The following is a 112,038-nucleotide window of genomic DNA, read 5'->3' as shown; positions in this document are numbered from 1 at the left end:
GCCCACTACGTCCAGAAGGACAAGATCATGGCGAGCGCCCTCGACGGCACCCCCGTCGTGGCGCTGTGCGGCAAGGTGTGGGTGCCCGGCCGCGACCCGAAGAAGTACCCCGTGTGTCCCATGTGCAAGGAGATCTACGAGTCCATGGGCAGCGGCGACGACAAGGGCGGCGACAAGAAGAAGTAGTCCCCGCCGGCTGAGGTTTCCAAAGCCCTCGGGGCGCGTTACGGCGCGCCCCGAGGGCTTTGGCGTGTCACGAAGTGGTGGAGACCTCTTGTCGGCATGTCCCTGTTGTCCTTAGCCTCCAAGCCTGTTGTGCAGAGCGAAACATTCATTGCATATGCTGCAACGAAGCTCGGAGGGTCACTCCATGAAGTTCGCTCCCCGGCGGCCCGTGTTCCTCGCGGCCGTCGCAGCCGTCGCCGTCGTCGCCACCGCCTGTGCACCGCAGACCTCCGCCAACACCGCCTCGGACCGGGACGACAGGACCGGCACCCTGCGGATGTGGCTCTTCCAGGAGGTCGGCAACGGGCCGAAGCAGAAGGTGGTCGACTCGGTCGTCGCCGCCTTCGAGAAGGCCCACAAGGACACGAAGGCCGACGTCGAGTACATCCCCGTCGAGACCCGCGCCCAGCGCGTCAAGGCGGCGTTCAACGATCCGAAGTCCGCGCCGGACGTCATCGAGTACGGCAACACCGACACCGCCGGCTACGTCCACGACGGCGGACTCCTCGACGTGACCGGGCAGTTCGCCGCCTGGGGCGAGACCAAGGACACCGACGCGACCGCCCGGCAGTCGGTCACCGTGGCCGGAAAGGTCTACGGTGCCCCGTTCTACGTCGGCGTCCGCGCCCTGTACTACCGCACCGACGTCTTCCGCGACCTCGGTCTGAAGCCGCCCACGTCCCTGGCCGAGCTGGCGACCACGGCCCGCACGATCCACGCGAAGCGCCCCGACCTGTACGGCCTGGCGGTCGGCGGCGCGTACACCTACGGCGCGATGCCCTTCATCTGGGCGAACGGCGGCGAACTGGCCACCGGCAAGGGCGGGTCGTACGCCTCCGCGCTGGACAGCGCGCAGGCCCGCAAGGGCATCAAGGCCTACACGGACCTCTTCTCCGACGCCAACTGCCCGCCCGCCAGGTGCGCCGGCATGGGCGGCAACGACACGGTGACCGCGTTCGCCGCGGGCAAGGCGGGCATGGCGATCGGCGGCGACTTCAGCCACGCGGCCGTCGAGGCCGGGAAGGTCAGGGGCGAGTACGCCGTCGTACCGCTGCCCGGAGTGACCCCGGGCTCGATCGCCCCGGCCTTCGCCGGCGGCAACAACATCGGCGTCCTGAAGAGCACCACGCACCGCACGCTCGCGGTGGACCTGATGGAGCGGCTGGCGTCGAAGAGGACCCAGGCCGCGATGTTCGACGCGATGGGATTCCTGCCGACGTTCCCGGACGTCCGTGACCGGGCCGCAGCGAGGCAGCCGTTCGTGAAGCCCTTCGTGGCGACGCTGGCCGCCGGTACGAAGTTCGTGCCGGCCTCGCCCGCGTGGGCCCAGATCGACTCCTCGCTGGTGCTGCCGACGATGTTCCAGGAGGTCGTCAGCGGCAAGCAGGGCGTGGACGCGGCGGCGAAGGAAGCGGCGTCGAAGATGGACCAGGCGTTCGGCTCCGCCGGATGAGGGGGCTGCGGCAGAGGAGCGTCCCCTGGCTGTATCTGGCGCCCGCCCTCGTCGTCCTCGCCGCCCTCCTCGCCTACCCCATCTGGCAGCTCGGCCTGATCTCGCTGTTCAAGTACACCCAGGCCCAGGTCAGCGGCGGCGAGCCGACCAGCTTCCGGGGGCTGGGGAACTACGCCGACCTGTTCTCCGACGGGCAGTTCTGGCAGGTGCTGCTGGTCACCGTGGTGTTCGCGGCGGCCTGCGTCGTGTCCACCCTGGCCGTCGGGTGCGCGCTCGCCGTGCTGCTCACGCGCGTGCGTGCACTGCCGCGGCTGGCGCTGATGCTGGCCGCGCTGGGCGCGTGGGCGACACCGGCGGTCACCGGCTCAACGGTGTGGCTGTTCCTGTTCGACCCCGACTTCGGGCCGGTGAACCGGGTCCTCGGGCTCGGCGACCACGCGTGGACGTACGGACGGTACAGCGCGTTCCTGCTGGTGCTGCTCGAAGTGGTGTGGTGTTCCTTCCCGTTCGTGATGGTGACCGTCTACGCCGGGATCCGCGCCGTGCCCGCCGAGGTGCTGGAGGCCGCCGCGCTGGACGGCGCCTCGCAGTGCCGGATCTGGCGCTCGGTGCTCGCGCCGATGCTGCGGCCGGTCCTCACCGTCGTCACGATCCAGTCGGTCATCTGGGACTTCAAGGTGTTCACGCAGATCTACGTCATGACGAACGGCGGCGGCATCGCGGGCCAGAACCTGGTGCTGAACGTGTACGCATACCAGAAGGCGTTCGCCTCCTCGCAGTACGGGCTCGGCTCGGCGATCGGCGTGGTGATGCTGCTGATCCTGCTCATCGTGACCCTGTTGTACCTGCGGATACTGCGCCGGCGGGGGGAGGAGCTGTGAGGCGCCCGTGGCGGTTGTGCGCGGAAGGCGTGGCACTGCTCGTCGCCGCGGCGGTGGCCTTCCCGCTGTACTGGATGGTGCTCAGCGCCTTCAAACCGGCCGGCGAGATCCGCTCGGCCGAGCCGCAGCCGTGGACCTGGTCGCCGTCGCTGGATTCCTTCCGGCGGGTTTTCGGACAGCAGGAATTCGGCCGGTACTTCGTCAACAGCGTGGTGGTCGCGGGCAGTGTGGTGATCGTCTCGGCGCTGATCGCGTTTCTCGCCGCGACCGCCGTGACGCGATTCCGGTTCCGCTTCCGGACCACCTTGCTGATCGTGTTCCTGGTGGCCCAGACGGTGCCCGTGGAAGCCCTCACGATCCCGCTGTTCTTCCTCATGCGGGACTTCGGACAGCTGAACACGCTCGGTGCCCTGATCCTGCCCCAGATCGCCTTCTCACTGCCGTTCGCGATCTGGATGCTGCGGGGGTTCGTAAAGGCCGTTCCCGAGGCGCTGGAAGAGGCCGCGTACCTCGACGGGGCGAGCCGTGCGCGATTCCTCTGGCAGATCCTTTTCCCGCTCGTGCTGCCCGGACTGGTGGCCACGAGCGTGTTTTCCTTCATCTCGGCATGGAACGACTTCCTGTTCGCCAAGTCCTTCATCATCAGCGACACCTCGCAGTCGACCCTGCCGATGGCCCTGCTGGTGTTCTACAAACCGGACGACCCGGACTGGGGCGGGGTCATGGCCGCGTCCACGGTGATGACGATTCCGGTGCTGGTCTTCTTCGTACTCGTACAGCGACGTCTGGTCTCCGGGCTGGGCGGAGCGGTAAAGGACTGACGTGACTGACATGGTTGATGTGATTCCCGCACCCGCGAGCATCGCCGGGAACCCGTCCGGCTCCGTACGTCTCGACGCCGGCACGGCACTGCAGACCCTGCCCGGCACGGAGGGCACCGCGCGCTGGCTGCGGGCCACCGTGGGCGCGGCGACCGGCCTGCCGTTGCCGGAGGACTCCGCCCGCCCGGACCGGATCGTGCTCGGCGTCGATCCCGGCCTGCCGCCCGAGGGCTACCGCCTCGTCACCGACGCGCAACCCCTGCGCATCGAGGGCGGCGGCCCCGCCGGTGTCTTCTGGGGCGCCCAGACCCTGCGTCAACTGCTCGGCGCCGACGCCTTCCGGCGGGCGCCGCTGCGGCGGGACCGGGTCTGGGAGGTGCCCGCCGTCACCGTCGAGGACAGCCCGCGATTCCGCTGGCGCGGTCTTCTCCTCGACGTCGCACGGCACTTCATGCCCAAGGAAGGCGTGCTGCGCTACCTCGACCTGATGGCCGCGCACAAACTCAACGTCCTCCACTTCCATCTGACCGACGACCAGGGCTGGCGCATCGAGATCAAGCGCTACCCGAGGCTGACCGAGACCGCCTCGTGGCGCTCCCGGTCGAAATTCGGTCACCGGGCCTCCCCGCTGTGGGAGGAGAAGCCGCACGGCGGTTACTACACCCAGGACGACATCCGGGAGATCGTCGCCTACGCCGCCGAGCGGCATATCGCCGTCGTCCCGGAAATCGACGTACCGGGACACTCGCAGGCCGCCATCGCCGCGTACCCGGAGCTCGGCAACACCGACGTCATCGACACCACCGCCCTGACCGTCATGGACACCTGGGGGATCTCCTCCAACGTACTCGCCCCCACCGACAACACCCTGCGCTTCTACGAGGGGGTGCTGGAGGAGGTCCTGGAGCTGTTCCCGGTGGACGCGGGGGACTTCGCCGAGTTCTCCGACCTGTCGAGGTTCGTGCACATCGGCGGCGACGAATGCCGCAAGGAGCAGTGGACCGGGTCGGTCACCGCGAAGAACCGGATCGCGGATCTCGGGCTGGCCGACGAGGACGCGTTGCAGTCGTGGTTCATCGGGCACTTCGACGCGTGGCTCTCCGCGCGCGGACGACGGCTGATCGGCTGGGACGAGATCCTGGAGGGCGGGCTCGCCGAGGGCGCCGCGGTGTCCTCCTGGCGCGGCTTCGGCGGCGGGATCGCGGCCGCGCGGGCCGGCCACGACGTCGTCATGTGCCCCGAGCAGTACGTGTATCTGGACCACCGTCAGGCCCCGGGCGAGGACGAGCCGGTGCCGATCGGCTTCGTGCGCACCCTGGAGGACGTCTACCGGTTCGAACCGGTTCCGGACGGGCTGACGGAGGCCGAGGCCCGGCATGTGCTGGGCACTCAGGCCAACGTCTGGACCGAGGTGATGGAGGACACCGCGCGCGTGGACTACCAGACCTTCCCGCGGCTCGCGGCCTTCGCCGAGGTGGCCTGGAGCAGCCTGCCCGCCCCGGGGGAACGGGACTTCACCGGCTTCGAACGCCGGATGGCCGCCCACTACGCGCGACTTGACGCCCTCGGGGTCGCTTACCGGCCACCCGCCGGGCCCCGGCCGTGGCAGATGCGCCCCGGCGTCCTCGGCCGCCCGATCGAGGGGGCGCCGCCGAGCAAGTGACCGTACCGAACACGCGGTGAAAAGCGCGCCAAGAGTCACCGAAGAGTGTCAATCGGTGCGCACCGGTGAAGCCGCGCCAAATCGGTCCATCTCCATGTTGAGATGGGCGAATGCCTCCTAGTGCCTGCTAGCGGACCCCCGCGTTCGGCCCTTGCGAAGATGTGCCAGAGTTGCCACGTCCGCCCTGTGAGCACGTACCGTACGGCCACACAGGTGGGACCAGGTGGGGCAGCGGGAAGGGGCAGCCGGTTTGACCACGCACGCACCGCAGGCGGCGCAGGCCGTCACGCTGCCCACGACGCTGGACGAGGCGGTGGCGGCTCTCGGCGCCATGCCCACCGCCGTGCCCGTCGCGGGCGGCACCGACCTGATGGCCGCCGTCAACTCCGGCCAGCTCAGGCCCGCCGCCCTGGTGGGCCTCGGGCGGATCAGCGAGATCCGCGGCTGGCAGTACCAGGACGGCCACGCGCTGCTCGGCGCGGGCCTCACGCACGCGCGCATGGGCCGCCCCGACTTCGCGGCCCTGATCCCGGCGCTCGCCGCCGCCGCGCGCGCCGCGGGCCCGCCGCACATCCGCAACGCCGGCACCCTGGGCGGCAACATCGCCTCGGCCGCCCCCACCGGGGACGCGCTGCCGGTGCTGGCCGCCCTGGAGGCGACGCTGATCATCGCGGGCCAGGGCGGAGCCCGCCGGGAGATCCCGGTGTCGCACCTGCTGGCCGGCATGGAGATGCTGCGCGGCGGCGAACTCATCGGCTACGTGCGCGTACCGCTCCTGCACGCCCCGCAGGTCTTCCTGAAGGCGACCGGGCGCACCGGACCCGGCCGCTCGCTGGCCTCCGTGGCCCTCGTCCTCGACCCCGCCCGGCGCGGAGTGCGGTGCGCCGTCGGCGCCATAGCGCCGATGCCGCTGCGGCCGCTGGAGGCCGAGCAGTGGGTCGCGCAGCTGATCGACTGGGACAACGACCGCGCGCTGGTGCCGGAGGCCCTGACCGCCTTCGGCGAGTACGTCGCCGCGGCCTGCATCCCGGACCCGGCACCGGAGTCCGACGGCTCGGTGCCCGCGCTTCCGCCCGCCGTACTGCACCTGCGGCGCACCGTCGCCGCACTGGCCCGACGAGCACTGGGGAGGGCGCTGTCGTGACCGCCGACGACCGGCACGGAGAGGGCACGCCCCAGGGCGGGGGCCGCTGGGACCCGCTGCCCCAGGGCGACTACGACGACGGCGCCACCGCCTTCGTCAAGCTTCCCGAGGGCGGCATCGACGCCCTGCTGTCCGGCGACACCCCGCTGGCCGCGCCGGGGCACGGCTACGTGCCGCCGCAGATAGCGGTTGCCCCCGGCGCCGGCGACCCGGCCGCGCCCGGCGTCTGGACCGCGCCCGCGGGCGGTGCCGAGTGGCCCGACCCGAACGCCGTGCCCCAGACCCCCGGCGCGGACGACCGGTTCACCTACGAGCCCGCCGCCACCCAGCAGTGGACCTTCGAGGATCCGGGCGCCCCGGCGGCCCCCGCCGTCCCCGGGCACGACGTCACCGGGCAGTGGTCGATCCCCGTCGCCGAAGGCGATCTTCCGGACGAATCGGGCGAGTTCACCACGTCGTCCCTGGTCGAGCAGTGGGGCGGCGGCACCCCGCCGGCCACCCTGCCCGGCGGCGCGCCCGCGCCCTGGGCGACCCAGGACACCGGCGGTCCCTGGGACCACCGTCCCGACGACGGGCAGCCCCCGGCCGCCCACCCACTGCCCGACCACACCGGCGCGCACCCGGCGGGCGGTTCGCCGGCGCAGGCGTACGCCGGGGAGCAGGCACAGGCGTACGCCGGGGAGCGCTACGGGCACGAGCAGGCCGGTCACGCACCGGCGGAACACCGGGACGCCGGGCACACCGAGCCCGAGCGGGCGGACGCCGGTTACGCGGACGCCGGTTACCCGGAGGCCGCTCACACCGGCGAGTTCACCGGCTTCGCCGAGGCCGCCACTCCCGCGGAGCCCGCCGGTTTCGCCGAGGTCACGGCGCCCGCCGAGCCTGCCGGCGCCGCCCCGCCCACCGAACTCCCGGCTCCCGCCGGGCCCGTGGCACCGCGGGCCGGGTCGGCGGCGGTGCCGGACCCGGACGGCCGGGACGGTCACGCCGACCATGACGGTCCCGCACCCGTGGAAGCCGCTGGGCGCCCCGCTGACGGCCCCGAGGGCCACGAGGAGCCCGAGAGGCCGACCGAGGCCCGGCGGGCCGTGACAGCGCCCGCCGGGCCCGCCACGGAAGCCGTGGGCGTCGTGGACGCCGCGCGGGCGACCGCCGCCCACGAGGACGACCGGGCCGCCGACGCGCCCGGGACCGCCGTTCCGGCGACGGACGACACGTCCGACGCGGGCACCGAGGAGCCCGCCGGCGACGACGCCGCGCCCGCGCGCGAGGCGGCACTCGCCGAGGAGCACGCCGCGCCGCTCCCGCCCGCCGACGACCACCCCCTCGCCTCGTACGTGCTGCGCGTCAACGGCACCGACCGTCCCGTCACCGACGCCTGGATCGGCGAGTCGCTGCTGTACGTGCTGCGCGAGCGGCTCGGCCTCGCGGGCGCCAAGGACGGCTGCTCGCAGGGCGAGTGCGGGGCCTGCAACGTCCAGGTCGACGGCCGGCTGGTCGCCTCCTGCCTGGTCCCGGCGGTCACCGCGGCCGGCAGCGAGGTGCGTACCGTCGAGGGCCTCGCCGCCGACGGACGGCCCTCCGACGTGCAGCGCGCGCTCGCCCGGTGCGGCGCCGTGCAGTGCGGTTTCTGCGTGCCCGGCATGGCGATGACCGTGCATGACCTGCTGGAGGGCAACCCCGCGCCGACCGAGCTGGAGACCCGGCAGGCGCTGTGCGGCAACCTGTGCCGCTGCTCCGGCTACCGCGGTGTCCTGCGGGCCGTCCAGGACGTCGTCGCCGAGCGCGAGGCGGCCCACGCCCCCGCCGGTGACGGAACGGACGCGGACGAGGCACGCATCCCGCACCAGGCGGGCCCCGGCGCCGGCGGCGTCCACCCGTCGGCGTTCGAGGCGCCCGGCGCGTTCGACACACCGCGGAGCGGCCACGGCACAGCCGACGGACAGCACGGCCACGACGGCTACGGCGACACGGCGGACGCGTACGGCACGCCGCCGTACGGCACACCGGGACCGCAGGGTTCGTACGACCCGCAGGATCCGCACGGCACGCACGACCAGCACTACGGCCAGGACGGAGGCCAGGTGTGAGCAACGAAGCGGCCATGGCGCCCACCGCCGCGGAACCCGACGCCGACGGCGAGCCGTCGCACGGCATCGGTGCGTCCCTGACGCACGCCGACGCCCGCGCCAAGACGGAGGGCACCTTCCCGTACGCCGCCGACCTGTGGGCCGAGGGCCTGCTGTGGGCGGCCGTCCTGCGCTCGCCGCACGCGCACGCGCGCATCGTGAACATCGACACCACGCACGCGCGTGAGATGCCCGGCGTGCGCGCCGTCATCACGCACGAGGACGTGCCCGGCACCCCGCGCCACGGCCGGGGCACCCCCGACCGCCCGGTGTTCGCCTCCGAGGTCGTACGCCACCACGGGGAGCCCATCGCCGCCGTCGCCGCCGACCACCCCGACACCGCGCGGATGGCCGCCGCCGCCGTCATCGTCGAGTACGAAGTACTCGATCCGGTCACCGACCCGGAGCAGGCCTTCGAGGCCGAACCGCTGCACCCCGACGGCAACCTGATCCGGCACATCCCGCTGCACCACGGCGACCCGGAGGCCGCCGGTGAGATCGTGGTCGAGGGCCTGTACCGCATAGGGCGCCAGGACCCGGCCCCGATCGGCGCCGAGGCCGGCCTCGCCGTGCCCCGCCCCGACGGCGGCGTGGAGCTGTACCTGGGCTCCACCGACCCGCACGCCGACCGCAACACCGCCGCCGCCTGCTACGGCCTGTCCCCCGATCGGGTGAAGATCGTCGTCACCGGGGTGCCGGGCGCCACCGCCGACCGCGAGGACCAGGGCTTCCAGCTCCCGCTCGGCCTGCTCGCGCTCAAGACCGGCTGCCCGGTGAAACTCACGGCCACGCGCGAGGAGTCCTTCCTCGGCCACACCCACCGCCACCCCACCCTGCTGCGCTACCGCCACCACGCCGACGCCGAGGGCAGGCTGGTGAAGGTCGAGGCGCAGATCCTGCTGGACGCGGGCGCGTACGCCGACACCTCCGCCGACGCACTCGCCGCCGCCGTGTCCTTCGCGTGCGGACCGTACGTCGTCCCGAACGCCTTCATCGAGGGCTGGGCCGTACGCACCAACAACCCGCCCTCCGGCCATGTGCGCGGCGAGGGCGCGATGCAGGTGTGCGCCGCCTACGAGGCCCAGATGGACAAGCTGGCGAAGAAGCTGGGCGCGGACCCGGCCGAGCTGCGCCTGCGCAACGTCCTCGCGACGGGGGACGTCCTGCCGATCGGCCAGACGGTGACCTGCCCGGCGCCGGTCGCCGAACTCCTCCAGGCGGTAAGGGACTTCCCGCTGCCGGCGCTGCCCAAGGACGAGCCCGAGCAGGACTGGCTGCTGCCCGGCGGCCCCGAGGGCGCGGGCGAGCCGGGCGCGGTGCGCCGGGGCGTCGGCTACGGCCTGGGCATGGTGCACATGCTCGGCGCGGAGGGCGCCGACGAGGTGTCCACGGCGACGGTGAAGGTCCACGACGGCGTGGCGACCGTGCTGTGCGCGGCGGTGGAGACCGGCCAGGGCTTCACGACCCTCGCCCGCCAGATCGTCCAGGAGACCCTCGGCATCGAGGAAGTCCACGTGGCCCCGGTCGACACCGACCAGCCGCCGGCCGGCGCGGGCTGCCGGGGTCGGCACACCTGGGTGTCGGGCGGCGCGGTCGAGCGGGCGGCCAAGATGGTCCGCACCCAGCTCCTCCAGCCGCTCGCCCACAAGTTCGGCATGTCCACCGAGCTGCTCCAGATCACCGACGGCAAGATCACGTCGTACGACGGCGTCCTGTCGACCACCGTCACGGAGGCGATGGAGGGCAAGGAGCTGTGGGCCACGGCGCAGTGCCGCCCGCATCCCACCGAGCCGCTGAACGCCGCGGGCCAGGGCGACGCCTTCGTCGGACTGGCCTTCTGCGCGATCCGCGCGGTGGTGGACGTCGACATCGAGCTGGGCTCGGTGCGGGTGGTGGAGCTGGCGCTCGCCCAGGACGTCGGCCGGATCCTGAACCCGGCGCAGCTGGCGGCCCGGATCGAGGCGGGCGTCACCCAGGGCGTGGGCATCGCGCTCACGGAGAACCTCCGCACGCCGCGTGGCCTGGTCCGGCACCCGGACCTGACCGGATACGCCCTGCCGACCGCCCTGGACGTGCCGGACATCCAGATCGTGAAGCTGGTCGAGGAGCGGGACGTGGTCGCGCCCTTCGGCGCCAAGTCGGTCAGCGCGGTGCCGGTCGTGACGGCGCCGGCGGCGATCGCCTCCGCCGTCCGCGCGGCCACCGGCCGCCCGGTCAACCGCCTCCCGATCCGCCCGCAGGCGGCGGTGGCGACGGACCGCTGAGCAGCGCTCCGCGCGACCGTACCGTTCGACCCGGCCGCCCCTGCCGCAACGCCTGCCGGCGGCCGCACGGGGAACCGCGCCGGCGCGCAACGTCCGCGGGTCGGCTGACGTCCTTCCTGGCGAGGGGCGTTGTCAGTGGGGCGGCGTAGTCTGCGGGAGCAGTGGGGCGGCAGCGCTCCGGGACGTACGCCGGGCAGTCACGGACGTACGTCGGACCACTGACGGGGACGGACGATCGCGGGGGAGCGATGAGCACGACCGACACCGGGATCACGGCGATCACACTGACGGAGGCGGAGCTGGACCGCTACGTCACGCACGCGCCGACGCGCGGCCTGCTCGGCGGCGCCGGACTGCCCGTGGCCACCGACCTGCTGACCTTCTCCCCGCTGCGCACCCACGGCCTGCGCACACTCGCCGACGCCGCCGACGCCCCCTTCCGGCTGGCGGAGGAGCTGCGCGGCCGGCTGGTCATCGGCGAGCTGCTGAACCCGGCCGGCATGGAGCGCGAGTCGATCCTGCTCGACGGCGCCACGGGCGAGCTCACGACGGCCTACCTCTGCGACCCCTCGGACCCCCGCCCCTTCGCACCCTCCCTCGCCACGCTGCTGCGCTTCGCCGCGGTCACCGAGGAACTCGCGGGCCTGCGCGGCCGTTTCGCCTCCCTGGCGGGCCGGTACGGCCCCGAGACGGCCGCCGAGGCCACGCGCCGCCTGCTGTCCCTCTTCGAGGAGGGCGCGAACGGCGCGATCCCGCCGTACTGGAAGGCGGCGGCCCTGATCCGCCCGCTCTCCCTCGTCGCCGGCGCCGGCACGGCCCGCGGTCTCGCCCTGGACGTCCCCGCGCGCGTCCTGGACCAGGAGTTCGGACCGGGCCGGGTGACCCGCTTCGAGGAGGTCGACTTCCCCCCGACGCTCACCCACGAGCCGACCCGCCGCTTCCTGTGCGGGACCGGCCTGCCGGAACAGGCGGTGCTCTTCTCCACGGACACGGACGTCCCCCTCCCGACCCTGCGCGAGTACTACACGCAGGAGCGCCCGGGTGACTTCCCCCTGGCCGAACTCCCCGCCCACGCCGACCACTTGATCCGCCTCGGCCGGCTACTGGAGGACGCCGGCCTGCTGGTCGACGGCAGAACGGGCGCGGTCCTGACCTTCAGCGAGCCGGACGCCACGCTCCAGCCCCTGAACACGGACGTCTCCACCCTCGCCTTCACCCTCTGGCTGCTGCACCACGAGCGCGCCATCCACCGCCACCTGCACCACGAACTGGCCACCCTGACCTACGAGGACCTGGCCGCGGCCATGCTCCACACCCTGACGTCCGTGGACCCCACGGGCACCACCCCGGACACGGACTGGCACTACTGGACGGAAGCCTTCCAGGACGAAGCGGGCGGAGTGCTCTGAAGCACCCCGCCCGCGGGAGAGGCCGTGGCGGGAATCGAACCCACGTAACTCGCTTTGCAGGCGAGCCCCTCAACCACTCGGGCACACGGCCGTGTTCGGTTGTTCCTTCTCGGCCGTGATGGGGATCGGACCCACGTGACTCCCCGCGAGCGGAGCTCGCTGATGGATGCAGCGCGGGCGAGCCCCTCAACCACTCGGGCACACGGCCGTGTTCGTGGGGATGAACTTACGGGGGGTGGTGGGCGGGCTCAAGGGAGGCGGGCGGGCTGCAACGCGACTGCCATACCGCGTTCATGAAACGGGGGGCGTACGACCAAGGTCGCAGGCCGGACCGGTCTCCCGACAGGGGTGAACGTGGCTTGTGGACCTTACGCTGACGGGCATGACCGCCCTGGAGCCCCGCGACGCCGACGTCGTGACCGAAGCCGCCGAGACCGACGCCGACAGTGGAACGGGCGGCGTGCTGAGCCGGTCGTACCGGGCGCTCAGCGTCGGGATGGTCTCCGTCGTGCTGCTGATCGCGTTCGAGGCGACCGCCGTCGGGACCGCGATGCCGGTCGCCGCGCGGGAGCTGGACGGGGTGGCGCTGTACGCGTTCGCGTTCTCCGGCTACTTCACGACCAGCCTGTTCGGCATGGTGCTCTCGGGCCAGTGGTCCGACCGGCGTGGTCCGCTCGGGCCGTTGAGCGCCGGCATCGCGGGCTTCGCCGCCGGGCTCGTCATCGCCGGCACCGCTCGGAGCATGTGGGTGTTCATCCTGGGGCGGGCCGTACAGGGGCTCGGCGGCGGACTGGTGATCGTGGCGCTGTACGTCGTCGTCGGCCGCGCCTACCCCGAGCGGCTGCGGCCCGCGATCATGGCGGCCTTCGCGGCGGGCTGGGTCGTCCCCTCCGTCGTCGGCCCCCTCGCGTCCGGCGCCGTCACCGAGCACCTCGGCTGGCGCTGGGTCTTCCTCGGCATCCCGGTCCTCGTCCTGCTCCCGCTCGCCCTCGCCCTGCCGCAGATACGACGCCGGGCGTCCGGCCCGGTGCACAAGGACCAGGCCGGCGGATCGTTCGACCGGCGGCGGATCCGGCTGGCCCTCGGCATCTCTCTCGGCGCCGGCCTCCTCCAGTACGCCGCCCAGGACCTGCGGCCCCTCGCCGTACTCCCCGCACTGGCCGGTGCCGCCCTGCTCGTGCCCGCCGTCCTCGGCCTCCTCCCGCGCGGCACCTACCGGGCCGCCCGCGGCCTGCCCTCCGTCGTGCTGCTGCGCGGTCTGTCCGCCGGTTCCTTCATCGTCGCCGAGTCCTTCGTGCCGCTGATGCTCGTCACCCAGCGCGGCCTGTCGCCGACGCTCGCCGGGTTCTCGCCGGCGGCGGGCGGGGTGACCTGGGCGCTGGGCTCGTATCTGCAGTCCCGGCCGCGCATGGCGCCGTACCGGGAGCGGCTGATGACCGCCGGGATGGTGCTGGTCGCCGCCGCCGTCGCCATCGCGCCCAGCGTGCTCGTGCACGCCGTGCCCGTCTGGACCGTCGCCGTCGCCTGGGCCTTCGGCTGCCTCGGCATGGGTCTGGTGATCTCCTCCACCAGCGTGCTCCTGCTCCGGCTGTCCGCCCCGGAGGAGGCCGGCGCCAACTCCGCCGCGCTCCAGATCTCCGACGCCCTGGCCAACGTCGTCCTCCTCGCCGCCACCGGTGCCGCCTTCGCGGCCCTGGGCGGCGGCAGCGCCGCGGCCACCACCGCCGACGGCCCCCGTCCCCTCGCCTTCGCGGCCGTCTTCCTGCCGATGGCGGGGGTCGCGCTGGTGGGGGCGTGGGTGACCCGGCGACTGCGCGCCTGACAGCGATCACGCCGGCGATCACGCCCCGGGGGCGCCGGTGATCACCGCCGCTGTGATGTGGATCCCACCCGCGGGCGACCCACCCTCGTCCGGGCGTTGACGGCCGTGCGACGCCGGTAGGGTGGCCCGGTTGTCATACGTGGCCGAGCGCCGAGCCCCCAGAACGAGCCCCACAAAACGGAGACCGTGACTACCACCGCCGCTTCCGCTTCCTCCACGTCGTCGTCCCACCACCTCTCGCCCGCCTTCCCCGGCCGGGCCCCCTGGGGTACCGCCAGCAAGCTGCGTGCCTGGCAGCAGGGGGCGATGGAGAAGTACGTACAGGAGCAGCCGCGCGACTTCCTCGCCGTCGCCACGCCCGGCGCCGGCAAGACGACCTTCGCGCTGACGCTCGCCTCCTGGCTGCTGCACCATCACGTCGTGCAGCAGGTGACCGTGGTCGCGCCGACCGAGCACCTGAAGAAGCAGTGGGCCGAGGCCGCCGCCCGCATCGGCATCAAGCTCGACCCCGAGTACAGCGCCGGACCGCTCGGCCGGGACTACGACGGGGTCGCCGTCACGTACGCCGGTGTCGGCGTGCGGCCCATGCTGCACCGCAACCGCGTCGAGCAGCGCAAGACCCTCGTCATCCTCGACGAGATCCACCACGCCGGTGACTCCAAGTCCTGGGGCGAGGCGTGTCTGGAGGCCTTCGAGCCCGCCACCCGCCGGCTCGCGCTGACCGGTACGCCGTTCCGCTCCGACACCAACCCCATCCCCTTCGTCACGTACGAGGAGGACAACGCCGGCATCCGGCGCTCCGCCGCCGACTACACGTACGGGTACGGCAACGCCCTCGCCGACCACGTCGTCCGGCCGGTCATCTTCCTCTCCTACAGCGGCCAGATGCGCTGGCGCACGAAGGCCGGTGACGAGATCGCCGCCCGGCTCGGCGAGCCGATGACCAAGGACGCGGTCAGCCAGGCCTGGCGGACCGCGCTCGACCCGCGCGGCGAGTGGATGCCCAGCGTGCTGCGCGCCGCCGACCAGCGGCTGACCGAGGTCAGGAAGGCCATCCCGGACGCCGGCGCCCTCGTCATCGCCTCCGACCAGGACTCCGCCCGCGCCTACGCCAAGCTGATCCGTGAGATCACCGGGACGAAGGCCACGCTCGTGCTCTCCGACGACGCCGGGGCGTCGAAGAGGATCGACGACTTCAGCGAGGGCGACGACCGGTGGATGGTCGCCGTCCGGATGGTGTCCGAGGGCGTGGACGTGCCCCGCCTCGCGGTGGGCGTGTACGCGACGACCATCTCGACCCCTCTCTTCTTCGCGCAGGCCGTCGGGCGCTTCGTGCGGTCCCGGCGGCGGGGCGAGACCGCGTCCGTGTTCCTGCCGACCGTGCCCGACCTGCTGACCTTCGCCAACGAGATGGAGAAGGAGCGGGACCACGCCCTCGACAAGCCGAAGAAGGAGGGCGAGGAGGACCCGTACGCCGAATCCGAGAAGGAGATGGAGGAGGCGAACAAGCAGCAGGACGAGGACACCGGCGAGCAGGAGCAGTTCTCCTTCGAGGCGCTGGAGTCCGAGGCCGTCTTCGACCGGGTCCTGTACGACGGTGCCGAGTTCGGCATGCAGGCGCACCCGGGGAGCGAGGAGGAGCAGGACTACCTCGGTATCCCGGGGCTGCTCGAACCCGACCAGGTGCAGCTGCTGCTCCAGAAGCGGCAGGCCCGGCAGATCGCGCACAGCAAGAAGAAGCCGGACACCGAGGCCGACCTGCTCGAACTGCCCGCCGAGCGGCGGCCCGTGGTCTCCCACAAGGAGATGATGGAGCTGCGCAAGCGGCTCAACACCCTGGTCAGCGCGTACGTCCACCAGAGCGGCAAGCCGCACGGGGTGATCCACACCGAGCTGCGGCGGGTGTGCGGGGGGCCGCCGAGCGCGGAGGCGACGGCGGGACAGCTGAAGCAGCGGATCGACAAGGTGCAGGAGTGGGCCACGCGCATGCGGTGACACTCCGCCCCGGACCCCGTATCCGGACGAATCCAGGCAGGCCGGATCTCGTCTTGCCCGGATTCTGGACGGAGACTTCCGCTCAGCGAACCAGCTTCGCTACTGTCCCGCTACGCAACGCCCCGTGGCAGCGTCGCCGCGGAGCGCAGCCGTGAAGCGACCTTGGCCCGGAGCCGCCGGAGCCGTTCTGCCGATCGGCGGCCTCTGAACGCGTCGCCGACGGGACTCGGCCACGCATCCGCCGCTCAGGGGCCCGCCGGCCTCACCACCAAAGGAGTGGGCGTCGTGACCGCGGAGACCTCCCAGACGCTCGACCGGGGACTGCGTGTCCTGAAGCTGCTGGCCGACACCGACCACGGGCTGACCGTCACCGAGCTGTCCACCAAACTGGGCGTGAACCGTACCGTCGTGTACCGGTTGCTCGCCACCCTCGAACAGCATGCGCTCGTACGGCGTGACCTGGGCGGACGAGCCCGGGTCGGCCTCGGGGTGCTGCGGCTCGGCCGCCAGGTGCACCCGCTGGTCCGGGAGGCCGCGTTGCCCGCGCTGCGCTCGCTCGCCGAGGACATAGGCGCGACGGCCCATCTGACCCTGGTCGACGGTACGGAGGCGCTGGCCGTCGCCGTGGTCGAGCCGACGTGGACCGACTACCACGTGGCGTACCGGGCCGGTTTCCGGCATCCGCTGGACCGGGGTGCGGCGGGGCGGGCCATCCTGGCCGCCCGGCAGCCGTCCGCCGCCGATCCCGGGTACACGCTGACGCACGGGGAGCTGGAGGCCGGGGCCAGCGGGGCCGCCGCGCCGCTCGTCGGGGTCACCGGGGTCGAGGGCAGCGTGGGCGTGGTGATGCTGGCGGACTCCGTGCCGGAGCGGGTGGGGCCGAGGGTGATGGAGGCCGCCCGGGAAGTGGCCGAGGCCCTGCGGTGACCCGTGCCCGTCGGGGCCGCTGAGCGCTCCGCCGGCTGTGCCGATGTGCGGCTCCGCCGCGGGGCCGCGATGCGCCGTCGCGCGTGTGCAGGTCCGTCGTGGCCGGTCGCGCCCGCGCGGCGGCAGCCGCATGTCGAACACAGCCCCGCGCCCCTTTGGCGCGCTGCCGTACCGCACCGGACTTCGCCGGACCCGCTTAGGACCTGTCGGGCCCGTCGGGTCCGTCGCCCAGGACTCTCGCCTGGAGCCACAGCACCAGGCGTTCGTCCGGGTCCGTCAGGTCCACCCCGGTGTGCTGCCGGAGTCCGCGCAGGCGGTAGCGGACGGTGTTGGGGTGGACGGAGAGGAGTTCGGCCGCGGCCGACATGTCGCAGGACGCCGTCAGCCAGGACATCACCGTACGGGCGTACTCCGTACCGTGACCGGCGTCGTGGACGAGGATCCGGCGCCAGGCTCCCTCGCTGAACTCCCGCTGCCCGCCCATCAGTTCGGCGAGACGCAGCAGCGTGATCCGGGGCCGGACCTCGTCCGCCGTCGCCACCGGGGTCGTCGGGTCCAGGACGCGGAGCACCAGGTCCGCGTCCGCCCGGGAGGCGGCGAGCTCCGCGGCGGCCGTCACCTGCTCGCCGAGCGCCGCGCGCACCGGCACCCGCAGCGCCCGCCCGGCCCGGGCCGCGATGTCCTCGGCGAGCTGCTTGTGCCGCTCGCCGGGGGCGGGCAGCACCGCGTACACCACCCCGTCCAGCAGGACGCCCGCGTGCCGCCCGTACCGGGCCTCGCACTGCAGCCGTACGGCGTCCAGCAGGCGCAGCGCCGTGCGCTCGGCGTCCGGGACGCTGCCGCCGCGGTCCAGGTCCAGGGCGAAGGCCGCCACCCTGGCCGGAGCCGTGACTCCCAGGCGCCGGGCTGCCGTTGCCGGGTCCGGGGCGGTGCCGTCGAGCAGGCGGCGCAGCAGTTCGCCGCCCCGGTGCCGGGCCAGTTCGCGGGCCGCGCGGGCCCGCAGCAGGAGGAGGGCCGCCGTGGACGCGCCCTGGGCGAGAGACTCCTCGGCGTCCGGGGCGAGCGCGCCGCCGTCGATCACCCACACCGAGCCGAGCGTCTCGCCGCCGGCCCGTACCGGCATCGCCAGCCGGGGCAGGCCGGCTCCCGGCAGCGCGGGCAGCCGCAGCGGCCGGTCCGCGGCGAACAGGCGCCGGTACTGCTCGGCGTTCTCGGCGCTCGCCGGGACCTGCCGGCCCAGGATGCCCTGCCTGCGGTCCTCGTCCACCGGCTGGCCGGGGACGGCCGAGTAGGCGAGGATCCGCTGCCCGGGGTCCTCGACGGCCGTGGCCCCGCCGGTCGCCGTCGCGATCGCGTCGGCCAGTGCGAACAGGTCGCCGAGCGCCCCGCCGTCGGCGCCCGCGCCCGCGCCGGGCCGGGCGGCGACGGCCGCGGCCAGCTCCAGGTGCACGTGGTGCCAGGCGGCGTCGGGCGGCACGGACAGCAGCGCCACCCCGTACGCCTCGGCCCGGGCGACCGGCCCGTCGGCGCCGCGTACCACCACCCCGGCCATCCCGGCCCGCGCCGCCGCCCGCAGCAGCGGCTCCGTCTGCGCCGCCGGCACCCCGACCGCCAGCAGCAGCGCGCCGGGCAGCGGGGGCGGCGGGGCGCCGGAGTCGTCGCAGTCGTCGTGGAGCACCACCTCGGTGACCGGGACGCCCGGCCCGGCGGGGGCGGCGAGCAGACGCAGGGCCGAGCCGCCGACGGCGTCCAGGAGATCGCCGAGGGTGCAGACGCCGGCGCCGTTCATCGGCACACCTCCCGAGGCCACACACGTCGGCCGCAGATCTTGGCCGGTCGTGCAACGAACGTACGCCCGTCCTGGCCGTTCGGACAACGCGCGCGGGCGTGGCCGCCCCGACACTCGTGGCATGACCGCAGGACCCACCATCCGTACCGTCCGTGACGTCGCCGGGCTCGCCGCCGTCGCCGACTACTTCAGCGACGTCTGGCGCACGCCCCGCGCCGCCCCGCCCTACCCGGCCGAGGTCCTGCACAGCCTCGTGCACGCCGGCGGCGCCGTGCACGCCGCCCACGACGGGCGGCGGCTCGCCGGTGCGGCCGTCGCGGTGCCCGGTGCCGGGCGCGACACGTACTCGCTGGTGGCCGCCGCCGACCGGGGGCTCGGGCACGCGGTGAAGCGGGCCCAGCGGGAGTGGGCCGTCGGGCTCGGCGCCCGCACCATGCGCTGGACCTTCGACCCGCTGGTCGGCCGCAACGCCCGCTTCAACCTGGCCAAGCTGGGCGCCGTCGGCACGGAGTACCTGGTCGACTTCTACGGCCCGATGGCCGACGGCGTGAACGACGGGGACGAGAGCGACCGGCTGACGGTCACCTGGGAGCTGGCTGCGCCCTCTCGGCCGTACGGTGGCGAGGACCGGTCGTACGACACCGGACCGCACGGTCAGGTCGTCGCCGTCGCCCCCGACGGCGGTCCCCTCGTCCGCCGGGACGACCGGCACCTGTGGTGCCGGGTGCCGCCCGACGTCGTCGCGCTGCGCGCCGCCGATCCGGCGCTCGCGCTGCGCTGGCGGCACGCGGTGCGCGAGGTGTTCGTGCCGGCCTTCGCGGACGGGTTCCGGGCCACCGGGATGTCCCGCGACGGCTGGTACACGCTCACCCGGGAGGCCGGGGCATGAGGCTCGAACGCGTCGAGATCGTGCACGTCGCGATCCCGCTGGTCACCCCGTTCCGTACGTCCTTCGGGACGATGACGGCCAAGGACACCTTCCTCCTCCACGTCGTCACGGACGCGGCCGAGGGCTGGTCGGAGTTCGCCGCCGACCCCGAGCCGCTGTACTGCCCGGAGTTCGTGGCCGGCGCCGAGATCGTGCTGCGCGACTTCCTCGTGCCGCGCGCGGCCGCCCTGCCGCACCCGACCACCGCCGCCCTCGCCCCCGCGCTGGCCCGGATCAAGGGGCACGAGCTGGCGAAGGCCGCCCTGGAGACGGCGCTGCTCGACGCCGAGCTGCGGTCCTACGGCATGCCGCTCGCGACGTATCTGGGTGCCGTACGGGACCGGGTGCCCGCCGGGGTGTCGGTCGGGATCAGGGACTCGGTGCCCGAGCTGCTGGACGACGTCGAGCGGTATCTCGCCGAGGGGTACGTCCGGATCAAGCTGAAGATCGAACCGGGGTGGGACGTCGAGCCGGTGCGGGCGGTGCGCGAGCGGTTCGGGGCCGGCCTGCCCCTCCAGGTCGACGCGAACACCGCCTACACGCTCGCCGACGCCGAGCATCTGCGCCGCCTCGACGAGTTCGGGCTGCTGCTGATCGAGGAGCCGCTGGAGGAGGACAACCTGTACGCCCACGCCCGGCTCCAGCAGCGCATCGCCACGCCCGTCTGCCTGGACGAGTCCCTGCACCACGCCCGCGACACCGCGTCCGCGATCGCGCTGGGCGCCTGCCGGGTGGTGAACGTCAAGCCCGCGCGGGTCGGCGGCTACCTGGAGGCCCGCCGGGTGCACGACGTGGCGCACGCGCACGGGGTGCCGGTGTGGTGCGGCGGCATGCTGGAGACGGGCATCGGCCGGGCCCCGAACCTCGCCCTCGCCGCCCTGCCCGGCTGCACGCTGCCCGGGGACACCTCCGCCTCCGCCCGCTACTTCGCCGAGGACGTCACCGAGCCGTTCGTCCTCGACGCGGACGGGCATCTGCCGGTGCCGACCGGGCCCGGGATCGGCGTCGAGCCGCTGCCGGAGGCGCTGCGCCGGTTCACCCGGCAGCGCCGGGACCTGTATACGGCGTGAGGCGGTACGGCGTGCGGCGGACCCGGTACGTACGCCGTACGGGACACGTGGCGCGGGCCGCCCGGGGCGGTCGCGTTAGATTGAACCCGTGCTCTCACGTCTCACTCGTCCCCAGGCCGTAGCCGTCTGCGCGCTGCCCGTCGTGGCCCTGCTCGCCACGGCGGTGTTCGCGCCGCTGCCGTTCTCGGTGGCCCAGCCCGGGATGACCGCGAACGTGCTCGGTACCAACCAGGGCACCCAGGTGATCACCGTCGCCGGTGCGCCCGTGCGCAGGACCAGCGGGCAGCTGCGGATGGTGACCATCATGGCGACCGGTCCGGACGCCCGGGTGTCCCTCGGGGACGTGATCGGCAACTGGTTCCGCACCGACCGGGCCGTGATGCCGCGCGACGCCGTCTACCCGAGCGGCGACACCGTCAAGGAGATCGAGCAGCACAACCAGGCGCAGATGCAGCAGTCCCAGGACGCGGCGACCCAGGCGGCGCTGACGTACCTCGGGCTGAGCGCCGACAGGGTCAAGGTCACGCTGAAGCTCGCCGACGTGGGCGGGCCGAGCGCGGGCCTGCTGTTCACGCTGGGGATCATCGACAAGCTGCACGGTGACGGCAAGGGCGGCGACCTCACCGGCGGCCGGAACATCGCCGGCACGGGCACGATCGACGCCGAGGGCACGGTGGGCGCGGTCGGCGGGGTGGCCCTGAAGACGCAGGCCGCCCGCCGCGACGGCGCGACCGTGTTCCTGGTGCCGAAGGCCGAGTGCACCGACGCCGAGGCGGACCTGCCGAAGGGGCTCAAGCTGGTCCCCGTCACCACGCTGAAGGGCGCGGTGAACGCCCTCAACGTCCTGGAGAGCGGCAAGGGTTCGGTCCCGAGCTGCTGAACGGCCGCCGCCGGGCCGCTACTTCACGAAGCCCTGCTGCCGCATCCAGTCCAGCGCCACCTGGTGCGGGTCCTGGCCGTCCACGTCCACCCTGGCGTTCAGGGTCCGCGCGACCGAGTTGTCCAGCTTCCTGGTGACCGGTTCGATGACGCGCGCGATGGCCGGCCACTGCTTCAGGACCTTGCTGTTGACCACCGGGGCGGCGTTGTAGTCCGGGAAGAACTTCCTGTCGTCCGCCATCACCGCCAGGTTCATCGACTTGATGCGCCCGTCGGTCGTGAACACCTCCCCGTAGGTGCACTTCCCCTTGGCCACCTGGGTGTAGATGATCCCGGTGTCCATCTGCGTGACGTTGCCCGCCGGGATCCTCATCCCGTACGCCTTCTCCAGTCCGGGCAGTCCGTCGGCGCGGTTGGCGAACTCGCTCTCCACGCACAGCGTGACGGCGCCGGGGTTCTTCGCGGCGAGCGCGGCCACCTGGGAGAGGGTCGTGGTGCCGTACTTCTTGAAGTTGGCCTGGTTCATGGCCAGCGCGTAGGTGTTGTTCAGGCGCGAGGGCGGCAGCCAGGTCAGCCCGTTGCGCAGGTCCGCGTCGCGCACCGCCTGCCACTGCCTCCGCGGGTCGGGGACGGGCTCGCTGTGGCCGAGGTACGTGATCCAGGCGGTGCCCGTGTACTCGTACTGCGCGTCCGCCGTGCCGCCCTTGACCGCCTCCCGCGCGCCGATCGACCCCTGGATGCCGGTGCGGTCCAGCACGTCGGCGCCGGCCGCCTGGAAGGCGATCCCCATGATCGCGCCGAGGATCAGCTGCTCGGTGAACTCCTTGGAGGTGACGGTGATGTGGGCCCCCTTGAGCGGCCCGCCCGCGCCGATCGTGCCCGGCCCCACGTCGTCGGCCATGGGGGAGCCGCTGGTCAGCCCGCAGCCGGAGGCGAGCAGCAGCCCGGCCAGCGCCAGGCACGCACCGCGTCTCATGTGCCCACCTCCAGGCCGTGCGGCCGCAGCAGCGCCTCGGCCAGCGAGGCCAGCCAGTCCACCAGCAGGGCGAGCGCCACGGTGAGGACCGAGCCGAGCACCAGCACCGGCATGCGCTGCGTGGTGATGCCGGTGGTGATCAGCACGCCCAGGCCGCCGCCCCCGCCGAAGGTCGCCAGGGCCGCCGTGCCGACGTTGAGGACCAGGGCCGTGCGCACGCCCGCGAGGATCAGCGGGACGGCGAGCGGGAGTTCGACCCGGGCGAGCACGCCGAGCGGGGACATGCCGATGCCGCGGGCCGCCTCCAGCAGCGTCGGGTCGTTGGCCTGCAGACCGGCGATGGTGTTGGAGAGGACCGGCAGGATCGCGTAGACGATGATGCCGATCAGGGCGGCCTTCGTGCCCGTGCCGAGCCAGATGACCAGGAGGGCCAGCAGGCCGATCGCGGGCGTCGCCTGCCCCATGTTGGCGAAGGTCAGCGCCACCGGGGTGGCCCTGCGGAAGGACCGCCGGGTGAGCGCGACACCCAGCGGGACCGAGATGACCAGCACGAAGAAGGTGGAGATCACCGTCAGTTCCACGTGCTGCCACAGCGCCTTGGAGACCTGGCCGTTCGACAGCGCGTTCTTCGAGATCGTGTCGAGGTGCGCCTGGCGGAACCACAGCCAGGTCGCGAGCAGTACGGCGACGAGGAACGCCGGCAGGAACGTCAGCCGCTGCCAGGTCACCCGCCGGACGGGCGGGCCCTGCGCCGGGGGCGGGGCCTCCTGCTCGGCCTCGCCCTCGTCGCGGAAGGCGAGCCCCTCGACCTCGTGCTCGCCGGCGGGGCGCGCGGCGGACGGCGCCTTGCCGGACGGGACCTTGCCCGCGGGAGTGCTCATGCCTTCCTCACCCCTCCGGGACCCTCCTGCTCCTGGTGGGTCTGCTGGGTGCGGGCCTCCTCCAGCTCGTGCTGGTGCTCGATGGCGTCCAGCCGGTCGGCCTCCAGCAGTTCGTGCACGGAGTTCATCAGCGTCTCCATGTCGACGACGCCGAGGTACTCCCCGCGTCTGCCGGTCACCGCGACCCGGCCCGCGTTGTCCGTGAGCACGGCCTCCAGCGCGTCGCGCAGGGTGCCGTCCCGGGTCACCGTGTCGTGCACGAGCGTGCCCGCGCGGGCCAGCGAGCCCTTGGCCCGCATCAGGTCGCCGCGGCGCAGCCACTTGTAGGGGCGCCGGCGCCGGTCGAGCAGCAGGATCTCGCTCTCTCCGCTGGAGCGCAGATGCCCGAAGATCTGCTGCAGCGGGGTGTCCACGGTCACCGTCGGGTAGTCCCGCATCTCCACGTCCCGCACCCGGGTCAGGTTCAGCCGCTTCAGGGCCGCGCCCGCGCCGACGAAACCGGAGACGAAGTCGTCGGCCGGGTTGGTGAGGATCGCCTCCGGGGTGTCGAACTGGGCGATGTGCGAGCGTTCGCGCAGGACGGCGATCCGGTCGCCCAGTTTGATCGCCTCGTCGAAGTCGTGGGTGACGAACACGATCGTCTTGTGCAGTTCGTGCTGGAGCCGGATCAGCTCGTCCTGGAGGTGGTCGCGGGTGATCGGGTCGACCGCGCCGAACGGCTCGTCCATCAGCAGCACCGGCGGATCCGCCGCCAACGCCCGTGCCACGCCCACCCGTTGCTGCTGCCCGCCCGACAGCCGGCGCGGATAGCGGCCCTGGAACTCGCCCGGGTCGAGCCCGACGAGGTCGAGCAGCTCCTCGACCCGGGCGCGGATCCGTGCCTTCGGCCAGCCGATCATCCTCGGCACCAGGGCGATGTTCTGGGCGACGGTCATGTGCGGGAAGAGACCGGCGGACTGGATGGCGTAGCCGACCTTGCGGCGCAGCTTCACCGGGTCGATGTCGGTGACGTCCTCGCCGCCGATCCGGATCCGGCCGCCGGTCGGCTCGATCAGCCGGTTGATCATCTTGAGCGTCGTGGACTTCCCGCAGCCGGACGGGCCGACGAAGACGACCGTCTCGCCCGCCTTGATCTCCATGCTCACGTTGTCCACGGCCGGCTGCGCGCTGCCCGGGTAGTGCTTGGTCAGGTTCTCCAGCTCGATCGAGGCGCCGTGCGCGGTCGTCTCCTGGGCGGCGGTCTCAGACACGGATCCCCCTGGGGATGGTCAGCCGCCCGATCAGGACGTACGCGGCATCGAACAGAAGCGCGAGGACAATGATCCCGAGGGTGCCCGCGAGCACCTGGTTCAGCGCGTTCTTGCTGCCCAGGGAGGCGAGCCCACGGAAGATCTCGTTGCCGAGTCCCGGGCCGGAGGCGTAGGCGGCGATCGCGGCGATGCCCATCAGCATCTGGGTGGAGACCCGGATACCGGTCAGGATCGGCGGCCAGGCCAGCGGCAGCTCCACCCGCACCAGCCGCATCGCCCGGGACATGCCGATGCCCCGGGCCGCGTCCACCAGCATCGGGTCGACCCCGCGCAGGCCCACGATCGCGTTGCGCACGATCGGCAGCAGCCCGTACAGGGTCAGCGCGATCACCGTCGGCGGCACGCCCAGCCCGACGAGCGGGACGAGCAGACCGATCAGGGCGAGGGAGGGGACGGTGAGCACGGTGGAGGTGGCGGTGGTGGCGAGGTTGCCCGCCCAGTCGGAGCGGTAGGTGACGACCCCGATCAGCACCCCGATGACGGTCGCGAGGACCATGCACTGGAAGACCGCGCTGGCGTGTTGGTAGGCGTCCGCGAGCAGCTGCTGATGACGACTGCCCAGGTACTCCCAGAAGTTCACCCGCGCTCACCCCAGACCGGTCACGCCGCTACAGGTCACGTCCCTTCGCTGTCCCGGGCGGCCTGCTCCACCAGCGGGATGATCCGCAGCGGAACGGGGTTCTCCATGACGATCGCCGTGGAGGCCCGGACGATGCCATCAAAGCCGACGACGCGGTCGATCACCCGTTGAAGATCGGCGTTCGACCGGGCCACCAGCCGGCACAGCATGTCCCCGCTGCCGGTCGTGGTCAGCAGCTCCAGCACCTCCGGCACGGTCGTCAAGTGGGCCCGGACGTCGGGGCCTTGACCCTGCCGGATCTGGAGCGTGGCGAACGCGGTGACCGGGTAGCCGAGGGCCGCCGGCTCCACCTGGGGACCGAATCCGCGGATGACTCCGTTCGACTGAAGCCGGTCCAGACGCGCCTGCACGGTCCCGCGCGCCACCCCCAGCCGCCGGGACATCTCCAGCACCCCGACGCGCGGCTCGTTCGCCAGCAGCACGATGATCCGCCCGTCCAGATGATCGATCGCCACGGCACCTCCAGGGATGGTCATCCTGTACAGAAAGCTCGCCGGTACGCCCGTACCGCTATGCAGACTGCCCAGTAGATACGCAAACTATTGCGCACCTTGCAGAGCGGGGCCACGCTTCCGCCATGACGCAGCAGACCACACACCAGACCCCCGACACCGCCCGGCAGGCCGATCCCTTCCCGGTCAAGGGAATGGACGCGGTCGTCTTCGCCGTGGGCAACGCCAAGCAGGCGGCGCACTACTACTCCACTGCCTTCGGCATGAAGGTGGTCGCCTACTCCGGACCGGAGAACGGCAGCCGCGAGACCGCCGGCTACGTCCTGGAGAACGGCTCCGCCCGGTTCGTGTTCACCTCGGTGGTCAGGCCGAGCACCCCCTGGGGCGAGTTCCTCTCCCGGCACGTGGCCGAGCACGGCGACGGCGTCATCGACCTGGCCATCGAGGTCCCCGACGCGCGCGCCGCCCACGCCTACGCCGTCGAGCACGGCGCCCGCTCGCTCGCCGAGCCGTACGAGATGAAGGACGAGCACGGCACCGTCGTCCTCGCCGTGATCGCCACCTACGGCGAGACCCGCCACACCCTCGTCGAGCGCACCGACTACGACGGCCCCTACCTGCCCGGCTACGTCGCCGCCCGGCCGATGGTCGCCCAGCCCGCCCAGCGCACCTTCCAGGCCATCGACCACTGCGTCGGCAACGTCGAGCTCGGCAAGATGGACGAGTGGGTGGCGTTCTACAACAACGTCATGGGCTTCACGAACATGAAGGAGTTCGTGGGCGACGACATCGCCACCGAGTACAGCGCCCTGATGTCTAAGGTCGTCGCGGACGGCACCCTGAAGGTGAAGTTCCCGCTCAACGAGCCCGCGATCGCCAAGAAGAAGTCCCAGATCGACGAGTACCTGGAGTTCTACGGCGGCCCCGGCGTCCAGCACATCGCGCTGAACACCAACGACATCGTGCAGACCGTACGCACCATGCGCGCCGCCGGTGTCGAGTTCCTCAGCACCCCCGACTCCTACTACGACACCCTCGGCGAGTGGGTCGGCGACACCCGCGTGCCGATCGACACCCTGCGCGAGCTGAAGATCCTCGCCGACCGCGACGAGGACGGCTATCTGCTGCAGATCTTCACCAAGCCGGTCCAGGACCGTCCGACGGTCTTCTTCGAGATCATCGAGCGGCACGGCTCGATGGGCTTCGGCAAGGGCAACTTCAAGGCCCTGTTCGAGGCGATCGAGCGCGAGCAGGAGAAGCGGGGCAACCTCTAGTCCCCTAGTTCCCTACACGGTGATCCTGGGCGGCTGCATCGCGGGTGCGCCGCCCGGCACCGCCCGTGCCCGCGTGAGCGGCGCGCCCGGGCCGGCGGCCGGTGCCCGGACCACCGTCCGGGGCCGCTCCCGCGGCAGCAGCGTCAGCACCGCGGCCACGGCGACACCGGCCGCCAGCAGAGCCAGCAACAACACCCGGCACGTACCCGGCATGGTCAGTCGGTTGTCCATGGCGCTCACTGTGCGTCAGTACGACGAGCACATCCGGGCGGCCCAAGGGAGGCCGGTACGGGGTTCACACCGATGGCCGTGAGTGTCACGCTGTGATCATGAGCCGTATCGAAGCCCCTCGCTTTGAGGACACCGCGGAGACGAGCACCCTCACCGACCGGCTCCTGGCCGGCCTGCCCGCCGAGGCCGTCCTGACCGACCCCGACGTCACCGCGTCCTACGCCCGCGACATGGCGAGCTTCTGCCCGGCCGGCGCCCCCGCCGTCGTCGTCCTGCCCCGCACCGTCGAACAGGTCCAGCACGTCATGCGCGTCGCGACCGAGCTGCGCGTCCCGGTCGTCCCGCAGGGCGCCCGCTCCGGTCTGTCCGGCGCCGCGAACGCCACCGACGGCTGCGTCGTGCTGTCCCTCACCCGGATGGACCGCATCCTGGAGATCAGCCCCGTCGACCGGATCGCGGTGGTCGAGCCGGGCGTCGTCAACGCCACGCTCTCCCGCGCGGTCGAGGAACACGGCCTGTACTACCCGCCGGACCCGTCCAGCTGGGAGATGTGCACCATCGGCGGCAACATCGGCACGGCCTCCGGTGGCCTGTGCTGTGTGAAGTACGGGGTCACGGCCGAGTACGTGCTCGGCCTGGACGTGGTGCTGGCCGACGGCCGCCTGATGTCCACCGGCCGCCGCACGGCGAAGGGGGTCGCCGGATACGACCTCACCCGGCTCTTCGTCGGCTCCGAGGGCTCCCTCGGCATCGTCGTCCGGGCCGTCCTCGCGCTGAAGCCGAAGCCGCCGCAGCAGCTGGTGCTGGCCGCCGAGTTCCCGTCCGCGGCGGCGGCCTGCGACGCCGTCTGCCGGATCATGGAGGGAGGTCACGTCCCCTCCCTCCTCGAACTGATGGACCGTACGACCGTCAAGGCGGTCAACGACCTCGCCCACATGGGTCTGCCGGAGACCACCGAGGCGCTGCTGCTGGCCGCCTTCGACACCCCGGATCCGGCCGCCGACCTCGCCGCCGTCGGCGCCCTGTGCGAGGCGGCCGGCGCCACCCAGGTCGTCCCGGCCGAGGACGCCGCCGAGTCCGAACTCCTCCTCCAGGCCCGGCGGCTCTCGCTGACCGCGCTGGAGGCGGTCAAGGGCACGACGATGATCGACGACGTGTGCGTGCCCCGCTCCAGGCTGGGCGCGATGCTCGAAGGCGTCGAGCGGATCGCCGCCGCGTACGACCTGACGATCGGCGTCTGCGCGCACGCCGGCGACGGCAACACCCACCCCACCGTCTGCTTCGACGCCCAGGACGAGGACGAGTCCCGGCGGGCCCGCGCGTCCTTCGACGAGATCATGGCCCTCGGCCTGGAGCTGGGCGGCACCATCACCGGCGAACACGGCGTCGGCGTCCTGAAGAAGGAGTGGCTGGCCCGGGAGATCGGCCCGGTCGGGGTGGAGATGCAGCGCGCGGTGAAGCACGCCTTCGACCCGCTGGGCATCCTCAACCCGGGCAAGCTGTTCTGAGCCCCCGGGTCCCCGTCGGCTCACTGGGCGAGCAGCTGGTCGAGGGCGTCGTCGATGCCCAGCTGCTCGCCCTCCGTCCCCGGCGGCACCGCCGTCAGCGTCCGCTCCAGCCACGCCGACACCTGCGGGACCGGCGCCTCCAGCAGCGCGTCCCCGTCCGGCGAGCTGAGCGCGATCAGCACGACGCTGCGCCCGTCGGCCTTCGTCGGCCACACCCGCACGTCCCCGTGCCCGCACGGCCGGAACACCCCCTCCACCAGCAGATCGCGGGCGAACGTCCAGTGGACCGGGGACTCGGAGTTGATGTGGAAGGTGATGTGCACGGCGTACGGATCCTCGGCGCGGTAGACGAGCCGGGCCGGTACCGGGATGCTGCGCTCCGGCGACAGGATGAGCTTCAGTTCCAGCTCCCGCTCCACCACGGTGTGATGCATGACGTTGCCCTTCTTCTCTTGCCGGGGGCCTCGGAACGGGCCCGCACCGGGGGAGAGAGGGCGAGGGCCGCGCCATTACGCGGGTTCTGGGAAATTTTTTCCGGGGATCTGTGAGAGCCGGGTCCGGCGTTGCCCGGAAGGGGTTCGGTCCGGCGGGACTGGCGCTGCGGGCCGCCCCGGTCTGATAGATGTGGTGCCTTCAGCACACCCCCGAGCAGATACGGGACGACGGACATGAGCGCCCCAACCCCGGCCCCAGGTGACGACCGGCCCCGCGAGGGCTACTACCCGGACCCGTCCATCCCCGGCTACGTCCGGTACTGGAACGGCGCCTCCTGGGTGCCCGGCACCAGCCGCCCGGCGCCGCAGGACGGCGAGCCGCTCACCCCGCCGCCGGGCGTCCGCCCGGTGACCCCGGCCCCGGCCGTGGAGGAGACGGGGCCGCACTTCTTCGACGAGGACCCGCAGGCGGCGCCCACCGGGCAGCAGGGTCAGCGTGCCGGAGCGGGGAGCGGGGCGCAGGGCCGGGCGGGCGCCGGTGACGGGCACACCCCGTGGGGCGCCGATCCCAGGGTCCCGGCGGCGGGGCAGGGCGAGCCGGGCGGCCAGGGCGGCCGTACCGACGCCGCGGCCCCGGCCGCGCAGGACGACGTCCCGGACCCCGGCGGCACGTTCATCTTCCGCCGTCCGGTCCCAGGACCCGCCGCGGTCAGGGACGAGGGCACGATGACGTTCCGCCCGGTGCCGGGCCAGGCCCGGCCGGGCGCCCAGCCGTCCGCCGCGGGCCAGGACACCGGTGCGGGCTCCGGTTTCGGCCCGCAGACTTCCGGTCCGCAGGGCTCCGGCCCGGGTGCGTCGGCAGGCGGCCCGGCGGGTACGGGGTTCGTGCCGGGCCAGGCCGGGCCCGGCGCCGGTGCGGCGCATTCCCCCGGCGCCCCGGGCGGTTTCGGCCCGCAGGGACCCGTCGGCCGGCCCACCCCGCCTGCCGCCGCCGCGCCATCTCCGGCCGCGGGCGCGGGATTCGGCGCGGGCAAGGCCGCCGCCGCACGTGCCGCGGCCGCTCAGCCGCCGCAGACACCCCAGGCCGCCCAGCAGGCCCAGGCCGCCGTCGCCCCCTCGGTGCCGGCGCAGGGCGGTGCCCCCGGCACCCCGCTGACCAGCGGGCCGGGCGGCGGCCAGGCCTCCTGGGCCCAGCAGGTGCACCAGCTGGCCGGGGGCGGGGACGAGCAGCCCGTGGCGCCGTGGAAGCCGCCGGTGGAGGACGTCTTCCAGGCGGCCGCGCGCCGCCAGGCCGCCGCCCGGCCCGCCGGACTCGGTAAGCGGCTCGCGGCCCGGCTGATCGACACCCTGATCGTGCTCGCTGTGACGGCCGCCGCAGCCGTGCCGCTCGGCCTGCGCGCCGCCGACCACGTCCAGCAGAAGATCGACGCGGCCAGGCTGTCCGGCCGCGAGGTCACCGTCTGGCTGCTCGACGGTACGACCGGCACCAGCCTCGGCATCGTGCTCGCCGTCCTCCTCCTCGTCGGCGTCCTCTACGAGGTGCTGCCGACCGCCAAGTGGGGCCGCACCCTGGGCAAGCGGGCGCTGGGCCTGGAGGTGCGTGACATCGAGGCCCACGAGCCCCCGGCCTTCGGTCCCGCGCTGCGCCGCTGGCTCGTCTACAGCATCCCGGGGCTGCTCGGCATCGGGATCGTGGGCGTGCTGTGGTGCCTGTTCGACCGGCCCTGGCGCCAGTGCTGGCACGACAAGGCGGCGCACACCTTCGTCGCCGACTGACGCACGACAGGCCGACGCACGAGGGAGCTACTCCGTACGGCCGCCCGCCGGGTGCGGAGCCGGGGTGTTCGCGATCCACTCGGGCCATGAGCAGCGAACCGCCCCCCGGCTCCGGAGAGCAGCCCCCCGAGGACGACCCGTTCAGGAAGCAGCCCCCGTCGGACCAGGGGGCGGGCTCGCCGTACGACAGCCCGTACGGCGGCGGACCGTACGGCGGCGGACCGTACGGCGGCGGCTCCTACGGCTACCCGGCCGACCCGCTGGCCGGCATGCCCCCGCTGGCCGACAGTGCCCGGCGCACCCTCGCGCGGATCGTCGACATGATCCTCGTCGGCATCGTCGTCTGGCTGCTCACCTGGGCGTTCGGGGTACGCGAGTACAACATCAACGGCGACCACGTCGAGGTCGGCAAGTCCGCCGTGCAGTCGTTCATCGGGGCCGTGCTCTACATCGCGTACGACACCTTCATGATGAGCAGGTACGGCCAGACCCTCGGCAAGAAGTGGCTCGGTATGCGGGTGGCGAACCTGGACGACGGCGCCACCCCGTCCGTGCAGACGATGCTGATCCGCTCCCTGGTGCTGTGGGTGCCGTTCGCGTTCTGCTGCGCCTGCATCTGGACGGCGATCTGCGGCGGCTGGAGCTACTTCGACAAGCCGTACAAGCAGGGCCTGCACGACAAGGCGGCCAAGACGGTGGTGGTCAGCACGAGTTGACCGGGTGGGGTGACCGCGTGCCGTAGACACGACACGAGAGCGGCGGGTTCGTGAGCTGTCACGAGCCCGCCGCTCTCGTGTCCGTCCCTCACAGGGAGACCGGCTCTTCCTGGGGTGCGGGCTCGACGGGGTCGGCCGGTGCCACGGCCGCGCGGGCCTTCGGCAGCGGCACCGTCATCGCGACGAGCAGCCCGAGGGCCAGGGCCGCGAGGGCGATGACGGTGATCCCGAGGCCCGAACTCGTCTGGGACAGCAGCAGCATGGCGAGCGTCGAGAAGATCACGGTGCAGGAACCGTAGGCGAGCTGTGCGGCGGTCGGACGAGGCATGGCAATCGTGTCCTCGGAAGTCTTCGGGAGATTGTCGGGGGAACAGGTGGCGTGCCGTTCGACTCTCACCGCGTGCATGCCCGAGCCGGACGGTTGGTAAGCGTGACCTAACCCACGGTTCCGGTGCACGGGGGGCGCACGGAGTCATGGGGTGGCGGCATAGTCCGCCTGCAGGTGCGTAAAGCGAACGTCAGCTCGGCATAGTGCACGGGGTCTGAGTGAGTCAAGATCTGTCTTTTCTTCTAAATCTCTAGTCAAATTACGTCACTTGACATGCGTCGGACAGACGCAGGGGAGGAACTCAAGTGACCAGCAGATCCTGGACGTTCAGAGCGGCCGCGATCGGCGTGACGCTGGCGGCGGCCTCCGCCACGTTCGCCACCTTCGCCGTCGCGGAGGCCGCCACCCGGCCGGCCCGCTCCGCCGCCCACCGGCACGACCCTGCCCCGGTGCAGCAGGAGGCGCACGACCTCGACGGCCCGCTCAGCAAGACGCAGAAGGCCCAGCGCCAGGAGGCGCTGAACCAGCTGATCGCGGGCAAGGCCAAGGCGAAGGACCGGGGTGGCTCCAAGGTCGTCGAGCTCAAGAGCAGGAAGGGCGACGGCAAGTACGTCGAGCTGAGCCGCGAGAAGACCGACAAGATCTTCACGATCCTGGTGGAGTTCGGGGACCAGGCCGACCCCAAGTACGGCGGCACCGCGGGCCCGCTGCACAACACGATCGCCGCGCCGGACCGCACGAAGGACAACTCGACGGCCTGGCAGGCGGATTACAACCAGAAGCACTACCAGGACCTCTACTTCGGCACCGGCAGCAAGACCGAGTCGCTGAAGAAGTACTACGAGAAGCAGTCCTCGGGCCGCTACTCGGTCGACGGCGAGGTCGCGGACTGGGTCAAGGTCCCCTACAACGAGGCCCGTTACGGCAACAACGCCTGCGGTTCCACCAACTGCCCGAGCGTGTGGAACGTGGTCAGCGACGGTCTGAACGCCTGGGTCGCCCAGCAGAGGGCGGCCGGGAAGTCGGACGCCGACATCAAGAAGGACCTCGCCCGGTACGACCAGTGGGACCGCTACGACTACGACGGCGACGGCGACTTCAACGAGCCCGACGGCTACGTCGACCACTTCCAGATCGTGCACGCCGGCGAGGACGAGTCCGCGGGCGGCGGCGCGCAGGGCAAGGACGCGATCTGGGCCCACCGCTGGTACGCCTTCGGCACCGACACGGGCGCGACCGGCCCGGCGGGCAACAAGCTCGGCGGCGCCCAGGTCGGCGACACCGGCATCTGGGTCGGCGACTACACCATCCAGCCGGAGAACGGCGGCCTCGGCGTCTTCGCCCACGAGTACGGCCACGACCTCGGCCTGCCCGACGAGTACGACACCGCCGGCGGCGACAACTCCACCGGTTTCTGGACCCTGATGTCCTCCGGCTCCTGGCTCGGCACCGGCAAGGAGGCCATCGGCGACCTGCCCGGCGACCTGAACGCCTGGGACAAGCTCCAGCTCGGCTGGCTGACCTACGACACCGCCAAGGCGGGCGTCTCCTCCTGGCACAAGCTGGGCTACGCCGAGTACAACACCAAGTACCGCCAGGCGGTGGTCGTCTCGCTGCCCGACAAGGCGGTCACGACCGAGGTCGTCACCCCGGCGCAGGGCGCCTCCCAGTGGTGGAGCGGCAGCGGCGACAACCTCAGGAACACGCTGACCCGTTCCGTCGACCTGACCGGCAGGGCGAAGGCCACGCTGAGCCTGGACGGCTGGTACGACATCGAGAACGGCTACGACTACCTCTACACCGAGGTGTCCACCGACGGCGGCGCCAACTGGACCGCCCTCGACGGCACGGCGGACGGCCAGGCCGTCCCGCGCGACGGGTCCGGCAAGCCGGCGCTGACCGGCACGACCGACGCGTACAGGAAGCTGTCGTACTCCCTCGACGCCTATGCGGGCAAGAAGATCGACCTGCGCTTCCGCTACCAGACCGACGGCGGCGTGGCGTTGAAGGGCTTCGCGGCCGACGAGATCGCGGTCACGGCGGACGGCGCGCCGCTGTTCTCCGACAACGCCGAGTCCGCGGACGCCGGTTGGACCGCCTCGGGCTTCTCCCGCATCGGCGCGTCCTTCACCAAGGACTACAAGCAGTACTACCTCGCCGAGAACCGGCAGTACGTGTCGTACGACAAGACCCTCAAGTCCGGCCCGTACAACTTCGGTTACCAGAACACCGCCCGTCCCGACTGGGTGGAGCACTACCCGTACCAGAACGGCCTGCTGATCTGGAAGTGGGACACCTCCCAGGCGGACAACAACACCAACGAGAAGGCCCATCCGGGCACCGGGCTGATCCTGCCGGTCGACGCCCACCCGAAGGCGCTGCGCTGGTCCGACGGCACGCTGCTGCGCAACCGGATGCAGGCCTACGACTCTCCCTTCACGCTGGAGCCGACGGACGCGATCACGCTGCACCAGTCGGGCGTCGCGACCAGGATCACGTCGCAGAGGGGGGTGTCGGTCTTCGACGACCACACCGGCACGTACTACGACCCGGCGAACCCGACCGGCGGTGTCAAGGTCACTGACACCAACACCAAGATAAAGATCACCAAGCAGGCGAAGAACGGCTCGACGATCGAGCTGGAAGTCGGCCCCGCGGTGAAGTAGTCAGCATTTTCGCAGGTCAGACGCGTATCGGCGGCAAACCCTTGGCGGGTTGCCGCCGATCGTGTTTAGGTGCGTCATGTGGACCGCTTATTGACACCGACCGGAACGGGGATCTGACGGCATGGCCGCTGGAGGCTTCACCAAGCTGCCGAACGGCACGGTCGTGGTGGCACTGAACCTGCCCTACGACTCCGCCGCGGTGCGCGTACTCGTGCACGCCCAGAACCGGGCGCGCGCCCTGACCAGGCTGCGCAACCTGGGGTTGCGCGCGATCTATCTACGGGGCAACGCCGCCCCGCCGACCCCGGACGAGGTCACGGCGGTCCTGCACCATCCCGACGGCCTGATATGGCGGACGGCGCCCGCCGACAACGGTGTCATCGTGACCGAGCTGTGGCACCCGATCAGGGCTCTTCTGCGCAGGTCAGCGGTGGCGTAGCCGGGCGGGGGAGCGGGCCTCAGCCGCTGACGACCGGCTTGCCCGTCAGCTCCACGCCCGCCTCCCGCAGCTCCTCCAGCGCGCGCTCCGTCGTCTCCGCGGCGACGCCCGCCGTGAGGTCCAGCAGGACCTGGGTGCGAAAGCCCTCGCGGGCGGCGTCCAGGGCGGTGGCGCGTACGCAGTGGTCGGTCGCTATGCCGACCACGTCGACCTCGTCGATGTGGCGTGCGCGCAGCCAGTCGGCCAGGGGGACGTCGTTCTCGTCCTTGCCCTCGAAGCCGCTGTAGGCCGCCGAGTAGGTGCCCTTGTCGAAGACCGCGTCGACCGCGCCGGAGGCGACGGCCGGGGCGAAGTTCGGGTGGAAGCCGACGCCCTCCGTGCCCGCGACGCAGTGCGCGGGCCAGGAGCGGACGTAGTCGGGGTCGTCGGCGAAGTGGCCGCCGGGCGCGATGTGCAGATCGCGGGTGGCGACCACGTGCCGGTACCCGCTCCCGGCCGCCTGGCCGATCAGCTCCGTGATCGCGGCGGCGACGTCGGCGCCGCCGGACACCGCGAGGCTGCCCCCCTCGCAGAAGTCGTTCTGCACATCTACGACGATCAAGGCGCGGCGCATGATGGGTGTCCTTCGACTGTCGGCTAATCAACCGAGCCTAGAGACTTCCGGGCCCGGACGGGAGGGGGCGGACGAGGGCGGATACGGGGCGGACGGGCGGGTCCCGCTCTAGCTACCCGAGCGCTCCGTCAGGTACTCCGTCGGAAGGACGGGTTCTCCCCGGGAGAGCTGGGTGGCCGAGAGCGGGAGATTCGCGCGGGCGGCGATGTGCCGGCTGCGGGGGACGTCCAGCGGCTCGCGGCCCAGCACGTCCCCGCCCTTGATCAGCTGCACCAGCAGCTGCCGGTCCGCGAGCTCCGGCGGCACCGGGCCCGTGCCGACGACCTCGGCCTCGGCGACCCCGTCCTCGTCGAGCCGGCGCGCCGCCCACTTGCGGCCGCCGACGGAGGTCTTGCCGCCGCTGGACTTCTTCGCGACCGGCACCAACGGTGCCGCCGGGTCGCCGGACTCCGCACGGGCGACCAGCTTGTAGACCATGGAGCAGGTCGGGTGCCCGGAGCCGGTCACCAGCTGGGTGCCGACGCCGTACGCGTCCACGGGGGCGGCGGCGAGGGAGGCGATGGCGTACTCGTCCAGGTCGGACGTGACGACGATCTTGGTCTCTGCCGCCCCCAGCTCGTCCAGCTGCTGGCGCACCCGGTGCGCGACGAGCAGCAGGTCGCCGGAGTCGATGCGGACCGCGCCCAGCTCGGGCCCGGCCACCTCCACGGCCGTACGGACCGCCTCGGCGACGTCGTACGTGTCCACCAGCAGCGTGGTGCCCCGGCCGAGGGTGTCGACCTGGGCCTGGAAGGCGTCGCGCTCGTGGTCGTGCAGCAGGGTGAAGGCGTGGGCCGAGGTGCCGACGGTCGGGATGCCGTAGCGGAAGCCGGCCGCCAGGTCGGAGGTGGTGGCGAAGCCGCCGACGTACGCCGCGCGCGCCGCGGCCACCGCCGCCAGCTCGTGGGTGCGCCGGGCGCCCATCTCGATCAGCGGGCGGTCCCCGGCGGCCGAGGCCATGCGGGAGGCGGCTGCGGCGATCGCGGAGTCGTGGTTGAGGATGGAGAGGATCACCGTCTCCAGCAGCACGCACTCGGCGAAGGTGCCCTCGACGCGCAGCAGCGGCGAGCCGGGGAAGTACACCTCGCCCTCGGGGTAGCCCCACACGTCACCGCTGAAGCGGTAGTCGGCGAGCCAGGCCAGCGTCTGCTCGTCGACGATGTTCCGCTCCCGGAGGAAGCCGAGGACGTCCGGGTCGAAGCGGAAGTTCTCCACCGCGTCCAGGACGCGTCCGGTACCCGCCACCACGCCGTAGCGGCGCCCGTGCGGCAGCCGTCGGGTGAAGACCTCGAACACGCTCCGCCGTTCGGCCGTACCGGCCTTCAGAGCCGCCTGGAGCATGGTCAGCTCGTACTGGTCCGTGAAGAGCGCCGTCGAGGGAACGTCCACCGGCAGCCCAAGGTCCGCTGTGTTCATGACCATGGATGCTACACCCCTTTTCGTCGGTGTGACGATTTTTCCTCGCCGTGGCAGCATGGGCACTGTGACGTCACCCGCGCCCGTAGAGATCGAACGCACCGAGTCGGCGGAGGAGGTCTTCGCCGTACCCGAGCCCGACGTCCCCTGGGTCACGATCGTGCACAACGACCCGGTCAACCTCATGAGCTATGTGACGTACGTCTTCCAGTCGTACTTCGGCTACACCAAGGACAAGGCCACCAAGCTCATGCTCGACGTCCACCACAAGGGCCGGGCGGTCGTCTCCAGCGGAACCCGCGAGGAGATGGAGCGCGATGTGCAGGCGATGCACGGATACGGTCTGTGGGCCACCCTCCAGCAGGACCGGAAGTAGCGAACCCCTTCAGATGCCCGGACATTTCGAACCGCTTCCCGGCGGCGGCGCGGCCGTCGCGCTCGACGACGTCGAGATCTCCATCATCCGGTCGCTGGCCGTGCAGCTCCTGGAGCTGATCGGCCCCGGCCCCGGTGCCGAGGCCCCCGAGGACCCGCTCGCCGAGCTGTTCGCGGAAGGGCCCAGCGAGCCGCCCGCCGACCCGGTGCTGCGCCGGCTCTTCCCGGACGCCTACAGCGACCCCGAGAAGGTCCCGGACTCGCCCGCCGAGGCCGAGGAACGCCGGGCCCACTCCGCCGAGTTCCGCCGCTTCACCGAGAACGACCTGCGGGCCGGCAAGCGGGAGAACGCCCTCGCGGTGATCCGCGCCCTGGACGCGCTCGCCCCGGTGGACGAGGGCGGGGCCGTGCTGAAGCTGGCGCCGCAGGAGTCGAGGCAGTGGCTCGGTGCCCTGAACGACCTGCGCCTCGCGATCGGCTCGCGGCTGGAGATCATCGACGAGGGCGACACCGACCTGCTCTACCGGCTCCCGGACGAGGATCCGCGCAAGCCGATGGTGATGGCGTACCTGTGGCTCGGCGGTCTCCAGGAGACCCTCGTGACGACCCTGATGCCGTAGCTCCGCGCGGTGGACGAGTGTTCGCTCAGCGGACGCTCAATTCCGGATAACGATCCCGTCACCGTTGCGGCCGCATTTGTCGCGATAGTGCGCTCTTTGTCCACTTCTTCCTGTGGGGTGCGTCACATCACATTCGTGTGATCATTATTGCGGTTGTGATAAATCTTCACGACCGCCCGGCCGACGCCACCCATGTCGGGCCGGGTGCGCCACCGAGCCGACGACCGTCGGCCAGGCACAACTCCATCAATCCGGGGGGATCGAAACCCGATCCGAGGCCGACGACGGGCCGCGGTTCGGCATGGAGAAAGGCGCACCACACATGACCTCAGCGCAGGTCGATCAGCATCACGACGGCAATGAGGCCGTGCGGGACGGCGAGGGCGGCGAGGGGTATCAGCGCGGGCTCGGGGCCCGGCAGATCCAGATGATCGCCATCGGCGGTGCCATCGGCACCGGCCTGTTCCTCGGCGCGGGCAAGGGCATCTCCAAGGCCGGTCCGAGCCTGATCCTGGCGTACGCCGTCGCGGGCCTCGTCATCTTCCTGATCATGCGGGCACTCGGCGAACTGCTGATGTACCGCCCGGTGTCGGGTTCGTTCTCGGAGTACGCGCGCGAGTTCATCGGCCCCTTCGCGGGCTTCGTCACCGGCTGGACGTACTGGCTGTTCTGGGTGGTCACCGGCATCACCGAGGTCACCGCCGCGGCCGCCTACATGACGTACTGGTTCGCCATCCCGCAGTGGGTCTCGGCCCTGATCTTCACGATCGTCCTGTACACCGCCAACCTGATCTCCGTGAAGCTCTTCGGCGAGCTGGAGTTCTGGTTCTCCATGGTCAAGGTCACCGCGATCATCGGCATGATCCTGATCTGCGTCGGCATCCTCACGGTCGGCTTCTCCGACGCGGGCAAGACCGCCTCCGTCAGCCACCTGTGGAACGACGGCGGCTTCTTTCCGCACGGCGTCGGCAGCACCCTGATGACCCTGCAGATGGTCATGTTCGCCTTCCTCGCCGTCGAGCTGGTCGGCGTGACCGCGGGCGAGTCCAAGGACCCGAAGAAGGTCCTGCCGAAGGCGATCAACACCGTGCCCTGGCGCATCGCCGTCTTCTACGTCGGCGCGCTGGTCATGATCCTGTCGGTCGTGCCGTGGACCGAGTTCCACCCGGGCGTGAGCCCCTTCGTGGCCGCCTTCCAGAAGATGGGCCTGTCCGTCGGCGCCGGCATCGTGAACTTCGTCGTCCTGACGGCCGCGCTGTCCTCCTGCAACTCCGGCATGTACTCCACCGGCCGCATGCTGCGTGACCTGGCGCAGAACGGCCAGGGACCCCAGGTGTTCACCAGGCTGACGCGCAGCGGCACCCCGCTCGTCGGCACCACGTTCTCCGCCGCGCTGATGCTCGTCGGCGTCTGGATCAACTACCAGTGGCCGGGCAAGGCGTTCGACTACGTCGTCTCCTTCGCGACCATCTCCGGCATGTGGGCCTGGATCGTCATCCTGATCTGCCAGATCCGCTACCGGACGCGGGTCAACCGCGGAGTGCTGCCGCGCAGCGAGTTCCCCGCGCCGGGGGCCCCGTACACGAGCGTCTTCGCGCTCGCCTTCATCGGCATGGTGATCGTGCTCATGGGCATCGACAAGGACGCCCGGGTGTCGCTGTACTGTGCTCCGCTGTGGGGCGCGATCCTCGGCGTCTCCTACTGGGTGCTCAGGCGCCGCAACCCGGGGGCCGCCGCCTTCGTCAAGCGCTGACTTCCTCCCCGGGACGTCCGGCCGCGCGGAGCTCTCGTGGCGCCCCGCCGCGGCCGCCGCTCAGGACGTCCGGCATATGGGCCGTTCCGTACCATCCCTCGGTACGGAACGGCCCTTCTGCATATCCTGGCGAACATGCTGACCATCACCCAGGCCCTCGTCGACCAGATCGTCGCCCACGCGCGCAAGGACCACCCCGACGAGGCGTGCGGCGTCGTGGCGGGCCCGGCGGGCTCGGACCGCCCCGAGCGCTTCGTCCCCATGCTGAACGCGGCGATGTCGCCCACGTTCTACGAGTTCGACTCGGGCGATCTGCTCAGGCTCTACCGCGAGATGGACGACCGCGACGAGGAGCCGGTGGTCATCTACCACTCCCACACCGCCACCGAGGCCCACCCCTCGCGCACCGACATCTCCTACGCCAACGAACCCGGCGCCCACTACGTCCTCGTCTCCACCGCCGACACCGACGGCCTCGGCGATTTCCAGTTCCGTTCCTTCCGGATCGTGGACGGCGAGGTCACGGAGGAGGAGGTCACGGTCGTGGAGGCCTACTGATCTCATTCATCGGACGAAATGCGTCCGGCATGCGGGATCACACTCCGGGACCCGGGCCGGGAATCGTTACGATGAGCGCATGGTTCTGAACGACGTGAGCGAGAAAGCGCCGGGCATGCTGCTCGTGGCGCGGCTGCACGTCGATCTGTGCAGGCTGAACAGCGCCATCTGTTGACGTTTCCCGCCGCCGTACGGCCGTGAGCCACGGCGCGCGACGCCGTGCGCCCACTTTCCGACCCTTTCCGACAGGAGCCCGCAACCATGGCCATCGAGGTCCGCATCCCGACCATCCTCCGCACGTACACCAACGGTGAGAAGGCGGTGGAGGGCAAGGGGAACACCCTCTCCGAGCTGTTCGCCGACCTCGAGACCCGGCACGCGGGGATCGAGGCCCGCATCGTGGACAACGGTCAGCTGCGCCGCTTCGTCAACGTGTACCTGAACGACGAGGACGTCCGCTTCGTCAAGGGCATCGACACCGAGCTGACCGACGGCGACACCGTGACGATCCTGCCGGCCGTCGCCGGCGGCATGCGCTGATCGGTCGCTGAGCAGCGATGCGCTACGACTCCCCGCTGGCCGCGGTGGGCAACACCCCCTTGGTGCGCCTGCCGCGGCTCTCGCCGTCCGCCGACGTCCGGATCTGGGCCAAGCTGGAGGACCGCAACCCCACCGGCTCGGTCAAGGACCGCCCCGCGCTGCACATGATCGAGCAGGCGGAGAAGGACGGCCGGCTGACCCCGGGCTGCACGATCCTGGAGCCCACCTCCGGCAACACCGGCATCTCGCTGGCCATGGCGGCCAAGCTCAAGGGCTACCGCATGGTGTGCGTGATGCCCGAGAACACCTCGCAGGAGCGCCGGGACCTGCTCGGCATGTGGGGCGCCGAGATCATCTCCTCGCCGGCCGCGGGCGGCTCCAACACCGCCGTGCGCGTGGCCAAGGAGCTGGCCGCCGAGCACCCCGACTGGGTGATGCTCTACCAGTACGGCAACCCGGACAACGCCGGCGCCCACTACGCCACGACGGGCCCGGAGATCCTCGCCGACCTGCCGTCGATCACCCACTTCGTCGCGGGCCTCGGCACCACCGGCACCCTGATGGGCGTCGGCCGCTATCTGCGCGAGCACCGGCCGGGCATCCAGATCGTCGCCGCCGAACCACGCTACGACGACCTGGTCTACGGCCTGCGCAACCTCGACGAGGGCTTCGTGCCGGAGCTGTACGACGCCTCGGTCCTCACCACCCGCTTCTCGGTCGGCTCGGCCGACGCGGTCACACGTACCCGTGAACTCCTCCAGCAGGAGGGCATCTTCGCGGGCGTCTCCACCGGCGCCGCCCTGCACGCGGCGATCGGCGTGGGCCGCAAGGCGGTCGCGGCGGGGGAGTCCGCCGACATCGTCTTCATCGTGGCCGACGGCGGCTGGAAGTACCTGTCCACCGGCGTCTACACGGCGGCCACCACCGAGGAGGCCATCGAGACGCTGCAGGGCCAGCTCTGGGCGTAACGCCGTAACACCGCATTAACGCGCATCAAGCGGTCACCAGCCCCCTCTCATGAGGGGGCTAAGCCATTCCTATGGCGAGGCAAAGAAATCCACCCGGTACTGCCGGTCCCGACCGCGCCGGAGCTACGTTCCTCGGCGCACCCTGTCATGTCACGCTCACCCAGTGCCATGACAGGTGTCTGTGAGTGTCATGCTCATGACTGCGCGGTTCCACCGCCGCTACGCGCGTCACGGGCCTGCCAATCCAGTGAAATCCCCACTTCAACCGGAGGCAGCACCCCATGCGTGAGTCACGCCCGAGCAGCCGCAGACGGAGTCTTCGAAGACTCGTCTCCGTCGCCTTCCCCGCCCTCGCCCTCACCGTCGCCGGACTCGCCGCGGCACCCACGGCAGGGGCGGCCCAGGCGGCCACCGCTCCCGCGCCCCACACCTCCAAGGTGACGCAGAACAGCAAGGCACTGACCGACCCGAAGCGGCAGGCGTTCCACTCGACCGGCACGGCCGGCCAGAAGGTGCCGACCCAGCACCTGTGCGCCACCGCCAAGCCCGGCGAGGCGTCCTGCTTCGCGCAGCGCCGCACCGACATCAAGCAGCGGCTCGCCGCGGCACTCGCCGCCGCCACCCCCTCCGGCCTCTCGCCGGCCAACCTGCACAGCGCCTACAACCTGCCCACGTCGGCCGGTTCGGGGATGACCGTCGGCATCGTCGACGCGTACAACGACCCCAACGCCGAGTCGGACCTGGCCACTTACCGCTCGCAGTTCGGCCTGTCCGCCTGCACCAAGGCCAACGGCTGCTTCAAGCAGGTCAGCCAGACCGGTTCCACCAGCTCGCTGCCGACCAACGACAGCGGCTGGGCCGGCGAGGAGATGCTCGACATCGACATGGTCAGCGCGGTCTGCCCGAACTGCAGCATCGACCTGGTCGAGGCCAACTCCGCCACCGACGCCGACCTCGGCGCCGCCGAGAACGAGGCCGTCGCGCTCGGCGCCAAGTTCGTCTCCAACAGCTGGGGCGGCTCCGAGTCCTCCTCCCAGACCAGCGAGGACTCCCAGTACTTCAAGCACCCGGGCGTCGCGATCACCGTCTCCGCGGGCGACTCCGGCTACGGCGCCGAGTACCCGGCGACCTCCCAGTACGTGACCGCCGTCGGCGGCACCGCGCTCTCCACCGCCTCCAACTCCCGTGGCTGGAGCGAGTCCGTCTGGAACACCTCCAGCACCGAGGGCACCGGCTCCGGCTGCTCGGCGTACGACCCGAAGCCGAGCTGGCAGACCGACACCGGCTGCTCCAACCGCATGGAGGCCGACGTCTCCGCGGTCGCCGACCCGGCCACCGGCGTGGCGGTTTACGACACCTACGGCGGCTCCGGCTGGGCGGTCTACGGCGGCACCAGCGCCTCCTCGCCGATCATCGCGAGCGTCTACGCCCTCGCGGGCACCCCGGGCGCGAGCGACTACCCGGCGAAGTACCCCTACAGCCACACCGGCAACCTGTACGACGTGACGAGCGGCAACAACGGCTCCTGCTCTCCTTCGTACTTCTGCACCGCGGGCAGCGGCTACGACGGCCCGACCGGCTGGGGCACCCCGAACGGCACCGCCGCCTTCACCTCCGGCGGCAGCAGCGGCGGCAACACGGTGACCGTCACCAACCCGGGCAGCCAGTCCACCACCACGGGCAGCTCGGCCAGCCTGCAGATCAAGGCCAGCGACAGCGGCAGCGCCTCCCTGACCTACAGCGCCTCCGGCCTGCCGACCGGCCTGTCGATCAACAGCTCCACCGGCCTGATCTCCGGCACGGCGTCCGCCGCGGGCACCTACCAGGTCACCGTCACCGCGACCGACTCCACCGGCGCGACCGGCTCGACCTCCTTCACCTGGACCGTCGGCACCTCCGGCGGTGGTGGCTGCACCTCCTCCCAGCTGGTGGCGAACCCGGGCTTCGAGTCGGGCAGCACCGGCTGGACCGCGACCAGCGGCGTCATCACCAACGACACCGGTGAGGCCGCTCACAGCGGCTCGTACTACGCCTGGCTCGACGGATACGGCTCCTCGCACACCGACACCCTGTCCCAGTCGGTGACCATCCCGGCCGGCTGCAAGGCGAGCTTCACCTTCTACCTGCACATCGACACCGCCGAGACCGGCAGCACCGCGTACGACAAGCTGACGGTGAGCGCCGGTTCGACGACCCTGGCGAGCTACTCGAACCTCAACGCCAACTCGGGTTACGCGCAGAAGACCTTCGACCTGTCCTCGTTCGCGGGCCAGACGGTCACCCTGAAGTTCAACGGTGTCGAGGACTCCTCCCTCCAGACCAGCTTCGTCGTCGACGACACGGCCGTGACGACCAGCTGATCCGCGCCGCCCGAACCACCGCGCGAAGCACCACCTGAACCACCCGGACCACCCGTGATCCCGCACGTGGAAGGAAACATTCCGCGTGCGGGATCCGTTCGTCGTGCCGGTACGTCTCATCTGCACCAGGCGGCCGACTCCCCACGGCCACGGCAGAAAGGCGAAACCCATGCGTCGAAGCGCGACGTCCCTCGCAGCCCTCGCGGCCGCGGTGCTGCTGCTCGCCGGATGCGGCTCCAAGAGCGACACCGGCGGCCAGGGCGGCAAGGGCGGCAAGGGCGGCAAGGGCACGGACACCGGAAGCGCGGGCACGGCCTCGCCCTCGGCGCCGGCCGCCGGCGGCTGTGCCTCCGCGGTCGACCTGAAGGCGACCGACACCGGCCGTACGGTCTGCGTGGCCAAGGGCGGCGAGGTCCGGCTGACCCTGGAGGGCACCAAGTCCCGCCCCTGGAAGCCGGTCCAGGCCAGCGGCACCGCCCTGAAGGCGATCAACACCGGCTTCCTCATCCGGCCGGGCCAGGCCACGGCCGCGTACCACGCCGTGGCGGCCGGCACCGAGAAGCTGACCTCGTCCCGCCCGATGTGCGCGCAGCCCACGAAGCCCGGCGAAGTGTCGTGCATGGGCATCCAGGAATGGGCGGTCACGGTGACCGTGAAGTAGGCGATCCCGTGATGTAGACGGTCCTCAGCCCGCGAGATGCCGGACCTGGTCCCACAGCACCGGGTCCACCACACCCACCCGGCGCCGGAAGTCGCCGACCGGCACCTCGCGCAGTTCGTCGGTCTCCAGGAAGCTGGGCCTGCCCCGGGCGTCGCCGACCGCGCCCGGGGGCAGCGGGATCACCCCGGACCGCTCGTCGTGGTATTTGCTGGTGATCTTCGCGACCGTGGCCCGGTTCCCGCGCACCGCCAGCACCAGACACGGCCGGTCCTTCACCCGCCCGTCACCCGCCACCGCCCTGTTCGACGCGCTGCGCGCGACCCCATTGGATTCCGACCGGTCCTCGTAGGGAACGTCAGCCCACCAGATGTCCCCGGGGACCGGCCGTCCGTCACGCGCGCGCGTACCGGCGCGGCCCGGTGGCCGCAGCCGCCGCCCGCCGGGCCGGCGGCCCCGCCCCCAGCCGTCGACGAGCGTGGCGACCAGCGCGAGCAGTACCACCGCCGCGAGCGCCAGCCACCAGGACGTGTCCATACGACGACGTTACCGGCGCACGCTACGAATCGCGCGCCCTTGGCGGTTCCTTCCGCGCCCCCTTTCCAGCCGAACCGGTGACAGCGCAGGTGAGTTCGCCCACAACGGCCCTTTGCGGAGGAGCGACCCGTGCTTTCGCGCCTTACGCTCGACAAACCGCACGACCCCCGTTTTCCCACCCATTTGATCTTGTCATTTTGATCTTCACCGCCAACGGAGGTTTCTGCTTCATGAAGCTCACCGTCGTCGGCTGCTCGGGGTCGTTCCCGTCCGCGGAATCGGCCTGTTCGAGCTACCTCGTCGAGGCCGACGGCTTCCGGCTGCTTCTCGACATGGGCAACGGCGCCCTGGGCGAGCTGCAGCGCCACTGCGGTCTCTACGACCTCGACGCGATCTTCCTCAGCCATCTGCACGCCGACCACTGCATCGACATGCTGGCGTACTTCGTCGCGCGGTACTACCGCCACGACGGCGGCCGCTGCGACCCCATCCCGGTCTACGGCCCCGAAGGCACCGAACACCGCCTGACCACGGCGTACGCCGACACCCCTTCCGCCTCCTCGATGAGCGAGGTCTTCGACTTCCACACGGTCAAGCCCTCCACGTTCGAGATCGGCCCCTTCACGGTCCACACCGACCTGGTCCGCCATCCCGTCGAGGCGTACGGCATCCGCGTCGAGCATGCCGGGAGGTCCCTGACGTACTCCGGGGACACGGGCGTGACCGAGGCCCTGGACGAGCTGGCCCGGGACACCGACCTGTTCCTGTGCGAGGCCGCGTTCACGCACGGCAAGGAGGACATCCCCGACCTCCACCTCAACGGCCGCGAGGCGGGTGAGTCGGCCGCGCGCGCCGGCGCCCGGCGCCTGGTCCTCACCCACATCCCGCCGTGGACCGACCCGGAGGCCAACCTCCGTGACGCGCGCGAGGTGTTCGACGGCCCGGTGGACCTGGCCGCGCCGAGGGCGACGTACGAGATCTGAGACCGGAGACCACGTACGAGACACGTACGGGACACGGGAAAGGCCCCGGAACCGAACGGGTTCCGGGGCCTTCGCGCGGAGCGCTACGCCTTCGTCAGGTCCTCGACCTCGTCGTCGGGCTCGCGGCCCGGGGTGGGGAGATTGAACCTGGTGATCGCGAAGCGGAAGACCACGTAGTAGATCGCCGCGAACACCAGGCCGATCGGGATGATCAGCCAGGGCTTGGTCGCGAGGTTCCAGTTCAGGAGGTAGTCGATCGCGCCGGCCGAGAAGTTGAAGCCCGCGTGGACGCCGAGGCCCCAGGTGACCGCCATGGACACGGCCGTCAGGACCGCGTGGATGACGTACAGCACCGGCGCGATGAACATGAAGGTGAACTCGATCGGCTCGGTCACACCGGTGACGAACGAGGTCAGCGCGAGCGAGACCATCATGCCGAGGACGGCCTTGCGGCGCTCGGGGCGGGCGCAGTGCGCGATGGCGAGGGCGGCGGCCGGCAGGCCGAACATCATGATCGGGAAGAAGCCGGACTGGAACATGCCGGCGTGCGGGTCACCGGCGAGGAACCGGGTGATGTCGCCGTGCACGACCTGGCCGGCGGAGTTCTTGTAGTCGCCGATCTGGAACCACGCCACGGTGTTCACGAACTGGTGCATGCCGATGGGGATCAGACCACGGTTGACCAGACCGAAGAGCGCGGCACCGACCGAGCCGAGGCCCGTCATCCACTCGCCGAAGTGCGTGATGCCCTTGCCGACGGGCTCCCAGACCAGGGTGAACAGGACGCCGACGAGGGTGCCGACGAAGGCCATCAGGATCGGCACCAGCCGGCGGCCGTTGAAGAAGCCGAGCCAGTCCACCAGCTTCGTGCGGTGGAACCGCTGCCACATCACGGCCGCGAGCAGGCCCATGATGATGCCGCCGAGGACACCGGGGTCGTTGTACGTCGCCGCGACGATCTTGCCCTTTTCGATGTGCTCCTCGGTCACCGGGAACGCCTGGAGCACCTTGCTGTAGACCAGGAAGCCGACCAGCGCGGCGAGCGCCGTGGAGCCGTCCGCCTTCTTGGCGAAGCCGATGGCCACACCTATGCAGAACAGGATGGGCAGGGCGCCGGTGATGGCACCGCCCGCGGCGTTGAAGACCGTCGCGACCTTGTCCCAGCCGAGGCCGTCCTTGCCGAAGATGTCATCCTGGCCCAGCCGGACCATGATGCCTGCCGCCGGCAGTACGGCGATCGGCAGCTGGAGACTGCGGCCGACCTTCTGCAGGCCCTGGAACAGGCCGGATCCCCGCTTCTTTGCGGGAGCCGCCGTGGCGGTGGCGGTGCTCATGGTGGGTTCCTCCATCGGTGGTGGTCTACACCACTCAGTGGTGTAGACCTGTTGTAGCACGATGAAGGCGGGATAAGGAACCACGAAATCCGCTACCGAAACGCTACGCGGTGTGCCGATGTGCTAAAGGGGACCGGGCCCGGCTCAGGCCTTGGTGATGTCCTCGACCTCGTCCTCGGGCTCCCGGCCCGGCGTCTTCAGATCGAACCGCGTGATCGCGAACCTGAAGACGGTGTAGTAGACCGCCGCGAAACACAGGCCGATCGGAATGATCGCCCACGGTTTCGTCGCCAGGTTCCAGTTGATCACGTAGTCGATCAGGCCCGCCGAGAAGCTGAATCCGTCGTGCACCCCGAGCCCCCACGTCACCGCCATCGAGACGCCGGTGAGCACGGCGTGGGCGGCGTACAGCAGGGGCGCGATGAAGAGGAAGGAGTACTCGATGGGTTCGGTGATGCCCGTCACGAACGACGTCAGCGCCACCGAGAGCATGAGACCGCCGACCTCCTTGCGGCGGCCCGGCCGCGCGCAGTGCGTGACGGCCAGCGCGGCGGCCGGCAGCGCGAACATCATGATCGGGAAGAAGCCCGAGGTGAACTGCCCGGCGTTCGGGTCGCCGGCCAGGAACATGTTGATGTCGCCGTGCACCACCGTGCCGTCCGGCTTGGTGAAGCTGCCGAACTGGAACCAGATGGGCACGTTCAGGAACTGGTGCAGGCCGACCACCAGCAGCGCGCGGTTCGCCAGCCCGAAGACGCCCGCGCCCCAGGCGCCCGCGTCCCGCAGCCAGTGGCTGAAGCTCTCCAGCCCGCTGCCGATCGGCGGCCAGATCCACAGGCACAGCGCCGCGAACACGATCGCGACGAACGCCATGATGATCGGCACCAGCCGGCGGCCGTTGAAGAAGCCCAGCCAGTCCACCAGCTTCGTGCGGTGGAACCGGGCCCAGAAGAAGGCGGCCAGCAGACCCATCACGATGCCGCCGAAGACGCCCGGGTTCTGGAAGGTGAACGGCGTCACCGACCCCGCGCCCGCGCCGACGCCGACCTGACAGCCGATCTGCGGGATCGCCTTCGAGCCGCCCGGGCAGGACTCGGGGAACTGGTGCAGCACGCCGTAGTAGACGAGGAACCCGGCCACCGCCGCGAGCGCCGTCGAGCCGTCCGCCTTCTTCGCCATGCCGATGGCCACGCCCACGCAGAACAACAGAGGCAGACCGAGGGAGCCGTCGAGCAGGGCGCCGCCCGCGCCCGTCATCACCCTGGACACGTTCGTCCAGCCCAGCCCGTCCGTGCCGAACACGTCCGGCTGGCCGAGGCGGTTGAGGATGCCGGCCGCGGGCAGCACCGCGATCGGCAGCTGGAGGCTGCGGCCCATCTTCTGCAGGCCCTGGAAGGCACGGTTCCAGCGGGCGCGGGCGGGGCTCACCTCGGCCTCGGTGCTCATCGGTTGGCGACCGCCTGTCCTGTGGTGTAGACCAGTCGTGGACGATTGGGTTTGCTGTGACGTCATCCTTCGGTACGCACGGCGCAATCGCTCGTGAAGTTGGGCCAACCGTGCGTGAGGAGAGCAAATGGCCAGCAAGGCTGAGAAGATCGTCGCCGGCCTCGGCGGCATCGACAACATCGACGAGATCGAGGGCTGCATCACCCGGCTGCGCACCGAGGTGCACGACGCCTCCAAGGTCGACGACGCCGCCCTGAAGGCCGCCGGCGCCCACGGCGTCGTCAAGATGGGCACCGCCATCCAGGTCGTCATCGGCACCGACGCCGACCCGATCGCCGCGGAGATCGAAGACATGATGTGAACCGCAGCGGTTCACCTGTAAGGGGCTCTTCCCGACTCGGGAGGAGCCCCTTCGCCGTGTCCCGATAGGCTCGTCGCCATGTCTCGCATCGACGGCCGTACCCCCGAACAGCTCCGCCCGGTCACCATCCAGCGCGGATGGAGCAAGCACGCCGAGGGCTCCGTCCTCGTCTCCTTCGGCGACACCAAGGTGTTCTGCACCGCCTCCGTGACCGAGGGCGTCCCGCGCTGGCGCAAGGGCAGCGGCGAGGGCTGGGTCACCGCCGAGTACGCCATGCTGCCCCGCGCCACCAACACCCGCGGCGACCGCGAGTCCGTCAGGGGCAAGATCGGCGGCCGTACCCACGAGATCTCCCGCCTCATCGGCCGCTCCCTGCGCGCCGTCATCGACTACAAGGCGCTCGGCGAGAACACCATCGTCCTCGACTGCGACGTCCTCCAGGCCGACGGCGGCACCCGTACGGCCGCCATCACCGGCGCGTACGTCGCCCTCGCCGACGCCGTCGCCTGGGCCCAGGGCCGCAAGCTGATCAAGGCCGGCCGCCAGCCGCTCACCGGCACCGTCTCCGCCGTCTCGGTCGGCATCGTCGGCGGCGTCCCCCTCCTCGACCTCTGCTACGAGGAGGACGTGCGCGCCGAGACCGACATGAACGTCGTCTGCACCGGCGACGGCCGCTTCGTCGAGGTCCAGGGCACCGCCGAGGCCGAGCCCTTCGCCCGCGACGAACTGAACGCCCTGCTCGACCTCGCCGTGAGCGGCTGCGACGAACTGGCCCGGATCCAGCGCGCCACGCTGGACGCCACGCTCGGGAAGTAAAGCGCGGACCAACGGAAGGGGTGCGCGGGGGCAACCCGCGCACCCCTCCCGGCGTCCTTCGGGTACAGCAGCTGGACACAGCAGCCCGACCAGGGGAGGGGACCACCATCATGGCCGTCAGCCGACGCCGCCGTCTCACCGCCGTCGCCGTCGTCGCGGCGACCGTCGCACTCACCGCCGGCCTGGCCACCGGATGCGACAGCGTCGACAAGGCCCTCGACTGCGTGCACACCGCCGACTCCATCGCCGACAACGTCACCGGCCTGCAACAGGCCGTCGAGAACGCGGCGAACGACCCGACCCGGGCCGACGACTCGCTGAACGCCATCGAGAAGAACCTCGACAAGATCGGCGACAGGACCGACCACACGGACGTCAACAAGGCGGTGGACGACGTGAAGAAGGCCGTGGGCAACGTCCGTACGGCCATCAAGAACGGGGACCGCACTCCGGACGTGAGCCCGGTGACGGACGCGGCGGGCGAGCTGACGAAGGTCTGCACGAAGTAGGGCAAAGGGGCACGGGGAACTGCGCGAACAGCCACGACGTACCCGCGGCCGCCGACGGCGCTCAGTACTCCCGGTCCCGGCGTCCCTCCCGCAGCTCGCGCCGCGCCTCGCGCCGCTCCACCCGCTCCTGCCGTCGCCGCTCCTTGAGACGGAGCTGTTCGGCCCGGGTCACCTTGCGCGACACCCCGACCCCGCCCCAGAAGGCGAACCCCCCGATGACCACCCGCGGCGCGCCCGGCTCGGGCGGGCCGTCGTCACGGGGGTGGTCGAAGCCGCCCATGACGCCGATGCCCCGGACGACGACCTCGACCCCCGGTGGCACGGTGACCTGCAGACCGCCCATGATCGCCACGCAGTTGATCTCGACCTCGCGGTCCGCGAAGTTCGCCTCGCGCAGATCGATCTCGCCGCCGCCCATGAACGCGAAGCAGTTGAACCGCTTCGGCACCGTCCAGCGGCCCTTGCGCTCGAACCCCGACAGGATCGCCACCCCGCCCGCCGAGGACCCCTCGCCGCCGACGATCCGGGACGCCCAACTCCCGCTCTCCGCAGGAGCCTTGGTGAACGACACCGGGGCGGGCGGCGCCGCCGCGCCGGCCGTCGGCAGATCACGGGTGATCGGGGTCAGCTCGCCGTAGGTGCGCGCCTGGTAGGTCGCCTCCAGCCGCTCCTCGAACTCCGCCATGTCGAGCCGGCCCTCGGCCAGCGCCTCCCGCAGCACCTCGGCCACGCGCTCACGGTCGGCGTCGGAGGCCCGGAGATCGGGAGCGGGAGCGGGGGCAGGGGACCGATGGTCCGGCACCGCGTCGTCGGTCATGACAGCAGCCTACGAGACGGCCCTCTCCGCGTACATCTCGGCGATGACGGCCTCGATGTCCGGCTCCCGCACCGACAGGTCCACCAGCGGATACCGCGCCGCCAGATGCGCCACGAGCGGCGCCGCCGACTGCCCCGCCGGGAACGCCAGCGACTGCCGGGGCCCCTCGACCCGCACCACCCGTGCCCCGGGCACCTCCACCGGCGGCAGCTCCCGCTCCAGGTCCACCACCAGCGTCCGCTCGCTCTGCCCGGCCCCGTGCAGCCCCGCGAGCGGGCCGTCGTACATCAGCCGGCCGTGGTCGATCACCATCACCCGCGAGCACAACTGCTCGATGTCCTGCAGATCATGGGTGGTCAGCAGCACCGTCGTGCCGCGCTCGGCATTCAACTCCCGCAGAAAACCGCGCACCTTGGCCTTCGAGACGACGTCCAGGCCGATCGTCGGCTCGTCCAGGTACAGCACCTCGGGATCGTGCAGCAGCGCCGCCGCGATGTCCCCGCGCATCCGCTGGCCCAGCGACAGCTGCCGCACCGGCACGTCCAACAGCTCGCCCAGCTCCAGGAGTTCCACGCAGCGGTCGAGGTTCTCCCGGTAACGGGCCTCGGGGATGCGGTACATGCGGTGCGCCAGCCGGTACGAGTCGATCAGCGGCAGGTCCCACCACAGCGTCGTACGCTGTCCGAACACCACCCCGATCCGCTGCGCGAGCCGCGTCCGCTCCCGGGACGGATCGATGCCCGCCACCCGCAGCCGGCCGCCGCTCGGCGTCAGGATGCCGGTCAGCATCTTGATCGTCGTCGACTTCCCGGCGCCGTTCGGCCCGATGTAGCCGACCATCTCGCCGCGCGCCACGGAGAACGACAGCGAGTCCACCGCCCGCACCTCGCGCCGCTCCCGCTTCAGGAACCCGGTCCGCTTGCGCACCTCGAAGACCTTCTCGACCGCTTCGAGCCTGATGAAGTCACTGTCCGGCACGTGCTAGCTCCCTGTGCTCCGGTACGAACGAAGTCCCGCCCGCCACGCCAGCCCCGCCAGCGCGCAGCAGCCCGCCGCGACCAGCGGAGGCGTGAACGCCACCCACCGCGGCAGGTCCAGCGGATACGGCCGGCCCAGCACGTACGTCGCGGGCAGCCAGTTGACGAAGGCCAGCGGCAGCACGAACGTCACCCCGCGCACCAGCTCCTTCGCGAACACCGTCGGCGGATACTGCAGCAGCGTCGTCCCGCCGTACGTGAAGGCGTTCTGCACCTCGGAGGCGTCCTGCGCCACGAACTGGAACGCCGCCCCCGCCACGAACACCGCGCAGAAGATCGCGCAGCCGCTCGCCACCGTCACCGGCATCAGCAGCAGCTTCGCCGGCGTCCAGTCGATCTCCACCCGGGTCAGCGCCCAGCCCAGCACCAGCGAGCCCTGCACCACCCGGCCGAGCCGGCGCAGCGCGAACCGGTCGGCGGCCACCTGCGCCAGCACCGGCACCGGCCGCACCAGCAGCGTGTCCAGCGTGCCGTCCCGCACCCGCCGCCCCAGCCGGTCCATCGAGCCGATCGCCAGATCCGCCAGCCCGAAGGACACGGCCGACAGCCCGTACAGGAACGCCACCTCCGCCAGCGTGTACCCGCCGAGCACACGCACCCGCGAGAACATCAGCATGATCGCGACGAAGTCGAAGAACGTCGCCGCGAAGTTCCCGAACGTGGTCATGGCGAACGACGCCCGGTAGGCCATCGTGGACCGCACCCACATCCCGGCGATCATCCCGTACGCCCGCACCCCCGCGCGCACCCGGCCGCCCTCACCCACCCTGGACCACCACCCGCCGTGTCGCCGCCGACTGCACCAGCCGGCCCAGCGCCAGCAGCACCGCCGCCCACGCCCCCTGGAACAGATACGTCCGCAGCGGATCCGCGCGCCCCAGCAGCACGTCCGCCGGCGCCTGGAGCAGCGACGACCACGGCAGCGCCCGTACGACCTCGCCGAGCGCGCCCGGGAAGACGTTGAGCGGCAGCAGCATCCCGCTGCAGAAGTAGCCCGCCAGCCACATCATCTGCCCCACGCCCGCGCCGTCCAGCAGCCAGAACGCGCTCAGCGCCACCAGGTAGCGCAGCCCGAAGCCGACCACCATCGCCAGCAGGACCGTCACGAGGAACGCCAGCCAGGTGCCGGCGTCCGAGGGCAGGTACGCCGGAAAACACAGCGCGCCGAAGGCGAACGGCACGAGGCCCCGCCCCAGCAGCTGGAAGCAGGCCCGGCCCAGATCGGCGGCGAGCCACCACAGCTGGAGGTCGGCGGGCCGGTAGAGATCGATCGCCACGTCCCCCGTACGGATACGATCCATCAGCTCCTCCTCGACGCCCCCGCCCCCGATCGCGAGCGTCGACAGGAAGGCCTGCCCGAGCCAGACGTATGTCACGACCTGCGCCTCGTCGTACCCCCCGAGATGCGGCTTCGCGTCCCACAGGGCGCGATACGTGTACACGAGGATCAGTCCGAAGACCGTGTTCGTGAACACCCCTGCCGCAGTGGCCGCCCGATACGTCGCGTACCGTCTGAATCCCCCCGCCGCGACGGCCACGTACAACCGTCCCGCGCCCACGCCAGTCCACCTCCCGGGACCGCTCGACACCGAAGCGCAGGAGCCTAGTCCGGAGGCCCGGCGGTCGGCCACGCATTTTCGTGCCCGAACCGTGCCGGAATCCGGGAACGGAACGCCAGGTGCGAGAGTCTTCAATCTGGGGGCCGTAGAAGGCGTACGAGGCGTACGGAAACGACGTACGACGAAACAGGAGTCCGTGCACGACATGAGCGACGAGCCACAGCCGCAGCAGCCGAAGGAAGGCGTGGCGCCGGAGAAGCCGACAGGGGAGGCCGAAGAGTCCTCCGCCCCGGCCCGGGACGAGAGGGCCGACGAGGGGACGGAGACGAGGGAACCGGCTTCGGTCACGCCCACGCCTTCGACCGAGCCGGAGGAGTCCGCACGGACCGAACGCACTGAGCAGGGAAACTCTGAGCAGGCCGAGCAGGCCGAGCAGGCCGAACAGGGCGGCGTCGGCCGGACGGGTGAACCGGCGGCGCCCGAGGCCCGCTCGGCCCGGGACCGCACCGCCTCGATGGCCCGCGCCCGCCAGGCGGCGCGCGGCGGGCGCACGGAGTCCGACGCGACGACCTCCGCCGGGCCCGACGACGCGGCGGACGGCGGCAGCGGCTCAGGTGCCGAGAAGCCCCAGTCCCCCGAGAGCACGCAGGTGCTGCGGCGCGTCGGTGCGCCCCGGGGGCCCCACGAGGGGTCGCCGAGCGCGTCGACCGGGGCAGGTCAGGGCCCCGGCGAGCCGCGGACGCCCGAGACCACCCAGGTCCTGCGCCGGGTCGGCGCACCCCGCTCGGGCGAGCCCGGTGCCCCCGGCGGGAAGCCGGGCACCGCGTCGGACGGCACCGGCCGCACCCCGCGTGCGAACACCCCGGACACCGCGTCCCGCGCCGCCCGCACCGCCGGAGCGCTCGGCGCCGCCGGCACGGCCGCGGCCGCCGGCGCGGGCACCGCGAACGCCGCCGGCCAGGCGGGCGCGGCGGCAGCGGGTGCCGCGGGCGCCGTCGGCTCCGCGGCAGGCGCGGGCACCCGACGCCCCCGCTCCGGCAACGGCCCGCGTACCGCCCCCACCGCCCCCAGCTCCTCCGAGGACGCCACCGCCCTCCTCGCCGCAGCCGCAGGCTCCACCGGCGGACCCGAAGGACCCGGCGGTCCCGGTGACGGCGGAGGCAAGGACGGCACGGGCGGCAAGGGCAAGAAGAAGCGGCCCAAGCGGACCGGGTGGCGGCGGATCATCCCCACCTGGCGCATGGTGCTCGGCACCTTCCTCTTCGGCGTACTGCTGATCATCGGCCTCTTCTTCCTCGGCTACTCGATGGTCAACATCCCGCCCGCCAACGCCCTCGCGACCAAGCAGAGCAACGTCTACCTCTACGCCGACGGCTCCCAGCTCGCCCGCGACGGACAGATCAACCGCGAGAACGTCAACCTCGCCCAGGTCTCCAAGGACGCCCAGCACGCCGTACTGGCCGCCGAGGACCGCGACTTCTACTCCGAGTCGGCCGTCGACCCCAAGGCGATGCTGCGCGCCGCCTGGAACACCGCGACCGGCAAGGGCACACAGTCCGGCTCGACGATCACCCAGCAGTACGTGAAGAACTACTACCTGGCCCAGGAACAGACGGTCACCCGTAAGGCCAAGGAGTTCTTCATCGCGATCAAGCTGGACCGGCAGAAGTCCAAGAACGAGATCCTGGAGGGCTACCTCAACACCAGCTACTTCGGCCGCAACGCCTACGGCATCCAGTCCGCCGCCCAGGCCTACTACGGCGTCGACGCCCAGAACCTCGACCCGGCCCGCGCCGCCTACCTCGCCGCGCTCGTCAACGCGCCCAGCGAGTACGACGTCGTGGCCCACCCCGAGAACAAGGCCGCGGCCGTCGCCCGCTGGAACTACGTCCTGGACGGCATGGTCAAGAAGGGCTGGCTCAGCGCGTCCCAGCGCGCCGGGATGAAGTTCCCGATGCCGAAGGAGCAGACGGTCTCCACGGGCATGTCCGGCCAGCGCGGCTACCTCGTCGAGGCGGTCAAGCACTACCTGACCACCAACAACATCCTCACCGACGACCAGCTCGCCACCGGCGGCTACCGCATCACCACCACCATCCAGAAGAACCGGCAGGACGCCTTCGTCAAGGCGGTGAACGACCAGCTGGTCGCCAAGCTGGACAAGAAGAACAACAAGGTCGACAACTACGTCCGGGCCGGCGGCGCCTCCGTCGACCCCAAGACGGGCGAGGTCGTCGCCATGTACGGCGGCATCGACTACGTGAAGCAGTACACCAACGGCGCGACCCGCGGTGACTTCCAGGTTGGCTCGACGTTCAAGCCGTTCGTGTTCACCTCCGCGGTGCAGAACGGCTCGACCACGCAGGACGGCCGCCAGATCACCCCGAACACGATCTACGACGGCACCAACGAGCGGCCCGTGCAGGGCTGGAGCGGCGGCGCCTACGCCCCGCAGAACGAGGACCAGAAGTCGTACGGCCCGATCACCGTCACCAAGGCCACGGACCTGTCCGTGAACGCGGTGTACGCGCAGATGGCGGTCGACGTCGGCCCGTCCAAGGTCAAGCAGACCGCGATCGACCTCGGCATCCCCTCCGGCACCCCGGACCTCCAGCCGTACCCGTCGATCGCCCTCGGCACCGCCACCGCCAGCGTCCTGGACATGGCGGAGGGCTACGCGACGCTCGCCAACCACGGCAAGCACGGCCAGTACTCCCTGGTGAAGAAGCTCACCAAGGACAGCGGCACGGACGAGATCAAGCTGCCCGACCCGTCGGTCAAGCAGGCCGTCAGCCGGGAGGCGGCCGACACCACCACGGCCATGCTCCAGAGCGTGGTCGAGAACGGCACCGCCTCGGCCGCACAGGCCGTGGGCCGTCCGACGGCCGGCAAGACCGGCACCGCCGAGAGCGACACCGCCGCCTGGTTCGCGGGCTACACCCCCGACCTGGCCACGGTCGTCGCCGTCATGGGCCAGGACCCGGTGACCGCCCAGCACAAGCCGCTGTACGGCGCCCTCGGCCTGCCGCGCATCAACGGCGGCGGTGCGCCGACCCAGATCTGGACGCAGTACACGCAGGCCGCGCTCCAGGGCACCCCGGCCTCCGACTTCGACCTCCAGCTGGCGTCGGGCGCCGACCAGCCGCAGGCGCCCAGCACCGGCACCCCGGCCACGCCGGGCACGACCGGTGACCAGAACACCGGCGGCACCACCACCGGCACCCCGACCACCGGCGGCACGACCGCGAGCCCGACCACCGGCGGCACCACGGGCACCCCGACCACCGGCGGTACGACCACGACCGGTGGTGGCACCACCACCGGCGGCGCCACCACGACCGACGGCGGCACCGGCACGACGGGCACCACCACCGGCGGGAACACGACGACCGGCGGCGGGACCACCGGCACCGACACGACCGGCGGCACGACCGCCAGCCCCAGCGGCGGCACCCTCGGAGGCGGCGGCACACCGGGCGGCGGTACGACGGGAACGGACACGGGCGCGGGCGGCGGCCCCGGCACCTGACGACAACCGTCCGATGTCTCAGTGACCGCTGGTCGCCTTCAGCCCGACGACGGCGACCAGCAGGAGACAGACGAAGAAGATCCGGGCGGCGGTGACCGGCTCACCCAGCACCACCATGCCGAGCACCGCCGCCCCGGCCGCCCCGATGCCCACCCACACGCCGTAGGCGGTACCGATGGGCAGGGACTTGGCGGCGTACGACAGCAGCACCATGCTCGCGACGATCCCGGCACCCGTGAGCACACTCGGGACCAGCCGCGTGAATCCCTCGGTGTACTTCATCCCGATCGACCAGCCGACTTCGAGCAGACCGGCGACAACGAGCAGAACCCAGGCCATGACGGCACCTCCGGAGAATCTCTGAACGGGGTGCGTCGTCTTTTCCTGGTCTTCCTGGAGTCGGGGATCCCGGTACGGCGCGTCTCGTCGGGCTCCCTTGTCGAACATAGCAAAGCCAACGCAAAAGGGGCTGGTGACGATGGTCACCAGCCCCTCTGAGCTCGTCGGACTACAGGTACAGGCCGGTCGAGTCCTCGGACCCCTCGAACCGGTCCGCGGCCACGGCGTGCAGATCACGCTCGCGCATGAGCACGTACGCCACACCCCGCACCTCGACCTCGGCCCGGTCCTCCGGGTCGTACAGGACCCGGTCGCCCGGCTCCACGGTCCGCACGTTCTGCCCGACCGCGACGACCTCGGCCCAGGCCAGCCGCCGGCCCACCGCCGCCGTGGCGGGAATCAGAATGCCGCCGCCCGACCGCCGCTCACCCTCACCGGCGTCCTGCTTGACCAGAACCCGGTCGTGCAGCATCCGGATGGGCAGCTTGTCGTGCTGAGGGGTGTTCTCGTTTCTGTTGGCGCTCACACCTCGAACCTACCTGCCTTCGCCCCGCCCGTCCGCCTCCGGGTCAGCCCTTGCGCCGCTTGCGGCCGACGGCGAACAGCCCGACGACACCGACGGCGAACAGCGCGACGGGCACGATCCGCTCCAGCCGGGGCGCGCCCTCGTCGTCCACGAACTGCGCCCGCACGTCGCTGACCACCCGGTTGACCTGAACGTACGCCCGCCCGACGGTGTGATCGAGATGGGCGGCGGCCTTCGCCTTCGCGTCCCCGATGATCGTCTGCGGATGGACCCGCACGCCGATCTCGTCGAGCGTCTCGGCCAGCACTTCGCGGCGGCGCTTGATGTCCGCCTCGATCTGCGCCGGGGTTCTGGTGTCCGACGTGTCCGCCACCGTACGGCCTCCGAAGTCTTCTGATGCTGTCCCGGACAGTCTGTCAGCTTCTCTGCGCACTGCACCGCAAGGCCCCCCGGTTACCCTGGCCCGATGAGCGAGCGACTCCAGCCGGGGGACGTGGCCCCCGCCTTCACCCTCCCGGACGCCGACGGCAACGAGGTCTCCCTGTCCTCCTACGAGGGCCGCAAGGTCATCGTCTACTTCTACCCCGCCGCCCTGACCCCCGGCTGCACCAAGCAGGCCTGCGACTTCACGGACAACCTGGAGGTTCTCGCCTCCGCCGGCTACGACGTCGTCGGCATCAGCCCCGACCAGCCGGAAAAGCTCGCGAAGTTCCGCGAGAAGGAGTCCCTGAAGGTCACCCTCCTCGCCGACCCGGACAAGAAGGCCCTCGACGCCTACGGCGCCTTCGGCGAGAAGAAGAACTACGGCAAGACCTACATGGGTGTCATCCGCTCCACGGTCGTCGTCGACGAGCACGGCAAGGTCGAACGCGCCCTCTACAACGTCCGCGCCACCGGCCACGTGGCCAAGATCATCAAGGATCTGGGTATCTGAGGACCTGAGTCTGTTGCTGGCGGCCCGCACCGGGGTGACCTGGTGCGGGCCGCTTTCTCTTTCCCGGCTTTCGGGCGTGACTGTCCGATAAGCGGTTCGTTGCTCTGTACGAGCAATGAACGTGCGGCCGGAATGGAGGGGGCCCGATGGGGACCAGCGCATACACCAAGGATCAGCTTGCACGAGTGGTCGCCGACGCCCGCAACTGGACTGATCTGATGCGGAGGCTCGGCCTCAGGACAAGCGGGGGACAACGGCGTGTGCTTCAGGAGAAAGTGAAGGAGCACGGACTCGACACGAGCCACTTCGTGAAGCGCAGCCCATGGCGCAAGTACCCGGACTCCGCCATCGCCGAAGCCGCAGCGTCATCGTCTTCACTGCGTGAAGTGGCCCTGAAGCTGGGAGCCACCCCAGCCACCGGCACCCTGTCGCACATTCGCCGCCGTATTCAGGCGGCAGGCATCGACATCAGTCACTTTCCTGGCATCGACCGGCCCGACCTGGATCTGCCCTTCACTGCTGATGAACTCAGAGCAGCTGTAGCGACGGCGACCAGCATCCGGGGGGTGGCTCGCGCCCTGGGTGTACCGGACGACAGCCGCTCGCGAGCGACTCTGAGCCGCATGTTGCGTGCCGAGTGCATCGACACTGGACACTTTTCCCACCAGCGCGTATCGATTCCCGAGAAGAAGCTTGGCGACCTCGTACAGAGCTCCACGAGCTACGCCGACGTGATGCGTGGCCTTGGCCTCGACGTAAACGACACCAATCACCGGCGCGTCCGACGCGCGGCAACTCGACTCGGCCTGGACACCAGCCACTTCAAGCGCCGGTCGTGGGCGCGCCCGGAGCGCCTCACCCCCGAGTCCATCTCTGACCGGGTGCTGGTCGTCCTGTCCCCTGACGCGGGACGCACCAACAGATCTCAGCTTCACCGTGCCCTGGCCGAGATCGGGGTGCCATACGCCTGCGAGACCTGCGGCAACTCGGGCGAGTGGCTGGGGCGGCCAATCACCTTGCAGATCGACCACGTCAACGGGGAGTGGCGCGACAACCGTCGAGAAAACCTCCGGTATCTGTGCCCCAACTGTCATGCGCTGACGGAGACGTGGTGCCGCCAGAAGGCGAGGGCATCCCTCGCCGCGTAACCTGCTCTACCCGTACACTGAACGCTGTCGGTCGAGCACGGTGACCGTTTTTGAGCGGCCGTGATGGAATTTGGCAGTCATGCTGGGTTTAGGTCCCAGTGGGTTCACACCCGTGTGGGTTCGAGTCCCACCGGCCGCACAGGTGAGGGGCCGTCCGTCCGGGCGGCCCCTCTTCCGGTCTCAGCCCAGCAGCTCCCGCACCACCGGCACCAACGCCCGGAACGCCTTCCCCCGGTGGCTGATCGCGTTCTTCTCCTCGGCGCTCAGTTCGGCGCACGTACGCGTCTCGCCGTCGGGCTGGAGGATCGGGTCGTAGCCGAAGCCGTTCGTGCCGGCGGGCGCGTGCCGGAGCACACCCCGCAGCTGGCCCTCGACCACGCGCTCCGTCCCGTCCGGCAGGGCCAGGGCGGCGGCGCAGGCGAAGTGGGCGCCGCGGTGTGCCTCGTCGATGTCGGCGAGCTGGGCCAGCAGCAGCTCCAGGTTGGCCAGGTCGTCGCCGTGCTTGCCCGCCCAGCGGGCGGAGAAGATGCCGGGGGCGCCGTTCAGGACGTCGACGCACAGGCCCGAGTCGTCGGCGACGGCCGGCAGGCCGGTGGCCCGGGCCAGGGCGTGGGCCTTGAGGAGGGCGTTCTCGGCGAAGGTGACGCCGGTCTCCTTGACGTCGGGCACCTCGGGGTAGGCGTCCGCACCGACGAGTTCGTGGGGCAGTCCGGCGTCGGCGAGGATGGCCCTCAGCTCGGTGATCTTTCCGGCGTTGCGGGTGGCGAGGATCAGGCGGGTCATGCGCGCCAGTATTCCTCGCCTACAGCTCCGTCTGTCCGCCGCCCTCCAGGCTGCGCAGGTCGAACACCTCGGCCATGCGGGCGAAGCCGCGGTCGCCGGGGTGGAGATGGTCGCCGGAGTCGTAGTCGGGGCGCAGCCGGCGCGGGTCGTACGGGTCGCGCAGGGCCTTGTCGAAGTCGACGACCGCGTCGTACACCGTGCCGGTGCGGATCCGTGCGTTGATCTGCTGCCGGACCGCCTCGCGCGCCCGGGTGCAGCCGCGGTGCCCCTGGAAGGGCATCAGGGTGGCGCCCACGACCTTCAGGCCGTGGGCGTGGGCCTGTGCGACGAGCGTGCGCAGGCCGGCGACGATGCGGTCCGGGTCGGCGAGGCCGGGGTTGCGCAGGATGTCGTTGACGCCGAGGTCGATGACGACGACCTTGGTGTTCGGGCGGGAGAGCGCGTCGCGGCCGAAGCGGTCGAGGCCGCTCTGGTTCTCGGCGGGCCGGCCGAGGCCGCTCGCGAGGACCTGGTTGGCGCTGATGCCCTCGTTCACGACGCTGTAGCGCGGCAGCCGGCTTCCGCTCTCCAGCGCCGTGCGCAGCCGGTCCGAGAGGAGGTCGGGCCAGCGGTGGTCGGCGTCGGTGGTGGAGGTGATGCCGTCGGTGATGGAGTCGCCGAAGGCGACGACGGTGCCGTCGGCCTCGTTGCTGAGCACGTCCAGTGCCGTCACGTAGCGCCAGTACGGCGTCTGCGCGGTGTACGGCGTGCCCGTCGCGTCCTCGGTGCGGTCGCCGGTGGCGACGTAGGAGGTCTGCCGGGCGTACGGGTGGTAGGTGACGGGGCCCGAGGGGGTGGGGGAGTAGGTGGTGACGAGGACGTCGCTGTCGTGCGGGACGGCGAGCCGGACGGCGTCGCTGACGATCTGGCCGCCGGGGGGTACGACCACGGCGGTGGCGCCGTTGAAGGTCAGGCGGCGCATCGACGCGGGGTCGGCGGCCGCGGTGCCGTTCCCGGCGGAGAGCGCGACGGAGGCGTGGGTGAGGGTCAGCGGTGACTGGCCGTACAGGTTGGACAGCGTGATCCGGGCGCTGGTGCCGCCGGTGCCGGCGTGCACCACGTTGCGCACCGAGCGGCCCGCCAGTCCCTCGGTCTCGGTGCCGGGTTCGCCGCCGACCGGTGCGGTGGCCCAGGAGCCCACCCAGGTGCCGGTCGAGGCGGGGGCGGCGGCGGAGTCGTGGTGCGGGCGGTCGTCGGCGAGGGTGCCGCGCGCGGTGCCGTCGTCGGCGGCCACGGTGAGGTAGATGACGGCGGATATGGCCACGACCAGCGCGATGAGCGCGGTCAGCACGACATAACCACGACGCTTGGTCACGCTTTTCTGTTCCCCTCGGGGGATCGGGAGCCCGATGCTCCGATGGTTCCCTGATGATCGGCCCATGATGCGGCACGGGCCTGGGGGAGCTGTCAGGGCCCTGCCCAAAGCTCCCCGGTGAACAGACGCCGGGAACTCCTGTTCCGTTCCGGGAGTCGGTCAGGAAGGGACAATTGTGTGCGGGATCGCCGCACGGGTGGACCGGAACGGGTGGAGCCGATGGAAGCGACGGAAGCGACGGAAGCGTCCGAGACGGAAACGGCGCGGGGTGTGTCGTACAAGACCATGACGGCCTTCACCCCGGCCGACGAGGAGCGTCGGCGCGGGGTGCGCCGGATGAAGCTCACGGCGACCGGCCTGCTGCTGTTCGTGGCGCTGGTCTACGTCCTCGCCAAGCTGGCCACGCACGAGGGCGCCGGTTCCTGGGCGGGCTACGTCGCCGCGGCGGCCGAGGCGGGCATGGTGGGCGCGCTGGCGGACTGGTTCGCGGTCACCGCGCTCTTCCGCCACCCCCTCGGCCTGCCCATCCCGCACACCGCGATCATTCCCACCAAGAAGGACCAACTGGGCGTCTCACTCGGTGAGTTCGTCGGTGAGAACTTCCTCTCCGAGGACGTCGTACGGCAGCGGCTGCGCGCCGTCGGCATCGGTACCCGGCTCGGCACCTGGCTGGCGGAGCCCGAGCACGCGGACCGGGTGACGGCCGAGCTGGCGACGGCGCTGCGCGGCGCCCTGACCGTGCTGCGGGACTCGGACGTGCAGGCGGTCGTCGGCGAGGCGATCACCCGCCGGGCGGGCGCCCAGGAGATCGCGCCCGGCATCGGCAAGATGCTGGAGAAGATCGTCGCCGACGGCGGGCACCGGCGCGTGGTGGACCTGGTGGTGGCCCGGGCGCACGACTGGCTGGTGCTGCACCGGGACGACGTGATGGTCGCCGTGGAGGGCGGCGCGCCGGGCTGGACCCCGAGATTCGTGGACCGCAAGGTCGGCGAGCGTGTCTACAAGGAGCTGCTCCGCTTCGTCACCGAGATGCGGGACATGCCCGCGCACCCGGCGCGCGGCGCCGTGGACCGCTTCCTCACCGACTTCGCCTCCGACCTCCAGGCCGACACGGAGACGCGGGCGCGGGTGGAGCGGCTCAAGGGAGAGGTGCTGGGCCGGGGCGAGGTGCAGGATCTGATCGCGTCCGCCTGGACGGCCGTACGGTCCATGATCGTGGCGGCGGCCGAGGACGAGCGCAGCGAGCTGCGGCTGCGGGTGCGGGCGGCGCTGCTGTCGCTGGGCACCCGGATGGCGACCGAGCCGAAGGTGCAGGAGAAGGTCGACAGCTGGGTGCAGGGCGCGGCGGTGCACGTCGTGACGACGTACCGCAAGGAGATCACCTCGCTGATCACCGACACCGTGGCCGCCTGGGACCCCGAGCACACCACCCGCAAGATCGAGGCGCACATCGGCCGCGACCTGCAGTTCATCCGGATCAACGGCACGGTGGTGGGCTCCCTGGCGGGACTGCTGATCTACGTGGTGACGCGGACTCTGGGGGCGTGAGGGGGCTGCCTCATGCCCTGGTGCTCACGCCCCGGTGGTGGAACCGGGCCGCACGATCATCAGGACGGTCACGGCGGCCCACAGCAGATTGAAGACGCCGGTGAGCATGGCGAGCCGCACGGTGTCCGTGCCCCGGCCCTCCACGACCGCACTCTGCCCCGGCAGGACGAGGGCACCGAGGACGACGGCGGCGAGCGCGGTCAGCACGATCGACGTGATCAGCCAGCCGCTGCCCAGCACCCCCATCCGGCTCGCGGTGGCGAACCCGAAGACCGGGACGACGACGCCGACGAGGGCGTAGACACGGCAGATCCGGTGCAGCAGGTCCAGCGTCGTCCCGGCGGCACCCGGGTCCCCGGGCGCGGCGAGGGCCCGGCGGGCGACGGGCGGGAACATGCTGGCGGCGACGGTCACGGGTCCGACGGCGACGATGGCGGCGAGGACGTGCACGGCGAGGAGGAACTTGGTCACGGCGGTGACGCTAGACGGGCCCGGGACGCCGGAGAAGCGGCGAGAGTGCCACCAACCGACGGATTGTCGCCAGCGGTACGGCCAGGGAGAAGACCGCACCACCGACATCTGGCGCCTGGACCCTCCGCCGGCTGGAATCCGTCGTACCCGTACGATCTCGCCATGCACACCGTGGCCGTACTGGCGCTGGACGGCGTCGTCCCGTTCGACCTCTCCGCCCCCGTCGACACCTTCGGCTGGGCCCGGCTGCCGGACGGCCGGGCGCCGTACCGGGTGCGGGTGTGCTCGGTGCGGGAGGAGGTGAGCGCGGGCGCGTTCACGGTGCGGGCGCCGTACGGCCTGGAGGCGCTGGCGGAGGCCGACACGATCATCCTGCCGGGCGTGGCCGAACCCTCCTCTGCGCCGCCGCCCGGGGTGGCCGAGGCCCTGTGCGCGGCGGCGGCGCGGGGCACCCGGATCGCCTCGATCTGCGTGGGCGCGTTCCTGTTCGCCGCGACGGGCCTGCTGGACGGCCTGCGCGCGACGACCCACTGGGTCGCGGCCGGCCGGCTGGCGGAGCTCTACCCGAGGGTGACGGTCGACCCGAACGTCCTCTACGTGGACAACGGCCAGTTCCTGACCTCGGCGGGCGCGGCGGCGGCGCTGGACATGTGCCTGCACATGATCCGCAACGACTTCGGCTCGGCGGTCGCCGCACACGCGTCCCGGATGTCGGTGATGCCGCTGGAACGGGAGGGCGGCCAGGCCCAGTTCATCGTCCACGACCTGCCTCCGGCCCCCTCGGGCGCAGCCCTGGAGCCCCTCCTGGCCTGGCTGGAGGACCACTGCGACCGCGATCTGTCACTGGAGGAGATGGCGGCACGGGCGGGCATGAGCACCCGCACCCTCAACCGCCGCTTCCGCGAACAGACCGGCACGACACCGCTGCAGTGGCTGCACCGGGCCCGGGTACGGCGCGCCCAGCATCTGCTGGAGACGACGCCGTACCCGGTCGAGCGCATCGCCGCACAGACGGGTTTCGGCTCCCCGACGGCGTTCCGGGAACGCTTCCGCCGGGTGGTGGGCACGAGCCCGCTGGCGTACCGGAAGTCGTTCAGGACGGGTACGCCGTAGCCGAGGTGTCTGCCGCCTCAGGCCTTACGGTCGGCGACGGCCCAGGAGGCGAGGGCGACGGCGCCGGCGACTCCGACGACGGACGGCCAGGCGCCGACCTTCTTGGCGAGCGGATGCGAACCCGCGAAGGCGGCGACGTACGCGGCGCTCAACGCCCCCGCCGCCTTCCCGCCGGCCTGCTTGCGCCACTGCTGCGCGGCAGCGACCCCGGCCACGGCCAGCACGGCCCCGCCCAGCGGCCGCTTCTTGGTCCAACGGGCCACGCCGTACCCACCGACGAGCCCGCTGGCGGCGACGACCGCACTGGGAACCTTGGCCACGACTGCCTCCTGTGTTGTCCTTCGTGTCATCTTCTGTAGGAAGCCGAGGCTAACGAGCCCCGCCGGGACACCGAGCACCAGCCCCTGCGATCCTGCGTCCGTGGAGGAACACGACGTGGATGTGGACCTGGACCGCGCGCTGTCGATCGCGACCGACCTGGCGGCCTGGGCGTCGGAGACGATCCGCCGCCCGCGCCACGGCGAGGACGTACGGGAGAAGGCAGGCCCGGCGGACATCGTCACGCAGACGGACGAGACGATCGAGACCCACGTCCGCTCCGTCCTCCGGGCGGCCTTCCCGACACACGGCATCGAGGGCGAGGAGTACGGCGCCGACGAGCCGACCACGCCCACCGCTCCCCACTGGGTCGTGGACCCGGTGGACGGCACTACGAACTACGCCCACGGCATCGGCTGGTGCTCCTTCTCCCTGGGCCTGGTGTCCCCCGACGGCACCCCGCTCCTCGCCCTGGTCGCCGACCCCTGGCGTCGCGAAACCTTCACCGCGATCCGCGGCCGCGGCGCCCACCTGAACGGCACCCCGATCCACGCGGCTCCCCACACCACCCTCACGGGCCACCTCTTCCTCACGGAATGGGCCGCCCACTCCCACTGGCCCGGCCTGGACCCCCTCCTGACCGCCCTCTCCCACCGCCACTGCACCACCAGGGTGATGGGCTCCACGGCCCTCTCCCTCTCCCAGGTCGCCGCAGGCCGCGCCACGGCAGCGGCCATCGGCGAATTCCACACGGTGGACGGCCTGCCGGCGTACCTGATCGCGACCGAGGCGGGCGCGGTGGCGCACCCCCAATTCCCCGTGTACGACGAGCCGTTGCTGCTGGCGGCGCCGGGGGTGGCGGAGGAGCTGAGGGGGTTGTGGGAGACGAGTTGCAAGGGCGGGGCGTAGCTGAAGCAGTGAGCGATCGCAGGTGAAGGTGTGCCTTCCGTCATACTTTTCCTGATGTTTACGTGCTTTGCTTGATCTTGACCAAGCGGGTGTGTCTGAACCTTCTCGCCTTACCGGGCAAGGTGGTTGCGCGCCCGTATCTCCAACATCAGGCAATACGGGGACAGATGTCCATCAAGATGACCAGCCGAACTCGCTTCACGCGCAGCACAGCCGTGCTCGTTTCTGCCCTCACCGCAGGCGCGATCTTCGCCACGAGCACCGGCGCACATGCGGCCGAGGCCGCACACCGCACCACCGCTCCGACAGCCCTCGCCGCCGAAGAGACCTCCGATGACGCCCAGTGGGAAGCCCTGCTCGACACGATGATGTCCATCCCTGAGGACGTCTTGGAACAGGGGGACGCGGCGACCGTCGCCTACCTGAAGCAGCGGCAGCAGAACGGAGAGCTGCCCCAGGGGCAGGTTCAACTCCGTTTCGGATGGCCGAGTTTCGGCTGCCTGGGGGCGGTCGCGGTGGCCGTTGGCAGCAACCTCCTTCCGGCCGCGAAGATGGTGAAGATCGTGAAGATAGCGAAGCGCGTCGGGGTCAAGCGCGTCGTGAGCGCGATCAAGGCGATCCGGAAGGGCAAGGGGCACACCCTCGCCAACGACCTTCAGTGGGCCGGCGCCCAACTGCTGGGTCTCGAAGGTGTCAAGGCAGCCTGTTCCTAACCACGATCGGAGGAAGACATGCTGGTGGCAAACATCGTCTTCGCCTGCGAGACCCTGCTGGTCGTGGCAGGCATCATCTGGATGCTCGCGGTCGTGCGCACCGGCGCTCGGGTCGCCGGAGCCGACCGGCCCCGGCTCGGACTGATCCAGCCGACCGGCGAACTGATCACGGCCGCGGCACTCAGCCTGGGCGCCGGCTGGGCCGTCGCCCGCCACTCCGTACCCAACCTACTGGTGCTCGCCGTTCTCGGAATCGCTCTCCCCGCCATGGCGGGCATGGCACTTGCGCTGCTGACCCGTCAGGAAGAGTCGCCGATGCGCAGCGCACGTGGATGGCTGGTTCTGCTCGTTCCTGTCATCGGAGGCGGAACCGCGGGTCTGGCACCCCAACTGTTCTGATCAGGAACCAAGGGTGTCCGGCGGGAGCATGGCCTATGGCCCCATGGCTCCACGGCCCCGCCGGACACCCACCCGCATCTGACCAACCTCAGGGCGAACCCCCTTCTCTCTCACCCGCTTTCCCCGGGCCGCCCGCTCGCTTCTTCCTCGCGGAAGCACGGCACTCCCAGAGAAGCGGGCGGCCTACGGCAAGCTCGCCGCCGAGGGTTGGTCACACCAGCCCTCTTTACCCAACGGGACAGGCCAGTTCGGGCTGCGCATGGTTCGGAGAACACGTCACCACTGCGACGGACAGGTACGAGGGACGCTCAAGGTAGAACCCGAATGACACGTCGCCGCCTGAACTAATTCTCTCAGCAATGGAGTTGACCAACGCGGAGAGATCGATCAAGCCTCGCTCCCACTCGGAGGCAAACCGAGGCGCGTACTCGGCTACACACGCCCTGACCCAGGTAGCCGCTTCTTTCGGCTCGTCCCACGTGCCACGAACCAAGGATCGCGGTTTGATGAGCCAGTACGCCGTCTCCAGCGGAGGAAGGTCCACGACCGGGAACTCCGACGCGATCTCCCGATAGCGCTGGAGCAGCTCTGGCTTGCATCCGGCCGGTGGTGGCTCGGGATGCGGAGGCCGCCGTAGGGCTTCCTGATCGAACCGCTCTTTCGCCCCCACCCAGAGATAGCCGTGGTGATGCACCTGTCGTTCCTGTCGTCGGACGCCGAAGACCAAGGGGGACCGGTCCCGACTCCGCGTGGAGCCGGGACCAGCTGGGATGGATCAGGCAGACAGCCCGAACCTCATCGGATCGATACCGGCCACGGCCAGCTCCTCCGTGGTGAACCGCAACGGCACCGCGTCCGGCCGCTTGCTGTCACCGAGGGCCCAGGCGTCCTCGCCGATCCTGGCCAGGGTCACGCACGACTCGCCGTCCGGATGGGTGTTGCCTCCGCACGCCTTCACGAACGAGGCGCCACTGAGGTCGAGCGCGTACAGGTCAGTTCCGTTCAGCATTACTGCACCTTCCTGTTCAACTGACGCGGCCATGGCTGACCGCCGCCGCCCTGGGTGGGCGGGAGTCCATGGAAATGGGAGAGAGCAGATGCTTAGGTGACCGGATCACTGGCCGGGCCCGGCACGGAGTCGGCGTGCTGCCGTGCGCGCCCCGATTGGACGAGCGCGATGATCGACCGCGGTGCGCAGAGGTCGCCCTCGTAGCGGGGTGGGATTACCCAGTACGTGCCGGGCGGCTGTTGCCGCTCCAGTCGCGGTACTCCGAGGTACACGCCCTGACCTAGGCAGGTGGCCATGTCCTCGTACGCCCAGACCAGACCGGCATGGGGCTGGATCAGGGCGTAGTACGTCTCGCCAGTGGCGCGCCGGTCGTAGATGATCGAGCCGCCCAGCGACTCGCCCAGCGCTGGCGCCACTGTGTCAGGGTCACACGAACCCACGGCGGCGTGCACCACGGTTGCGGGCATGCGTACGGCGGCGAAACGAACTCCGAGGGGAAGTAACGCGACGCCCTGGGCGGCCCACTCCGCCCGAGCGACTTTGGGTACCGGATGTGTGCGGGCGAGCCATTCGCTGATCGCCCTGTCCAAGGCCTCCTGGGTATCCAATGGGCCGCCTCCAGTTCTGAGTTCCGCCGGGTACGAGCCCAAGCGTTCAGCAACATGGGTGCGTATTCGAGGACTTAGAAAGGTCACTGAAGGGACGTAGACAGGGCCTAGATAGACCCTCATAGGGGGAAGCAGTCCCAAAAGAGGGCTCGATGTGGGACTGTTGAAGCAGTCGCAGCAGGAGGTCTCCACATGTCCAGGCCCACCGGCAACGTTCGACTTAAGGCCGCTCGCCTAGCCGCCGGATTCAATTCCCAGCAAGACTTGGCGGCGGCTCTCACCCGGCACGCACAGGACATGGGCCTACGAGGGATGTCCATCGGGGTACGCCAAGTCCGCCGCTGGGAGTCGGACAGCCCACCCTGGCCTCAGCCGGACTGCCAGCGGGTACTAGTACACCTTCTGGGCCAAAGCATGGAGGCGTTGGGGTTCGCGCCTCCGTGGGGTTCCGATGACACGCAGCATACGGATCTCACGTGGCGGGTGCTGCTGGCGGAGGGCCCGGTCGCCCAGAGCGCTGGACTTCTGCGACGTCGGGCCGTTGCGCCGCAGCCTCCAACGGCCGGCGCCGACTTCCAGGCCGTCACTCGGTCCCATCGGAGGCTCTACTGGTCCGTGGCCCCGCCTCAACTACATCCTGCTGTCGTCGCGCACGCGAGATTGGGCTGTGCCCTGTTGCCGGACGCCACCGACTCGACGCGTCGAACGGTCGCGGCCGCGCTGGCAGAGACGTACCTCCTTGCGGGGAGGATTGAGTTCTTCGACCTCCGCGAACCCAGCGCCGCCAACGACACCTACCTCTTGGCGCTGCAAGCCGCAGGTGAGGCCGATGACTCGCTGCTCGGCTCGGCGATCCTTGCGCACATGGCGTTCGTGCCCGGCTGGGTGGGGGATCGTGACGGAGCCTTGGAGCGCATGACAGCAGCCCGAACCTACGCCCGGCGCACATCGGCGTCAGCCGAGTTCCTTGCCTGGCTCGACGCGGTAGAGGCCGAATGCGAAACCAGGTGCGGGAGCACGCGAACCGCGTTGCACTTGATCGGGCATGCCGAGGACGTACTGGCGGCTGGCAACGAACACTCATCGCCGGAGTGGATGGACTGGTTCTCACCGGCTCGTTTGGCCGCCTTCAAGGGGAACACGCAGATGATCGCGGGCCATCTCCCGCAGGCTCGCGAGAGTCTGCTCCAGGCCTTGGCCGCGATGACACCCGCCGAAAACAAGCAACGCTCGGTGGTCTACGGGGATCTGGCAGTTGTGGAAGCAGCGTCAGGCGATCCACAGCGGTCGTGCGAGTACGCGGGCAAGGCGTTGGATCAACTGGCGGTCACTTGGTACGCCACCGGTATGGACCGAGTGCGTGAGGTTCGCCGCGCGCTCGCGTCCTACCATCAGGAACGATGTGTACGTGACCTCGATGACAGGCTGTACGACTGGTCAACGACACTCAACGCGCTGAGTCGTTGAACTGGCTGATCACGACCGGAAGTTCCAGCAGACTCTCCACCCGGAAGGTGGGTAGCTCGCGGGCCTCAGCAGAGGTCCACTGAATGGTGGCCCAGGGACCTCGACGCACGAGCGTCGTGTGCATACCCGCCTCACGCGCAGGGCGAATGTCGTTGTCGCAACGATCCCCGACATAAAGGGTCTCGCCGACGTCGAACGGGACCGCCGCAGCCACCCGCTTGAAGAACTCGAGGTCAGGCTTGCTCGCACCCCAGTCATCAGAGGTGCCGATCAAGTCGACGTCGTGCGAGAACAGCTCGCGCAGGATCCGTCCGGCCCGCACGGTCTGGTTCCCGGCGATACCGAGCCACAGCCCATCAGCACGGAGCTGGGCGAGGGCCGGACGGACATCGGCATAGAGGTCCTCGTCTCCGAACATCTCTGGCTGCCCGGCCGAGGCCCTCTTCTCCCGCTCAGCGTAGAGGTCGAACCCGGGCCTGAACTCCTGGAAGACCTCCCGGTAGTCCCGCCCCTGAGCGATCACGGCCCCGAACATCGAGTGGAAGGTGTGCCGCGGCACCCCCAGCCAGTCGGCCCAAGTCCCGTACTCCCGAGACTCGTCTACCAGGCACTCACCTACGTCGAAGACGACTGCGCGAATCATGGAGGCAGGGTAGCGAGTTGTTCGTTGCTGGGGCGCGGGGCCCTTGCGACGGCATCGGACTCCGCGGCGCAGCGAAGCGCAGGTCGAGCATAGAGATGGCTCTGCTTCATATCACGCCAGCAGCACTCGCAGGAAAGTCTTTAGTGCCCGTCATCGACTGCAGACGTGATCTCCTTCACGATCTGCTCGCCCGCTGTGATCGATTCCTGCAAGATGGGCGCAGCTTGATTGAAAACGATGCAGGCTGTTACCAGCGCAAGAAATGCCTTCTTCCAGCGGCTCGCACTTTCTTCCCGCATGTTGACCGCCGAAACCGAAGCCTGAGCGAGCGTGCCTATGACAGTGCTGGCTTCTTCGGCAACTCGAGCTCCGCCAAAGAGGTTGGAATTCTCAACCAGCCACACAACGTGACGGAGCTGCGACATCAACTGGTCCCTCAAAGGGCCATCTATTTCATCCTCTCCCATTGAGGCGAGGAGATCAATCCATTCGGTGCAGGTGTCACTCATCTGGCCTAGATCCGTGCTACGTGGCGCAGCGTTGGATCCGACGAGATTGCCGGAAATCAAATCGGCCGTGGATTCAAGATGATCCAGCTTATCATCGTCAATTATTGAATCTACCGGCCGGGTTTCATCCAGCCAGTTGACCACCGGCTGCATTACTGCCGCCCACCATGCACCTATGTGGCGTTCGCACCTGTCTCGCTGTCGTTGAGGTAGTGCGTTCAGTTGCTGAATTGTGAGTTGCAGGAGTGACACAACTTCGGTGTGGCGACGAGTGAATTCAATTGATCCCCACTCCGCCCCCAGGACGGTGGACCAGGATCTAGCAATTGTTATTTCTGTTGAACTGCGGACACGCGATATGAGCGTGTGCAAGTTATGGGCTGCTGTGTTCTCGTGAGAAAAGCTCATGTCCCTGCCTGACTGTGGCATCCCCACCGACGGTGCTGGACCACTGAATGTAGCAGCCCGCACCGCTCCAGCGCGGTGCTCGGCACAAGCTGCGTCGGCAAGCCCACCGGCGCCGGCCGCCTGGTCGATACCGCCTCCTCGGCGCGGCGTGAGCGGTACGCTCAGCTTGTCCTAGATGACTGGAGGTCCCCAGGTGGCAATCATCAAGCAGGCCCAGCGGCAAACCCTTGGCCAGTTGATCGGCGCCAACAATCCCATAGTTACCGTTCCCGATGATAGTCAACGGCAGTATGCATGGACGAAAAAGGAGGTCGATGTCTTCTGGACTGACATCGAAAAATTCAAGGAATCCCGCGAAAGCGGTCGAGAGTCGTCGGCGGAGTACTTCATCGGCCCCGTAGTCACCATTACGGCTGACTCCAAGCAAGGGAGGTCGCTCCTTGACGGGCAGCAGCGCCTCACCACGTCAACAATCCTGATAGCGGCGATAAGGGACACTCTGTGGAGTATGAAGTCGCCGGAAGGGATCTCAAGCGCGAACAATATTCAGCGTGACTATATTGCGCGTAAATCCGGACGCAAGGAGCCGATGGAATATTTCCTTGTCCTGTCTCTTTTTGATAGGGATTTCTTTCGTGATCATATTCAAGACTGGAATGAGACGCTAGGTGAGTGCCCGAAGATCGAAAAACCAGGTCGACCTTCCCATCGACTCATACTCGATGCCTACAGTAACTTTCGATTGAAGATTACGAACCAGCTGCAAAAATTTCCCGAAGACGAAACACGCTTGGACTATCTCGATTCTCTAAGGGAATGCCTTATTAATGGATTGGTATTTGTTGAGATCCAGACCCCTTCGTCCGGTGATGCAAACGAGGTCTTCGAGACGATTAACTCTCGAGGGAAAGATTTGTCGACTGTGGACCTTGTCCGAAATTTCTTGATGGAGAAGAGTAGGGGTGAACACGAAAAGTCTCGCGTAAACGATGCATGGCGATCACTTCTCGATGGATTCGATCGTCGGGAAGAGATAGAGAAGTTCCTTCGCCACTTCTGGGTTTCTAAGCATGGAGATGTGAAGTCGCACAGCCTATATGCAACTATTCGCAAGGACCTGAGTAGTCATTTCGATAAGCGCCCTCAGGTGTATGGTGTTGGCGCTTTCTCTGCTGAGCTCGAGGGTGCTGCTGGCAGATATGCGGACCTCATCAACGGAAGCACCGGTGATGTGGAATTCGATGCAGCCCTGAGTGAGATTAAAGCAATGAACGCAGATGCCTTGTATCCACTGCTGCTCTCGGCGTCCGGCGAGTATCAATATTCCCAACTGCAGGATCTCGTAAAGGCATCGATTAGCTACTACGTGCGATGGACGGTAGTAGGGAGGCGCGAGTCGACCCTGTTGGAGGAGAACGTCTTCAGTGCGGCTAAGGAACTCGCTAGAGGCGGCCCTTTGGGTGAAGTTCTAAACAAGGTGCTGGGATGGATCCCGGACGACGAAACCTTCAAGTCGGACTTTCTGGAGGCGTCCATTCCTAAGCAGTCGCAGGCTCGATATCTCTTGGCCCGGATAGAGCAGCACCTGCGCAATGAGAAAGACATACGAGAAGAAGTGGTTTTGGGTGATGGGAAAGTCCACGTTGATAACATCTACCCGCAGAAGCCTGAGGAGGAGCTAAAGCTTGATGATCACGATGATTGGGTGAGTAGGCTCGGTAATCTCACCCTTCTCGCTGGAAAGAAAAATCAGTCTCTATCTAATCTGTCTTTTCCTGAGAAGGCTCATATGTACTCCGGATCTGCGCTTCTGATCTCTTCGCAGACGAGTATCGATGAGCTGTGGGATGGTCAGAACTGCAAGTGGCGGGTAGACGGTATCAAGGCCCGTCAAGCCCAATTGGCAGAATATGCCCTTGAGGTGTGGCCTAATGGTAATCGCTGGACCTGATGGGCGGCATGGTCTGCTTGGGTGCTGAATTCGAACTTCCAACGATTCTCTAATGAGGCGGGTCGGTCACATATGAGGCCGACCTGGTGGTCTCAACTAGCCGCATTGATAGCAGCGTAGGTCCACACGTCGGCCGGCAGTTCGTGTTGCAGGCGCCAGGTGATAGCCATCGGCTTGCTGCCGGTGTGGTCCTCATATGCGGCTGGGCCGATCAGCATCCATGGCTGGGACTTGCCGATGTCGGTGTTCTTGTAGCGCCGAATGAACAGCAAGGCCTGTCTGTCGTCTCCGTTGTGCTGCTGGTAGCGCAGACCGGTAGGGGAATGTGTGGCTGTCGAGTTCTGAGACTCCCATCGGAAGAGCGTCGGGCTCAGCGCATAGTCCTTGTATCGGATGGTGGGTGAGAAGTCTTTCTCGTTCTTTTCCAGCGTGATGAGAAGGGCATCCGTGTTGAGTTCCTCGACCCATTGCACCCCTTGTGCGAACGAGCGAGGCATCTGCCCACCGAAGCGAGCTACACCGAGGGCGGCGAGGATCTCGGAGCGGTTGTAGGCGCTGTGCACCTTCAGCGGGACGTGGCTGAGGCGGTCGGACAGTTGGATGGGGACGTGGTCGGCCTGCTCGATGACGTGGGAGATCACCTGCCGGAGCTCATCCCGGAACACGTGTTGGTGACGCAGTGATTCCAGACCCTCTTGGAAGCTCGTGAAACCGCCCGCGTTGTCCCACAAGTTGAAGAACAACATGTGGGCGTACGACTGGTCGGCTGGACTCAGTTCCTCGTACTGCGGAGCGCCGTCTTGGAGGAGATCGAGGTACGCCGTCGCGCGCTCTGGGTCGTCTACGTGGAGGAAGGCGTGAACCCGCTTGAGGAGTGCAGCTTCTCCGGCGGGTGCAGGTTCGTCGATCAGCCTGGCGCGACGCAGAACTGTCGTCCAGGAGTTGTCACTCTTGTACAGTTCCTTGATCTCCCGACGACTCTCGCGCAGGTAATCGGCGAGGCGGGGAGTTTCGTAGGCCCGCACTTCCTTTATTAGTGTCTTCACTGTCGCACCCAACTGGGTCCGGATGTTCTCGATGACGAGGTCTTTCGACTTGCCTTCGAGGATGATCTGGCAGCCGGACGGCAGTTGGGGGAAGTCGTGCTCGATGTGGTCGAGAAGACGGTTGCGCGACAGGTTGGTCAGTGCCCGAAACTGCTCTTCGAATCGGAACTCGGCTCGATGCTGCCCGATGAAGTCGAGGACGGTGAGCACGGGCTTCGTCTCGGTTCGCCGTAGCCCTCGGCCCAACTGCTGGAGGAAGACGGTGGCGCTGTTCGTGGGGCGGAGAAGGAGCAAGGTGTCGACGTCTGGGACGTCGAGACCCTCGTTGAACAGATCGACGGAGAAAATCACTTGGAGCTTTCCGTCACGAAGGTTGGACAGTGCGTGGGAGCGTTCCGCGGAGGGCGAGTCACTGTCGAGCGCTACTGCGTTGAAGCCAGCCTGCCGGAAGAAGTCCGCCATGAAGCGGGCGTGTGCCTTGGTCACGCAGAAGCCCAGCGCCCGCATGGCGCCGGGGTTGGAAACCTTGTCTCGGATCTGCTTCACCACGATCCGGGCGCGCGCGTCGTTGCCTGTGTAGAGGTTGCCGAGCTCTTGGGCGGCGTACGAACCCTTCTGCCAGCCAAGGTTCGTCAGGTCCGTGCCGTCGGGGATGCCGAAATAATGGAAGGGGCAGAGGAGGTCGTTCTCCAGGGCTTCCCAGAGCCGCATCTCGGCAGCAATCCGCCCCTCGAAGAACTCCTCCTGGACGTTGAGACCGTCCATTCGCTCGGGGGTGGCCGTCAGGCCTAGCAGCTCCTTCGGCGTGAAGTGGTTGATGACGCGCCGATAGGTGGTAGCCGTGGCGTGGTGGAACTCGTCAATGACGATGATGTCGAAGTGCTCCGGGGCCAATTGCTCAAGGCGTTGAACGCTGAGGGATTGGACACTGGCGAAGACGTGGTCCCACTCGAGGGGGTCCTGCCCTGCGTGGAGTAGCTCGCCAAAAGAGGCATCGTCCAGCACCTCCCGGTACGTGCGCAGAGACTGCTTGAGGATCTCCTTGCGATGGGCTACAAACAGGAGTCTTGGTCGGCCGCTGTCCGACTTATTGCACGATCTCCGGTAGTCGAGGGCAGCCATCACCGTTTTCCCGGTTCCGGTCGCGGCGACCAAGAGGTTCCGATGCCGCCCGCGGAGCTCCCGCTCGACGGTGAGCCGTTCCAGCATGTCCCGCTGGTGAGGGAAGGGGCGTACCTGGAGGCCAGAAAGGCTGATCTTCAGGTCCTTGGAGGAGCTGGTGCCACCCGCCTGTGCCAGCGCTTCATCCAGACGTGTGCCGTGGAGGTCGGGGTCGTACGTCTCGAAGGAGATGTCGTTCCAGTATGCGTCGAAGGTCGCCTCGAACTTGTCCAGCACGGCAGGAGTCGCAACTGACGATAGACGTACGTTCCACTCGAGGCCGTCCAACAGCGCTGCCTTCGACAGGTTGGAGCTGCCGACATATGCCGTGTCGAAGCCCGTTTTGCGCCTGAACAGCCAGGCCTTGGCATGCAGTCGAGTGGAACGGATCTCGTAGTTGACCTTGACGGTGACGCCGAACTCCCTGACCAGGCGGTCGAGCGCGTGGCGTTCGGTGGCGCCGATGTAGGTGGTCGTTATGACGCGAATCGGCACGCCTCTCTCTCGCGCTGCGTGCAGTGAGTCTTCAAGGACGCGAATGCCGTACCACTTCACAAACGCACAGAGGAGGTCGATTCGGTCAGCAGTTGCGAGCTCGGCTCTGAGCTCGGCCCCGAGGCTGAGGTCCTCTGGAGAGTTAGTGATGAGCGACGTCTCGGACAGAGGTGTCAAAGGACGCAAGGCGTACACGCCCGGAGCCTCCTGTCGCGCCAGAGTCAGAAGCTGACGCGGGCCTTCGATGACGGAACCAACGTGGCCGGCATCGCTCGAGTCCGGAGTGCTCGTAGCGGCCAACGCAGCGAGGATGCGGTTCGCGACTTTGACGCGATCCTCGGGGGGAACTTGCGCCAACCTGTGGCCGACAGCATCACCGATGTGGCGTGCCAGGACATGGGGAGCGGACTCTGAGCTGACCTCGGCATCAACAGCTTTCCAACCAGCGGACTCAAATCGCTCCAGCTTGTCGCGTACGTCATGCGTGATCAGTTTCTCGTAGACGCCCGCGATCGGCTCGGACAGGTCCATCGGTTCTGCCACGGCTGATCCCCCGATCCCTCGTGATGCTCGTGCACGACCGTGTGTGACGACCTGGAATATTTCTAACAGCAGCCACTGACAGATGATGGTGTGGTGCCGAAACATGACCAGAGCGCGGGGTTCTGCAGTGGCCGTGGGGACCGCCCGCTTCCCGGCATCGTCGTGCTTCCGCCGCCCGGCCTCAAGGGCACTTCCGCTCCGCTCCGCTGCGCTCTCGCGTCGGCTGGCGCCGATGGCTCTTCGAGCCACCCTTGACCCCGGGCCGCTCCAGCACGGGGGAGAAGCGAGCGGGCGGCCCGGGGGAGTGGGCGGGGAGGTGGGTGGCGGCTCGGGCAGCTCTATGGGGCACCGGTGTTGGGCGGGTGAGCCTGTGGCGCCCGGTTTGTTGTTGCGGTCCTACGTTCTACGCGCCGTGACAGCCGCCGTACCCCTCCGTCGAGCCGCACCAGCACTCGGCGCCCCGCTCCGGCGGCCAAGCCTCCGCCCTCCCCCTCGCCGCCAAGGTCGTCGCGTACTGCGGCAGCAGCGTCACGTCATCCGGTGACGAGCCCTCCGATGCGGCGAACGCCTCGTAGGAAGGCACCGTCCCCGTCACGATGCCCAGGTTGGGCGTGCCGGACGACGACAGCTCGCGCAGCGACGACTCTATGGTCGACAGGTGTTCGTCGCGGGACGGGTACTCCGAGGACAAGGCCGGATACGCCGATACGAGTTCTGTCAGTTCCGTGGCCGGCCAGTGCAGGACCGCCACCGGGAAGGGGCGGGAGAGGGCCTCGCGGTAGGCGCCCAGTTCGGCCTGGAGGCGGGAGATCTCGGCGGCCAGTTCGGCGGGGTTGTCCGAGCCGAGGGACCAGACGCGTTTGGGGTCGTGGAGTTCGTCCAGGGAGACCGGGGCCGAGTGGAGGCTGTCCGCCAGGGTGTCCCAGTCGTCGTGCGGCAGGCCCAGCATGCGGCGGACGCGGTGGCGGGCGTAGAGGAGGGGGTGGGTGGGGGCGGGGGTTTCCGTGGCCTCCGGAAGGAGCAGGCGGGCGGCTTCCGTGAGGGTTTCGGCCGCCGCCTCCAGTTCGTCGTGGGACTCCAGGGACTCCGCCGCGATCAGCCAGGGGGCCGGGTCGCGCGGGGCGGCGAGGCGGATGCCCTCGATGATCGCCCTGGCCTCGGCCTCGTGGCCGTACTCCCAGAGGTTCGAGGCCTTCAGGGCCCGGATCAGGGGAGGGTTGTCCAGGTCGGCGGTGGTCGACAGCAGGCGGTCGTAGAGCGTGGTCGCGGCGGGGCGGTCGCCGGACAGTTCCAGGTGGGCCGCGGCGCGCAGGAGCAGGGCTTCGGCGTCCTCGGGGTACAGGCCGGCGGTCCGCTCCAGGCGTGCCGCTTCCGCGGTGTGGTCGACGTTCTCGGCAGGCGAGGCAGGCGTGTCGGGGCGCATGGGGGACACCGTACTGCCGCACGGTGACAAAGGTGAGGCGTGGAGGGGGCGCGGGGGAGGGGCCGCGGGCCTTCGTCTATCTTCGTGGGAGCTCGGGTGTGGGCATCCAGTGGGGGCTGTGTGAAGAGCGTTGGCGGGGTTGGGCTGGCAGAGGCCGACAGCGGGCGGCCGGTGGCCGGCGGGGAGCAGGAGGCGGCGTTGCCGCCGTACTGGCCCCTGCTGCTCGTCGCGGCCGCCGTCGTGCCCGGTGTCCTGCTGTTCGTCGTGGGGCGGTGGGGGGACGCGCCGGCGGTGCAGGCCTGGCGGACCGTCTGCCTGGCCGTGACCGTGCAGGCCACGCCGTTTCTGCTGCTCGGGACCGCGCTGTCCGGGGCGATCAACGCCTTCGTGCCGGAGCGGGTCTTCCAGCGCGTCCTGCCCCGGCGGGCCGCGCTCGCCGTGCCCGTGGCCGGGGTCGCCGGAGTGGTGCTGCCCGGGTGCGAGTGCGCCTCGGTGCCCGTCGCCGGCAGTCTCATCGGGCGAGGGGTTCCGCCGGCCGCGGCGTTCGCGTTCCTGCTGTCCGCGCCCGCCATCAATCCCGTCGTGCTGACCGCCACCGCGATCGCCTTCCCCGGGCAGCCCGCCATGGTGCTGGCCCGGCTGGTCGCCTCGCTCGTCACCGCCGTCGTCATGGGCTGGCTGTGGCTGCGGTTCGGGAAGGCGGAGTGGTTGCGGCCCGTCGTACGGCATCGGCACGGCGGGCATCGGGACGGGCGCAGCCGGTGGGACGAGTTCCGGCGCGGGTTCCAGCACGACTTCCTGCACGCGGGAGGCTTTCTCGTGCTCGGGGCCATGGCGGCGGCCACGTTCAACGTCGCCGTGCCGCGCTCCGTGCTCGACACCTTCGCCGGGTCGCCCTGGCTGTCCGTGCTGTTCCTGGCGGGGCTGGCGGTGCTGCTCGCCGTGTGTTCCGAGGCCGACGCCTTTCTCGCGGCCTCCCTCACCGCCTTCCCGGCGGTGGCGCGGCTCGCGTTCATGGTCGTCGGGCCGATGGTGGACCTGAAGCTCATCGCGCTCCAGGCGGGGACCTTCGGGCGGGCCTTCGCCGTGCGGTTCTCGGCCGCCACCGTCGTCGTCGCCGTCGTGTGCAGCGCGCTGGTCGGGGGAGTACTGCTGTGAAGGGGAGTACCGCTGTGAACAGGTCGCTGCGGGCGGTGCTGCTCGCGCTGTGCGGGCTCGGGCTGCTGCACATCTCCCTCTTCACCGACCTCTGCCTGCGGTACGTCAAGGAGAGCATGCGGCCCCTGCTCATCGCCTCCGGCGTCGTCCTCGTGCTGCTGGGCATCGCCGGTGCGCTGCTCGATCGCCGGCAAGAACACGGAGAGACACAGCACGGGCACGATCACTCCGGTCTGCCCCGCGTCGCCTGGCTGCTGCTCCTGCCCGCGCTCAGTCTGCTCTTCTACGCCCCGCCCGCCCTCGGTGCCTACACCGCGTCCCGGCAGCCGGCCAAGCCGGTCGCCGAGCGGGAGACCTTCGATCCGCTGCCGGCCGGTTCACCGGTGCCGATGACCCTGTCCGACTTCACCAGCCGGGTGCAGCAGGACCCGGCGCAGGACATCAAGGGGCGGACCATCCTCATGACCGGGATCGTCACGCCCCACGGGGGAGGCAGCTGGGATCTGACGCGGATCATCATCAACTGCTGTGCCGCGGACGCCCAGTCGGTGAAGGTGCGGATCTACGGCGGTGACGTGCCGCCCGCCGGCGCCTGGGTGTCGGTCACCGGGACCTGGCACCCGGGCGGGCGGCTGGGCACCAGGTCCGCGCCGGTCGCGCTGGACGCCCTCACGGTGAAGAAGGTGCCCCGGCCGCTCAACGGCTACCAGGACGCCCTTCCGCTGCCCTCGGCCGTCACACGCTGACCCCGTCCACCTGGAGCGTCTGGACCGACTTCGCGGCGAAGGGGACGGCCACGGCCTTGCCGGACAGGTAGGTGTCCGAGTGGGCCGTGTAGAGGTCCGAGCCGCCCGTCGTCACCGTGTTCCAGCGGGGCACCAGGCCGCCCGAGCCGCCCGTCGCGGAGGAGAAGGACGAGAGGTCGAAGGTCAGGGTCTGGGCGGAGGCGGACGTGTTCGCGGCCACGATCACCAGGCGCTTCGCGGACCTGTCCAGGGCCGCCACCGCGTAGCTCACACCCGTGTCGAGGATCGTCATGCCCGGCCGGATGTGCCGGGTGAACTGGGCCAGCGTGTAGTACTTCGTCTGCACCGCCCCGGGCTGGAGGGTGGCGGCGTCGTAGGCGATCGTCGCCCAGCCCGGGCTGGGGTCCATCACCTGCCAGTACACCCAGGCCGTGGGGTGCAGCCAGCGGAAGTCGTAGAGGAGGTTGCTCGCCAGGGTCAGGCCCGTCGAGTCGCCGTCACCGGTCTCCGAGTTCCACAGTGCCTTGCCGGACGTCGTCACCACGTCCGAGTAGAGGAGGTCGCGGCGGCCGCCCGAGCCCTGGTAGCCGTGGACGTTGACCCGGTCCACGTAGCCCTTGGTCGTGGCGGAGAAGGAGCCCCAGGTGGTGCGGGCCAGGTCGTAGGTGTTCTCGTCGGACGCCGAGATCCTCGTCGACGTGAGGCCGCGCTTGTCCAACTCGCCGCGTAGGTAGGGCAGTACGGCGGCCTGGACGGTCGCGTCCATGTGGCAGCCCTCCTGGGTGCCGGTCGCGGTCCACCAGGCGGACGAGGGCTCGTTGAAGGCCTCGACCGTCGAGAAGGTCACGCCCCAGTTCTGCTTCGCGTAGAGGGCGACGGCGGCCAGGTGGGAGGCGTGCCGGCGGTAGTTCCAGGACTGGAGGTTGTCGCCGCCGCCGGAGGCGCCCGAGGGGTTGTGGTTCAGGCACATCCACCACATCGGGGAGTTGGCGAAGAGCTCGGTGGTCGCGCCTCGCCCGGCCGCCTTCACGAGCATCGCGCGCTGGGTCGCGTCCGCGGTCCACTTGAAGGAGGACGAGGTCGGGTCCTCGCTCGTCCAGTCCTGCCAGTACCCCTCGATCTGCTTGAACTCGGGGATGTTCGCGGAGGCGGCCATCGACGCGCCGCTGACGCTGTTCCAGCTGCACGCGCCCAGGTTGTAGCGGGCGATGTTCAGGCCGAGGCCGGGGAGGGACGTGCCGTCGTACGTCGTCGACCTCGTCGTGAAGAAGATGTCCGCGAAGTCGTCCCGTGTGCCGAAGACGTTCGCCCACCAGGCCAGGGACGTGCCCCAGCCCTCCCAGGTGCCGTAGGCGGCGGACGGGTCGACCGGGATCGTCGCGTCCGCGCGTGCGGTGCCCGCCGCGAGGGCGCTGCCCAGGAGGCCGCCGCCCGCCGCGGCCAGCAGTGTTCTGCGTCGAATCATGGCTACTCCGCTCTCCGTCGGGGCTCCGGCAGGAAGCATCGGGGGTGACGGGTGAGGTTGTCGAGAGTTCTGACAGCGCTTTCTCGAACCCATGGAGAAAGCCCGTCCGGCATCTCGGATGCCATGCGTGTATGGCCAGTTGGAGCCGCCGCGCCTATCGTGCGGGCGGCTCCCGTGGAGGTGGGTGCGGATGCTCGCGGCGTCTGGTGTGCGGGTCGTGGGGCACGGCGACCGGCGTCGGCGTGCCCGGCGCCGGCGGCTGCTGTGGGGCGGGGGCGAGGCGCTCGTCACGGCGGGGGTGCTGCTCGCACTGCTGGTCGTGCACCAGCTGTGGTGGACCAACCGGGAGGCGCGGCGCGGGGCCGAGCGGCAGGTGCAGGCGCTGGAGCGGGAGTGGCAGGGCGGCAACGGCCAGGGCACCGGGCGGAGTTCGGGTCCCGGTCCCGCGTCGCCCGGCATTTCCGGTACGACGAAGCGGGCACCCGCGCCGCGGTCGTCGTCCGTCCCCGTCGCCGCCCCGCCCCGGCGCTCCCAGGCGTACGCCGTCCTCGACATCCCCCGGCTCGGGCTGCGCGTCCCCGTCGCCGAGGGCGTGGGCAAGGCCGACGTCCTCGACAAGGGGTACGTCGGCCACTACCGCGGCACCGGGCAGCCGGGCCAGGCGGGGAACTTCGCGCTCGCCGGGCACCGCAACACGCACGGCGAGCCCTTCCGCTATCTGCCCCGGCTGCGGCGCGGGGACGACATCGAGGTGGAGACGCGGACGGCGACGTACACCTACGACGTCGACCAGGTGCTGCCGCAGACCTCGGCGACCGACTCGGGCGTGATCCGGCCGGTCCCGCGCTCCCTCGACCGGCCGTCCTACGGCTACTCCGGTCCCGGTTACTACATCACCCTGACCACCTGCACCCCCGAGTTCACCTCCCGCTACCGGATGGCGGTGTGGGGGAAGCTGGTCTCCGTGCGGCCGAGGTGAGCCGCGGCCGGCCGGTTCAGGAGCGCTCCCGCGGCGCCAGCACGCTCAGCACGCCCAGCACCGCCAGTCCCGCCGACACCAGCAGGGCGATGTCCGCGCCGTGGCTGAGGCTGCCGGAGGAGGTGGCCAGGGCGATGGTGAGGGCGACGCCGGCGCTGGAGCCGATGTAGCGGAAGGTCTGCTGGGCGCCGGAGCCCATCGCGGCCCGCTCGCGCGGGACCGACTCGACGGCCAGCAGCGGCAGGCCGCCGTTGAGCAGGCCGCTGCCCACGCCGCCGATGACCAGGCCGGGCAGCAGCCGGACCCAGGAGCCGGAGCCGACGGCGCCGAGCATGGTCAGGACGCCGACGGCGTGCAGGGCGAACCCGGCGGCGAGCTGGACGCGCGGGGTGACGCGGCCGGCCAGGCGCTTGACCTGGAGGGCGACCGTGAAGCTCAGCCCGGACCAGAGCAGCAGCAGCCAGGCCGTGTCCATGGGGGACAGGCGCAGCGTCTGCTGGATCAGGGCGGGCAGGAAGCTGAACGGCGCGATCACGGCGAGGCCGGTGAACAGGCCGCCGCCGGCCGAGGCGAGGAAGGGGGCGTGGCGCAGCAGGCCGAGGTCGATCATCGGGGTCGCGACCCGGCGTTCGACCGCGACGAAGAGCGCCATCAGGACCACGGCGGCCGCGAGGAGGAGGCCGACGGGTGCGCGCAGCCAGCCGTCCCGGCCGAGGGTCAGTGCGGCGACCAGGGAGACCAGGGCGAGGCCGAAGGCCAGGGCGCCCGGGATGTCGGGGCGGCCACCGCGCGGGGCGCGGGACTCGGCGAGGGCGCGGGTGCCGAGCGCGGCGACCACGAGGGCGGCGGCGCCGAGGACGCCGTACGCCACGCGCCAGTTCGGCAGCGCGCCCGCGATCAGCGGCCCGGCCGCGATGCCGCCGCTGACGAAGGCGCCCCAGACGGCGGTCGCGTGCAGCCGGCCGCGCGGGGCGGGGTGGGCCGCCACGATCAGGCCGAGGCTGCTCGCGAGGAGCGCGGCGCTGGCCGCGCCCTGCGCGACGCGGGCGAGGGTGAACTGCCAGGTGGACGTGGCGAAGGCGCCGAGGACGGTGGTGAGGCCGAGGGCCAGGGTGCCGGTGAGGAAGAGCCGGCGGCGGCCGTAGTCGTCGGCGAGGCTGCCGGCCACCAGCAGGAGCGCGGCGAGGCCGAGCGGGGTGCCGTTCAGCAGCCAGGCCTGGCCGGACAGGGCGGTGTGCAGGGCGCGCGCCGTGTCCGGGAGCGTGACCATCGGGGCCGTGTACGTCATCAGCGCCACGGCGGTGGCCGCGCTGGTCAGGGCGAGGGTGGCCCGGGGGCGGGCGCCGGGGGCGTCCCGGGCGGACGAGGCGGTCGCGGCGCCGGCGGGGGTGGCGGTGGTGGCGGAGTCGAGCCCGGTCATGGCGTGGTCCTTACGGTTCAGTCAATGAACTGACCTGACCCCGCCACCGTAGCACGGTCGATTCATTCATTGAACCTAAGCGGGGAAAGTGGCTACAGTGGGCGGCATGGCACTGGGCAAGGACTACGCGACACAGCAGTGCTCGATCGCTCGCGCGCTCGAGGTCGTCGGCGAGCGCTGGACGCTGCTCGTCGTCCGGGACGCGCTGTACGGCGTGCGGCGCTACAACGACTTCCTCGTCCACCTCGGCATCCCGCGCGCCGTCCTGGCCGCGCGGCTCCAGACGCTGACCGCCGAGGGCATCCTCGAAAAGCGCCGGTACCAGCAGTCGCCGCCGCGCGACGAGTACGTCCTCACCGACCGCGGCATCGCCCTGTGGCCCACCCTGCGCGCCCTCGGCCTGTGGGGGCGCGAGCACTACACCGACGGCCGGCTGCGCTCCTTCCGGCACGCGGACTGCGGCACCGAACTCGGGACGTACGGCGAGTGCCCCGCGTGCGGGGGCGCCGTACCGGTGGGGGACGTGGTCATGTGGCCCGGACCGGGCCTCGACCGGGACCCGGCCGACCCGGTGAGCCGGGTCCTGCTGAAGCCGAAGCGGCTGCTGGAGCCGCTGGAGACCGAGGCCGTCTAGGCGATCTGCCGGACCAGGTCGACGGCCGTGCGGTCGGTGTCGTCCGAGTCGGCGTTCAGCCGGTGGAGGACCACCCAGCGACCGTCGTCCGTCGCCCCGGCGAAGAGGGAGGCGTGCCGGGTGGCGCCGTTGTGCCACAGGAGGATCCCGGACCGCTGCCACGAGGGGGCCGGATCGCCCAGCCGGCGCTCGATCGCCAGCCGGACCAGCAGATCGGCCACCGCGCGCGGCGTGGCCCACAGCCCGCCCGCAGGGAGGATCGGCCCGTCCATCGTCCAGGGCCGGCGGGCCCGGCCGAACAGCCCCGGGGCGAGCAGCCGCCGGTCCGCGTCCGGACGCACGCTCACCTCGCGGACGTCCAGCGGGCGCAGGACGTGCTCGGCGAGCAGCTCCTCGTACGGCACACCGGCCGCCGCCACCAGCGCGGCGCCCAGCACCGCGTACCCGAAGTTGGAGTACTCCTCCTGCCGCCCCGGCGGCCGGACCGCCACCTCGTCGAGCCGGCCGAGCGCCCGGGTGAGCGCGGGCTGGTCGAAGGCGGCGTAGGGATCGGCGAGTTGGTGGGCTCGGACCGGGTCGGGCGGGAGGCGGGGCAGGCCGGAGGTGTGGGTGGCCAGGTTCCGCAGTGTGATGCCCGTGCCGGGCGTGGCGGGGAGGTGGCGCTCGACGGGGTCGTCCGGGTCGAGCAGGCCCGCGGCGGCCATGCGCATCAGGGCGGTGCCGGTGAGCACCTTGGTGAAGGAGCCGATCTCGACGAAGCGGTCCGCCGCGTGGCCGTCGGCGACCCGCGCGGCCGGCGCGTCGCTCGTCAGGACGCAGGTCGGGATGCGTGCCACGGGGACTCCCCTCGGGTTCGGGCTTCGGATGCGAGCGCCCTCTCAGGTATAAAGGGCGAACAGACGCCGGAAGTTGCCTGCGTCGGTAGTCGCGTACGGGGAGGGCCGGGATGAGGCGCGCGTTCGTGTCGTCGCGTTCGGTGCGTTCCTCGCGTGCGGTCGCCGTGCTGCTGCTCGTGCTGCTGCCGGTCCTGCTGCTCGACACGGGCAACCTCTCCGCGACCGTGGCGCTGGCCGCGACCGCCGCCGCCGGTTCCGCGTTCTCCGTCTGCCTCCTGCTCTCGGCGCGCAGCGCGCCGGCCGTTCCGCCCACGCGCGTGCGTACGGCGATCCGGGACCGGGACCGGCGTACGGCCTTCCTGCCCCAGCGTGATCCCGACGCACCCGGCCGGCGACGGCCCAGGGCACCCGGACGCGCCCTCCCGGCGACCGCCGCGTAGGGCACGCACCCCTTCCTTCCGATACGCGTGACCCCGCGCGGGTCGTCATGCCGCTCTGTTCCGTTCCGGCCCTGCCCGGACATCCGGCACGACGAGACCCCCGGAGGGCTCACCCATGTCCGTTCTCGCTGTCTTCGCCCGCCTGGTCGAGCACTTCGCCGACCTGCTGACCCCGCTGTTCCACGCCTCCGCGGCCGCCGCCGCGATCGTCCTGTTCACCGCGCTCGTACGGCTCCTCGTCCACCCGCTGTCCCGCGCCGCCGCCCGTGGCCAGCGGGCCCGCGCCGCGCTGCAGCCGAAAATCGCCGAACTGCGCACGAAGCACGCCAAGGATCCGCAGCGGCTCCAGAAGGCGGTGCTGGAGCTGCACGCCGAGGAAAAGGTCTCGCCGCTGTCCGGCTGCCTGCCGAGCCTCCTCCAACTGCCCGCGTTCTTCCTCCTGTACCACCTCTTCTCCAGCTCCACGGTCGGCGGCGAGGTCAACGGCCTGCTCGGACACGAGCTGTTCGCGGCGCCGCTCGGCGGGCGCTGGGCCGACGCGCTCGCCGACGGCGGCCCGTTCGGGCCGGCCGGGCTCGTCTACGCCGGTCTCTTCGCGCTCGTCGCGGCCGTCGCCGCCTTCAACTACCGGCGCACCAAGCGCATGATGGCGAACAACCCGGTCGCCGTCGCGGGCGCGGGCGGCGACGGCGGGCCGGTGCCCGGGCTCGGCGCGCTCAACAAGGTCATGCCGTTCATGTCGTTCTTCACCCTCGTCACCGTGGCCGTCGTCCCGCTCGCGGCCGCGCTGTACGTCGTCACGAGCACGACCTGGAGCGCCGTGGAGCGGGCCGCCCTTTATCAGTGAGAGGCCCGGTTACGGTCCAGTACGTGAACAGGGTCTTGCGGAGTGGACCGTGGGACTGGAGGATCAGCCAGTCCTCCGATGGCTGCACCCATCGGCCGGGCGCCCCCGCGATCGAGGGAGATTGTGACCATGAAGCTGCTGCGAGTCGGTACGGCAGGGGCGGAGCGGCCCGCGCTGCTCGATGCCGAGGGAACCCTCCGGGACCTGTCGGGGATCGTCGGCGACATCGACGGCGCGCTCCTCGCCGACGAGGCCGCGCTCGGCCGGGTACGGGCGGCCGCCGCCTCCGGTGAGCTGCCCGCGCTCGACGCGGCGGGGCTCAGGACCGGGTCGCCGCTCGCCCGGATCGGCAAGATCGTGTGCATCGGCCTCAACTACCACGACCACGCCCGCGAGACCGGCGCCGAGCCGCCCGCCGAGCCGGTGGTGTTCTTCAAGGCCCCGGACACCGTCGTCGGGCCGCACGACACCGTGCTCGTCCCGCGCGGCTCCGTGAAGACCGACTGGGAGGTGGAGCTGGCCGTCGTGATCGGACGTACGGCCCGCTACCTGGAGTCGGCCGAGGACGCCCTCGCGCATGTCGCGGGGTACGCGGTGGCGCACGACGTCTCCGAGCGGGAGTTCCAGATCGAGCGCGGCGGGACCTGGGACAAGGGCAAGAACTGCGAGACGTTCAACCCGCTCGGGCCGTGGCTGGTGACGGCCGACGAGGTGCCCGACCCGCAGGCGCTGTCCCTGAGGCTGTGGGTCAACGGAGAGCTGAAGCAGGACGGGACGACGGCCGAGCAGATCTTTCCCGTGGGGGAGGTCGTGCGGTACGTCAGCCACTTCATGACGCTGTACCCCGGGGACGTCATCAACACGGGGACGCCGGCGGGGGTGGCGATGGGGCAGCCGGAGCCGAAGCCGTATCTGCGGGGCGGGGATGTGGTCGAGCTGGAGATCACGGGGCTTGGCCGGCAGCGGCAGGAGCTCAAGGACGCCTAAGGGGGTGGGGGCTGCGCGAGTACGGCGGGTGCGGGTCCGTTTCGGTTCTCGCGCAGTTCCCCGCGCCCCTTCGGGGGCGCTTCCGCTTACCCCAGCAGATAAGCGAGGCGGCGCCATTCCTCCCTCGGGAGCTTTTCCCGGGGGCCGCCCGTGACCACCTGGAGGGCCACGTGGTCGGCGCCCGCCTGGTGGAAGGTGTCGATGCGGTCGCGGACGGCGGCCTCGTCGCCCCAGGCGAAGACCGCGTCGACCAGGCGGTCGCTGCCGCCGTCGGCCACGTCGTCCTCGGTGAAGCCGAGGCGCAGGAAGTTGTTCGTGTAGTTCGGCAGGGCGAGGTACATCGCGAGCGTCTCGCGCGCGACGGCGCGGGCCCGGGCCGGGTCGGGCTCCAGGACGACCTTCAGCTCGGGGGCGAGCAGCGGCCCCTCGCCGAGGACCTCGCGGGCCTGGGCGGTGTGTTCGGCGGTGACCAGGTAGGGCACCGCGCCCGCGGCCCGGTCCCGGGACAGCTCCAGGGTCCTGGGGCCGAGGGCCGCGAGGACCCGGCGGTCGGCGGGGACGCCCGCCGCGTCCAGGGCGTCGAGGTAGGCGACCAGCGCCGAGTAGGGGCGGCGGTACTGGTCGGCGAGCTTTGCGTGGCTCACCCCGAGGCCGAGCGCGAAGCGGCCGGGGTGGTCCGCGTCCACCTGGGCGAAGGCGGCCGCGCTGGTCTCGGCGTCGTAGTCCCAGATGCTCTGGATGCTGGTGCCGACGGTGAGGGCGCCGGTGGCCTCCAGGAGCGGCACGGCATGCCGGGCCGCGCTGTTGCCGCCCAGCCATACGGCGCGGAACCCGGTCTCCTCCAACTCGGCTGCCGCGTCCGCCAGTTCGCCGCGCCGGGAGGGTTCCTCCGCGCGCAGGGCGAAGCTCCAGATGCCGTAGCGGCCGATCCTGTCCTTCAAGCCGTTCGAGGTGCTCGTGCTGCTCGTGCTGCTCATGGGGGCGATCCCTCCGGGCGGGTCGTGATCATCACGTCTACAGCTCTTCCCAACCGGCGGGATCCCCCCACGGATTCCCCGCGGGTGTCACACCTTCAGGAACCGCTCCAGGGCCTCGACGACGAGCAGGTGGTCCTGGAGCTGGGGCAGGCCCGAGACCGTCACGGCGCCGACGACGCCCACGTTCTCCACGCGGACCGGGAACGAGCCGCCGTGGGCCGCGTAGGTGTCGGGGTCCAGGCGCGAGGAGTCCTCGAAGGTCGTGCCCTTGGCGCGGAAGCGGGAGCCGACCAGGTAGGAGGAGGCGCCGTAGCGCTCCACCACCCGGCGCTTGCGGGCGATCCAGGCGTCGTTGTCCGGGGTGGCGCCGGGCCGGGCGGCGTGGAAGAGCTGCTGGCCGGCGCGGTGGATGTCGATCGCGACCGGTGCCGATCGCTCCCGGGCCAGCTCGACCAGGAGCGAGCCGAGGGCCCAGGCGTCGTCGTACGTGAACCGCCGGAAGACCAGGCGGCGTTCCTGCGCCTCCAGCTCCTCGACGGACGGGGTCGGTGCGGGGGTGGTGCGGGGCGTGGTCTGGGCCATCAGAGGGTCACCGTCGTCCTGTCGCGGGCGGAGCGGCGGGCCGCTTCGAGTACGTCGAGGGCGGCGGCCGCCTCCAGGGCGGTCACAGGGCCCGGCGCGCCGTCGCGCAGGGCGCCGGCGACGGCCGCGTAGTAGGCGGGGTAGTCGCCCGGCAGGGTCGGTACGGGGGTGCCGCCGCCGGTCAGCGGGGACTCCCCGGCGCCGACGCGGCCCCACAGGGCCTCGGGTTCGGCGCCCCACTCGGGGCCGGGCCGCAGCCCTTCCCGCAGGGCCCCCTCCTGCGGGTCCAGGCCGTACTTCACATAGCCCGCCCGCGAGCCCAGCACCCGGAAACGCGGGCCGAGTTGGGAGGTCGTCGCGGAGACGTAGAGGTGGGAGCGGACGCCGCTCGCGTGGGTCACGGCGATGAAGGTGTCGTCGTCGGTCTCGGCGCCCGGGCGGCGGACGTCCGTCTCGGCGTACACCTCGGTGGCCGGGCCGAAGAGGACCAGGGCCTGGTCGACGACGTGGCTGCCGAGGTCGTAGAGGAGACCTCCGATCTCTGCCGGGTCGCCGGACTCGCGCCAGCCGCCCTTGGGCTGCGGGCGCCAGCGCTCGAAGCGGGACTCGAAGCGCCACACGTCGCCGAGCGCGCCGTCCGCGAGCAGCCGGCGCAGGGTCAGGAAGTCGTTGTCCCAGCGGCGGTTCTGGAAGACCGACAGGAGCAGGCCGCGCTCCTCGGCGAGGGCGGCGAGGTCACGGGCCTCGGCGGCGGTGCCGGCGACCGGCTTGTCGACCACGACCGGCAGGCCCGCCTTCAGGGCGGTGGTGGCGAGCGGGACGTGCGTCCGGTTCGGGGACGCGATGACGACCAGGTCCAGCTCGCCGGCGCGGTCGAACAGCTCCCAGGGGGTGGCGGCCGTGCGGACGTCCGGGAACTCGGCGCGGGCCTGCTCCTGCCGCTCGGGGTTCGAGGTGACCACGGTGTCCAGGGCGAGGCCCTCGGTAGCGGCGATCAGCGGGGCGTGGAAGACGGAGCCGGCGAGGCCGTAGCCGATCAGGCCGACGCGGAGAGGGGTGGCAGCAGCACTCATGCGACCTACTTTCGCAACGCTGTTGCCAAAGTGCAAGCGGCGGGGACAATGGGTGGCGTGAACAGGGCGAGGGCGCAGAGCGGCGGAGTGTCGGTGAGTACGGGTGGGCCGGCGGGGGCGAACCTCGGAGCGGTGCGCAGCCACAACGCCGCGCTGGTGCTGGGGCTGCTGCGGGACGCCGGGGCGGAGGGCATCAGCCGGCTCGAACTGGCCGAGCGCACCGGACTGACCCCGCAGGCCGTCAGCAAGATCACCGCACGGCTGCGGGAGCAGGGGTTCGCGGCGGAGGCCGGGCACCGGGCGTCCACCGGGGGCAAGCCGCGCACGGTGCTGCGGCTGGTGCCGGAGGCGGGGCACGCGGTCGGGGTGCACCTGGACCGTGACGAACTGCGGGCCGTGCTCGTCGACCTGGACGGTGCCGTGGTGGCGCAGCGGCGCGCGGAACTCGACCTGGGGGCCGGGGCGCCGGCCGTGCTCGGGGTGCTCGCCAGGGTGGTGGAGGAACTGGTGGAGCAGGCCCTGGGCCTCGGGGACGACGGCGCGCTCGCCGGTGTCGGGACGCTGCTCGGGGTGGGGGTGGCGCTGCCGGGACCGCTCGACCACGCGTGCGGAGTGCTGCACCGGGTCACGGGATTTCCCGAGTGGGACGGCTTCGCGCTGCGGGACGTGCTGGCGGCGCGGCTCGGGGTGGCGGTGGTGGTCGACAAGGACACGAACGCGGCCGCGCTGGGGCTCTCGGTGCGGGGCGAGGGGGGCTCCGGATCGTTCGCGTATCTGCATCTCGGCACCGGGCTCGGGGCCGGGCTGGTGATCGGCGGGAGCGTGCACCGGGGGGCGCGGACCGGGGCGGGGGAGTTCGGGCACCAGGTGATCCAGCTGGACGGTCCGCTGTGCGAGTGCGGGAACCGGGGGTGCGTGGAGGTGCTGTGCCTCGGCGCCGTGGGGCGCGGGGAGCCGGCGGAGGCGGCGCGGGTGCTGGGGGTGGCGGCGGCGAATCTGGTGGGGTTGCTGGACATCGACGCGGTGCTGCTCGGCGGGCGGACCGTGGCCGGGGCGCCGCAGGTGTACGTGCGGGGCGTCGGTGACGTGCTGGCGGCGCAGGCCCGGCGGGAGGGGATGCCGGGCGGGGCGGTGCCGGTCCGGGTCGCGCAGGGCGGCGAGGGCCTTGTCGCGGAGGGTGCCGCGCAGTTGCTGCTGGGGCGGTTGTTCGGGCGCGGGGACGCGTGACGGTGCGGTGCGCCGTGGCCGGGTTGCGAGGGCGGCCGGTCGTCCCACTGTGGAACCGACCGCATCAATCGACTCAATGGGTGACCTGAGCCCCGACGGCCTCACCGGGCACCGCAGTGAGGAGTGACCATGCGCCGCTCTCGTATCACCGGTACGGCCCTCGTCGGTGCCGGACTCGTGGCCTTCGGCGGGGCCGCCTTCGCCGCAGGTCCGGTCGGCACGGTCAGTCCCCCGAAGGTGAAGGCGGGGCAGAGCGTCCATCTCACGCTGGCCGGGTGCAGCAAGCCGCGTGAGGGCGGCCGTGCCGAGGGGCCGTCCGTCGAGACCATCGACCTCACGCTCAAGGAGACCGGCACGCTGGTCGGAACCGCCCGGATCGCCCCGGGCACGCAGCCGGGCGTGGCGCACATCTACCTGGCCTGCGCCTCGGACCCGGACGCCGTGGCCACGGTGGACGTCACCGTCGTCGGCTGACCCCGGCCCGGCTCCCCGCGCGCTCCCGGGAACCCGGCCCGACCATGGACCCATGCGACTGCGCCCAGCCCCGGCCCCGGCTCCGGCCCCGGCGGTGACCCCGTCCCCGCCCCTGTCCCCCCTCCCGCGCCTGGCCGCAGTCGTCGTCACCGTCGTGGCCGCCGGCGCTCTCCTCGTTCCCCTGTCCGCGCCGGCCGCTCGGGCTGACGGTGCGGCTGTGCGGCCCGTCTGTGCCGGTGCCGACGTGCGTGTCTTTCCGCTCATCGCCCGGATCCGCGGGGGGCCGGAGTCGTACGAGGCGGGTGGTGGGTTCGGCACCTGGAACATCGATCTCACCAACACCACCCGGCGCACCTGCACCGGTGTTCACCCGGTCGTCGTCCTCGTCGACAGCGGACGCGTCCTGAAGCCGGACCAGCCCCGGCTGGACTTCTACGACGGCTCCCGGGCCCGTCCGGTGTCGTTCGAGAGCACCGACGAGCAGGAACTGGTCGGGGTGCTGGACGCCGCCGGGTTCGACGGGTTCACCGTGCCGCCCGGCGGGACGGTCAGCGTCAGGGTCCGGCTCTCGCTCACCTCGGACGCCGTGGCCGACCGGGTCACCGCCAGCGCCGCCGTCGTCCAGCGCCGGGCAGTGGACGACGGGGACTGGGTCGGGCAGTCCGATCCGTACGTGTTCGGGATCGTGCGCGAGGGAGAGGGGGCCGAAGCCGGGGAGCGGGCAGGTGAGTTGGCGGGCACCGGGACCGGGGACGCTCCCGGTGCGGCGGCGGTCGCCGGAGCCCTGGTCGGGGTCGGCACCGGGGCGTTCCTGCTCGCGCGTCGGCGCCGCTGAGCCGGGTCCCGTACCGGAATCGCTCCCGCCGTCTGCGAATATCCCTGCGTGGACTACCCGAACGACCAGGCCCCCGGCGCCCCCGTCCGCTCCGGCATCCCCGAGCACGGGCGCATCCCCAAGTACTACGCCGTGAAGGCGCGGATAGCCGCGCTGCTGGAGGAGCTCGGGGAGGGCAGCCCCATCCCCACCGAGCGGGATCTGGCCGAGCGGTACGACGTCGCGCGCGAGACCGTGCGGCAGGCGGTGCGGGAGCTGGTGCTGGAGGGGCGGTTGCAGCGCCGCGGGCGCGGGACCGTCGTCGCCGGGCCCAAGCTCGCCCAGCCGCTGTCCCTCGCCAGCTACACCGAAGGGGTGCGCCGGCAGGGCCGTACACCCGGCCGTACCCTCGTCACCCTCGACCGCTTCCCGTGCCCCGAGGCCCTCGCCGCCGAGACCGGGCTCACCCGGGGCGAGCCCGTGTGGCACCTGGAGCGTGTGCTGCTCGCCGACGAGGAGCGGGTCGGGCTGGAGAGCACGTACGTCGCCGTCGCGCGGGTGCCCCGGCTGGACGCCGACTTCGATCCCGACTCCTCCTTCTACGGCTATCTCACCGCCCAGGGCATCGCCTTCGGTGACGCCGACGAGCGCATCGAGACCGTGCTGGCCACCCCCCGCGAGGCGCTGCTCATCGGTACGCCGCCCGCCCTGCCGATGCTGCTGATCCACCGTGTCTCGCGGGACACGGACGGCGGGCCGCTGGAGCGTGTGCGCTCGCTGTACCGGGGCGACCGGTTCTCCTTCACCACGCACCTGCGCGGCTGAGAAGCGGGTACGACGAGCACTCGGACACTCCCAGTTGCATCACGAAAAGATAACGGGTCTAGCCCAAACTTGAGGGGTCGTTCACGCTCTCGTTGACAGCCGGATATCTCCGGTTCCCCGATCCCGAGGAGCGTTGCCGACGTGAGAGTGACAGTCGTAGGAGCAGGCGTGGTGGGCACCATGCACGCCTGGCATGCGGTTCAGCGCGGCCACCAGGTCGTCCAGATCGAGCGCGAGACCGAGGCGCGCGGCGCCTCGCTGCGCAACTTCGGGCAGATCTGGGTCAGCGGCCGCGCGGGCGGAGAAGAGCTGGAGACCGCGCTGCGGGCGCGGGAGCTGTGGGAGGAGATCGGCACCCGCGTGCCGAAGCTCGGGTTCCGGGCCAACGGGTCGCTGACCCCGGTCCGCGGCCCCCTGGAACTGGCGGTCGCCGAGGCCGCCGTCGCCCGCCCGGACGCCGCCGACCGCGGCTACAAGCTGCTGCTGCCCGCCGAGGCACGCGCCCTGAACCCCGCCCTGCGCGGCGAGTTCACCGCCGCCCTGTACTGCGAGCGCGACGCGGCCGTCGAACCGCGCACCGCCCAGCTCGCCCTGCGCGAAGAACTCCTGAAGTCCCCGGACTACACCTTCCTGCCGGGCCGCGAGGTCCGCGACGTGGTCGGCCCCGGCACCGTACGGGACGACCACGGCGACGTGCACCACGCCGACGCCGTCGTCCTGTGCACCGGCGCCTGGCTCGGCGGACTCGTCCGCGAGCTGGCCGGACCCGACCTGCCCGTGCGCCGCGTCCGCCTGCAGATGATGCAGACCGACCCGCTGGGCGAGCCGCTGACCACCTCCGTCGCGGACGCCGACAGCTTCCGCTACTACCCGGCCTACGGCTCCCCGGCACTGGACGCGCTGGGCGCCGGACAGCCCCAGGCGCCGACGGCGGCCGAGCACCGGATGCAGCTGCTGATGGTGCAGCGCGCCGACGGCGGACTGACCATCGGCGACACCCACGAGTACGAGCACCCCTTCGCCTTCGACACCGTCGAGGAGCCCTACGAGCACCTCACCGCAGTCGTCGAGTCCCTGCTCGGGCGCCCGCTGCCGCGCATCCGCCGTCGCTGGGCGGGCGTGTACGCGCAGTGCACCGACACGAGCCGGGTCGTGCACCGGCAGCAGGTCGGCGACGGCGTGTGGCTGGTCACCGGGCCCGGCGGGCGCGGCATGACCTGCTCCCCGGCGATAGCCGAAACGACCGCGAACGAACTGGGCTGGTGAACACCCCCATGACCGACTTCCCGCAGGACATCCGGCTCGTCGTCCTCGACATGGCAGGCACCACCGTCGCCGACGGCGGCCTCGTCGAGCGCGCCTTCGCCGCCGCCGCTGCCGAACTCGGCGTCGAGACCGGCTCGCCCGAGCACACCGAGCACCTCGCCTACGTCCGCGCCACCATGGGCGAGTCCAAGATCTCCGTGTTCCGGCACCTGTTCGGCGCCGAGGAGAAGGCCCAGCGCGCCAACACCGCCTTCGAGAAGGCCTACGGCGAGCTGGTCGACGGCGGTCTGATCGGCCCCGTCCCCGGCGCCCGCGAGGCGATCGAGGAGCTGGCCGGCAGCGGTCGCACCGTCGTGCTGACCACCGGCTTCGCCCGCATCACCCAGGACGCCATCCTCGACGCCCTCGGCTGGCGGGACTCCTCGTTCCCCGTCTCGCTCACCCTGTGCCCGGCCGACGCCGGCGGGCGCGGACGGCCGTACCCGGACATGGTCCTCACGGCCTTCCTCCGCACCGGGGCCGCGGACGACGTGCGCCAGGTCGCCGTCGCCGGCGACACCTCGTACGACGTGCTCAGCGGGGTACGGGCGGGCGCCGGGCTGGTCGCGGGCGTACGCACCGGGGCCCACGGGGACGCCGAGTTCCACGCCGCCGGTGCCACGCACGTCCTCGACTCCGTGGCCGGGCTGCCCGCGCTGCTGTCGGGAGCGCGCTGAGATGGGCATCCGCTTCGATTCCGTCACCGTCGCCTACGACGGCAACGTCGTTCTCGACGCGCTCGACCTGACCGTCGAGCCCGGCGAGGTCATGGCGCTGCTCGGACCGTCCGGCTCCGGCAAGACCACCGCGCTGCGGGCGGTCGCCGGGTTCGTACGGCCCGTGTCCGGGCGGGTGCTCCTCGGCGGCCGGGACGTGACGGACCTGCCGCCGTACCGGCGTGGCATCGGCATGGTCGTGCAGCAGTACGCGCTCTTCCCGCACCTGCGGGTCGACGAGAACGTGGCCTTCGGGCTCAGGGCCAGGAAGACGGCCAGGAACGAGATACGGCAACGGGTCGCCGAGGCGCTGGAGATGACCGGCATGGGCGCCTACGCCCGCCGCCACCCGCGCGAGCTGTCCGGCGGACAGCAGCAGCGGGTCGCCATCGCCCGCGCGCTCGCCATCCGCCCGGACGTGCTGCTCCTGGACGAGCCGCTGTCCGCGCTGGACGCCCGGCTGCGCTCCGGGATGCTGACCGAACTTGCCCGGCTGCACCGGGAGTTGCCCGACGTCTCGATGCTGTACGTCACCCACGACCAGGTCGAGGCGCTGACCCTGGCCGACCGGATCGCCGTCATGGACAAGGCGCGGCTCCAGTCCTGCGGCACGCCGAGGGAGCTGTACCGCTCCCCGGCCGACGAGTTCACCGCCTCCTTCGTGGGCGGCGCGAACCTGGTGCCCGTGACCGTGGGGGCCGGCGGGGTCTCCTTCGCGGGGGCCGAGCTGACGGTCGACACGAACGGGGTGGCCGCGGGAGCGCGGGCCACGCTGTGCGTACGGCCGCACGTCGTCGGCCTGGGCCAGGGCCCCAACCAACTCACCGGCGTCGTACGGGAGATCCAGTGGCGGGGCGCCACCCACCGGCTGTACGTCGAGGTCGACGGGCACACGGTCATGGCGGACGTGCGTGAACTGAAGGCTCCGCCGGCCCACGGCGACCTCGTGCGCCTGCACTTCGCGCCCGACGACGCGGTACTGCTGCCCGCCGGAGTCAGTCATGCCTAGGCGCCTGTTGTGGGCCCTGCCCCCCGTGGCCCTGCTCGCCCTCTTCTTCCTCTACCCCCTCGCCCTCGTCGTCCAGCAGTCCTTCCAGCCAGACTCCGGCGGCACCTCCCTCAAGCCGTACGCCGACGTCTTCGCCTCCGACGCCTTCCGGCACGCGCTGTGGACCACCGTCTGGCTGGCGCTCGCCTCCACCGCCGGGTGCCTGCTGCTCGGTTTCCTGCTGGCGCTGGTCATCGCGTTCGTGCCGTTCCCCGGGGCGAAGGGGGTGGCGCGGTTCATCGACGTGTACCTGTCCTTCCCGTCCTTCCTCATCACGCTGGCCCTGCTGTTCATCTACGGCAGCACGGGCATCGTCGGCTCCTTCCAGTTCCTCACCACGCCCTGGGGCGTGCTGCTGGCGGAGGTCACCTACTTCACGCCGTTCGTGATGCGGCCCCTGCTCGCCGCCTTCTCGCAGCTGGACACCGCCCAGCTGGAGGCGGCCGGTTCGCTGGGCGCGCGGGCGCCGCGGATCGTGCGGCAGGTGATCCTCCCGGAGGCGCTGCCCGCGCTCGCGGCCGGCGGGAGCCTCGTCCTGGTGCTCTGTCTCAACGAGTTCGGCATCGTGCTGTTCACCGGCGCCAAGGGCGTCACCACCCTGCCGATGCTCGTCTACAGCAAGGCGATCCTGGAGTCCGACTACCCGGGCGCGTGCGTGGTCGCCGTCGTCAACGTCCTGATCTCCGTGGGCCTCTACGCCCTCTACCGGGTGGTGAGCCGTCGTGCTGGTGCATAGCCGCGGGGCCAGGTGGGCCGTGTGGACGGTGTTCGCCGTCCTCTTCCTGCCGCTGTTCGCCCTGCCCCTCCTCGTCATCCTCGGCGCCTCCTTCGCCACCCACTGGTCCGGCGTCCTGCCCGCGGGCGCGACCGTCGCCAACTACCGTGCCGCAACCCGGGGCGAGGCCCTCCAGGCGCTCACCACCAGCCTGCTCACGGCCGTCGGCGCCAGCGTGCTCGCGCTGACCGCCGGCACCTGGGCCGCGCTGGCCGCGGCGGGGCTGAGGAAGCGGTACCGCAGGATCATGGACGCCCTGTTCGTCCTGCCGGTCGCCGTCCCCTCCGTCGTGGTCGGACTGTCGGTCCTCGTCGCCTTCTCCAAGCCGCCGCTGCTGCTCAACGGCACCCGGTGGATCGTGATCCTCGCGCACACCGTGCTGGTCACGGCCTTCGCCCACCAGTCCGTGTCGGCGGCGATCACCCGCCTCGACCCGGCCTACGAACAGGCCGCCGCCTCCCTCGGCGCCCGCCCCGCCCACGTCCTGTGGCGGGTCCGCCTCCCCCTCCTGCTGCCCTCCCTCACCGCCGCCGCCGGCCTCTGCTTCGCCCTGTCCATGGGCGAGCTGAGCGCCACGATGATGCTCTATCCGCCCGACTGGACCCCGCTGCCGGTCCTGATCTACGCGGCCACCGACCGGGGCGCCCTGTTCACCGGCTCGGCCGTGGCCGTGGTGCTGATGGCCGCGACCCTGCTCGTCCTGTTCGCCGTCTCCCGGGTCCGCACCCGGGCGTCGTACCGCTGACATCCCCCGCACGGACCACCCCCACCGCAGACCTCCCCCCCACTCCCGTAACCCCCGTGAAAACGCCAGGAGTTGGCCTCGCCATGCCCAGAAACCGCGTCTCGCTCGCCATCGCCCTCGCCCTGCTCGCCACCCCCGCACTGTCCGCCTGCGGCACCTCCACCGCCTCCGACGCCAAGGAGGTCACCGTCTACAGCGCCGACGGCCTCAAGGGCGAGAACGGCGACGGCTGGTACGACCGGGTCTTCGCGGACTTCACCAAGCAGACCGGCATCAAGGTCAAGTACGTCGAGGGCGGCTCCGGCGAGATGGTGCAGCGCGCCGTCCGCGAGAAGAGCAACCCGCAGGCCGACGTGCTGGTCACCCTTCCGCCCTTCATCCAGGAGGCCGACGCCAAGGGCCTGCTGCAGAAGTACGAGGTGAAGGACTCCGACCAGGTCAGCGGCGCCGACAAGGCGGTCGACGGCTCCTGGATCTCCGTCGTCAACAACTACTTCGGCTTCGTCTACAACAGGAAGGAGCTGAGGCAGGCCCCGAAGACCTGGAACGACCTGCTCGACGCCAAGTTCAAGAACAAGCTCCAGTACTCCACCCCGGGCGTCGCCGGCGACGGCACCGCCGTCCTCATCAAGGCCATCCACGACTTCGGCGGCAAGGAGCAGGCCCTCGCCTACCTGAAGAAGCTCCAGGCCAACAACGTCGGCCCGTCCGCCTCCACCGGCAAGCTCGCGCCCAAGGTCGACAAGGGCGAACTCCTCGCCGCCAACGGCGACGTGCAGATGAACTACGCGCAGGCCAAGACCATGCCGAACCTCGGCATCTGGTTCCCGGCCGACAAGGACGGCAAGCCCTCCACCTTCGCCCTGCCCTACGCGGCCGGCCTGGTCACCAAGGCCCCGCACAGCGAGAACGGCAAGAAGCTGCTCGACTTCATGCTCGCGCAGAAGCAGCAGCAGGAGGTCAGCTCCGTCGGCGGCGGCTTCAGCGCCCGCCAGGACGTCAAGGCCACCGACGCCAACGCCATCGCCCTCACCAGGATCATGGACGGCGTCGACTTCTTCGAGCCCGACTGGAACGACATCAACAAGAACCTCACGTCGTACGTCGAGGACTGGAAGTCGGCGACCGGCAGCTGAGCCGATCGACAGACGGACGGCGGGGTCAGGATCAGGCCACGCTGACCAGGGGGTGTCGTTTGGAACAGGCCGGCCGTGAGGAGCGGTGCCTGTCGGCTGACCCGAGCGGGGTCTGCGCGTGCCAGACCTCGCGACGCCGGGATGATCCAAAACGGCACCCCCTAGGCTGGGGGGCGTCGGTACGCCGTGGTTCCGGCGCCCCCGCTTTGCCTTGTCGACCGCACGTACGCCAGGAGACGCACAACATGGCAGACCGCAAGCCGATCGAGTCGTGGCTCACCGACATGGACGGTGTCCTGATCCACGAGGGCGTTCCGATCCCCGGCGCCGACGCCTTCCTGAAGAAGCTGCGCGAATCCGGCCGGCCCTTCCTGGTGCTGACCAACAACTCCATCTACACCGCCCGCGACCTGCACGCCCGGCTGCGCCGGATGGGCCTGGACGTGCCGGTGGAGAACATCTGGACCTCGGCGCTCGCCACCGCCCAGTTCCTGAACGACCAGCGGCCCGGCGGCAGCGCCTACGTCATCGGCGAGGCCGGTCTGACCACGGCCCTGCACGACATCGGCTACATCCTCACCGACCACGAGCCCGACTTCGTGATCCTCGGCGAGACCCGCACCTACTCCTTCGAGGCCCTGACCAAGGCCGTCCGGCTGATCAACGACGGCGCCCGGTTCGTCGCCACCAACCCCGACAACGTCGGCCCCTCCATCGAGGGCGACCTGCCCGCCACCGGTTCGGTCGCCGCCCTGATCACCGCCGCGACCGGCAAGAAGCCGTACTTCGTCGGCAAGCCCAATCCGCTGATGATGCGCGCCGGACTCAACGCGATCGGCGCCCACTCCGAGACCTCCGCGATGATCGGCGACCGCATGGACACCGACGTGCTCGCGGGTCTGGAGGCCGGGATGCGCACGTTCCTGGTGCTCAGCGGGGTCACCCAGCCGGACGCCGTCGACCGGTACCCCTTCCGCCCCTCCCGGGTCGTCGACTCCATCGCGGACCTGGTCGACCTCGTCTGACACAGCTGACCAGCGGCTTTCAAACCCGGGCCCACCCATATGGAGCAATCGGGCGCCCCCAGAGGATGCGGGGGCGCCTGTGCCGGGGGAGCCTCCAGATAACTGGAGGTTCACGATGGGCTCAATTCGCCTCACTGTCTGTACCGGAATCCTGGCCGTCGCCGCCCTCACACCGTCGGCTCACGCGGCCGACGGCGGCTCGGTCTCCGTGACTCCCGGCTCCCCGTCCCCCGGTACCGACGTCTCCCTGCGTGTCCGCGGCTGCTCCGGTCCCGAGGGCACCGCGGTCTCGGGCGCCTTCGTCTCCGACGCGCGGCTGACCGGCAAAGGAGGCTCCCTCTCCGGCGAGACCCGCGTCCGCTCCTCCCTCGCGCCCGGTGTCTACGACGTGCGGATCACCTGCGCCGACTACGTCATCAGCGGACGGATCACGGTGGCGGGCGGCCGCGGCGCCGCCCGCGGAACGGCCCAGGGATCCGCCCGGGGAACCGACCCCGGATCCGCCTGGGGCACGGACCAGGGAAGCAGACAGACCGAACAGACCGAACAGACCGGACAGGCCGGGGAGTCGGACCGGCGGCCCGACGCCGCCGCCTCCCCCGTCGCCCCGGTCCACGCGGGCGGCGGCGGCACCGCCACGCACTTCGCCACCGTGGCCACCAGTGAGTCCGGCCCCGACGCCGCCGAGACGGTCACCGGCCTCGGGCTGGCCGGGGTCGCCGCGCTCGCCGTCGGGCTCCGCGGCCACCGGGGCCGCGACCGCCGTACCGGCCGCTGACGGGCCCGCATGACCGACGACCAGGGGCAGCCCGGCACCGGCACCGGCCGGCTGGTCACCCTCGCCACCTGGGCGCTGCTGCTGCTCGGGCTGTGGCTGTGGGGCAGGGCGGTCACCGGCGTACCGGGCGACCCGGCCACCGGTGGCACCTGGGCCTCCGGAGCCGTCGACCCCGCCAAGCTGCCCCGCGCGGCCGCGCCGCTCGGCGACGCGCTGCCGCAGCGCGTGGACATCCCCCGGCTCGGGGTGCAGGCCCCCGTGGTGGCCCGCGGCCTCGACGCCGAGGGCGCCGTCGACCCGCCGCCGTTCGACCAGCCGGGCGTGGTCGGCTGGTACGGCGCCGGCACCAGACCCGGCGCCAAGGGCGCCGCCCTCCTGGTCGGACACGTCGACACCGCGACCCGGCCCGGCGTCTTCTACAAGCTCAGCACGCTCACGCCGGGCGCGACGGTCCGGGTGGTCCGCTCGGACGGCAAGGTCGCCCGCTTCACCGTCGACGACGTCCGCGTCATGCCCCGCACCGGCTTCGACGCCCACCAGGCCTACGGCCCTCACCGCCCCGGTCGCGCCGAACTGCGCCTGATCACCTGCGGCGGCGCCTTCGACCGCACCACGAGCTCCTACACCGCCAACGTGGTGGTCGACGCCTACCTCACCGGCACCACCCACTGACCATGCACGCCCCGGCATGGGGGGGACCGGCCGGATACGTCGGTGCGGGCCGATGTCCGCGGGAGTGTGCTCCTGTCGGCTTCGACGTCCACCGGGTCCGGGCCCGCCCGTGCGGCCGTCGGCGTCTCCCTCACGGGCACCACCCACTGACCATGCACGCCGTGCGAACGCGAACCTCACCGGGACCACCCCCTGACCCCGCACGCCCCGGCGTGCGACCTCGTGACGGGGCGTCCGGATATGTCAGCATGGGACGGCACCCGGACCAGTGCGCCCAGGGGGGAAACGGATGGACGACAGCAGGGGGGCCCAGGCGAGTGCGCGGGCGTCCGCGGCGGTGGTGCTGGGGGCGGCGCTGCTGCTCGCCGGCTGCTCTTCGGGAGGCGCAGGCGGCGACAAGAACGCCGACGCGGGCGCCCGGATCACCCAACAGCCCAGGTCCGTCGACCCGTTCTGGGTGAACCCGGACGGCACGGCGGCCCGTCAGCTCGCCGCCTACACCAAGGCGGGCAAGGCGTCCGACGCCGAGCAGATCCGGAAGATCGCCGAGCAGCCCGTGGGGGAGTGGATCGGCCCGGAGAACCCCGAGCAGGAGGCCCGCGGCTTCACCGAGGCCGCCCAGCAGGCCGACCGTACGGCCCTGCTCGTGCTCTACGACATCCCGCACCGCGACTGCGGCCAGTACTCCCAGGGCGGCGCCGCCGACGGCAACGCCTACCGCGCCTGGATCGACGGCGTGGCCCGGGGCGTCCAGGACCGCCCGGCCGTCGTCGTCCTCGAACCGGACGCCGTACTGCACCTGGTGGACGGCTGCACGCCGAACCAGTTCCACGAGGAGCGCTACGACCTGCTCCGGGGCGCGATCACCACGCTCAAGTCCCTGAAGAACACCAAGGTCTACCTCGACGCGGGCAACGCCGGCTGGGGCCACCCGGACCAGATCTTCCCGTCCCTCCAGCAGGCCGGCATCGCCCAGGCCGACGGCTTCGCCGTGAACGTCTCCAACTTCTACTCCACCCAGGACTCCCTCGCCTACGGCAGACAGCTCTCGGCGAAGGTGGGCGGCAAGCACTTCGTCATCGACACCAGCCGCAACGGCAACGGCCCCGCCACACAGGGCGATCCGGGCCAGCGCTGGTGCAACCCGCCGGGCCGCGCCCTCGGCGAGACCCCGACGACGAAGACGTCCGACCCCCTCGTGGACGCCTACCTGTGGGTCAAGCGCCCGGGGGAGTCGGACGGGACGTGCAAGGGGGGCCCGAAGGCGGGGGACTGGTGGGCGGGCTACGCACTCGCCCTGGCCCGCAACAGCAAGCAGCCCTAAGGCACCTTGACCCACTGTGCGACGGACGGCGTCCCCTGGTCGTCGTCCGCGAACAGCATGTACCAGCCGGACGGCACCAGATTCCGGTTCGTCGGCACGGTCACCGTGAGCTTGTTCCCGGACGCCTTGAAGTCCAGCGCGATCGACCGCTGGTCCACGTCCGTCACATGCGTCGACGCGCTCGGCCGGATCAGCCGCATCTTCCTGATGCCGGCCGCCTGCCGCGACGTGAACGTCCCCGAGGCGCCCCGGGCGATCGTCTGCGGACCGCCGCTCAGCGACGGCCGCGAACCCCGGTACAGATAGGGCGGGGTGTAGATCTCGATCCGCTGCTCGAACGTCCCCGGTTTGGTGTTCGCCTTGTCGCCGTACAGCGAGTCGGAGCCGAAGAACATCACCCGCCCGTCCGGCAGCAGGATCGACCCGGAGTGGTAGTTGCGGCCCACCAGCGGATCGGCGACCTGTGTGAAGCTGTTGCTGTCGGGGTGGTACAGCCGCGCCTGCAGGATGTTGGAGTCGCTGCGCCCCCGGTAGTCCTCCGAGCCGCCCGACACCAGCACCGTGTCGTCCGGCAGGACCGAGGACTGCGGATACCGGGTTCCCTTCTCCAGCGACGGTCCGTCCACGAACGCGGGCTTCCTGGCCTTCAGGTCGATGAGCCGCGTCTTCTTGCTCGACAGCTTCGACTCACCGACCCCGCCGCCGCCGATCACCATGAACTTCTCGTCCTGTGCCGGCGGCAGCAGCACGGTCCCGGAGGTCTCCATCATGTTCGGGTCGCTGAGCCCGGGCAGCTTCGTGAAGGCGTTGCTGCCGACGTCCCAGATGCCGGGCTCCCGGCCCACGTCGTCCGGGCCGTACCCCGCGTTGGACCCCGAGTAGAAGATCTTCCCGTTCTGCATCAGGAACAGCGCCGGGTACGTCGGGAACTGCCGGGTCGTCTTCGTGTACGTCCACTTCTTCGTCGCCGGGTCGAAGATCTCGTTCTTGCCCGGTACCAGCTGGCCGATGTCGTCCAGGCCCGAGACGCTGAGGACCCTGCCGTCCGACAGGGTCGTGAGCGTCGGGTACCAGCGGGCCTCGTTCATCGGGTCGACCTTGATGTACCGCTCGGCGACCGGGTCGAACTCGTAGGCGTCCTTGATGCCTTCGAAGTCCTTCTTGTCGAGGGCGAGCTTCTGCGCGATGCCGTACGTGTTGCGCGCGTCGGCGCCGGCCAGACCCTGGATCGTGTAGTTGTCCTGGGTGCCGGTCTCGTACTGGGTGCCCTCGCGCGGCGCCTCGACGTAGACGCGGCCGTAACCGGGGTTGTTCCGCAGCCACTTGCCGCTCTTGTCGAAGACCTTCGTCGCGCGCGGGAGGAGCACCGGGTCCTGTGAGACGAACGTCTGGCCGTTCTGCTTGCCGGTGAACCGTGTGCCGGCCGGCAGCGTCATCGGCTTGTCCGGGTTCTCGTTGTAGAGGATCATGACGCCGCCGGCCTTCTTGACGTCACCCTTGAGCTTCTCGTACCGCTTGGTGCCGCCGGCGATCAGGATGTTGCCGTTGCCGAGCTGGGTGTGGCCGGTGCAGAACAGGTCGGCCGGGGTGGGCACCTTCTTGATCGTGCCCTTGACCGGGTCCCAGATCCGGGTGTCGAACTTCTTGGCGTTGAAGTTGTCCTGGTTGTTGCCCGAGCCCGCGATCATCAGGATCTTCCCGGTGCGCAGCAGGGACGCGTGGATCGTGTCCTGCCGGAACTGCTTGGGGAACTCGATGATGTCCCAGTGGCCGTTCTCGGCCTTGTACTCGGGTCTGTTGATCTTGTACTGGTGGTACTGCGCGGTGGTGAAGCGGTAGACCCACGGCCCGTTCATCCCGGCCAGCGCGAGCACCACCGCCGTGCCGATCGCGAGCCTGCGGGCGCGACGGCGGCCTGCCTGGTCCTTCATTCCTTACGTCCCCCAAGTCCGCCCAGGGCGATCTGCATGGTCTGTTCGTTCGTCTCCGGTGCCGGGCCCGCCGGCGGTCCGGCGCTCGCCCAGGACGGCCGCTGCTGCGGCGCCGGCGCCGGGTGCGGCGCGGCGGGCACCGCGTCCTGCGGCCCGCTCCCCGCCGCCACGGGCGCGGGCCTGCGCCGCTCCTGCCACAGCGTGTACCGCCAGGCGAGGATCGGCGAGGCGGTGATCAGCAGCGCGAGGGCCGCCCAGACGATCATCGCCGGGTGGGAGTGTCCGAACACGAAACCGGCGGCGAGCGAGCCGCCGAAGACCAGGATGAAGAACCAGTGCACCCTGAACGTCCCGAACAGCGTGTCGGGGCTGGCCGACTCGCCCTTGGGCGTCACCACGAACGTGCTCTTGCGGCGCAGCACCGCGTCCATCAGCGAGCGGGCGTAGATCGGCGCGGACAGCGCGGACATCACCATGCCCGCGACACCGCCCGAACCCTCCGGCTCGTGCGGGGAGACGTTGTGCCGCCGGTTCCAGACGTACAGGCCGATCTGGAGCGCGGAGGCGTTGCCGTACAGCATCAGCCACACGGTCGGGTCGATGTTCACGCCCGAGGCGCCCAGCCCGAGGAACAGGGCGCAACTGAGCGCCGCGAGGATCCAGTTGAGGGCGGACATCGGGTAGAAGATGATCATCATCGTGTAGTTGAAGAGCTTGCCCGGCCCCAGTGTGAACAGGCCCTTCCCGTACTGCTTGAGGATCGTCTCGTACGTCCCACGCGACCAGCGCAGCTGCTGCGTGAAGAAGTCCGTCCAGGCGTTCGGGCCCTCGCCGACGGCGAGGACGTCCGGCGTGTAGACGGACTTCCACTTCCGCCCCGTCGCCGGGTTCTTGGCCCGGTGCATCTCGAAGCCGGTCGCCATGTCCTCGGTGATCGAGTCGTACAGCCCGCCGATCTGCTTGAGCGCCCTGATCCGTACGGCGTTGGAGGTGCCGACGAACATGGGGGCGCCGTAGCGGTTGCCGGCGCGCTGGATCAGGGCGTGGAAGAGGAACTGCTGGGACTCGGCGGCCTTGGTGACGAACGTGTCGTAGTTGCCGTAGACCTGCGGGCCGATGACGAAGCCGACGTCCGGGTCGCGGAAGTAACCGAGCATCCGCTCCAGGTAGTTGGGCAGCGGGACGTGGTCGGTGTCGACGGAGGCGAAGTAGTCGTAGGCGTCGCCGTGCGCCTCCAGCCAGGCGTTGTAGTTGCCGTGCTTGGTCTTCGCGCGGTGCGGGCCCTTGGGCCGGTTCCACCGCTCCACGCCCTTGCGGGTGAAGTGGTGCACGCCGAGCCGGGCGCAGACCTCCTTGACGGCCGGGTCGTCGCCCTCGTCCAGCAGCCACACGTGCAGCAGGCCCCGGTGGCGCAGCTTCACCGCCGCCTCCAGGGTCTTCGTCACCATCTCCAGCGGCTCCTTGCCGGGCACGAAGGTGGTGATGAAGGCGACCCGGGTGCCGGTCTCGGGCACGACCGGGACCGGGTCACGGGCGACCAGCGTGGCGTGCGCGTTGGACAGCACGTTCAGGCAGCGGAAGAACTCGATCAGCCCGATCGAGACGAGCATGACGACGTCGAGGGCCGGCAGGAAGTCGTAGGCGGGATAGTCGCGTTCGGTCCAGTGCGCGGGGCGCAGCAGCCAGAACAGCAGGACCAGCGAGAGGACCGGGGCCGCGCCCAGCATGAGCGCCGCGCGTATCCGGTGCGGTTCCTGGGACAGCAGTGACCGGTACGCCACCGTGTACGGCTTCGCCGGGTCGGGCTGGGTGAGCGGGCCGGCGAGCCGGCTGTAGTGCTCGTAGTCGTATCTCGGCAGGCTCTTCCGTATACGGCGGAACTGACCCGTCCGATGGGTGACCGCCCTCAGCTGAGTGGTCCGTGACGGGTCGTCGGTCTGATCGTGAGCGTGGCTCTGCCCGGCGCCCCTCGGCGTCGACGTCATGAGTCATTCCCCCCACACGCAGTGCACCGCGTGTTTCTTGATCAATGGTGGCGCGAGTGACGGCGCGTTTCCCCACGTCTTCCCCACTCCATAGACACAGGATCGCGCCCTTCCGGTTGCAGGGGCCCCCTCCCCGTCGGTGTGCAACCGGTTGCTTCCCCCCAACTGCCGCCAATGGGCCGCAGCTTGGACATCCAGGGTTCTACGCCGTTCGGCATGATCGCAAGACGCGAAACGCGGTGTTTACGGGTCAAACCCGTTCATTGTGGCGCGGGTGGGGCTCGGGGGATCGGGGTGCGCCGGTGCTCCCGGAGGGCCGGGGCGCGCCGGTCGTGGAGAGGCGGACGCGGATGTTGCCGAAGTGATCCCTTATGGCCTCCTCCGCCCGCAGCGAGTCCCCGGACCGGACCGCGTCCAGGATCTCCCGGTGCTGGCGACAGGTGACCCGGGGGTCCTGCGGCACGTCCACCAGATCCCGCTGCACCCGGTGGAAGGCGTCCCAGAACGCCTCCAGCACCTCGCTCAGCAGCGCGTTGTCCAGCCCTCGGTAGAGGGTGGCGTGAAAGGCGCGGTCGGTCTCGGCGAGGCCGGCTCCCTGTGCGGCCTCCTGTTCCATACGGGCGACGAGGGCATCCAGTTCACCGAGGTCCGACTCGGGCAGCCGCCCGGCCAGCCGCGAGACCAGCCCGGTCTCCACGGCCTCGCGCAGCTCCAGCAGCTGGAGCAGGGAATCCTCGCCCCGGTAGTGCCCGGCGACCGTACGGAAGGCCAGGCCCTCGATCATCGGTGCGAACGACATCGGGCCGACGTACGTCCCGAACCCGTGCCGGATCTCCACGATGCCCATCGCCTGGAGCGCCTTCAGCGCCTCGCGCACCGAGTTCCGGCTCGCCCCGAGGTACTCCATCAGCTCCGGCTCGGTCGGCAGCAGGGCACCCGAGGGCAGCCGCCGCTCGACGATCAGCTTCTTGATCCGCTCCTGGAGATCCCGGGCTGCCATGGCCAGAGCGTATCCGGCCAAACGAGGGGATCGGCAGAGGGATATCGGTGCAATGCGGCGAAGCCGCGCAATAACAGAGATGGCGATCCAGGTCCGCGCTTTCTGCGGACATGGATCGCCATCGTCATCGTGCGCCGCCAGGGACTCGAACCCCGGACCCGCTGATTAAGAGTCAGCTGCTCTAACCAACTGAGCTAGCGGCGCCTGCTGACGGAGATAACTCTACCTGACCTTGAGGGGTGCCTTCGACCACCTCCGGATGGCCGGAGGGGTGCCGGGTGGCCGCGTACATCATTCGGACCGTCAAAGTGGCGGCCCGCTGGACAGTTGGGAAACTGACCAACGTGCACACACGCGGACAAATTACCTCTGAATGTGAGGCAGATCTCATGACCGCTCCGGTGTTCGTGGGCCGCCGTACGCCGCCGGGCCGCCCGGTCGGCCGCCCGGCCGCCTGTGGTCTCGTCGCCGCCGCCGCGGTCGCCCTCCTCGGCGCGGCCGCCCCGGCCGCCGCCCTCCCCGTCGCCCGGCCCGCCGTCCAGCGCCCCCACGTCCACGCGGGCAACGGGCCCGACACCCCGCAGGGTGGCCGGTCCGGGCTGCACGGCAAGAGCGCCGGCCCCGCCAACCCCGCCAACGTCCCCGCCACCACCCGGGCCGAGATCATCAATCGGGCCAAGGTCTGGGTGGCGGCGAAGGTGCCGTACAGCATGAGCACCTACTGGTCCGACGGGTACCGGCAGGACTGCTCCGGCTACGTCTCCATGGCCTGGAACCTCGGGACCAACGAGTGGACCGGCAGTCTCGGCTCGTTCGGCGTGAAGATCACCAAGGAGGAGCTGGAGCCCGGCGACATCCTGCTCTACCACAACCCCGACAACCCCGAGAAGGGCTCCCACGTGGTGATCTTCGGTGGCTGGACCGACTACACGCACGGCTCCTACACGATCTACGAGCAGACACCCCCGAACGCCCGCAGCCAGCCCACGCCCTACCCGTACTGGAGCAACGCCGACAAGTACGTCCCGTACCGCTACAAGGGCGTGACCCCGGCCACCGCGGGCGCTCCCGCGGACGACGGCAAGGGCAGGGCCCGCCACCTCGTCCGGTCCGCCGCCACCGGCCACCCGGCCCGGCCCGCCTCGCACGGCGTGCCCGGCTATCCCGGCCGCGCCTTCTTCCTGCCGGGCGCGGAGAACGACCACGTCACCCAGCTGGGCCGCCGGCTGGTGGAGAAAGGGTTCGGCAGGTTCTACGCCACCGGCCCCGGCCCGGTCTGGAGCGAGGCGGACCGCCGTGCCGTCGAGGCGTTCCAGCGCGCCCAGGGCTGGCGGGGCGGCGCGGCGGACGGCTACCCGGGCCCGGAGACCTGGCGCCGGCTCTTCCTGACCGCCGGCCCGGACCACGTGACCGGCATCTGACCCGTAACTCCCCACTCGTCCCCCGGAGGTACGAATGAGTACGACCACGTCACACACGCCGCCCGAGTCCGAGGGGCGACCGGAGGCCGCCGTGGGTCCGGGCGGCCTGCCGGGCCCGCTGAGCCAGAACGAGACGACCGCCGAGATCCCCGTCACGCTGCCCTTCCCCGGCAGCCCCGACCCGTCGCATCCGGTGAAGGTGCCGCCCAAGCCCGCCGCGGTGCGCCGCCGCCCGCTGCCGGAGGTCGACCCGGAGCTGGCCGAGCGTGCCGCGCGGGTGCTGCCGGGGGCGGCCGGCGTGCTCACCGGGGTGTGCGGGATCGCCGGATGCGTGGCGACGACGTGGTGGGCGGGGCTGCTGCCCCGGGTCGCGACGCACGCGCTCGGGCTGCCGGTGCCCGCCGGGGCGGGTCTCGGACCTGCGCAGTGGGCCGCGTACGCCGGGGCCTGGGTGCTCGGCGCGCTCGGCTTCGGCGGGCTGACCCGCGGGCGCACCGGACGGGCCTGGGTGCTCGGCCTGTTCGGCCGCTACCGGGGGACCGTCCGGCGCACCGGGCTGCTGTGGGTGAACCCGATGCTGCCGCGCCACGGGGTGGACCTGCGGCTGCGGCACTGGCGCAGCGAGGAGATGGCGGCGGCGGATCCGGACGGCACGGGGCTCCGGGTGCAGGTCCTCGTGGTGTGGCGGGTCCGTGACACCGCGCGGGCGGTGTTCGGCGTCGCGGACCACGAGACGTACCTGCACGCGTGCGTGGAGGCGGCGCTGGCCCGGGTGCCCGTGGAGCCGGAGGGCGAGACGGAGGACGGCATGACGGTGGCCGGGGACGCGCTGACCCGGCTGGTGGCGGCGGAGAGCGCGCCGGTCGGCCTGGACGTCTTCTCGGTCCAGCCGGTCCAGGTGGAGTACGCCCCCGAGATCGCCGCCGCGATGCACCGGCGCCGGATCGCCCGGCTGGACGCCCGGCAGCGGGCCCGCATGCTCAGCTCGGTGGTCGACTCGGTGGAGGACACGGTGGC

At 70.8% G+C, this 112,038-nt stretch carries 108 protein-coding genes and 3 tRNA genes (2 of these 111 only partly in view); 68 read left to right on the top strand and 43 right to left on the bottom strand.

All coding sequences use genetic code 11. From position 1 onward, the window contains the following. From BIV25_RS12350 to BIV25_RS12310, 9 genes are all read left to right on the top strand, one after another. Window positions 1-186, top strand: partial view of a DUF3039 domain-containing protein gene (locus BIV25_RS12350; RefSeq protein ID WP_071372319.1) — the 3' portion only. 96 nt of this gene lie to the left of the window's left edge; 186 of the gene's 282 nt are visible here — the last part of the coding sequence; its start codon lies beyond the left edge, outside the window; the stop codon is at window positions 184-186. Between the two features lie 184 nt (window positions 187-370). Further along, a complete protein-coding gene (locus BIV25_RS12345; RefSeq protein ID WP_071372284.1) occupies window positions 371-1,678 on the top strand; it encodes an extracellular solute-binding protein in 1,308 nt (435 codons plus the stop codon). Beyond that, complete coding sequence (locus BIV25_RS12340; protein WP_071372283.1) at window positions 1,675-2,559, top strand: carbohydrate ABC transporter permease; 885 nt, start codon at window positions 1,675-1,677, stop codon at window positions 2,557-2,559. The genes BIV25_RS12345 and BIV25_RS12340 overlap by 4 nt, the downstream gene beginning before the upstream one ends. After that, a complete protein-coding gene (locus BIV25_RS12335; protein ID WP_071372282.1) occupies window positions 2,556-3,380 on the top strand; it encodes a carbohydrate ABC transporter permease in 825 nt (274 codons plus the stop codon). Before BIV25_RS12340 ends, BIV25_RS12335 begins: the two co-directional genes overlap by 4 nt. Before the next feature lie 10 nt (window positions 3,381-3,390). After that, window positions 3,391-5,043, top strand: coding sequence for a beta-N-acetylhexosaminidase (locus BIV25_RS12330; RefSeq protein ID WP_071372318.1), 1,653 nt, complete (start codon window positions 3,391-3,393; stop codon window positions 5,041-5,043). A gap of 250 nt (window positions 5,044-5,293) precedes the next feature. Next, a complete protein-coding gene (locus BIV25_RS12325; RefSeq protein ID WP_071372281.1) occupies window positions 5,294-6,187 on the top strand; it encodes a xanthine dehydrogenase family protein subunit M in 894 nt (297 codons plus the stop codon). Next, window positions 6,184-8,277, top strand: a complete 2,094-nt coding sequence (locus tag BIV25_RS12320; RefSeq protein WP_071372280.1) for a 2Fe-2S iron-sulfur cluster-binding protein — start codon at window positions 6,184-6,186, stop codon at window positions 8,275-8,277. Before BIV25_RS12325 ends, BIV25_RS12320 begins: the two co-directional genes overlap by 4 nt. Then, window positions 8,274-10,580, top strand: coding sequence for a xanthine dehydrogenase family protein molybdopterin-binding subunit (locus BIV25_RS12315; protein WP_071372279.1), 2,307 nt, complete (start codon window positions 8,274-8,276; stop codon window positions 10,578-10,580). Before BIV25_RS12320 ends, BIV25_RS12315 begins: the two co-directional genes overlap by 4 nt. Window positions 10,581-10,828: 248 nt before the next feature. Further along, window positions 10,829-11,989, top strand: a complete 1,161-nt coding sequence (locus BIV25_RS12310; protein WP_071372278.1) for an SUKH-4 family immunity protein — start codon at window positions 10,829-10,831, stop codon at window positions 11,987-11,989. Between the two features lie 19 nt (window positions 11,990-12,008). On the opposite strand, the gene BIV25_RS12305 is transcribed toward BIV25_RS12310, so the two are convergent. Then, window positions 12,009-12,080: transfer RNA gene (locus tag BIV25_RS12305), tRNA-Cys, on the bottom strand. A 291-nt stretch (window positions 12,081-12,371) separates the two neighbouring features. Between BIV25_RS12305 and BIV25_RS12300 the strand changes: the two genes are divergently transcribed. The 3 genes from BIV25_RS12300 to BIV25_RS12290 all read left to right on the top strand — a co-directional run bounded on the left by BIV25_RS12300 (window position 12,372) and on the right by BIV25_RS12290 (window position 16,733). Continuing rightward, window positions 12,372-13,811: an MFS transporter gene (locus tag BIV25_RS12300; RefSeq protein WP_071372277.1), complete on the top strand. Its 1,440-nt coding sequence runs from the start codon at window positions 12,372-12,374 to the stop codon at window positions 13,809-13,811. Between the two features lie 186 nt (window positions 13,812-13,997). Beyond that, window positions 13,998-15,806, top strand: coding sequence for a DEAD/DEAH box helicase (locus BIV25_RS12295; RefSeq protein ID WP_071372276.1), 1,809 nt, complete (start codon window positions 13,998-14,000; stop codon window positions 15,804-15,806). Window positions 15,807-16,091: 285 nt separating this feature from the next. Further along, the gene (locus BIV25_RS12290) at window positions 16,092-16,733 is read left to right on the top strand and encodes an IclR family transcriptional regulator (RefSeq protein ID WP_071372275.1); all 642 of its coding nucleotides are present in this window, start codon (window positions 16,092-16,094) and stop codon (window positions 16,731-16,733) included. 196 nt (window positions 16,734-16,929) lie between these two features. On the opposite strand, the gene BIV25_RS54070 is transcribed toward BIV25_RS12290, so the two are convergent. Further along, on the bottom strand, window positions 16,930-18,522 hold the full coding sequence (locus BIV25_RS54070; RefSeq protein ID WP_071372274.1) for a CdaR family transcriptional regulator: 1,593 nt from the start codon (window positions 18,520-18,522) through the stop codon (window positions 16,930-16,932). 121 nt (window positions 18,523-18,643) lie between these two features. Here BIV25_RS54070 and BIV25_RS12280 point away from each other — a divergent pair, with 121 nt between their 5' ends. The 3 genes from BIV25_RS12280 to BIV25_RS12270 all read left to right on the top strand — a co-directional run bounded on the left by BIV25_RS12280 (window position 18,644) and on the right by BIV25_RS12270 (window position 21,400). Next, a complete protein-coding gene (locus BIV25_RS12280) occupies window positions 18,644-19,411 on the top strand; it encodes a chorismate synthase (protein ID WP_071372273.1) in 768 nt (255 codons plus the stop codon). Continuing rightward, entirely contained in the window at window positions 19,408-20,520 is a 1,113-nt protein-coding gene (gene menC, locus BIV25_RS12275) for an o-succinylbenzoate synthase (RefSeq protein WP_071372272.1), read from the top strand. The genes BIV25_RS12280 and menC overlap by 4 nt, the downstream gene beginning before the upstream one ends. A gap of 88 nt (window positions 20,521-20,608) precedes the next feature. Further along, on the top strand, window positions 20,609-21,400 hold the full coding sequence (locus tag BIV25_RS12270; protein WP_071372271.1) for a S16 family serine protease: 792 nt from the start codon (window positions 20,609-20,611) through the stop codon (window positions 21,398-21,400). 18 nt (window positions 21,401-21,418) lie between these two features. On the opposite strand, the gene BIV25_RS12265 is transcribed toward BIV25_RS12270, so the two are convergent. The 5 genes from BIV25_RS12265 to BIV25_RS12245 are packed head-to-tail and all read right to left on the bottom strand — an operon-like array spanning window position 21,419 to window position 25,661. Then, the gene (locus tag BIV25_RS12265; protein ID WP_071372270.1) at window positions 21,419-22,375 is read right to left on the bottom strand and encodes a glycine betaine ABC transporter substrate-binding protein; all 957 of its coding nucleotides are present in this window, start codon (window positions 22,373-22,375) and stop codon (window positions 21,419-21,421) included. Beyond that, window positions 22,372-23,256: an ABC transporter permease gene (locus BIV25_RS12260; protein ID WP_071372269.1), complete on the bottom strand. Its 885-nt coding sequence runs from the start codon at window positions 23,254-23,256 to the stop codon at window positions 22,372-22,374. The genes BIV25_RS12265 and BIV25_RS12260 overlap by 4 nt, the downstream gene beginning before the upstream one ends. Next, window positions 23,253-24,506, bottom strand: a complete 1,254-nt coding sequence (locus BIV25_RS12255; RefSeq protein WP_071372268.1) for a betaine/proline/choline family ABC transporter ATP-binding protein — start codon at window positions 24,504-24,506, stop codon at window positions 23,253-23,255. Before BIV25_RS12255 ends, BIV25_RS12260 begins: the two co-directional genes overlap by 4 nt. Continuing rightward, a complete protein-coding gene (locus BIV25_RS12250; RefSeq protein ID WP_071372267.1) occupies window positions 24,499-25,146 on the bottom strand; it encodes an ABC transporter permease in 648 nt (215 codons plus the stop codon). The genes BIV25_RS12255 and BIV25_RS12250 overlap by 8 nt, the downstream gene beginning before the upstream one ends. Before the next feature lie 35 nt (window positions 25,147-25,181). Further along, complete coding sequence (locus BIV25_RS12245) at window positions 25,182-25,661, bottom strand: Lrp/AsnC family transcriptional regulator (RefSeq protein ID WP_071372266.1); 480 nt, start codon at window positions 25,659-25,661, stop codon at window positions 25,182-25,184. A gap of 122 nt (window positions 25,662-25,783) precedes the next feature. Between BIV25_RS12245 and hppD the strand changes: the two genes are divergently transcribed. Beyond that, window positions 25,784-26,932, top strand: coding sequence for a 4-hydroxyphenylpyruvate dioxygenase (hppD, locus tag BIV25_RS12240; RefSeq protein ID WP_071372265.1), 1,149 nt, complete (start codon window positions 25,784-25,786; stop codon window positions 26,930-26,932). 12 nt (window positions 26,933-26,944) lie between these two features. Here hppD and BIV25_RS12235 read toward each other — a convergent pair whose 3' ends face one another. Further along, window positions 26,945-27,163, bottom strand: coding sequence for a hypothetical protein (locus tag BIV25_RS12235; RefSeq protein WP_071372264.1), 219 nt, complete (start codon window positions 27,161-27,163; stop codon window positions 26,945-26,947). A 92-nt stretch (window positions 27,164-27,255) separates the two neighbouring features. Here BIV25_RS12235 and BIV25_RS12230 point away from each other — a divergent pair, with 92 nt between their 5' ends. Next, on the top strand, window positions 27,256-28,671 hold the full coding sequence (locus tag BIV25_RS12230; RefSeq protein WP_071372263.1) for an FAD-binding oxidoreductase: 1,416 nt from the start codon (window positions 27,256-27,258) through the stop codon (window positions 28,669-28,671). A gap of 20 nt (window positions 28,672-28,691) precedes the next feature. Here the strand turns inward: BIV25_RS12230 and BIV25_RS12225 are convergent, their stop codons facing one another. Next, a complete protein-coding gene (locus BIV25_RS12225; RefSeq protein ID WP_071372262.1) occupies window positions 28,692-29,105 on the bottom strand; it encodes an SsgA family sporulation/cell division regulator in 414 nt (137 codons plus the stop codon). Between the two features lie 234 nt (window positions 29,106-29,339). Here BIV25_RS12225 and BIV25_RS12220 point away from each other — a divergent pair, with 234 nt between their 5' ends. Then, entirely contained in the window at window positions 29,340-30,881 is a 1,542-nt protein-coding gene (locus BIV25_RS12220; RefSeq protein WP_071372261.1) for an RDD family protein, read from the top strand. A gap of 86 nt (window positions 30,882-30,967) precedes the next feature. Further along, a complete protein-coding gene (locus tag BIV25_RS12215) occupies window positions 30,968-31,597 on the top strand; it encodes an RDD family protein (RefSeq protein ID WP_071372260.1) in 630 nt (209 codons plus the stop codon). An 88-nt stretch (window positions 31,598-31,685) separates the two neighbouring features. On the opposite strand, the gene BIV25_RS12210 is transcribed toward BIV25_RS12215, so the two are convergent. Further along, window positions 31,686-31,925, bottom strand: coding sequence for a hypothetical protein (locus BIV25_RS12210; protein ID WP_071372259.1), 240 nt, complete (start codon window positions 31,923-31,925; stop codon window positions 31,686-31,688). A 305-nt stretch (window positions 31,926-32,230) separates the two neighbouring features. On the opposite strand from BIV25_RS12210, the gene BIV25_RS12205 reads away from it, so the two are divergent. Then, the gene (locus tag BIV25_RS12205; RefSeq protein WP_071372258.1) at window positions 32,231-34,591 is read left to right on the top strand and encodes an immune inhibitor A domain-containing protein; all 2,361 of its coding nucleotides are present in this window, start codon (window positions 32,231-32,233) and stop codon (window positions 34,589-34,591) included. Between the two features lie 121 nt (window positions 34,592-34,712). After that, complete coding sequence (locus BIV25_RS12200) at window positions 34,713-35,030, top strand: hypothetical protein (RefSeq protein ID WP_071372257.1); 318 nt, start codon at window positions 34,713-34,715, stop codon at window positions 35,028-35,030. A gap of 19 nt (window positions 35,031-35,049) precedes the next feature. On the opposite strand, the gene BIV25_RS12195 is transcribed toward BIV25_RS12200, so the two are convergent. Both BIV25_RS12195 and BIV25_RS12190 read right to left on the bottom strand, forming a co-directional pair. Then, window positions 35,050-35,643, bottom strand: a complete 594-nt coding sequence (locus BIV25_RS12195; RefSeq protein ID WP_071372256.1) for a nicotinamidase — start codon at window positions 35,641-35,643, stop codon at window positions 35,050-35,052. A 108-nt stretch (window positions 35,644-35,751) separates the two neighbouring features. Continuing rightward, a complete protein-coding gene (locus BIV25_RS12190; RefSeq protein ID WP_071372317.1) occupies window positions 35,752-37,098 on the bottom strand; it encodes a nicotinate phosphoribosyltransferase in 1,347 nt (448 codons plus the stop codon). A gap of 58 nt (window positions 37,099-37,156) precedes the next feature. On the opposite strand from BIV25_RS12190, the gene clpS reads away from it, so the two are divergent. The 9 genes from clpS to BIV25_RS12150 all read left to right on the top strand — a co-directional run bounded on the left by clpS (window position 37,157) and on the right by BIV25_RS12150 (window position 44,933). Then, window positions 37,157-37,474 (top strand): ATP-dependent Clp protease adapter ClpS, encoded by a 318-nt coding sequence (gene clpS, locus BIV25_RS12185; RefSeq protein WP_071372255.1) that lies wholly within the window; start codon window positions 37,157-37,159, stop codon window positions 37,472-37,474. Between the two features lie 13 nt (window positions 37,475-37,487). Continuing rightward, the gene (locus BIV25_RS12180; protein ID WP_071372254.1) at window positions 37,488-38,093 is read left to right on the top strand and encodes a DUF2017 domain-containing protein; all 606 of its coding nucleotides are present in this window, start codon (window positions 37,488-37,490) and stop codon (window positions 38,091-38,093) included. Between the two features lie 322 nt (window positions 38,094-38,415). Continuing rightward, window positions 38,416-39,846 (top strand): amino acid permease, encoded by a 1,431-nt coding sequence (locus BIV25_RS12175; RefSeq protein ID WP_071372253.1) that lies wholly within the window; start codon window positions 38,416-38,418, stop codon window positions 39,844-39,846. A gap of 135 nt (window positions 39,847-39,981) precedes the next feature. After that, window positions 39,982-40,404, top strand: a complete 423-nt coding sequence (locus BIV25_RS12170; protein WP_071372252.1) for a Mov34/MPN/PAD-1 family protein — start codon at window positions 39,982-39,984, stop codon at window positions 40,402-40,404. 79 nt (window positions 40,405-40,483) lie between these two features. Beyond that, window positions 40,484-40,579: a putative leader peptide gene (locus tag BIV25_RS54310; protein ID WP_023550193.1), complete on the top strand. Its 96-nt coding sequence runs from the start codon at window positions 40,484-40,486 to the stop codon at window positions 40,577-40,579. Between the two features lie 86 nt (window positions 40,580-40,665). After that, window positions 40,666-40,944 carry a MoaD/ThiS family protein gene (locus BIV25_RS12165; RefSeq protein ID WP_071372251.1) on the top strand — a complete coding sequence of 93 codons (279 nt, stop codon included), beginning with the start codon at window positions 40,666-40,668 and terminating at the stop codon, window positions 40,942-40,944. 17 nt (window positions 40,945-40,961) lie between these two features. After that, window positions 40,962-41,912 (top strand): PLP-dependent cysteine synthase family protein, encoded by a 951-nt coding sequence (locus tag BIV25_RS12160; protein ID WP_071372250.1) that lies wholly within the window; start codon window positions 40,962-40,964, stop codon window positions 41,910-41,912. Window positions 41,913-42,193: 281 nt separating this feature from the next. Beyond that, the gene (locus BIV25_RS12155) at window positions 42,194-44,272 is read left to right on the top strand and encodes a putative Ig domain-containing protein (protein WP_071372249.1); all 2,079 of its coding nucleotides are present in this window, start codon (window positions 42,194-42,196) and stop codon (window positions 44,270-44,272) included. A 169-nt stretch (window positions 44,273-44,441) separates the two neighbouring features. After that, the gene (locus BIV25_RS12150) at window positions 44,442-44,933 is read left to right on the top strand and encodes a hypothetical protein (protein ID WP_071372316.1); all 492 of its coding nucleotides are present in this window, start codon (window positions 44,442-44,444) and stop codon (window positions 44,931-44,933) included. A gap of 24 nt (window positions 44,934-44,957) precedes the next feature. Here BIV25_RS12150 and BIV25_RS12145 read toward each other — a convergent pair whose 3' ends face one another. Continuing rightward, window positions 44,958-45,467, bottom strand: a complete 510-nt coding sequence (locus BIV25_RS12145; RefSeq protein WP_071372248.1) for a type II toxin-antitoxin system PemK/MazF family toxin — start codon at window positions 45,465-45,467, stop codon at window positions 44,958-44,960. A gap of 230 nt (window positions 45,468-45,697) precedes the next feature. On the opposite strand from BIV25_RS12145, the gene BIV25_RS12140 reads away from it, so the two are divergent. Beyond that, window positions 45,698-46,450 carry an MBL fold metallo-hydrolase gene (locus BIV25_RS12140; RefSeq protein ID WP_071372315.1) on the top strand — a complete coding sequence of 251 codons (753 nt, stop codon included), beginning with the start codon at window positions 45,698-45,700 and terminating at the stop codon, window positions 46,448-46,450. An 83-nt stretch (window positions 46,451-46,533) separates the two neighbouring features. Here the strand turns inward: BIV25_RS12140 and BIV25_RS12135 are convergent, their stop codons facing one another. Continuing rightward, window positions 46,534-47,784, bottom strand: a complete 1,251-nt coding sequence (locus BIV25_RS12135; RefSeq protein ID WP_071372247.1) for a PTS transporter subunit EIIC — start codon at window positions 47,782-47,784, stop codon at window positions 46,534-46,536. Between the two features lie 144 nt (window positions 47,785-47,928). Further along, window positions 47,929-49,230: a PTS transporter subunit EIIC gene (locus BIV25_RS12130; protein ID WP_071372246.1), complete on the bottom strand. Its 1,302-nt coding sequence runs from the start codon at window positions 49,228-49,230 to the stop codon at window positions 47,929-47,931. A 127-nt stretch (window positions 49,231-49,357) separates the two neighbouring features. Between BIV25_RS12130 and BIV25_RS12125 the strand changes: the two genes are divergently transcribed. The 3 genes from BIV25_RS12125 (at window position 49,358) to BIV25_RS12115 (ending at window position 50,916) form a co-directional block, all read left to right on the top strand. Continuing rightward, complete coding sequence (locus tag BIV25_RS12125; protein WP_071372245.1) at window positions 49,358-49,591, top strand: glucose PTS transporter subunit EIIB; 234 nt, start codon at window positions 49,358-49,360, stop codon at window positions 49,589-49,591. Window positions 49,592-49,669: 78 nt separating this feature from the next. Next, window positions 49,670-50,407: a ribonuclease PH gene (gene rph, locus BIV25_RS12120; protein WP_071372244.1), complete on the top strand. Its 738-nt coding sequence runs from the start codon at window positions 49,670-49,672 to the stop codon at window positions 50,405-50,407. A 110-nt stretch (window positions 50,408-50,517) separates the two neighbouring features. Then, on the top strand, window positions 50,518-50,916 hold the full coding sequence (locus BIV25_RS12115; protein WP_071372243.1) for a hypothetical protein: 399 nt from the start codon (window positions 50,518-50,520) through the stop codon (window positions 50,914-50,916). Window positions 50,917-50,977: 61 nt separating this feature from the next. On the opposite strand, the gene BIV25_RS12110 is transcribed toward BIV25_RS12115, so the two are convergent. Genes BIV25_RS12110 through BIV25_RS12095 form a run of 4 tightly spaced genes read right to left on the bottom strand, consistent with a single transcriptional unit; the run spans window position 50,978 to window position 54,329 of the window. Then, window positions 50,978-51,733, bottom strand: a complete 756-nt coding sequence (locus BIV25_RS12110; RefSeq protein WP_071372242.1) for a DUF1707 domain-containing protein — start codon at window positions 51,731-51,733, stop codon at window positions 50,978-50,980. A 9-nt stretch (window positions 51,734-51,742) separates the two neighbouring features. Further along, a complete protein-coding gene (locus BIV25_RS12105; protein ID WP_071372241.1) occupies window positions 51,743-52,711 on the bottom strand; it encodes an ATP-binding cassette domain-containing protein in 969 nt (322 codons plus the stop codon). Window positions 52,712-52,714: 3 nt separating this feature from the next. After that, complete coding sequence (locus tag BIV25_RS12100; protein WP_079176593.1) at window positions 52,715-53,491, bottom strand: ABC transporter permease; 777 nt, start codon at window positions 53,489-53,491, stop codon at window positions 52,715-52,717. Window positions 53,492-53,528: 37 nt separating this feature from the next. Next, window positions 53,529-54,329 carry an ABC-2 family transporter protein gene (locus tag BIV25_RS12095; RefSeq protein WP_071372240.1) on the bottom strand — a complete coding sequence of 267 codons (801 nt, stop codon included), beginning with the start codon at window positions 54,327-54,329 and terminating at the stop codon, window positions 53,529-53,531. A gap of 649 nt (window positions 54,330-54,978) precedes the next feature. On the opposite strand from BIV25_RS12095, the gene BIV25_RS12090 reads away from it, so the two are divergent. Then, window positions 54,979-57,858: a transglycosylase domain-containing protein gene (locus tag BIV25_RS12090; protein ID WP_071372313.1), complete on the top strand. Its 2,880-nt coding sequence runs from the start codon at window positions 54,979-54,981 to the stop codon at window positions 57,856-57,858. Between the two features lie 18 nt (window positions 57,859-57,876). Here the strand turns inward: BIV25_RS12090 and BIV25_RS12085 are convergent, their stop codons facing one another. The 3 genes from BIV25_RS12085 to BIV25_RS12075 form a co-directional block, all read right to left on the bottom strand. Next, on the bottom strand, window positions 57,877-58,197 hold the full coding sequence (locus BIV25_RS12085; RefSeq protein WP_053665396.1) for a multidrug efflux SMR transporter: 321 nt from the start codon (window positions 58,195-58,197) through the stop codon (window positions 57,877-57,879). A 169-nt stretch (window positions 58,198-58,366) separates the two neighbouring features. Then, window positions 58,367-58,669, bottom strand: coding sequence for a co-chaperone GroES (locus BIV25_RS12080; protein WP_263980593.1), 303 nt, complete (start codon window positions 58,667-58,669; stop codon window positions 58,367-58,369). A gap of 97 nt (window positions 58,670-58,766) precedes the next feature. Beyond that, window positions 58,767-59,096 (bottom strand): DUF3618 domain-containing protein, encoded by a 330-nt coding sequence (locus BIV25_RS12075; RefSeq protein WP_071372238.1) that lies wholly within the window; start codon window positions 59,094-59,096, stop codon window positions 58,767-58,769. Between the two features lie 93 nt (window positions 59,097-59,189). Here BIV25_RS12075 and bcp point away from each other — a divergent pair, with 93 nt between their 5' ends. From bcp to BIV25_RS12060, 3 genes are all read left to right on the top strand, one after another. Further along, complete coding sequence (gene bcp, locus BIV25_RS12070) at window positions 59,190-59,657, top strand: thioredoxin-dependent thiol peroxidase (protein WP_071372237.1); 468 nt, start codon at window positions 59,190-59,192, stop codon at window positions 59,655-59,657. A 146-nt stretch (window positions 59,658-59,803) separates the two neighbouring features. Further along, complete coding sequence (locus BIV25_RS12065) at window positions 59,804-60,805, top strand: HNH endonuclease signature motif containing protein (protein WP_071372236.1); 1,002 nt, start codon at window positions 59,804-59,806, stop codon at window positions 60,803-60,805. Window positions 60,806-60,859: 54 nt separating this feature from the next. After that, window positions 60,860-60,944, top strand: a tRNA-Leu gene (locus BIV25_RS12060). Window positions 60,945-60,985: 41 nt separating this feature from the next. Here BIV25_RS12060 and rdgB read toward each other — a convergent pair. Together rdgB and BIV25_RS12050 are read right to left on the bottom strand one after the other, a co-directional pair. After that, window positions 60,986-61,588: an RdgB/HAM1 family non-canonical purine NTP pyrophosphatase gene (gene rdgB, locus BIV25_RS12055; protein WP_071372235.1), complete on the bottom strand. Its 603-nt coding sequence runs from the start codon at window positions 61,586-61,588 to the stop codon at window positions 60,986-60,988. A gap of 19 nt (window positions 61,589-61,607) precedes the next feature. Then, window positions 61,608-62,942, bottom strand: coding sequence for an SGNH/GDSL hydrolase family protein (locus BIV25_RS12050; RefSeq protein WP_071372234.1), 1,335 nt, complete (start codon window positions 62,940-62,942; stop codon window positions 61,608-61,610). Window positions 62,943-63,227: 285 nt separating this feature from the next. Here BIV25_RS12050 and BIV25_RS12045 point away from each other — a divergent pair, with 285 nt between their 5' ends. Then, a complete protein-coding gene (locus BIV25_RS12045) occupies window positions 63,228-64,490 on the top strand; it encodes a DUF445 domain-containing protein (RefSeq protein WP_071372312.1) in 1,263 nt (420 codons plus the stop codon). Window positions 64,491-64,514: 24 nt separating this feature from the next. Here the strand turns inward: BIV25_RS12045 and BIV25_RS12040 are convergent, their stop codons facing one another. Beyond that, window positions 64,515-64,961, bottom strand: coding sequence for a hypothetical protein (locus BIV25_RS12040; RefSeq protein WP_071372233.1), 447 nt, complete (start codon window positions 64,959-64,961; stop codon window positions 64,515-64,517). A gap of 162 nt (window positions 64,962-65,123) precedes the next feature. Between BIV25_RS12040 and BIV25_RS12035 the strand changes: the two genes are divergently transcribed. Continuing rightward, a complete protein-coding gene (locus BIV25_RS12035; RefSeq protein WP_071372232.1) occupies window positions 65,124-66,074 on the top strand; it encodes a GlxA family transcriptional regulator in 951 nt (316 codons plus the stop codon). A gap of 17 nt (window positions 66,075-66,091) precedes the next feature. Here the strand turns inward: BIV25_RS12035 and BIV25_RS12030 are convergent, their stop codons facing one another. Continuing rightward, on the bottom strand, window positions 66,092-66,394 hold the full coding sequence (locus BIV25_RS12030) for a hypothetical protein (RefSeq protein ID WP_071372231.1): 303 nt from the start codon (window positions 66,392-66,394) through the stop codon (window positions 66,092-66,094). Between the two features lie 100 nt (window positions 66,395-66,494). Here BIV25_RS12030 and BIV25_RS12025 point away from each other — a divergent pair, with 100 nt between their 5' ends. The 3 genes from BIV25_RS12025 to BIV25_RS12015 all read left to right on the top strand — a co-directional run bounded on the left by BIV25_RS12025 (window position 66,495) and on the right by BIV25_RS12015 (window position 68,413). Beyond that, window positions 66,495-67,301 carry an inositol monophosphatase family protein gene (locus tag BIV25_RS12025; protein ID WP_079176585.1) on the top strand — a complete coding sequence of 269 codons (807 nt, stop codon included), beginning with the start codon at window positions 66,495-66,497 and terminating at the stop codon, window positions 67,299-67,301. Window positions 67,302-67,468: 167 nt separating this feature from the next. After that, window positions 67,469-68,014 carry a hypothetical protein gene (locus BIV25_RS12020; protein ID WP_071372230.1) on the top strand — a complete coding sequence of 182 codons (546 nt, stop codon included), beginning with the start codon at window positions 67,469-67,471 and terminating at the stop codon, window positions 68,012-68,014. Between the two features lie 18 nt (window positions 68,015-68,032). Continuing rightward, entirely contained in the window at window positions 68,033-68,413 is a 381-nt protein-coding gene (locus BIV25_RS12015) for a hypothetical protein (RefSeq protein ID WP_071372229.1), read from the top strand. 226 nt (window positions 68,414-68,639) lie between these two features. Here the strand turns inward: BIV25_RS12015 and BIV25_RS52645 are convergent, their stop codons facing one another. The 3 genes from BIV25_RS52645 to BIV25_RS12005 all read right to left on the bottom strand — a co-directional run bounded on the left by BIV25_RS52645 (window position 68,640) and on the right by BIV25_RS12005 (window position 69,838). Further along, the gene (locus BIV25_RS52645; protein WP_079176584.1) at window positions 68,640-69,107 is read right to left on the bottom strand and encodes a hypothetical protein; all 468 of its coding nucleotides are present in this window, start codon (window positions 69,105-69,107) and stop codon (window positions 68,640-68,642) included. Between the two features lie 81 nt (window positions 69,108-69,188). Continuing rightward, on the bottom strand, window positions 69,189-69,422 hold the full coding sequence (locus tag BIV25_RS12010) for a DUF397 domain-containing protein (protein ID WP_071372228.1): 234 nt from the start codon (window positions 69,420-69,422) through the stop codon (window positions 69,189-69,191). Between the two features lie 92 nt (window positions 69,423-69,514). Further along, window positions 69,515-69,838 (bottom strand): hypothetical protein, encoded by a 324-nt coding sequence (locus BIV25_RS12005; RefSeq protein WP_256255765.1) that lies wholly within the window; start codon window positions 69,836-69,838, stop codon window positions 69,515-69,517. A 384-nt stretch (window positions 69,839-70,222) separates the two neighbouring features. Here BIV25_RS12005 and BIV25_RS12000 point away from each other — a divergent pair, with 384 nt between their 5' ends. Beyond that, entirely contained in the window at window positions 70,223-71,497 is a 1,275-nt protein-coding gene (locus BIV25_RS12000; RefSeq protein ID WP_071372227.1) for a transcriptional regulator, read from the top strand. On the opposite strand, the gene BIV25_RS11995 is transcribed toward BIV25_RS12000, so the two are convergent. Then, entirely contained in the window at window positions 71,478-72,140 is a 663-nt protein-coding gene (locus BIV25_RS11995; protein WP_071372226.1) for an HAD family hydrolase, read from the bottom strand. The genes BIV25_RS12000 and BIV25_RS11995 overlap by 20 nt on opposite strands. A 140-nt stretch (window positions 72,141-72,280) precedes the next feature. After that, window positions 72,281-72,802, bottom strand: a complete 522-nt coding sequence (locus BIV25_RS11990) for a hypothetical protein (protein WP_143076617.1) — start codon at window positions 72,800-72,802, stop codon at window positions 72,281-72,283. A 448-nt stretch (window positions 72,803-73,250) separates the two neighbouring features. Here BIV25_RS11990 and BIV25_RS46795 point away from each other — a divergent pair, with 448 nt between their 5' ends. Continuing rightward, complete coding sequence (locus BIV25_RS46795; RefSeq protein WP_177235242.1) at window positions 73,251-75,008, top strand: DUF262 domain-containing protein; 1,758 nt, start codon at window positions 73,251-73,253, stop codon at window positions 75,006-75,008. A 92-nt stretch (window positions 75,009-75,100) separates the two neighbouring features. Here BIV25_RS46795 and BIV25_RS11985 read toward each other — a convergent pair whose 3' ends face one another. Further along, complete coding sequence (locus BIV25_RS11985; RefSeq protein WP_071372224.1) at window positions 75,101-78,241, bottom strand: DUF3427 domain-containing protein; 3,141 nt, start codon at window positions 78,239-78,241, stop codon at window positions 75,101-75,103. 415 nt (window positions 78,242-78,656) lie between these two features. Further along, on the bottom strand, window positions 78,657-79,676 hold the full coding sequence (locus tag BIV25_RS11980) for a hypothetical protein (protein WP_071372223.1): 1,020 nt from the start codon (window positions 79,674-79,676) through the stop codon (window positions 78,657-78,659). A gap of 144 nt (window positions 79,677-79,820) precedes the next feature. On the opposite strand from BIV25_RS11980, the gene BIV25_RS11975 reads away from it, so the two are divergent. Together BIV25_RS11975 and BIV25_RS11970 are read left to right on the top strand one after the other, a co-directional pair. Further along, window positions 79,821-80,834 (top strand): permease, encoded by a 1,014-nt coding sequence (locus BIV25_RS11975; RefSeq protein ID WP_177235247.1) that lies wholly within the window; start codon window positions 79,821-79,823, stop codon window positions 80,832-80,834. 14 nt (window positions 80,835-80,848) lie between these two features. After that, window positions 80,849-81,580, top strand: a complete 732-nt coding sequence (locus BIV25_RS11970) for a TIGR03943 family protein (RefSeq protein ID WP_071372221.1) — start codon at window positions 80,849-80,851, stop codon at window positions 81,578-81,580. On the opposite strand, the gene BIV25_RS11965 is transcribed toward BIV25_RS11970, so the two are convergent. Beyond that, entirely contained in the window at window positions 81,570-83,045 is a 1,476-nt protein-coding gene (locus BIV25_RS11965; protein ID WP_071372220.1) for a glycoside hydrolase, read from the bottom strand. The two genes, BIV25_RS11970 and BIV25_RS11965, sit on opposite strands and share 11 nt — an antisense overlap. 190 nt (window positions 83,046-83,235) lie before the next feature. Here BIV25_RS11965 and BIV25_RS11960 point away from each other — a divergent pair, with 190 nt between their 5' ends. Beyond that, window positions 83,236-84,024 carry a class E sortase gene (locus BIV25_RS11960; protein WP_071372219.1) on the top strand — a complete coding sequence of 263 codons (789 nt, stop codon included), beginning with the start codon at window positions 83,236-83,238 and terminating at the stop codon, window positions 84,022-84,024. Window positions 84,025-84,040: 16 nt separating this feature from the next. Here the strand turns inward: BIV25_RS11960 and BIV25_RS11955 are convergent, their stop codons facing one another. Continuing rightward, window positions 84,041-85,444, bottom strand: coding sequence for an MFS transporter (locus tag BIV25_RS11955; RefSeq protein WP_071372218.1), 1,404 nt, complete (start codon window positions 85,442-85,444; stop codon window positions 84,041-84,043). A gap of 106 nt (window positions 85,445-85,550) precedes the next feature. Between BIV25_RS11955 and BIV25_RS11950 the strand changes: the two genes are divergently transcribed. After that, window positions 85,551-86,078, top strand: a complete 528-nt coding sequence (locus BIV25_RS11950; protein WP_071372309.1) for a helix-turn-helix domain-containing protein — start codon at window positions 85,551-85,553, stop codon at window positions 86,076-86,078. Here BIV25_RS11950 and BIV25_RS11945 read toward each other — a convergent pair. Beyond that, window positions 86,075-86,914: a serine hydrolase gene (locus BIV25_RS11945; protein ID WP_071372217.1), complete on the bottom strand. Its 840-nt coding sequence runs from the start codon at window positions 86,912-86,914 to the stop codon at window positions 86,075-86,077. The two genes, BIV25_RS11950 and BIV25_RS11945, sit on opposite strands and share 4 nt — an antisense overlap. 110 nt (window positions 86,915-87,024) lie before the next feature. Between BIV25_RS11945 and BIV25_RS11940 the strand changes: the two genes are divergently transcribed. The 3 genes from BIV25_RS11940 to BIV25_RS11930 all read left to right on the top strand — a co-directional run bounded on the left by BIV25_RS11940 (window position 87,025) and on the right by BIV25_RS11930 (window position 89,188). Continuing rightward, a complete protein-coding gene (locus tag BIV25_RS11940; protein WP_071372216.1) occupies window positions 87,025-87,354 on the top strand; it encodes a DUF6412 domain-containing protein in 330 nt (109 codons plus the stop codon). A gap of 115 nt (window positions 87,355-87,469) precedes the next feature. After that, window positions 87,470-88,201: a membrane protein insertase YidC gene (locus tag BIV25_RS11935; protein WP_071372215.1), complete on the top strand. Its 732-nt coding sequence runs from the start codon at window positions 87,470-87,472 to the stop codon at window positions 88,199-88,201. Window positions 88,202-88,330: 129 nt separating this feature from the next. Then, window positions 88,331-89,188: a fumarylacetoacetate hydrolase family protein gene (locus BIV25_RS11930; protein ID WP_071372214.1), complete on the top strand. Its 858-nt coding sequence runs from the start codon at window positions 88,331-88,333 to the stop codon at window positions 89,186-89,188. Window positions 89,189-89,274: 86 nt separating this feature from the next. Here the strand turns inward: BIV25_RS11930 and BIV25_RS11925 are convergent, their stop codons facing one another. The 3 genes from BIV25_RS11925 to BIV25_RS11915 all read right to left on the bottom strand — a co-directional run bounded on the left by BIV25_RS11925 (window position 89,275) and on the right by BIV25_RS11915 (window position 91,820). Beyond that, window positions 89,275-90,165, bottom strand: coding sequence for an LLM class F420-dependent oxidoreductase (locus BIV25_RS11925; protein WP_071372213.1), 891 nt, complete (start codon window positions 90,163-90,165; stop codon window positions 89,275-89,277). An 87-nt stretch (window positions 90,166-90,252) separates the two neighbouring features. Then, window positions 90,253-90,747 (bottom strand): heme-degrading domain-containing protein, encoded by a 495-nt coding sequence (locus tag BIV25_RS11920; protein WP_071372212.1) that lies wholly within the window; start codon window positions 90,745-90,747, stop codon window positions 90,253-90,255. Continuing rightward, window positions 90,747-91,820, bottom strand: a complete 1,074-nt coding sequence (locus tag BIV25_RS11915) for a Gfo/Idh/MocA family oxidoreductase (RefSeq protein WP_071372211.1) — start codon at window positions 91,818-91,820, stop codon at window positions 90,747-90,749. The genes BIV25_RS11920 and BIV25_RS11915 overlap by 1 nt, the downstream gene beginning before the upstream one ends. Window positions 91,821-91,868: 48 nt before the next feature. Here BIV25_RS11915 and BIV25_RS11910 point away from each other — a divergent pair, with 48 nt between their 5' ends. From BIV25_RS11910 to BIV25_RS11845, 14 genes are all read left to right on the top strand, one after another. Continuing rightward, window positions 91,869-93,047, top strand: coding sequence for an ROK family transcriptional regulator (locus BIV25_RS11910; protein ID WP_071372210.1), 1,179 nt, complete (start codon window positions 91,869-91,871; stop codon window positions 93,045-93,047). A gap of 129 nt (window positions 93,048-93,176) precedes the next feature. Continuing rightward, window positions 93,177-93,521: a hypothetical protein gene (locus tag BIV25_RS11905; protein WP_071372209.1), complete on the top strand. Its 345-nt coding sequence runs from the start codon at window positions 93,177-93,179 to the stop codon at window positions 93,519-93,521. Window positions 93,522-93,573: 52 nt separating this feature from the next. Further along, window positions 93,574-94,356 carry a hypothetical protein gene (locus BIV25_RS11900; RefSeq protein ID WP_256255762.1) on the top strand — a complete coding sequence of 261 codons (783 nt, stop codon included), beginning with the start codon at window positions 93,574-93,576 and terminating at the stop codon, window positions 94,354-94,356. A gap of 48 nt (window positions 94,357-94,404) precedes the next feature. Further along, window positions 94,405-95,160 (top strand): GntR family transcriptional regulator, encoded by a 756-nt coding sequence (locus BIV25_RS11895; RefSeq protein WP_071372208.1) that lies wholly within the window; start codon window positions 94,405-94,407, stop codon window positions 95,158-95,160. Between the two features lie 141 nt (window positions 95,161-95,301). Further along, the gene (locus BIV25_RS11890; protein ID WP_071372207.1) at window positions 95,302-96,426 is read left to right on the top strand and encodes a TIGR03364 family FAD-dependent oxidoreductase; all 1,125 of its coding nucleotides are present in this window, start codon (window positions 95,302-95,304) and stop codon (window positions 96,424-96,426) included. Window positions 96,427-96,434: 8 nt separating this feature from the next. After that, window positions 96,435-97,142 carry a phosphonatase-like hydrolase gene (locus BIV25_RS11885; RefSeq protein WP_107486076.1) on the top strand — a complete coding sequence of 236 codons (708 nt, stop codon included), beginning with the start codon at window positions 96,435-96,437 and terminating at the stop codon, window positions 97,140-97,142. Between the two features lies 1 nt (window position 97,143). Next, entirely contained in the window at window positions 97,144-98,190 is a 1,047-nt protein-coding gene (locus BIV25_RS11880) for an ABC transporter ATP-binding protein (protein WP_071372205.1), read from the top strand. After that, window positions 98,183-98,965, top strand: a complete 783-nt coding sequence (locus BIV25_RS11875) for a 2-aminoethylphosphonate ABC transporter permease subunit (protein WP_071372204.1) — start codon at window positions 98,183-98,185, stop codon at window positions 98,963-98,965. The genes BIV25_RS11880 and BIV25_RS11875 overlap by 8 nt, the downstream gene beginning before the upstream one ends. Further along, complete coding sequence (locus BIV25_RS11870; protein ID WP_177235241.1) at window positions 98,952-99,749, top strand: ABC transporter permease; 798 nt, start codon at window positions 98,952-98,954, stop codon at window positions 99,747-99,749. Before BIV25_RS11875 ends, BIV25_RS11870 begins: the two co-directional genes overlap by 14 nt. Window positions 99,750-99,832: 83 nt before the next feature. Next, the gene (locus BIV25_RS11865) at window positions 99,833-100,885 is read left to right on the top strand and encodes a 2-aminoethylphosphonate ABC transporter substrate-binding protein (protein WP_071372202.1); all 1,053 of its coding nucleotides are present in this window, start codon (window positions 99,833-99,835) and stop codon (window positions 100,883-100,885) included. A gap of 245 nt (window positions 100,886-101,130) precedes the next feature. Continuing rightward, window positions 101,131-101,910 carry an HAD-IIA family hydrolase gene (locus BIV25_RS11860; protein WP_071372201.1) on the top strand — a complete coding sequence of 260 codons (780 nt, stop codon included), beginning with the start codon at window positions 101,131-101,133 and terminating at the stop codon, window positions 101,908-101,910. Window positions 101,911-102,025: 115 nt separating this feature from the next. Further along, window positions 102,026-102,688 carry a hypothetical protein gene (locus BIV25_RS11855; protein WP_071372200.1) on the top strand — a complete coding sequence of 221 codons (663 nt, stop codon included), beginning with the start codon at window positions 102,026-102,028 and terminating at the stop codon, window positions 102,686-102,688. Between the two features lie 9 nt (window positions 102,689-102,697). Beyond that, window positions 102,698-103,360, top strand: coding sequence for a class F sortase (locus BIV25_RS11850; RefSeq protein WP_071372199.1), 663 nt, complete (start codon window positions 102,698-102,700; stop codon window positions 103,358-103,360). A 289-nt stretch (window positions 103,361-103,649) separates the two neighbouring features. Beyond that, window positions 103,650-104,684 carry a glycoside hydrolase family 6 protein gene (locus BIV25_RS11845; RefSeq protein WP_071372198.1) on the top strand — a complete coding sequence of 345 codons (1,035 nt, stop codon included), beginning with the start codon at window positions 103,650-103,652 and terminating at the stop codon, window positions 104,682-104,684. Here the strand turns inward: BIV25_RS11845 and BIV25_RS11840 are convergent. From BIV25_RS11840 to BIV25_RS11825, 4 genes are all read right to left on the bottom strand, one after another. Further along, a complete protein-coding gene (locus tag BIV25_RS11840) occupies window positions 104,681-106,615 on the bottom strand; it encodes a galactose oxidase-like domain-containing protein (protein WP_071372197.1) in 1,935 nt (644 codons plus the stop codon). The genes BIV25_RS11845 and BIV25_RS11840 overlap by 4 nt on opposite strands. Then, window positions 106,612-108,600, bottom strand: coding sequence for a glycosyltransferase family 2 protein (locus BIV25_RS11835; protein WP_071372196.1), 1,989 nt, complete (start codon window positions 108,598-108,600; stop codon window positions 106,612-106,614). Before BIV25_RS11835 ends, BIV25_RS11840 begins: the two co-directional genes overlap by 4 nt. 250 nt (window positions 108,601-108,850) lie before the next feature. After that, window positions 108,851-109,600: a FadR/GntR family transcriptional regulator gene (locus BIV25_RS11830; protein WP_071372195.1), complete on the bottom strand. Its 750-nt coding sequence runs from the start codon at window positions 109,598-109,600 to the stop codon at window positions 108,851-108,853. A 130-nt stretch (window positions 109,601-109,730) separates the two neighbouring features. Beyond that, window positions 109,731-109,804 (bottom strand) — tRNA-Lys (locus BIV25_RS11825). 185 nt (window positions 109,805-109,989) lie between these two features. Here BIV25_RS11825 and BIV25_RS11820 point away from each other — a divergent pair. Then, window positions 109,990-111,021, top strand: coding sequence for a peptidoglycan-binding protein (locus BIV25_RS11820; RefSeq protein ID WP_079176581.1), 1,032 nt, complete (start codon window positions 109,990-109,992; stop codon window positions 111,019-111,021). A 34-nt stretch (window positions 111,022-111,055) separates the two neighbouring features. Then, on the top strand, window positions 111,056-112,038 hold the 5' portion of the coding sequence (locus BIV25_RS11815; protein ID WP_071372194.1) for an SPFH domain-containing protein. 106 nt of this gene lie beyond the right edge of the window; 983 of the gene's 1,089 nt are visible here — the first part of the coding sequence; its start codon is at window positions 111,056-111,058; its stop codon lies beyond the right edge, outside the window.

This window comes from Streptomyces sp. MUSC 14 (assembly GCF_001866675.1).
GTDB lineage: Bacteria > Actinomycetota > Actinomycetes > Streptomycetales > Streptomycetaceae > Streptomyces.
Note: the sequence above shows the minus strand (reverse complement) of the source record. Positions and strands in the feature narration are given on the sequence as shown.

What these genes read in the sequence shown, in the direction of transcription:
- BIV25_RS11920 (WP_071372212.1), bottom strand. Translation starts at nt 90,747, where the DNA reads ATGGCCCAGACCACGCCCCGCACCACCCCCGCACCGACCCCGTCCGTC.
- BIV25_RS12210 (WP_071372259.1), bottom strand. Translation starts at nt 31,925, where the DNA reads ATGCCTCGTCCGACCGCCGCACAGCTCGCCTACGGTTCCTGCACCGTG.
- BIV25_RS11925 (WP_071372213.1), bottom strand. Translation starts at nt 90,165, where the DNA reads ATGAGCAGCACGAGCAGCACGAGCACCTCGAACGGCTTGAAGGACAGG.
- BIV25_RS11935 (WP_071372215.1), top strand. Translation starts at nt 87,470, where the DNA reads ATGTCCGTTCTCGCTGTCTTCGCCCGCCTGGTCGAGCACTTCGCCGAC.
- BIV25_RS12310 (WP_071372278.1), top strand. Translation starts at nt 10,829, where the DNA reads ATGAGCACGACCGACACCGGGATCACGGCGATCACACTGACGGAGGCG.
- BIV25_RS12035 (WP_071372232.1), top strand. Translation starts at nt 65,124, where the DNA reads ATGCACACCGTGGCCGTACTGGCGCTGGACGGCGTCGTCCCGTTCGAC.
- BIV25_RS12015 (WP_071372229.1), top strand. Translation starts at nt 68,033, where the DNA reads ATGCTGGTGGCAAACATCGTCTTCGCCTGCGAGACCCTGCTGGTCGTG.
- BIV25_RS12130 (WP_071372246.1), bottom strand. Translation starts at nt 49,230, where the DNA reads ATGAGCACCGAGGCCGAGGTGAGCCCCGCCCGCGCCCGCTGGAACCGT.
- BIV25_RS11820 (WP_079176581.1), top strand. Translation starts at nt 109,990, where the DNA reads ATGACCGCTCCGGTGTTCGTGGGCCGCCGTACGCCGCCGGGCCGCCCG.
- BIV25_RS12155 (WP_071372249.1), top strand. Translation starts at nt 42,194, where the DNA reads ATGCGTGAGTCACGCCCGAGCAGCCGCAGACGGAGTCTTCGAAGACTC.
- BIV25_RS11940 (WP_071372216.1), top strand. Translation starts at nt 87,025, where the DNA reads ATGAGGCGCGCGTTCGTGTCGTCGCGTTCGGTGCGTTCCTCGCGTGCG.
- BIV25_RS12265 (WP_071372270.1), bottom strand. Translation starts at nt 22,375, where the DNA reads ATGAGACGCGGTGCGTGCCTGGCGCTGGCCGGGCTGCTGCTCGCCTCC.
- BIV25_RS12110 (WP_071372242.1), bottom strand. Translation starts at nt 51,733, where the DNA reads ATGACCGACGACGCGGTGCCGGACCATCGGTCCCCTGCCCCCGCTCCC.
- BIV25_RS11950 (WP_071372309.1), top strand. Translation starts at nt 85,551, where the DNA reads ATGGCACTGGGCAAGGACTACGCGACACAGCAGTGCTCGATCGCTCGC.
- BIV25_RS12340 (WP_071372283.1), top strand. Translation starts at nt 1,675, where the DNA reads ATGAGGGGGCTGCGGCAGAGGAGCGTCCCCTGGCTGTATCTGGCGCCC.
- BIV25_RS12235 (WP_071372264.1), bottom strand. Translation starts at nt 27,163, where the DNA reads ATGGACAACCGACTGACCATGCCGGGTACGTGCCGGGTGTTGTTGCTG.
- BIV25_RS12330 (WP_071372318.1), top strand. Translation starts at nt 3,391, where the DNA reads ATGGTTGATGTGATTCCCGCACCCGCGAGCATCGCCGGGAACCCGTCC.
- BIV25_RS12160 (WP_071372250.1), top strand. Translation starts at nt 40,962, where the DNA reads ATGCGCTACGACTCCCCGCTGGCCGCGGTGGGCAACACCCCCTTGGTG.
- BIV25_RS11835 (WP_071372196.1), bottom strand. Translation starts at nt 108,600, where the DNA reads ATGACGTCGACGCCGAGGGGCGCCGGGCAGAGCCACGCTCACGATCAG.
- clpS (WP_071372255.1), top strand. Translation starts at nt 37,157, where the DNA reads ATGGGCACTGTGACGTCACCCGCGCCCGTAGAGATCGAACGCACCGAG.
- BIV25_RS12150 (WP_071372316.1), top strand. Translation starts at nt 44,442, where the DNA reads ATGCGTCGAAGCGCGACGTCCCTCGCAGCCCTCGCGGCCGCGGTGCTG.
- BIV25_RS12175 (WP_071372253.1), top strand. Translation starts at nt 38,416, where the DNA reads ATGACCTCAGCGCAGGTCGATCAGCATCACGACGGCAATGAGGCCGTG.
- BIV25_RS12345 (WP_071372284.1), top strand. Translation starts at nt 371, where the DNA reads ATGAAGTTCGCTCCCCGGCGGCCCGTGTTCCTCGCGGCCGTCGCAGCC.
- BIV25_RS11965 (WP_071372220.1), bottom strand. Translation starts at nt 83,045, where the DNA reads ATGATTCGACGCAGAACACTGCTGGCCGCGGCGGGCGGCGGCCTCCTG.
- BIV25_RS12220 (WP_071372261.1), top strand. Translation starts at nt 29,340, where the DNA reads ATGAGCGCCCCAACCCCGGCCCCAGGTGACGACCGGCCCCGCGAGGGC.
- BIV25_RS12100 (WP_079176593.1), bottom strand. Translation starts at nt 53,491, where the DNA reads ATGATCGCCGGGATGTGGGTGCGGTCCACGATGGCCTACCGGGCGTCG.
- BIV25_RS11995 (WP_071372226.1), bottom strand. Translation starts at nt 72,140, where the DNA reads ATGATTCGCGCAGTCGTCTTCGACGTAGGTGAGTGCCTGGTAGACGAG.
- BIV25_RS12000 (WP_071372227.1), top strand. Translation starts at nt 70,223, where the DNA reads ATGTCCAGGCCCACCGGCAACGTTCGACTTAAGGCCGCTCGCCTAGCC.
- BIV25_RS12190 (WP_071372317.1), bottom strand. Translation starts at nt 37,098, where the DNA reads ATGAACACAGCGGACCTTGGGCTGCCGGTGGACGTTCCCTCGACGGCG.
- BIV25_RS11865 (WP_071372202.1), top strand. Translation starts at nt 99,833, where the DNA reads ATGCCCAGAAACCGCGTCTCGCTCGCCATCGCCCTCGCCCTGCTCGCC.
- BIV25_RS11840 (WP_071372197.1), bottom strand. Translation starts at nt 106,615, where the DNA reads ATGAAGGACCAGGCAGGCCGCCGTCGCGCCCGCAGGCTCGCGATCGGC.
- BIV25_RS12115 (WP_071372243.1), top strand. Translation starts at nt 50,518, where the DNA reads ATGGCCGTCAGCCGACGCCGCCGTCTCACCGCCGTCGCCGTCGTCGCG.
- BIV25_RS11830 (WP_071372195.1), bottom strand. Translation starts at nt 109,600, where the DNA reads ATGGCAGCCCGGGATCTCCAGGAGCGGATCAAGAAGCTGATCGTCGAG.
- BIV25_RS11955 (WP_071372218.1), bottom strand. Translation starts at nt 85,444, where the DNA reads ATGACCGGGCTCGACTCCGCCACCACCGCCACCCCCGCCGGCGCCGCG.
- bcp (WP_071372237.1), top strand. Translation starts at nt 59,190, where the DNA reads ATGAGCGAGCGACTCCAGCCGGGGGACGTGGCCCCCGCCTTCACCCTC.
- BIV25_RS12140 (WP_071372315.1), top strand. Translation starts at nt 45,698, where the DNA reads ATGAAGCTCACCGTCGTCGGCTGCTCGGGGTCGTTCCCGTCCGCGGAA.
- BIV25_RS12065 (WP_071372236.1), top strand. Translation starts at nt 59,804, where the DNA reads ATGGGGACCAGCGCATACACCAAGGATCAGCTTGCACGAGTGGTCGCC.
- BIV25_RS12300 (WP_071372277.1), top strand. Translation starts at nt 12,372, where the DNA reads ATGACCGCCCTGGAGCCCCGCGACGCCGACGTCGTGACCGAAGCCGCC.
- BIV25_RS12195 (WP_071372256.1), bottom strand. Translation starts at nt 35,643, where the DNA reads ATGCGCCGCGCCTTGATCGTCGTAGATGTGCAGAACGACTTCTGCGAG.
- BIV25_RS11860 (WP_071372201.1), top strand. Translation starts at nt 101,131, where the DNA reads ATGGCAGACCGCAAGCCGATCGAGTCGTGGCTCACCGACATGGACGGT.
- BIV25_RS11990 (WP_143076617.1), bottom strand. Translation starts at nt 72,802, where the DNA reads ATGCAGCCGGTGGTCAACTGGCTGGATGAAACCCGGCCGGTAGATTCA.
- BIV25_RS12080 (WP_263980593.1), bottom strand. Translation starts at nt 58,669, where the DNA reads ATGCTGCACGACCGGGTTCTGGTCAAGCAGGACGCCGGTGAGGGTGAG.
- BIV25_RS54070 (WP_071372274.1), bottom strand. Translation starts at nt 18,522, where the DNA reads ATGAACGGCGCCGGCGTCTGCACCCTCGGCGATCTCCTGGACGCCGTC.
- BIV25_RS11930 (WP_071372214.1), top strand. Translation starts at nt 88,331, where the DNA reads ATGAAGCTGCTGCGAGTCGGTACGGCAGGGGCGGAGCGGCCCGCGCTG.
- BIV25_RS12125 (WP_071372245.1), top strand. Translation starts at nt 49,358, where the DNA reads ATGGCCAGCAAGGCTGAGAAGATCGTCGCCGGCCTCGGCGGCATCGAC.
- BIV25_RS12170 (WP_071372252.1), top strand. Translation starts at nt 39,982, where the DNA reads ATGCTGACCATCACCCAGGCCCTCGTCGACCAGATCGTCGCCCACGCG.
- BIV25_RS11880 (WP_071372205.1), top strand. Translation starts at nt 97,144, where the DNA reads ATGGGCATCCGCTTCGATTCCGTCACCGTCGCCTACGACGGCAACGTC.
- BIV25_RS12020 (WP_071372230.1), top strand. Translation starts at nt 67,469, where the DNA reads ATGTCCATCAAGATGACCAGCCGAACTCGCTTCACGCGCAGCACAGCC.
- BIV25_RS12010 (WP_071372228.1), bottom strand. Translation starts at nt 69,422, where the DNA reads ATGCTGAACGGAACTGACCTGTACGCGCTCGACCTCAGTGGCGCCTCG.
- BIV25_RS11875 (WP_071372204.1), top strand. Translation starts at nt 98,183, where the DNA reads ATGCCTAGGCGCCTGTTGTGGGCCCTGCCCCCCGTGGCCCTGCTCGCC.
- BIV25_RS12145 (WP_071372248.1), bottom strand. Translation starts at nt 45,467, where the DNA reads ATGGACACGTCCTGGTGGCTGGCGCTCGCGGCGGTGGTACTGCTCGCG.
- BIV25_RS11855 (WP_071372200.1), top strand. Translation starts at nt 102,026, where the DNA reads ATGGGCTCAATTCGCCTCACTGTCTGTACCGGAATCCTGGCCGTCGCC.
- menC (WP_071372272.1), top strand. Translation starts at nt 19,408, where the DNA reads ATGAGGCTCGAACGCGTCGAGATCGTGCACGTCGCGATCCCGCTGGTC.
- BIV25_RS54310 (WP_023550193.1), top strand. Translation starts at nt 40,484, where the DNA reads ATGGTTCTGAACGACGTGAGCGAGAAAGCGCCGGGCATGCTGCTCGTG.
- BIV25_RS12260 (WP_071372269.1), bottom strand. Translation starts at nt 23,256, where the DNA reads ATGAGCACTCCCGCGGGCAAGGTCCCGTCCGGCAAGGCGCCGTCCGCC.
- BIV25_RS12180 (WP_071372254.1), top strand. Translation starts at nt 37,488, where the DNA reads ATGCCCGGACATTTCGAACCGCTTCCCGGCGGCGGCGCGGCCGTCGCG.
- BIV25_RS11845 (WP_071372198.1), top strand. Translation starts at nt 103,650, where the DNA reads ATGGACGACAGCAGGGGGGCCCAGGCGAGTGCGCGGGCGTCCGCGGCG.
- BIV25_RS11915 (WP_071372211.1), bottom strand. Translation starts at nt 91,820, where the DNA reads ATGAGTGCTGCTGCCACCCCTCTCCGCGTCGGCCTGATCGGCTACGGC.
- BIV25_RS11850 (WP_071372199.1), top strand. Translation starts at nt 102,698, where the DNA reads ATGACCGACGACCAGGGGCAGCCCGGCACCGGCACCGGCCGGCTGGTC.
- BIV25_RS12085 (WP_053665396.1), bottom strand. Translation starts at nt 58,197, where the DNA reads ATGGCCTGGGTTCTGCTCGTTGTCGCCGGTCTGCTCGAAGTCGGCTGG.
- BIV25_RS11900 (WP_256255762.1), top strand. Translation starts at nt 93,574, where the DNA reads ATGCGACTGCGCCCAGCCCCGGCCCCGGCTCCGGCCCCGGCGGTGACC.
- BIV25_RS11910 (WP_071372210.1), top strand. Translation starts at nt 91,869, where the DNA reads ATGGGTGGCGTGAACAGGGCGAGGGCGCAGAGCGGCGGAGTGTCGGTG.
- BIV25_RS12225 (WP_071372262.1), bottom strand. Translation starts at nt 29,105, where the DNA reads ATGCATCACACCGTGGTGGAGCGGGAGCTGGAACTGAAGCTCATCCTG.
- BIV25_RS12215 (WP_071372260.1), top strand. Translation starts at nt 30,968, where the DNA reads ATGAGCAGCGAACCGCCCCCCGGCTCCGGAGAGCAGCCCCCCGAGGAC.
- BIV25_RS11905 (WP_071372209.1), top strand. Translation starts at nt 93,177, where the DNA reads ATGCGCCGCTCTCGTATCACCGGTACGGCCCTCGTCGGTGCCGGACTC.
- hppD (WP_071372265.1), top strand. Translation starts at nt 25,784, where the DNA reads ATGACGCAGCAGACCACACACCAGACCCCCGACACCGCCCGGCAGGCC.
- BIV25_RS11980 (WP_071372223.1), bottom strand. Translation starts at nt 79,676, where the DNA reads ATGCGCCCCGACACGCCTGCCTCGCCTGCCGAGAACGTCGACCACACC.
- BIV25_RS12135 (WP_071372247.1), bottom strand. Translation starts at nt 47,784, where the DNA reads ATGAGCACCGCCACCGCCACGGCGGCTCCCGCAAAGAAGCGGGGATCC.
- rdgB (WP_071372235.1), bottom strand. Translation starts at nt 61,588, where the DNA reads ATGACCCGCCTGATCCTCGCCACCCGCAACGCCGGAAAGATCACCGAG.
- BIV25_RS11985 (WP_071372224.1), bottom strand. Translation starts at nt 78,241, where the DNA reads ATGGACCTGTCCGAGCCGATCGCGGGCGTCTACGAGAAACTGATCACG.
- BIV25_RS12200 (WP_071372257.1), top strand. Translation starts at nt 34,713, where the DNA reads ATGGCCGCTGGAGGCTTCACCAAGCTGCCGAACGGCACGGTCGTGGTG.
- BIV25_RS12165 (WP_071372251.1), top strand. Translation starts at nt 40,666, where the DNA reads ATGGCCATCGAGGTCCGCATCCCGACCATCCTCCGCACGTACACCAAC.
- BIV25_RS12280 (WP_071372273.1), top strand. Translation starts at nt 18,644, where the DNA reads ATGACCGCAGGACCCACCATCCGTACCGTCCGTGACGTCGCCGGGCTC.
- BIV25_RS11885 (WP_107486076.1), top strand. Translation starts at nt 96,435, where the DNA reads ATGACCGACTTCCCGCAGGACATCCGGCTCGTCGTCCTCGACATGGCA.
- BIV25_RS11960 (WP_071372219.1), top strand. Translation starts at nt 83,236, where the DNA reads ATGCTCGCGGCGTCTGGTGTGCGGGTCGTGGGGCACGGCGACCGGCGT.
- BIV25_RS12045 (WP_071372312.1), top strand. Translation starts at nt 63,228, where the DNA reads ATGACGGCCTTCACCCCGGCCGACGAGGAGCGTCGGCGCGGGGTGCGC.
- rph (WP_071372244.1), top strand. Translation starts at nt 49,670, where the DNA reads ATGTCTCGCATCGACGGCCGTACCCCCGAACAGCTCCGCCCGGTCACC.